Raw genomic sequence first — 115,343 nt, forward strand, 5'->3', positions numbered from 1 at the left:
GGCCGGTCTCCAGGCGCTCCTTCATCCTCTGGACGCGGACCGCCGCGTGCGCGGGGGTGACGGCGAGCGCGTCGGCCAGTTCGCCGCGGTCGAGTTCGCCGCCGGCCTCCAGCCACCACAGGGCGAGCACTTCGCGATCGGTGTCGTCGAGCCAGCGGGTGGCCTCGGCGACCTCGCGCCGCTGGCCGGTGAGGCCGAGCCGGAGGATGGTCAGGTCGACGAAGTCGCCGTCCGGGTCGGCCAGCTCGGCCGCCCGGTCGAGGCCGGGGACGGGTCCGTTCTGCCGTTCGCGCCAGCGCCGGCGTATCTGGTTGGTGGCGATGGCGACGAGCCAGGACCGGAAGCGCTCGGGGTCGCGCAGTCCGGGCAGGCCGTCGAGGGCGCGGACCATCGTCTCCTGGACGACGTCGTCGACGTCCGCGTGCCCGTCGAGGGCGCGGCCGACGATGTTGTAGACCAGCGGAAGGTACGCGCGGACGAGCCGCTCACCGGCGTACGGGTCTCCCGACACGGCCGCGCCCACCAGTGCGGCGGTGCCGCGCTCGTCGCTGTGCATGTGCCCTGCTCCCTCGTCGTCCTGGGTCTGTGCCGTCCCCGTCCTGAGGAGACCCGTGGGAGCGGGTGGGATAACACTTACATGGTGGGCAAGCCCTGAGCGGGTGCCCTACGCGGGTGGGTGGGGCAGGTACGGCACGGTGGCCGCGTGTCCTTCCCGTACCGCCTCGACGGCGGCCGCATGGAGTTCGCGGCTCTCCGCCTCGGAGGAGCACGGCACCGGACTGCCCGCCATGGTGAACCAGTCGGAGGCGCCGGTGTACTGCACGGCTACGCGTGCTTCGCCATCTGCATAGGTGGTGTGCACGGTCATGTCGCCGGTGACCGTACCGACCTCGTCGGTGAGCACCCCACCGCGCCCGGTGTAGACGCCGGGGGTCGTCCATGATGCCCAGCTCATCCATCCAGGTTCACACCCGAATGGCACATCCGCCACCGACGGGACCGCCCCGGCCGGAGGAATCCCGGCCGGGGCGGTTCGAGCTGTCGCGCCGGGATCAGGCGAGGGACGCGATGGCCTCGTTGAAGGTGGCGGACGGGCGCATCACGGCGGCGGCCTTGGCCGGGTCGGGCTGGTAGTAGCCGCCGATCTCGGCCGGGGAGCCCTGGACCGCGTTGAGCTCGGAGACGATGGTGCTCTCCTGCTCGGTCAGGGTCTTGGCCAGGCCGGCGAAGGCCTCGGCGAGCTGCGCGTCGTCGGTCTGCTTGGCCAGCTCCTGGGCCCAGTACAGGGCCAGGTAGAAGTGGCTGCCGCGGTTGTCGATACCACCGACGCGACGGGTCGGCGACTTGTCCTCGTTGAGGAAGGTGCCGGTGGCGCGGTCGAGGGTGTCGGCGAGGACCTGGGCGCGGGCGTTGCCCGTGGTGGTGGCGAGGTGCTCGAAGCTGGCGGCCAGGGCGAAGAACTCGCCGAGGGAGTCCCAGCGGAGGTAGTTCTCCTTGACGAGCTGCTGGACGTGCTTCGGGGCGGAGCCTCCGGCGCCGGTCTCGAAGAGGCCGCCGCCCGCCATCAGCGGGACGACCGACAGCATCTTGGCGCTGGTGCCCAGCTCCAGGATCGGGAAGAGGTCGGTCAGGTAGTCACGCAGGACGTTGCCGGTGACGGAGATGGTGTCCTCGCCGCGGCGGATGCGCTCCAGGGAGAACGAGGTCGCGTCGACCGGGGACAGGATCTTGATGTCCAGGCCCTCGGTGTCGTGCTCCGGCAGGTACGCGTTGACCTTGGCGATCAGCTGGGCGTCGTGGGCGCGGGTCTCGTCCAGCCAGAAGACGGCCGGGGCGCCGGTGGCGCGGGCGCGGGTGACGGCGAGCTTGACCCAGTCCTGGATCGGGAGGTCCTTGGTCTGGCAGGCGCGGAAGATGTCGCCCTCGGCGACCTCCTGCTCCAGGACCACGTTGCCCGCGGCGTCGACGAGGCGGACGGTGCCGGCCGCGGCGATCTCGAAGGTCTTGTCGTGGGAGCCGTACTCCTCGGCCTTCTGCGCCATCAGGCCGACGTTCGGGACGGAGCCCATGGTCGACGGGTCGAAGGCGCCGTGGGCGCGGCAGTCCTCGATGACGGCCTGGTAGACACCGGCGTAGCTGCTGTCCGGGAGGACGGCGAGGGTGTCGGCCTCCTGGCCGTCCGGGCCCCACATGTGGCCGGAGGTGCGGATCATGGCCGGCATCGAGGCGTCGACGATGACGTCGGACGGCACGTGCAGGTTGGTGATGCCCTTGTCGGAGTCGACCATGGCGAGGGCCGGGCCCTCGGCGATCTCGGCGTCGAAGGAGGCCTTGATCTCGGCGCCGTTCGGCAGGGCGGCCAGGCCGTTGAGGATCCCGCCGAGGCCGTCGTTCGGGGAGAGGCCCGCGGCGGCGAGCGCCGGGCCGTGCGCGGCGAAGGTCTTCGGGAAGAAGGCGCGTACGACGTGGCCGAAGACGATCGGGTCGGAGACCTTCATCATCGTGGCCTTGAGGTGCACGGAGAAGAGCACGTCCTCGGCCTTGGCGCGGGCGATCTGCTCGTCGAGGAAGGTGCGCAGGGCGGCGACGTGCATGACGGAGGCGTCGACGACCTCACCGGCGAGGACCGGGACGGACTCGCGCAGGACGGTGGTGGCGCCGTCGGCAGCGACGTGCTCGATGCGGAGCGTGCCGGCCTCGGAGACGGTCGCGGACTTCTCGGTGGAGCGGAAGTCGTTCTGGCCCATGGTGGCGACGTTGGTCTTGGAGTCGGCCGACCAGGCGCCCATGCGGTGCGGGTGCGTCTTGGCGTAGTTCTTGACCGAGCCGGGGGCGCGGCGGTCGGAGTTGCCCTCGCGCAGGACCGGGTTGACGGCGCTGCCCTTGACCTTGTCGTAACGGGCGCGGACGTCCTTGTCCTCGTCGGTCTGCGGGTCGTCCGGGTAGTCCGGGAGGGCGTAGCCCTGCGCCTGGAGCTCGGCGATCGCGGCCTTCAGCTGCGGGATGGACGCCGAGATGTTCGGCAGCTTGATGATGTTCGCCTCGGGCGTCTTGGCGAGCGCGCCGAGCTCCGCGAGGGCGTCCTCGATGCGCTGGCCCTCTTCGAGACGCTCGGGGAAACCGGCGATGATGCGCCCGGCCAGGGAGATGTCACGGGTCTCGACATTGACTCCGGCCGTCGAGGCGTAGGCCTGGATCACGGGCAGGAACGAGTACGTCGCCAGGGCGGGCGCCTCGTCAGTGTGGGTGTAGATGATGGTCGAGTCAGTCACCGGGTGTGCTCCGCTCCACGTCTGCGTCTGCGAGATTGCTCGACATCAAGATATCTCGTGATCGGCCTCGGTGGGAAAGGGCCCTGCCTCCTCGGTGGCGAGGGTGCCCGTGAGGCGGTACGGGACGGGGCAGGCGTCCAGGTCGACGTGGCGGAGGAGGCCGAGGAGCAGCAGCGCGGCGGCCGCGCCGGCCCCGGCGGCGAGGGCGTGTCCGCCCAGGTAGGCGAGGCGGGGGAGGTCCGGGTCGGCCGGGTCGAGGACGAACATGGAGTCGACCAGGAGGACGGTTCCGAGGCCGAGGCCGCCGACGGCCACGAGGGTCAGGGGCCCGATCACGAAGAGGGCGCGGAGCGGGAAGCGGCGGGTGCGGGCGGGGGCGACCTTGCCGCGGCGGGCGAGGACCGCGAGGAGGCCGCAGGCCACGGCGAGGACGAGGAGGTCGGCGCCGAGCACGTCGCTGGGGCGGTGCCAGCCGGCCGCCACGGTGAACGCGCCCACGGCGATCGCCCACAGGGCGCACAGGCCGACGGCGAGGCCGCGCATCCGGTACGGGACGACCAGGGCGAGTCCGAACATCACGCTCGTCGCGATCGTGGTGTGCCCGCTCGGGAAGCTGTTCTGCGTCAGGTACGGGGGCGCCTCGACCAGGTCGGGCCGGACCAGGAGGACGCGCTTGAGCACCTCGGCGAGGACCAGGGAGGCGGTGACGGTGCCGACCGCGGCGGCCGTCAGCGCGTACCGCCCGCGGAGCGTGCCGATCGCGGCCAGGACGAGCAGGGCGACGACGAGGGAGGAGACGGTGATGTGCTGGAGCGTCCGGTTCGCCTCGTGGGCGGCGGCCAGCGTCTCGTCGGTGAGCCGTCCGGTGAGGACGGCGTTCTCCCAGCGCTGCCCCGTCGCGGTCAGGACGAGCCCGGCGTAGACGACCGCCATGAGCAGGACCGAGCCGAGGCAGGCGCGCCGCATCCGTTTGCGGACCCGGCCGCTGAAGGAGTGGGCCGCTTCGCCGGCGACGGTGGCGTACCACCAGGTGCCGGTCTCCAGGGGCCGCGCACTGCCGTCGGGGCGGAGCCTGTCGTAGGGAGCCATGCTCCGATTCGAACCCGCCGAGCCCCGGGCCGCCCGCTGGGCGCACCCGAACGAATCGCCGAGCGGTCAGGGAGTGCGGCGGGGGCGTTGGGCGAGGGTGATCAGGAGGAGGCCGCCGAAGAGGGCCGCGATGCCGACGAGGTTCAGGACGCTGCGTGCGCCGCGGTCGTCGACGAGGGCGCCGGCGATGCCCTGGGTCAGGAAGGAGGCCGCCATCACCAGCTGGGCCCAGCCGTAGAGCGCGGCGTTGTGGATCCAGCGGCGCTGGTAGGGGAACATCCAGCCGTGCCTGAGGGCCGCCACGCCGCCGGCCAGGAGCAGCAGCCCGAGGATCGCGCTCCCTGTGCCGACGTACACGCCCGCACCCATGCCCCGCCCCTTCCGAACGATGTCGGCGGGATCATGCCACAGCCGCGCGCCCTGTGGATGAACGGTTCTCCCGACGTGTTCCGAAGAGGGTGAAGGCCGTGTTGACCAGGGCGACGTGGCTGAGCGCCTGGGGTGTGTTGCCGAGCTGGCGGCGGGCGTGCGGGTCCCACTCCTCGGAGAGCAGGCCGACGTCGTTGCGGACGTCGAGGACCCGCTCGAAGGCGGTGCGGGCCTCGGCCGGGCGCCCGGTCATCGCCAGGGCGTCGGCGTACCAGAACGTGCAGGCCAGGAAGGCCCCTTCGGCGCCGTCGAGGCCGTCGACCTCGTGCACCTGGCCGTTGCCCACGTCCGCGTACCGCCGCAGGAAGCCGTGGTCGTCGAGCCGGGCCATCGCGTCGACCGTGCTCAGGACCCGGGGGTCGGTCGCGGGGAGGAAGCCGAGGCGGGGGATCAGCAGCGCCGTCGCGTCGATGCGGCGGGCTCCGTAGTACTGGACGAACGACCGCTGTTCGTCGCTCCAGCCGAGTGCGCACACCTCGTCCTTCAGGTCGCGGCGCAGGGCCTGCCAGCGCCGGACGGAGGTGCGCTGGCCCGCGATGCGGGCGAGCCGCAGGGCGCGGTCGGCGGCGACCCAGGCCATGACCTTGGAGTGGACGAAGTGACGCCGGGGGCCGCGTACCTCCCAGATGCCCTCGTCGGGGTCCTGCCGCCGTTTCTCGACGTACTCCAGGAGCGCGGCCATCAGGCTCCAGACGTGCGGGTCGATGGCGACGCCCGCCCGGACGGCCGAGTAGATCGTGCTCAGCACCTCGCCGTAGATGTCCAGTTGGAACTGGTCGACGGCCGCGTTGCCGAACCGGACCGGCCGGGAGCCCTCGTAGCCGGGCAGCCAGTCGGCCAGTACCTCGGGGATGTTGCGCTGCCCGGCGACTCCGTAGACCGGCTGCAGGTCCGCCGGGTCCCCGGCGACGGTGCGGACCAGCCAGTCCTTCCACGCGAGCGCCTCGCGGTGGTATCCGCTGCGCAGCAGACAGGAGAGGGTGAAGGTGGAATCGCGCAACCAGCAGAAGCGGTAGTCCCAATTGCGCTCGCCCCCGATGGATTCGGGGAGCGAGGCGGTGGCCGCGGCGACGACTCCGCCGGTCGGTTCGTAGGTGAGGGCCTTCAGGGTGAGGAGCGAGCGCATGACGGCTTCGCGATACGGACCCTCATAGCGGAGCTGGCCGGCCCATTCGTCCCAGAAGGCGAGCGTACGGTCCAATTCGGCGGGCACGTCGGGAGGGGGCGGGGGTGCGGAATGCGAGGGACGCCAGCCGAGGACGAAGGAGACTTTCTGACCGGCCGTCACCGAGACGTCGATCGTGGTGCACGAGTTGGTGACGGTGACCTCGGCGCCGGGTCCGGAGACGAGGTACGCCGCGTCCGGCCCCGCGACCGTCGCGACGGTACGCCCGTCGATCGGGTACGACCAGGGGACGACGCTGCCGTGGTTGAAGCGCAGCCTCAACTCCCCGTGCAGATCGACCCGTCCGGCGATCCCCTCGACCAGCCGGACGATCCGGGGGGTGTGCTCGCGCGGCGGCATGAAGTCCGTGACGCGTACGGCACCCGAGACGGTTTCCCAGACCGATTCGAGGACGAGGGAATCGCCCCGGTAACTCCGGCGGTTACAGGGGCGATTGCCGACCGGTGCCAGACTCCACTGACCGTGGGATTCGTCGCCGAGAATCGCGGCGAAACAGGCGGGCGAGTCGAATCGGGGGGCACACCACCAGTCGACAGCACCGTCCATCCCGATCAGCGCGGCCGTCTCCAGATCACCGATGAGGGCGTAGTCCTCAATTCGCCCTGCCATGTGGGGATTGTAATCCCGCCTTGACGGCGTGGCATTGTCCGACGGATCCTGAGAACGGTCGCTCTCGGATTCCGGAGAGCTTCTGGAGAAAGCCGTACCGATGGGTAACGGGCCACATCCGCTGCGCCGGTCGACCGACCTTTCACCGGAGGCCGACAACCGTTCCGTGAGTCTGGTCGTGCCGGTGCGCCCCGGCGACCGCGACCCCGGCTGGCTGCTCGCGCAGCTCCCCGCCGACGTCCACGAGGTGATCCTCGTCGGGTACGCGCCGGACGGTCAGCGCGCGACCGGCGAACACGCCGGCGGCTCCGTGACCGTGCGCGGGCTCGGGCCGTGGGACTGCGAGGCGGGCGACATCCCGCACGCGGGACTGATCGCCGCCACCGGAGACCTCATCGTGCTGATGGGCGCGGACGGCAGCATGTCGCCGCAGGAGATCCCGCACTACCTGCACTACCTCGACAGCGGGTACGACTTCGTCAAGGGCTCGCGCTTCATCGCCGGCGGCGGCAGCGCCGACTACCCGCTGCTGCGCCGGGCCGGGCACGGCGCCCTGCTCCGGGTCGCCCGGCGGTTGTACGGTCAGCGACTCACCGACCTCTGGTACGGCTTCTGCGCCTTCCGCCGGGGCTTCGTCGACCTCCTCGAACTGCGGGAGGACGGCGTCGAGCTGGGCGCCGAACTGGTCACCCACGCCCTGCACTACGGGCTGCGCATCGCCGAGGTACCCAGCCTCGAGCGGCCCGGCCGCCACGGCCCGTCGCACCCCCGCACGGTCCGTGACGGGGCACGCATCCTGGGCGGACTGCTCGACGAACGCCCGCACAACGCCCTGCTCCGGCTCGCCCCCCGAACCCGGCGTGAGAAGCGCGCGGAGGGCGCGCACCCTGCTTGACGGATCAGGTATCGGATGCTAACGGTTGAAGTCAGGCATTTTCTACGCGAATCAGACCCAGACCCTCGACAGGGTCGGTGGCCGGAAGTAGTACGCCGTGACCGCACAGCGCCTCAGCCGAACGTCGGCGGCACCCGGTCCGCATCCACTGCGGCGGGTGACCGACTGGCCCACGGCCGAGGCCCGGCGCCGCCCGGCCCGCGTCTCCTCGCATCGCCCCACCGCCCACCCCGCCCGGCGCGCCTCCGACCGCCTGTTCTCGGTGGTCCGGCGCTGTCGCACCGCGCCTCGCGTGCCGAGGCCGGCGGCCCGGCGCCGGCGCTCGCGGACCGTCCGCGCCCGCGCCGCGCACAAGCGACGCTCCGGCGGCTCACAAGGCTCCGACCCAGCGGACCATCCCGGCCACTCCGGCCACCCCAGCCATTCAGTCCGCTCCCGTCCCGCCCGCCACTCCGACCGTCCAGGGCGGCAGCCTGACGCGTCCCCCGCGTACGCGTACGCCCACGCCCCGATCCGCCGTACGACCCCGCGACGCCCCGCGCGCCGCGCCCCCGAAGGAGGCGAGGCGTGATGGTCGCCGTGCGCGCACACGCACCGCTCCCCCGCTGGCTGACCCGGCCGGCCGTGGACCTCGAACTGATCATTCCGGCCTTCAACGAGCAGCGCAGGCTTCCCTCGACGATCAAGGCGACGACGGCCTTCCTCGCCGCCCGCCCGTGGTCGTCCGCCGTGGTCGTGGTGGACAACAACAGCGCCGACGGAACCCTGGACGCCCTGGACGGTCTCGCCGAACCGCCCGTGGGACTGCACGTGATCGGCTGCAGCGAGCAGGGCAAGGGCGCGGCCGTCCGGCGCGGGATCATCACCTCCTCCGCCCGCTTCATCGGCTTCGCCGACGCCGACAACGCGACCCCCATCGAGACCCTCGACCGCGTGATGGAGCTGCTGCGCGCGGGCCACGGCGCCGTCATCGCCTCCCGGCACGCGCCCGGGGCCCATCTGGAGGTCGAGCAGTCGGTGCTCCGCAGGGGCGGCGGCCTGCTCTTCCGTACGCTCGCCCATCTGACCCTGCCGGGGATCGCCGACACCCAGTGCGGGTTCAAGTTCTTCTCCGGGCCGCTGATCCGCGAGGTGGTGCGCGACTGCCACATCGACGGGTTCGCCTTCGACGTCGAGATGCTCGCCCGTGTCGTGCGCGCCGGGCGCGATGTCGTCGAGGTCCCGGTGGCCTGGTCCGACGTCCCTGGGTCGACGTTCTCGGCCCGCCGTGACGGCCTGCGGTCGATGGCCGATCTGCTGCGGATCTCGCTGGCACGGTGATCGCGATGACCGCCCTCGACCAACTCGCCCGTACCGACATCGCGTTCCTGAACTGGCGCGACCCCGCGCACCCCGACGCCGGCGGGGCCGAGGCGTACTGCTGGGAGATCGCCCGGCGGTTCGCGGCGGCCGGTGCGCACCTCACGCTCGTCTCGGCCCGCTGCCCCGGCGCCCCGGCGCGCGAGTACCGCGACGGCATCCGGATCGTGCGCGCCGGCGGCACGTTCGGCGTGTACGCGGCGGCCGCCCGGCACCTCCTTGGGAACCGTCACGCGTACGACGCGGTGGTCGACTTCCAGAACGGGATCCCGTTCTTCTCACCGCTGTTCACCCCTCGCTGGACCGCCGACATCTGCGTCATCCACCACATCCACCAGGGCCAGTTCGACGTCCGCTTCGACTGGCCCCTCAACACCGTCGGCAGGTTCCTGGAGAAGCAGGTGAGCCGGCGGGTGTACCGGGGGCGGCCGATGGTCGTGGTCTCGCCGTCGACGCGGGAAGGGGCCCGGCGCGAACTCGGCTTCGGCAACCCCCTCCACATCGTGCCCAACGGCAGCCCGCACGCCGTGTCCGAGGCCACCGGCGCGTCGCGCAGCGCAACCCCCACCGTCACGGTCGTCAGCCGGCTGATGCCGCAGAAGCGGGTGGACCTGCTGGTCCGGGCCGTGCCCGCGCTGCTCCGAAGGGTGCCGGACCTCCGGGTCGACATCTGCGGCGACGGGCCCGAACGGGAGCGGCTCGGGGCGCTCGCCGAGGAACTCGGCGTCGGCTCCGCCGTCGTCCTGCACGGGCACGTCTCGGAGGAGCGCAAGAGCGAACTCTTCGGCCAGGCGTGGCTCACGGTCGTGCCGTCCGTCGCCGAGGGCTGGGGCCTCACCGTGATCGAGGCGAACGCCGAGGGCACGCCCGCCCTCGCCTACGACGTGCCCGGGCTGCGCGACGCGATCAAGCCCGGGGTCAACGGCTGGCTGCTGCCGTCCTCGGCCGATCTCGCCGACGGGGTCGGCGCGGCCCTGGACGAGCTGGCGCGGCCGGAGGCCCGTACGTCCATGGCCACCCGCTGCCGCTCCTGGGCCGCCGCGTTCTCCTGGGACGCGAGCGCCGAACGCCTCGCACGAGTGGTCCTCGAAGACCTCCAGCGGATCCACCGGCACCGGCGCTCGCGACGCACGGCGAGCGACCTCGCGGTCGTCACGCGCTTCACCGCGCGGGACGCCGACGCCACGGAGCGGGCGCTGGGGCGCACGCTGCGCGGAACGGACGTGTGGAGCCGCGACGGAGACGGCTTCCGGCTGATCCTGCACGGCTGCGACGAGGTGCGGGCGCTGGAGGCCCTGAGGAGGCTCGACGTGCGCGAGGCGACCGTCACGCTCGCCGGCGGCCGGGACGTGCTCGTCGGCACGGCGAGCCCTCCCCGGGGGACCAGCGCGACCGGTCCCGGAGGCGTCACGCCATGACGACCACCGGCCCCGACACCGCCGCCCGCACGGCCGACCCGCACACGGTCGACGCCCGTGCGGCGGCTCCCCGTGCGGTCGAGGTCGACCCGACGGGGGTCGACGTCCCTGCCCCGGACGAGGTCACGGCGGTGCACGGGGCGCGGTGGATCGCCACCGCCGCCGTCACGGTCGGGGTGGTCAACTACGTGTACGCGCTCGCGCTCACACGGCTGCTGGACGTCGGCTCGTACCCCACGTTCGCCGCCGGTCAGGGGCTGATCGTGTGCACCGCGGCGATCGCCGTGGTCACCGTGCCGTGGATGCTGGCGCAGGCCCTGGCCCGGGCCCGGTCGGACGCCGAGCGCGGGGAGGCGATCCGGTTCGCCGTGGTGACGGCCGTCGCGGGCGGTGCACTGGCCGCCGTCGTCGTGGGCGCCGTGGCCACCGAGTTCGCCGGGCTCGTCACCACGCTGGTCATCGGGGCCAGCACCCTGCTCATCTACGTGACCCGGATCTGCGTCGGCTGGCTCCAGGGCACCGAGCGGCTGCGGACCCTGGCGTCGCTCACCGTCGTCGAGGCCGTCCTGAAGCTCGGCATCGGTCTCTTCCTCGTGTCGGCGCTCGATCTGGGCGAGGCGGGCGCCCTCGCGGCCTTCGGCGTCGCCGTGGCGCCGTTCACGCTCTTCCTTCCGCACCGCTACCGCAGCCCGGGCCGGCGGCCGTGGCTCGCGGCGACCGCCAACCGGGAGCTGTGGCGGCGCGCCGTCGGTGTCGCGTCCCTCCAGGGCGCCATCGCGCTGATGGCGGCGCTCGACGTCGTCCTGGTGGCGATGCTGCCCACCGACCGTGCCGACGCGGCGAGTTACCAGGCCGCCGTGATGCTGGGCCGCGTCCCCCTGTTCCTCGCCGGGGCCGTCTCCATCGCGTTCCTGCCGGCGCTCTCCCGGCGGCGGGCCGGGACTCCGCTCGCCACCCGCGCGATGGGCATGTACCTCACGGTGGCCCTGCCGCTGGCCGTGGTCGCGGCCACGGCACCGGGCGCCGTGCTCACCACCGTCTTCCCCGACGACTACACAAAAATGAGCACGCTGATGGCGTGCACGGCGGTCGCCGGTCTCGCGCTCGGCGCGCTGTCCCTCCTGGTGACCTTCTCGCAGGCGGTGAACGACTACGCGACACTGCGTCCGCTCCTCGCCGGCCTGGTCTGTTACGTGACCGGGCTGACGACCGGGTGGGTGGCCGGCGGTGTGCTGGGGATGGCGATCGGCGGGATGTGCGGGACGGTGGCCGCTCTGGGCGTCCTGCTCGTCCGCGAGGCGGCCCGCAGGCGGGCCGCCGGGCCGGCCGGCTCCCCGCACACCGTTCCGCGCGCCGCCGTGCTCCGCGCCCTGCTGCCGCCGCTGCTCCTCGCCGGGGTGCTGGTGGCCCTCCGGCCCCATGCCGTCGCCTGGTTGATCGCCGCCGTGCTCACCTCGGCCGTGGCGCTCTGGCGCTTCTTCCGCCGGCGCGGCGATCCCGTCGCGCACGAGCCGCCCGACGCGGGCCCCCGGGGCGGGGACCCTCCCGACACGGACCCGCCGGGCGGGAACGCCACCGACCCGATCGACGACCTTCCGGGTGCGGGCCACCCGGACGGGACCCCTCACAAGACCGGGCGGGGCGGTACGGAACCCGGTGTGCCGGACCGGGCTCCGTACCCGAAGCCCCCGGGGCCGTACCGCCGGGACGCCCGGCAGGTGCGGAACCCCGACCCCGACGAGCGGGCGCTCCGGCTGCTCACCGACGCCGTCTGGCGGGGCGACCCGCCGCCCGCGCCGGACGAGGAGCTGCGCGCCGCGCTGGCCGCCGCCCGCCGCAACCGGGTCGAGGGCCGTCTCGCGCGGGCCTACCCCGGTCGACTGGCCGCGACCGCCGACGCGGTGACCGACGCGACCCGGCTCTTCCGGCACAACCTCGTCGTCTCGACGGAGCGGCTCGGCGACGCCGGAGTCCCCACCGTGCTCGTCGACGACGACCCGGGCGGCGACCACGTGGACGGCGCCTTCGACCTGGTGGTCCCCGCCGACCGCTGGAAGGCCGCGCGGACGGCGCTCGACGGCTGGTACGCGCGCCGCCCGGCGTACTGGCCCGAACGGTCCGCCACCGTGCTCCCGGAGCCGCCCGGCGGCCCCTGCGCCCATCTACGCACCTCGGTGTCCTGGTTCGGCGTCCCGGTCATCGCCGCCGACCGGCTCTTCGCCCACGCCGTGCCCGACCGCGACGGCCGCGCCTGGTTCGTCCCCTGTCCGGCCGACCGGCTGAGGATCAGGCTGGCCCACGTGCTGTTCCGCGGCCTCTCGCTCGACCTCTCCGAACTCCTCGCGCTGCGCGAGCTCCTGGCGCCCGAGGTGCTGGCCGAGGCCCGTACCCAGGCCGCCCGCGAGGGCTGGTTCGCCGGCGGCGGGCAGGCCCTGGCCCTCGCGATGGAGGCGATCGCGCGCCTCGACCACGGCGCGCACGTCCGGCTCCCGCTGCCGCTGCCCGTCACCACCTCGCTCCGTACCGGCGCCGGGCACGCCGGACACCTGCTGACCCGCGGGCGGGCGGGCGCGGCCGCCCGCGAGGTCGCCGTGCGCGTCCCGCTCACTCTCACCGAGCGACTACGGAGGGACCTCCCATGAGCACGTCAAGGCCCCTCCTGGTCGCGGTCTCCGGACCCGCGGGCGCGAGCACGTCCTCGCTGGTCCCGCGGCTCGCGCGGCTGCTGCGGGAACGCGGCTTCGCGGTGACGACCCTCGACGACCACGGCTGCTTCCTCTGCCGCGGGTCGGCGCGCCGGGGCCCCTGGGCGGGGCGCGCCCACGCGCTGGTCCACGCCGGCGAACTGACCGTACGGACGTCCGCCGCACGGCGTGCGCTGGCGGTACGAGCCCTGGGGCGCCCGGCGGTCGTGCTGACGGACCGTGGGCCGCTCGACGGGCTTGTCGCGTTCGGCCTCCCGCCAGGCGGCGCCTCGGGGCCCTTCGTCCGGCTCGCCCGCCGCCACGACGTGACCCTGCTGGTGGAGAGCTCCCCGACCACGGCCCTGCGCGGGCCCGACCGGGAGGGGACGGCCCGCTCGCCGGTCCTCGAGGGGGCGCGCTACCGCGCCTGGGCCGCGCGCCTGCCCCGCGTGGTCCGCCTCGACGGCGAGCGTGCGCCGTCCCGGGTCGCGGCCGACGCCTCCGAGCGCGTCCTGGACACCGTACGGAGGCGGCGCCTGCCGGACATCGGGGACGGGCCGCCCCCGACGGCGCGCAGGCGGGTCGTCGTCTCGATCTTCGACGACGCGGGCAACCCCGACTACCGGGGCGGTGGGGCCCTGGTGGTGGAGAAGGTCGCCCGCCGCCTCGCCGACGACTTCGACGTGACCGTGGTGACGGCCGGAAGGCATGGCGGCACCCGGTCGCGGGACGGGATCCGCTACCTGTACCTGCCGGTCCGCCGGGCCGGTCCGCGCGCCGGGCAGCTCGTCTTCCTGACCCTGCTCCCGGTTCTGGCCCGCAGGCTGCCGCACGACGTCTGGCTGGAGAGCTTCACCCCGCCGTTCTCGACGAGCTTCCTGCCGCTGTTCACCCGCGCCCCGGTCGTCGGCGTCGACCAGGGCCGCAGCGCAGAGGCGCTGTGGCGCCGCTACCACATCCCGTTCTTCCTGGTGGAGCGGCTCGGGCTGCGCTGCTACCGGCACATCGTGGTGATGAACGAGGCCGACGCGTCCGCCGTCCGGCGGCTCAGCCCCCGGGCCGACGTGCAGGTGATCGCCAACGGAGTCCAGCGGCGGCAGATCGACGACGCCCGGCTCGGCGGCGGGGACCACATTCTGTTCCTCGGCCGGATCGACACCTGGGCCAAGGGGATCGACCTGCTCGTCGAGGCCTACCGCCGGGGACGTCCCCCGCTGCCGCTGGTGCTTGCCGGCAGCGGCACACAGGCCGAGGAACGCAAGCTGGCGGCGCTGCTCGCCGCGCACCCGGGCAGCGTCCGCTGGGTGGGGTTCGCCGGGGAGGAGCTCAAGCGCGACCTGCTGCGCGACAGCGCCTTCCTGGTCATGCCGTCGCGCCACGAGACCTTCGGCCTGGTGGCGCTGGAGGCCATGTCGTACGGGAAACCGGTCCTCCACTTCGATCTGCCCGCGCTGCGGTGGATGAGCGACGGCGGCGATGTCGCCGTCCCGCCGTTCGACGTGGCCGCGCTGGGCGACCGGATGCGGATGCTGGCCTCCGACGAGGCGGCGCGCCGCGCGCTCGGCCGGCGCGCGGGACACGCGGCCCAGCGCTACACCTGGGAGGAGATGACGGGTCGGTATCTCGCCCTGACGCGCCGTCTGATCGACACTCCGGCCGCCGGGCGGCGGCCGCGGTGGGACAGGAGGGGTGCGCCATGGCCGACCAGCCACTGACCTCCCGGGCGATGGCGGCGGAGATCGACGCCGGACAGCCGCTGATCGCGCTGTCCCCGCACCTCGACGACGCGGTGCTGTCGTGCGGCGCGCTGCTGCTGCACGCGCGCGTGCGGGCCCCGGTCACGGTCGTGTCCTTCTTCACGGAGGCCGCGCCACCGCCGTACACCCTGTCCGGCCGGCAGTACCTGCGGCAGACCGGTGCCACGGACGCCGAGGAGCTGTACGCGGCCCGGCAGGACGAGGACCGGGCCGTCATGGCGGAGCTGGGCGTCGCGTGGAGTCACCTCGGCCTGGTGGACGGTCTGTTCCGGCGCAGGAGCGGCCGGTCGCCGCACACGGGCGGTCTGGCGGGGCGGCTGCCGGAGATCGACCACGTCTACCCCACGTACCGGCTCCATCTGTCGCGCGGCCGGGTCTCCCGCCACGACGCGAAGACCCTGAACGCGGCCACCCAGGTGATCGCCGCGCTGCTGCCGCCGGGCCGGGGCCTGGTGCTCGCGCCGCAGGGCGTCGGCGGCCACGCCGACCACGTCCTGGTCCGTACGGCGGCGGAGCGCAGCGGGCAACGAGTGGCCTACTACAGCGACTTCCCGTACAACCAGCGGCACCGGCCCGACCCCGCCTTCACCGCGCGCCACGACTTCGTCACGTGCGCCTGGGAGGAGGGCCTGGCCGAGAAGCAGGAGCTCATCCGCGGGTACCGCACCCAGGCGGACGCCCTGTTCCCGGAGGGGGCCATCCCGCTCGCGCCCGAGGTCTATCTGCTGGCCGAGGACGTGCGCGCCGCGCCGGCGCACCGGACGGGAGGCGGGTCATGACGCTCTCCCGTACGACCGGACCGCCGGCCCCCCCGAGGCCGCCGTTCCCGCCCAAACCGCCGTTCCCGCCGATGCCTCAGGTCCCGCCGATGCCGCCGGGGCCGCCTCGCGACGCCGCCCCGCCTCCCGGCCCCACGCGGCAGCGCGGGGAGAAGCCCCGCCTCGCGGGGTGGACCGTGCCCACGCTCGCCCTCGCGGCCCTGGCCGCGGTGGTCACCGCGACGCTCCGGCTCGTGGCCGTCGACCGCTCGGGTGACGTGTTCGTGGACGAGCTGATCTACACGGAGCTGGGCAGGAGCGCGGGCGCGGGCGGCTTCCCCCGTACCGAAGAAGGGCTGTTCTTCCTGCATCCGCCGGGGTTCTTCTACCTCCAGGCGGGCTGGACGCGGCTGTTCGGCACGGACGGCGGCGACGTCCTCACGCAGGTGCACGACGTCCGGGTGCTCAACGCGCTGCTCGCCGGTGTCACGGCGGCGCTGCTCGTCCTGCTCGTCGCCCGGGTCAGGTCGCGCGGGGCCGGTCTGATCGCCGGACTCGTCTTCGCCGTGGACCAGTTCTGCATCCGGCAGAACGACCGGGCGCTCCTGGAGACCGAGACGATGATCTGGGTCCTCGCCGGCTACCTGGTCCTGATCCCGCTCGCCCGCGACGCCCCACCGCTCCGGCCGCGCGCGCGGGCGGTCGCGGCCGGGCTCCTCTTCGGGCTCGCGATCCTGACGAAGGACCACTCGGCACTAATCACCCTTCTGCCGCTGCTCGTCGCGTTCGCCGTGAACTGGGGGCCGCCGCGCCGGTTCACGGCGCTCACCCTTGCCACGGCCGTCGTGCCGTACACGGTGTACCTGACGCTGGTCAGGGCCTTCGGCCACTTCGACGACTTCTGGTACGCGAAGACGAACGGCCTGCAGCGGCTCCTCGGCATCGAGCAGGAGACCGGCTTCAACGCGCCCGGCGCGCCCTCCCTGATGGGGCGGCTGACCGCGCAACTCCCCGAGTACGCGCCGACGTACGCGATGCTCCTGCTCACCCCCCTGGCGCTCTATCTGCTGCTGCGGCGCAAGGACGGCGTCCACCGGCTGCTCGCCCTCTTCCACGCTTCGGCGGTCCTCACCCTGCTCTACGCCTTCGCCCTGGGGACGCTGGAGGAGCAGGCGCTCTACCTGCTGTTCGTGCCGAACCTGGTGGCCCTCGCGGTCACCCTGCCGCTGCCTGCCCGGCACGCCGTGACCCGCCGCGCCGCCGTCGCGGCCGGCCTCTCCGCCGCGTTCCTGGCCTGCGCGGTCCTCGGTCCCGCCGCCGTGTACGCGAAGGACCGCGGCCGGGCGGACGACGGGTTCGTACAGCTGCGGGCCTATGTGACCCAGCATCTGCCGCGCGGCACCACCATCGCCACCGTCGACGGCGGCACCAGCCGGGGCGTCTCCCACTACGCCCTCAACGACCTGTACCGGCTCGACCACTGGGTGTCGGAGGAGGAGCGGGCCTATGAGCGCGTCCAGTACGTGATCGTCCCCTGGAAGGTGATCGAGCAGGGGTACGGCAACACGAGCCTGGCCGAGGTCGAGCGGCTCACCGAGCGGGGGCAGCTGCTGTTCTCCTTCGAGGGCGAGATGTACGGGACGCTGGCCCTCTACCGGATCCCGCTGCCGGACGGAGCCCGTCCGGCGCCCGAGGGGATCGGGCGATGACGGTGAGCGCGCGACCCCCGCGCGTCCTGCTCCTGACCAGCAGCCCGCTGGACGGCGCGGACGGATCGGACGTGGCCCTCGCGCGGGACGTCCTCGGGGCGCTGCCCGACTTCGAGTTCCTCTGGTTCTCCCAGTGGCCCGGACGCCGGGGCCGTCCGCCGCCGCCCGTCGGCCGGGCGATCGCCCTGTGGTCCGGCGACGGCGCCCCGCACGCGCCGGTCCGTTTGCAGGCGGCGCTCGCCGGGGCCGTCGCGGCCCGCCGCGCCGACCTCGTGCACGCGTTCCTGACGATCGGGCGGACGTTTCCGGCGTACTCCTGGCTGCGCCCCCTGATGCTGGGGGCGCGGCCCGTCGTGCACAGCGTGCCCGGGGTGATGGACTCCCGGCTCCTGGCCAGGACCCGGCCCCTGGGGACGACCGTGGCCCTGACCGAGTCGATGGCCCGGCGGCTGCGCGCGGCGGACTTCGGCGACGTACGGGTGATCCTTCCGATGATCCCGCTCGGGCGGTGGCCGTGCCTGCCGCGCCCCGAGGGCGTGCCGGTGGTCCTCTTCGTCGGTCACCACGATCCGCACGGCGGCGCCGCGATCGCCGTGGAGGCGGCGGCGGAGGCGGCACGGGCCGGGGCCCGGTTCCGTCTCGTCCTCGCCATGCGCGGGCGGCCCGGGCAGAACGCGGCCGTCCTCGGGGACGAACTGCGCGAGCTGGCCGGAGCGGTGGGTCTCACCGACGTCGAGGTACGGGGCTATGTCGAGAACATGCACGCCCTGCTGGCCTCGGCGCACGTGCTGCTCTTCCCGCCGCCGGTGATCGGCGGCAAGGCGGACATCCCGTTCACGGTCCTGCAGGCGCTGGCCTCCGGGCGGCCCGCGATCCTCAGCGACCTGCCGCAGTTCGCCGACCTGGGGGACGCGGTGCTGCGGGCGCCGGCCGGTGACGCCCGCAGGACCGGGCAGCAGCTGCTCTGGCTGCTCGAACAGCCCCGCGTCTGGGACATGCTCGCGGAACGGGGCCGGGCGATCGTGGAGGAGTCCTTCGGCCCCGAGCGGTTCGCGGCCCAGTACGCGGCCCTGTACCGGGAGTTGCTGGCATGAGGCCGCGCGGGCGCCGCCGCACGGTCCTCGGCCTGCTCGCCGTCCTGGTCCTGGTCCTGGCGACGGTCGGGATCCTGCGCCACGACGGGGGCGGCGAGCCGGACGCGTACGGGTTCGGCACCCTGCAGACCCACGAGGACGAGGCCCGCCACGAGTACGAACACGGCATCAGGGTCGCCCACATGGAGATCGACTGGGACCGGTTCGAACCGCGCAGGGACCAGTTCGACGACGCGTACGCGGAGGGGGTCAAGGACCGGATCCGCGCTTTCCGTGACGCGGGGCTGCGGATCGAGGCCGGGCTCGGCCTCAACCATCCGCCGTCCTGGCTCGCGGAGACCTATCCGTGGGCCGTGTACGTCAACCAGTACGGCGAGCGGTCCCCGAAGACCGCGAACCTCGTCTTCAGCACGGTCGTCCGCGACCAGGCCGAGCAGTACGTGAAGGAGGTGAAGGAGCGGATCGGCCTGGAGGACTTCTGGGCGCTGCGGATCGGGGTCGACGAGTCCGGCGAGTTCGGCTACCCCTCCCCCGTCTCCGCGGACCGCGCCGAGGGCGAGTTCTGGGCGTACGACGACAACGCCCAGTCCACGGCCCCCGACCCCGACCGTCCGGCCACGGTCCCGCAGAACCCGTTCCCCGGATGGCGGCCCGGCGAGAGCACGTACCGGGGCGAGGAGTTCACCGAGCGGCAGGTGGGGCTCTGGTACCACTGGTACCTGACCTCCCTGGCCGACGCCGTCAACTGGCAGATCGGGCTGTACACGGACCTCGGCCACGACGGTCCGCTGAAGGTGCTGATCCCCGGGGCCGGTCACCTGCCCGCCGACCAGCGGGCGGCGATCGCCGCCCACCTGGGGCCGACGGACGCGGGGCGGCTCGTCGGGCGCGGGGTCGCGTTCTTCGAGACGATCGGGATGATCCACCGGCAGGACGACGTGGTCCTGGTGTCGACCGCCCTTGTCGACGGGACGGGCACGCCCCGGGACAACGCCTGCGCGCCCACGGACGCCTCCGTGAACGTCCACGCGCCGGACGAAGCGACCGTACGGACCTGGTCGTCGACCCGCTGGGTGGTGGCCGTGGCGCGCGCCGAGGGCTTCACCCGGCTCGCGGGGGAGAGCGCGGGGCCTCAGGTGGCGGCGTACCACCCCGGGGTGATGGAGACGGCCGCCCGGCAGCTGACGTCCTGCGGCCTGGAAGGGCTGATGTGGGCCTTCGACGGGAACCTGTACGACGGGACACCGGGCTCGTCCCTGGAGGAGTACGCGGCGATGATCCGCCGTCATGTGTGAGCCGTCATGTGTGAGGCGCGGATGTGGGGCTCAGGTGTGCGGACCGGCCCGGCGGGCGGTCAGCAGCAGGACGCCGGTGTCGCCGTACTCGGGCAGGGTGCGGTCCTTCGCCACCCGGGTGATCCGCAACTCCTCGGTCAGGGGCTCGAAGACGGACCGGAGCGCGCCTTCGTCCACCGGGCAGGCGGGCCAGCGGGGCCCGGTGCCGATGCGGTAGGTGGGCATGCGTTCCATGAAGGCGGCGACGAGGTGGCCGCCGTGCCGCACCGAGCCGACGAAGACCCCGCACAGGGCGGCGACCTCGACGAAGTCCTCGGTGACGCTCTCGGCGACGAAGTTCATCGAGGCCAGGTCGTAGCTGCCGGGCTGGAGGTCGTCGGCGTCGCCGGGCACGATCCGCACCCGCGCCAGCGCCTCGGCGGGTGTGGCGGGCAGGGCGGGGTCGAGGGCGCGGCAGAGCGTGTAGAAGGGCTGCCAGCTGTCGTCGGGGCCCCGCTCCAGCTGGCCGCGGAGGTAGCGGACGCTGGCCGTGCTGGGTTCGAGCGCGTCGATGCGCCGGCACGCCGCGGCGGCCAGCATCAGCGGGTACAGGTTGGGTCCCGCGCCGAACTCCAGGGAACGGGCGACGCTGTCGGGCGCGAACCGCCGGTAGAAGGCCGAGTGGTGGTGGATGACGCCGATGTCGACGGGGTGCAGGAGCCGGTAGTTCTCGGCGAGGTAGTCGGCGACGGGCCAGGCGTTCCAGTCCGCGTCGCGGTTGCGGCGGGGCGCCCGGATCGGCGCGGCCCGGTTCATCGGGGCTCCGGCGGCCGGCCGGCGGCGACGCCATCGGGGTGCGGGTCCTCCTCGTACCGCTGCAGGCCGAAGCGGTGCGAGAGTTCGGTCAGCGCCGCGTTGAGCTGGTCGATCTCCTCGTCGGTGTTGGCCGCGGTCACCTGGATCCGGAAGCCCACCCGGTTGCGCGGGACGAGCGGATAGCTGGCCAGCGTGACGTAGATGCCCCGTTGCCACAGGAACGCGGCCACGGCTTCGAGGTCCTGGGCCTCGGCGAGCGGGATCTCGATGATCGGCAGCCCGTCGATGTTGGGGGTGTCGATGTCCAGGGCGCGTACGTGGTCGAGGATCCGCGTGGTCTTGCGGTGGAGGTCGGCCCGGATCGCGTCGCCGCGCACGGCGTTGACGTCGAGCCCGGCGAGGGTGGTCGCGAGCGAGGCCGTCGGGGAGGGCCCGGAGTAGAGGTAGGGAGCCGCCGCGACCTTCAGGTGGTCCTTCAGCGCCCTCGGCAGGGCGAGGAAGGCGAGCAGCGAGGAGTACGCCTTGGAGAAGCCGCCGACCATCACCACACCCTCGTAACTCTCGCCCAGGTGGCGGACGATGCTGTTGCCGCGCGCGCCCCACGGGGAGGTCTCGCCGGGCTCGCGCTGGCCGATCACGCCGAAGCCGTGCGCGTCGTCGACGTACAGCAGGGCGCCGTTCTCCCGGCAGATCCGGGCGATCTCCCGCAGGTCGGGGAAGTTGCCGGTCATGCTGTTGACGCCGTCCATGCAGACCAGGCGGGTGACGTCGCCGGGGAGTGACCGCAGCTGCACGTCCAGCTCCCAGGGGCTGTCGGCGTGGAACCGCTGCACCGTGGCGCCCTGCCCGCGCGCCACCACGCACGCGTCGTACACCGTGCGGTGGGCCTGGGCCTCGACGTAGACGCGACCGGTGCCGGCGAGCAGCGGGATCACCGCCTGGTGGATGAGGGTGATGGTCGGTAGCAGCAGGGTGTCGGGCGCGCCGAGCAGTTCGGTCAGCCGCTCCTCGATGAGGGGGTAGAGCCGGGGGCTGCCGATGAGCCGCGACCAGCTGGGGTGGGTTCCCCAGTTTCTGACCTGGGGGTCGATCGACGCCATGATCTCCGGGTCGAGGTCGAAGCCGAGGTAGTTGCAGGAGGCGAAGTCGACGAGCCACTGGTCCTCGACGCGGAGCTTGCGGCCGTCGATCTCGTCGATGACGGCGTCGCACATCGGGCTGGTCCGCTTCAGGCGTTCCAGGTCGAGCCACCGGGGGTCGCGCCGCACGGGGCCCCGGCCCTGGCGCCGGGCCACGGCCGGTGACGCCGCCGACCGCGCCGGCGGGCCCTGCGTGCCCGGCGTGGTCAGCGTGCTCGGTGTGGTGCCCGCCGTGGTGCGCCGCTTCGGCTGCTGCGCCGCCGGCCGTACCGCGGTGGTGCTCGAAGACGTGCGGCGCAGGAACGACTCCGCCTGATGGGCGGTCATCGGCCGGGCGAACAGGAAGCCCTGTCCGTACTGGCAGCCCATGGCGGCGAGGAGTTCGCGCTGTTCCTCGTGCTCGATGCCCTCGGCGACGACGTCGAGGCCGAGGACCTCGGCGATCCGGACGATGCCCTCGACCAGCGCCACCTGCTGCCGGTCGGTGGTGATGTCGTCGATGAACGACTTGTCGACCTTGAGCACGTCGATGGGGAACTCGCGGAGATAGCTGAGTGAGGAGAATCCGGTGCCGAAGTCGTCGATGGCGAGGGAGACACCCAGGTCGCGCAGGGCCCGCATGGTGGTGCGGATCTGCTCGTCCTTGCGCATCAGCACGGTCTCGGTGAGTTCCAGGACCAGGGAGCCCGGCGCGAGCCCGGAGGAGCTCAGCGTGCGGCGCACGTCGTCGAGGAGGCCCGGGTCGCGGAACTGCCGGGCCGACACGTTGACGTTGGCGCGCAGCGGCGGCTGCCGCCCTGGCCGGGCGCGCTGCCAGCGGGCGACCTCGAGCGCCGCGTGTTCCAGGACCCAGGCGCCGAGCGGCATGATGTGCCCGCTCTCCTCGGCCAGGGTGATGAACTGGTCGGGCGGGACCATGCCCCGGCGGGCGTGCGGCCAGCGGATCAGCGCCTCGAAGCCGGCGACGGCCCCGCCGGCGACCTCCACGATCGGCTGGTAGCGCAGGGCGAAGGAGTGGTCGGCGATGGCCGTGTCCATGCCCTCCTGGAGTTCGTGCCGGGCGACGAGCCGGGAGTGCAGTTCGGGCCGGAACCGCCGCCAGCGTTTCTTGCCCGCGGCCTTGGCCGCGTAGAGCGCGAGGTCGGCGTGGCCGAGGAGTTCCTCGGCGTGGGCGCTGTCGAGGACCGTGGCGACCCCGACGCTGGTCGAGACGGAGACGGCGCCGTCGGTGAGGTGGAACGGCTGGCTGAGGGTGTGCACGATCTGGGCGGCGAGCGCCTCGGCGTCCCCGGGTTCCTTGGCCCCCTCGATGAGTACGGCGAATTCGTCGCCGCCGAGCCGGGCCGCCGTGTCGCTGAGCCGGAGGACGGAGGAGAGTCTGCGGGCGACGGCGACGAGGAGTTCGTCGCCGACGGAGTGCCCCATGGTGTCGTTGACGACCTTGAAGTCGTCGAGGTCGACGAAGAGCATGCAGGTCAGGGTGGATTCACGGCGGCCGCGCAGCAGGGCCCGCTCGATCCGTTCGAGGAGCAGGACGCGGTTGGGCAGTCCGGTGAGGGAGTCGTGGAACGCCCGGTGGGTCAGCTCGCGCTCCAGTTTCCGCTGCTCGGTGACGTCCCGCAGGGTGAGGACGAGACCGTGGACGGTCTGTTCGTTGCGGAGGTTGCTGCACCGGACCTCGACGTGCAGGTCGGTGGCCTCGCCCCGGCGCAGCTTCCAGTCGTCCCGGGCGTCCCCGTCGCCGCGTGAGCGGACGCCCGCCAGGATCCGCAGCGCGCCGGTGGCGTCGCCGGGCGCGAGAAGCTCGGTGAGGGGGGTGCCGGGCAGCAGCGAGTGGCCGAACATGGACTCGGCCGAGGGGCTCGCGTACCGCACGGTGTCGTCGTCGTCGACGATCAGGATGACGTCGGAGGTGTTGTGCACGAGGGTGCGGAAGTACGCCTCGCTGGTACGGCGGTTGACCTCCTCGCTGAGCCCGAACCGCTCCAGGGCGAGCGCGGCCTGGGAGGCCAGGGACTGCGCGGGTCCGGCGATCGCGCGGAGCTTCTTCTCGGGCGCGGCGAGCAGCAGGACGCCGAGCAGGGATTCCCCGGCTGCGGGCTGCTGGAGGGCGAGCGGGGACAGCAGGGCGTGCGAGAGCGGGCCGAGGGCGTGCGCGACGGTGGGGTCGAGCTCGTCGGTGGCGACGACGCGGCTGCCCTGGGCGAGGAGTTCGGGCCAGCGGACGCCCTGGGGGCCGGTGAGTTCGGTGCCCCGGAAGTTCCAGGGCAGGTGCCCGGTCGGGACGGCGTACAGGAGCCGTCGGCGGTCGCGGGCGAGGAGCATCGTCTTGTGCGGGGTGCCCGGTCCGACGAGGGTCGCGGCGGCCACCTCGACGGCGCTGGCTACCTCGCGCGGGCTCAGCGAGGCCACGAGCGAGGCGGCGGCCACGCGCAGACTGCGCTCGCGGGCCTCGGCGTTGCGGTGCTCGGCCATCATGCCCCAGAGCCGGGTGAGGACCAGGAGGAACATGATCGCGGAGAAGACCGCGATGACGGCGATGTCCTGCTCGCGGTCGTTGCGCAGGGACTGGTAGAGCAGCAGGGCGGGCGCGACGAGCGAGGCCGCGGCCAGCATCGCGAGGCGCCGTTCGACGATGACGGCCGGGGGCTCGGGGGCCCGCTCGGTCAGGCCGGTCATGGAGGGGTGCAGGGCGGCGAGACCCCAGGCGGTGAAGAAGAGCACCCAGCCGATGTCCCAGCCGGTACCGACCTGCCAGGTGCCCCGCAACTGGAGCGTCCCGTAGATGACGTCGGAGGCGAGGATGCCGCACGTGCCGACGGTGAGCAGCTGTACGGCACGGGACTTCAGCCCGCCGGGGACCAGGAGGCGGGCGAGCATGGCGAGCATCAGGACGTCGCCCAGCGGATACGCGATCGAGATGGCCTTCTCGATCCACGTCATGTCGGGCGACTTGGCGAGCGGGGTGATCAGGTTCACCCAGGAGAGCAGGGCGAGTCCTGAGGTGAGGATGAGGGCGTCGAGCGCCACGGCGAGGTCGCGCGAGGCGGCGCGGTAGCGGATGAACCCGAAGAGCCCGATGGCGAAAAGAGGGTACGTCGCCAGGTAGAGCGCGTCGGCCACCGAGGGAAAGGGGTTGGTCTGGTCGAACAGGCTCTCCAGGAGGTTGTACGCCGTGTCGCCCGCGACGAAGGTGAAGTTGGCGCCCGCGAGCACGAGCCAGGGCCAGCGTCTGGCCGGCTTGTGGAGGTGCACGCCCGTGAGGATCGCGGCGACCCCGCCGAGCCCGATCAGCGCCCACAGCAGGGTGTGCCACTCGGGATACGTGAGATAGGCGGCCGTGAGCCCCGTCACGACCACCACATAGACCAGGGTCCAGCTCGTCAGCGTTCCGGGCCTGTACGGCACCCGGTTCTGCTGTCGCAGCGGCATCGTCGACCGCCCCCTTGCCAGGTCGGAGCCCGGTGGCGGAACGGAACGGACCCTGTTCCTCCCCATTCTCCGCACATCGCACCAGTGGTGCACCTTTCGCCGCGTCGGCGCAGGTCAGGGCGTTACGACATGCGCTCCACACCCACACGGCGTAACGTCGCGGAAGGATCTCGGGTCCCTCGACCGCCACGGGAGGTTGTGTGCGCGACTCCAGGAACGGTGGCTCCAGGGGCCCCGCCCCCGGGAACGAGGACGACGCGACGCCGTCGTCCTCTCGTGGTCGGCGCGTACGACTCGCGGTGATCGCGGCCGGAGTGGCCCTCCTGGCCGCCGGCGGACTGTACGCGGCGGGGTTGATCGCCACCGGGGACGAGATATCCGAGGGCACCCGGGTGGACGGGGTGGACATCGGCGGCATGAGCCGCGAGGAGGCCCGCGCCAGGCTGACGGCGGCGGCGCCGGCGTCCTGGACCGCGCCGATACCGGTGCGGATCGGCGGGAGCACCGGCACCGTCGATCCCGCCACGGCCGGACTGAGCGTCGACGTGGCGAAGACCGTCGACAAGGCGGCCGACCCGGCGCGCGATCCGGTCACCGTGATCGGGCGGCTGTTCTCCTCCGACGAGCGGGACATCGAACCCGTCGTCGCCTTCGACGAGACCAAGGCCAGGGCGGCGATGGTCGAGACGGCCCGCACCTACGACCGTACGACCGTGGAGGGCGCCGTCTCCTTCAAGAACGGCCAGGCGGTCACCGTCCAGGCCAGGGATGGCCAGAAGATGGACGTCGACGGCTCGGTGGACACCCTGCGCGCCAACTACCCCGAGCCCGAGGGCGAGAACCCGGTGACCCTGCCGACCGCCGTCTCCCCGCCGGAGGTCGGCGAGGCCGAGACGGCCGGCTTCCTCAACACCTTCGGGACACCCGCGATGTCGGGTCCTGTCACGCTCACCGTCGACGGCGAGAGCGTGCGGATCACGCCGACCACGCTCGGCGCCCACCTCACCGTGAAGGCGGACGACCAGGGCCGGCTCGTCCCCACCCTCGACGAGCAGGGCCTGCTCCGCGACCCGGCGGTGGCCCGCCCGCTCGACGCGGTCGCGACCGGCCCGGTCGAGGCGCGCCTCGGCGTGGAGAACGGCCGGGTGGTGGTCCTCTCGGACGGAAGGCCGGGCCACGAGGTCACCGCGAAGGCCCTCGGCGACGCGGTCATGCCCCTGCTGCCGAAGCGCGGGGACGCCGCGCGGACCGGCCCCGTGGCCACCGAGCTGATCCAGCCGGTGCTGACCCGGGAGTCGGTGGCGAAGATGGGCATCAAGGAGCAGATGTCGACGTTCACGGTCAACTTCCCCACCGCGCCCTACCGGACGATCAACATCGGCCGCGCGGTCGAACTCATCAACGGCTCCCTGGTGAAGCCTGGCGAGGTCTGGAGCTTCAACCGGACCGTCGGCGAACGCACCAAGGCCAACGGTTTCGTCGACGGCACGATGATCCTGGACGGCCAGTACCACTCGGCGCCCGGCGGCGGGGTGTCCGCCGTCGCGACCACGGTCTTCAACGCCATCTTCTTCGCCGGGGTGAAGCCGGTGGAGTACGGCGCGCACTCCTTCTACATCGAGCGGTACCCGCCGGGCCGGGAGGCCACGGTGGCCTGGGGCACGCTCGACCTGAAGTTCCGCAACAACTCGGACGCCTGGATCTACATCAAGGCGACCGCGACGGACTCCTCGGTGACCATCAGCTTCCTCGGCACGAAGAAGTACGACGCGGTGGAGGCGGTGGAAGGGCCCCGCACCAACCTGACGGAGCCCGCCGAGCGGACCGGCACCGGCCCCAAGTGCGAGCCGCAGCCCCCGCTGGAGGGCTTCGACATCACCGTGGACCGGGTGTTCCGCGACGGCGGGGCGGAGGTCGGCCGGGAGACCTTCCGTACGCACTACACCCCGCGCGACCGCGTCACGTGCGAACCAGCGGAGCCTCCGCCGCCAGCACCTGAAGAAGGTGGGTGACCGCCTCGGCGACGGCGGTGCGCGCCGGGCCGAGGTAGCGGCGCGGGTCGACGGTCGAGGCGTTCTCCCCCAGGTGGGTCCGGACGGCGCCGGTGAACGCCTTGTTGAGGTGGGTGGCGACGTTCACCTTCGTCATGCCGGCGTGCACGGCCCGGCCGAGGTCCTCGTCCGGGACGCCCGAGGAGCCGTGCAGCACCAGGGGGACGTCCACGGTCTCCCGGAGCCTGGCGATGAGCGCGAGGTCGAGAACGGCGTCCCGGGTGAGCATCGCGTGCGAGCTGCCGACGGCGACGGCGAGCGCGTCGACGCCCGTGGCCTCGACGAAGGCGCGCGCCTCGGCCGGGTCGGTGCGCACGCCGGGCGCGTGGGCGCCGTCCTTGCCGCCCACCTCGCCGAGTTCGGCCTCCAGCCAGACCTCGTGGCGGTGGCAGTGGTCCGTCATCGCGCGGGTGGCGGCGACGTTCTCCTCGTACGGGAGGGTCGACGCGTCGAACATGACGGACGGGAAGCCCAGGGCGACCGCCTCGTGGACGAGTTCGGGCGACTCGGCGTGGTCGAGGTGGACGGCGACCGGGACGGCGGCGCGGCGGGCGATGGCGAGGGTGGCGAGTCCGATGGGCTCCAGGGAGCCGTGGTAGCGGACGGTGTTCTCGCTGATCTGGAGGATGACGGGCAGCCCCGCGGCCTCGGCGCCGGCGACGATGGCCTGCGCGTGCTCGATCTGGATGACGTTGAACGCCCCCGTGCCCGCTCCGCGTTCGCGGGCGCCGAGGACGATCTCGCCGGTGGGGGTGAGGGGCATCAGCTCTCCTCCGACCCGGCGGGGGCGAGCACGACGGACCGGGTGAGGTTCCGGGGCCGGTCGGGGTCCTGGCCCTGGGCCTCGGCGAGCAGGACGGCGAGCCGCTGGACGCGGATCAGGTCGGCCATCGGGTCGAGTTCGGCGTCGGTGTCGCCGGAGTCGGCGACGAGGGTGCCGCCGACGCGGGCGACGTCGTCGGCGAGGCCGGCGGGGACGGGGCCGAAGGACCAGGCGACGCGGCCGGGCGCGGTGATGCTGATGGGGCCGTGGCGGTACTCCATGGCGGGGTAGCCCTCGGTCCAGGCGCCCGCCGCCTCGCGCATCTTCAGGCCGGCTTCGAGGGCGAGCCCGTAGGTCCAGCCGGTGCCGAGGAAGGTGTACTGCTCCGCGCCGGTGACCGCGGCGCCGAGGGGTTCGGCGACAGCGCGCTCGGCGTCCTTGGCGGCCCGCTCGACGGTACGGACCCCGGCCGGGAGGACGTCCTCGGCCTCCAGGTGGGCGCGGAGCAGGGCGAGGGCGGTGGTGGCGAAGCGGGTCTGCACCACCGACTCCTCGTCGGCGAAGTCGAGGACGGCGACGGCGTCGGCGGCCGTCATGACCGGGGTCGCGGGGTCGGCGGTGAGGGCGCCGGTGGCGACGGTCCCCTGGACGCGGCGGAGCAGGTCGAGGACCTCGGTCGTGGTGCCGGAGCGGGTGATCGCGAGGACCCGGTCGTAGCGGCGGCCGAGCGGGAACTCGGAGGCGGCGAAGGCGTCGGTCTCGCCGTGGCCCCCGGTCTCCCGGAGCTGGGCGTAGGCCTGGGCGATGAACCAGGAGGTGCCGCAGCCGACGACGGCGACGCGCTCGCCGCGCACCGGGAGCGCCGCGCGGTGCTGGGGCAGGGTCTCGGCGGCCCGGCGCCAGGAGGCCGGCTGGGAGGCGATTTCGGCGGCGGTGCGGGAGGGTCCCGGGATGGGCACGTGCGGCTCCTTCACAGACACAGGATGCTCAGTCTTGCTCGTAACAGATTATTTTCGAGCATCTTCGAGCAACAGCTACGGTGCGTAGTATCCATCAGCCGGGGCGTACGGTCCAGGGCCCACGGCGGCCGCGCGACGCTAAAATCGCGATCATGTCGAAGCACGAGCGGTGGAACACGCTCCTCGAACTGCTCGCCGCGACCGGCAGGCTGGAGGTCGAGGAGGCCGCGGGCACCCTCGACGTCTCCCCCGCCACGATCCGCCGGGACCTGGACGAACTCGCCGAGCAGCGCCTCCTGGTCCGCACCCGCGGCGGGGCCGTCCCGCACGGCGTCTCCTACGAGCTGCCGCTGCGCTACAAGTCCTCCCGGCACGCCTCGGAGAAGCAGCGCATCGCCGCGGCCGTAGCCGAACTCGTCCACGAGGGCGAGGTGGTGGGCCTCAACGGCGGGACGACCACGACGGAGGTGGCCCGCGCGCTCGCGCTGCGCTTCGGCGGCGGCAGGACCGAGTCCCCCGGCGCGCCGACCGCGCCCGCGCTGACCGTGGTGACCAACGCGCTCAACATCGCAGGCGAGCTGGCCGTGCGCCCGCAGATCAAGATCGTGGTGTCGGGCGGGGTCGCCCGGCAGACGTACGAACTGGTCGGCCCGCTGGCCGCCGGGGTCCTCAACGAGGTCGTCCTCGACGTCGTCGTCCTCGGTGTCGACGGCATCGACCCGGACCTCGGGATCATGGCGCACCACGAGGACGAGGCCGGGATCAGCCGGCTGTTCGCGGAACGGGCGAGCCGGGTCGTCGTGGTCACCGACTCCTCGAAGATGGGCCGCCGCGCCTTCGCCAGGATCTGTGGCCTCGACCGCGTCGACGTCCTGGTCACCGACGCGGCGATGCCCGCGGAGGCGGTGCGCCGGCTGACCGAAGCGGGCGTCGAGGTCGCCACCGTCTGACAGGGCGCCGACAAAGGGGCCGTACACTCGCCGCACGTCCACGCGCCGCCCGTACCCCACGCGCGCGCTCTTGCCGGGAACCGGTCGTGGCCGGAATCTGTCCCCGTTGAGGGGGACCGGGGACAGGGGACTGGGGGACTGGGGGCGGTATGAACGCATGGGTGGTACCCGGCTACACGGAGTCCCGTGAGCTGGGGGCGGGCGCCGGCGGGCGAGTGGTGCTGGCCGTCCACGACGCGACCGGTGTACCGGTCGCCGTGAAGTACCTCGGCGAACGCCTGCGCACGGACGCCGCGTTCGTCCGGGGGTTCCGCGCGGAGGCACGGCTGCTCGCCGCACTCGACACGCCGCACGTGGTCCGGCTCTACGAGTACGTGGAGTCGCCGCGGGGCGCGGCGATCGTCATGGAACTGGTCGACGGGATCGCCCTGCGCGCACTGCTCGCCAGGGAGGGCGCCACCGGCCCCGAGGCAGCTCTCGTGGTGCTCAAGGGCTCGCTCCTCGGCCTGGCCGCCGCCCACCGGGCGGGGGTCGTGCACCGGGACTACAAGCCGGAGAACGTCCTGGTCGCGGCCGACGGCACGTCCTCGCTCGTGGACTTCGGCATCGCCACGGACCACGGCAGCAAGCCGGGGGTGGCGGGCACCCCCGCGTACATGGCGCCCGAGCAGTGGAACGGCGAGCCCGCGTCACCGGCCGCCGACGTGTACGCGGCGACCGCGACGTTCTTCGAGTGCCTGACCGGCCGCAAGCCGTTCACGGGACAGAACATCGCCGAGCTGGCGCTCCAGCACCTCGACGCGCCCGTACCGGACGCCGAGGTCCCGGAACCGCTGCGTCCGCTGATCCGGCGCGGACTGGCGAAGGTCCCGGGGCAGCGCCCCGAGCACGCGACGGCCTTCGTGGCGGAGCTCGAATCGGTCGCCACGGCCGCGTACGGCCAGGACTGGGAGGAGCGCGGGCGGGGCAGGCTCGCCGCGCTGACCGCTCTCCTCCCCCTGCTCTTCCCCTCCTCCGGCGGTGAGCCGGCCACGGGCACGACCGCACTGGCCACGACCACCCTGCCCCGGCCCGCGGGGCGCGGACGCCGGCTGTGGCCGGAGCTCGTCGTCCCGGCCGGACTGACGGCGCTGATCCTCGCCCTCCTGGCGGCCGTCGCCGCCCGGGCCGGTGACGACGGAGGCGGCGGTTCGACGGCGGAGTCCTTCGCCACGACGAGCACACTGCCGACCGCCTCGGTGTCCCCGACGGCCGCGTCGCCCACGAGCACGCCGTCTCCCGAGGCCACGCCTTCGGCGTCCGAGGAGGCGACCCCGTCGAGCGCTCCGCCGACGACGCCGACGCTCGTGCCCACGCCGGTGCCCACGCCCACGCTCACCCCGACGGCCACCCTGCCGACGACGGATCCTCCGACCACACCTCCGACCACCCCGCCCACCACGCCCCCGACCACCCCGCCCACGACGCGGCCGGTCGGCGTGAAGTCGGTCGCCGTCACGGGGCTGCGTCAGACGGGCTCGAGCACGGCCGAGGCCTCGTTCGAGGTCGTGGCGGACGGGACTGGACCCGTGGTTCTCGACCTCTCCTGGTTCACGACCGACGGCAAGGGCGAGGTGTCCGACGGCTCCGTGCGCGTGGAGCGGAGCGGGGCGACGCGGTACACGATCACGCTGACGCACGCCTTCCGGGGCGGCGGCTGCTACTGGGGCGTCCGGGCGACCACGGCCCCGGCCGCCGCGAGCGGCGGTTCCACCCGACAGATCCTCACCAGGCGGTGCACGATCTCATGAGCGATCGCGACACGAACGACGACTACAGCGCCACGGTCCTCGGCAGTCACTGGTTCGAAGGACCGGCGCAGGACGTGCCGCCGGACCGGGTGGAGGGCGAGGTCCTCCGCTTCGGGCCCGGGGTCACCCCCGCGCTCGGCCATCGCCTGACCGGACCGACCACCGCGCAGCTCTGGCACGCGGCTCCGCCCGAGACCCTGCCGCGCCGCCGCAGGACACTGCGCCGCTACGCGCTGCCCGCCGTGGTCCTGCTGGCCGTCCTGGCCTTTCTGGCCTGGCAGCGGCTCGGGCCCGAGGTCGCGGTACGCGGCGTGACCGTGGCCGCCCCCGCACAGCCGCCCGGCTGCGACGGCACCGCCGACGTCGTGGCCGTCCTGGAGACCGACGGGCGGCCGGGCACCGTCACGTACCGCTGGGAGCGGAGCGACGGCACCGCGTCCGGGCTGCTGACGGAACGGCTCGCCCGGCATCAGACGCAGGCACGCCTGCATCTGCTCTGGACGTTCCACGGCCCCGGCGAACACCGGGCGACGGCCCGGCTCGTCGTCGTCTCCCCCACGCGGCACACCGCCGAGACCCGCTTCACGTACCGCTGCGGTGAGGCCGCAACAGGCTCTACGCCTTAGGGCCTGTCCGACCCTGATCCGCCGGACAGGCCCTAACGGCCCTTGCGGATCCGGGCGGCCTGGCGGGCCTCGGCGGTCTTGCGGGCCTCGGCGGAGCGACGGGACTCGTTCTTGGCGCGGCCGGGCTTCCCCGGGACCGTGCCGATCCCCCGGAAGGCCGCGCCGCCGCGCTTGGCGCGTTCGGTGCTCGGCGCGCTGCCCTCGACGGGGACGCCGGACGGCTTCCTGGCGCCGGTGATACGGCTCAACTCGGCCTCGCCGGAACGGACCTGGGTCACCCGGACCCGGATCCCCGCGTCGGCCATGAGCCGGACGACGTCCTTGCGCTGGTCCGGCACGACCAGGGTGACGACGCTGCCGGACTCGCCCGCACGGGCGGTCCGGCCGCCCCGGTGCAGATAGTCCTTGTGGTCGGCGGGCGGGTCGACGTTGACGACGAGGTCCACCTGGTCGACGTGGATGCCGCGCGCGGCCACGTTGGTGGCGACGAGGACGGTGATCTCACCGCTCCTGAACCGCTCCAGGGTCCGGTTGCGCAGCGGCTGCGACTTGCCGCCGTGCAGCGCCTCGGCGCGGACGCCGCTGCCGCGCAGATGGGCGGTGAAGCGGTCGACGGAGGCCTTGGTGTCCAGGAACATGATCACGCGCCCGTCCCGGGCGGCGATCTCCGTGGCCGTGGCGTACTTGTCGGCGCCGTGCACCTGGAGGACGTGGTGCTCCATGTTGGTGACGGTGGCGGTCGAGGGGTCGACCGAGTGCGTGACAGGGTCGTGCAGGTAGCGCTCGACCAACTGGTCGACGTTGTGGTCGAGGGTGGCGGAGAACAGCATCCGCTGGCCGTCGGGATGGACGAGGTCGAGCACCTCCGTCACCTGGTCCAGGAAACCCAGGTCGGCCATCTGGTCGGCCTCGTCCAGAACGGTGATCTCCACCCGCTCAAGCCGGATGTCCTTGCGCGCCACGAGGTCGTTCAGGCGGCCCGGCGTAGCGACGACGACCTCGGCGCCCTCGCGCAGCGCGGCGGCCTGCCGGCCTATGGAGAGGCCTCCGACGACGGTGGTCAGGCGCAGCTTCAGGACGCCGGCGTACGGCGTCAGGGCGTCTGTGACCTGCTGGGCCAGCTCACGGGTGGGGACGAGGATCAGGGCGCGTGGCTTGCGCGCCTCGGCGCGGCGGCCGGCCAGGCGCACGAGCAGCGGCAGGCCGAAGGCGAGGGTCTTGCCCGATCCGGTGCGCCCGCGCCCGAGGACGTCACGTCCCGCGAGGGCGTTCGGCAGGGTCGCGGCCTGGATGGGGAAGGGCGTGTCGACACCGAGCTCGGTGAGCAGCTCCCGTACCGCGACGGGCAGATCCAGCTCGTCGAAGGCGGCGACCGGGGGAAGCGCGGGGGTGTGGGCGGCCGGCGATGCGAATTCGTTCATGAGAGACCTCGTCCGAAAATGCGACGAGCTGGGGTCCTCACCTGGTGGGTGGGGACCCCAGCTGCGTCTGAAGGCTCGGCGTCAGGCGGGGAGGATGTTCTCCGCCTGCGGGCCCTTCTGACCCTGGGTGACGTCGAAGGTCACCTTCTGGCCCTCCTGAAGCTCACGGAAGCCCGAGGTCGCGATGTTGGAGTAGTGGGCGAACACGTCCGGGCCGCCACCCTCCTGCTCGATGAAGCCGAAGCCCTTTTCCGAGTTGAACCACTTCACGGTGCCAGTAGCCATGTCATATCTCCTTCGAGGCACTACCCGAGGTCCGCACTGTGCGAATCCCGGCGTCGCCGCGATGATTGCCCCGTCCGGAAACAGCACCGAAAATACAAAAAGTGCCCGACGAAATGGATTCGTCTAAGGCACTTGAAGTCTATGGGAACCACAACTGCAACTGGTCCCGACTGTAGCACGGTGTGGTCGGCTGTGCACGGAATCTTTCGCGCGGCGCGCCCGGGGCCGTCGGCGCAGGCGGGCGGGGCTGTCGGCACAGGCGAGCGGGGTCGCCGGCGGGGTGACGGGCGGAGGCGGGCGGGGTCCCCCGGCGGGGTGACAAGCAGCGCCTATCAGGCCATCGGAAAGTCCTCTTTGACGTGCCCCCGGAATTGTCGGAGGCTCATTTCCCAAGCCCCCCTCGACCGAAAGGCCCGTTCCGCCATGCCCGATTCCCGTTCCGTGCATGGCTGGATTCCGGCGGCGGCCGCGCTGTTCGCCGCCGGGTGGGGTGCGAACCAGTTCGCCCCGCTCTCGGTCGTCTACCGGACGCAGGAGCGCTGGCCCGCCGTCCCGGTCGCCGCCATGTTCACCACGTACCTCCTCGGGCTCCTGCCCGGTCTGCTGCTCGGCGGCCCGGCCGCGCGCCGGGCGGGGCGGCGGCGCGTGGTGCGCTCGGCGCTCGCGCTGTCCGCCGCCGCCAGCGTCGTCCTCGCGGCGGCGGCCGTGTCCCAGGCGGCCGTGTACGTGAGCCGGCTCGCCACGGGCCTCGCGGCCGGTCTCGTGCTGACCGCGGGGACCGCCTGGCTGCGGGAGCTGTCCGCCGGGGCGGATCGGCCCGACGCCGGGGCGGTCCGCGCCGCGTACGCCACCGGAGGCGGCTTCGCCGCCGGGGCGCTCACGGCGGGCTCGCTCGCCGAGTGGCTGCCGGGGCCGACGGTGCTGCCCGGTCTCGTCCACGCCGCCGTGGTCCTGCTGGTGCTCGGTGCGACCGCCCGGGTGCCCGGGACCACGCCGTCGGAGCCGGGCGCCGGGTGGGAGCCGCGGGTCGCGAGCCTCGGCCGGGCCGTCCTCGCGCACCCGCGCTTCCTCTGGGTGGTGCTTCCGGCGAGCCCGGCGGTGTTCGGCGCCTCCACCGTCGCGTACGTCGTCCTTCCGCCGCTGGTGGCCGACCGGATACCCGGGTACGAGCCGGTGTTCAGCGGCCTCGTCACGGCGCTGACGTTCGCCGTGGGCCTCGCCGTCCGGCCGGTGGCGGACTGGCTCGACCACGCGCACAGCGCGCGGGCCACGCTCGTGTCGATGGTCACCGTGATCGCCGGGCTGCTGGTCGGCGCCTGCGCCGCGTACGGGGACTCCGTCGTCCTGGTGGTGGTCGCGGCGGTCCTCCTGGGCGCCGGGTACGGCCTCACGCTCGCGTCGGGGCTGCGGGAGATCGAGCGGCTCGCGCCGCCCGCCTCGCGGCCGTCGACGGCCTTCGTCCACCAGGGCGCCGCCTACAGCGGCTTCCTGACCCCGCTGCTGCTCGCCGTGACCGCCGGGGCCGCCCCCTACCCGGCCCTGCTGGCGGGGCTCGCCGCAGGGGGCCTGCCCTGTCTGATGGTCACGGCGCGGTTCAGCCGCCGGAACCTGCCCCGGGGGTGAGCCGGGCGCTCGATTGGCGTGGCCGAGAACCGTCGGGTAGACCCGTGACGTGCTGTTCCGCCAACTCGAGTACCTCGTCGCCCTCGCCCGTGAGCGTCATTTCGCCCGGGCCGCCCAGTCCTGCCACGTCTCCCAGCCCGCCCTTTCGGAGGCGGTCAGGAAGCTGGAGGAGGAGCTGGACGTGCCGCTGGTCCGCCGCGGCCGTACCTACGAGGGGCTGACGCCCGAGGGCGAGCGGATCGTGGTGTGGGCGCAGCGGATCCTGGCCGACCGCGACGCGCTCAAGGACGAGATCGGCGCGCTGCGCACGGGCCTGAGCGGACGGATGCGGATCGGCACGGTCCCGAACGCGTCCGGCGCCGTCTCCCTGCTGACCGCCCCCTTCTGCGCCGCGCACCCGCTGGTGACCGTCGAGGTCCTCGCGGACCTGCGGTCGGAGGAGATCCTGCGCCGGCTGCGGGACTTCGAGATCGACGCCGGGCTCATGTATCTGGGCGCGGAGCTCCCGGAGGGCTTCTCGGTCCTCCCCCTGTACGAGGAGCGGTACGTCCTGCTCACCGGTGTCGCCGACCGGACCGCGCACGGGACGACCGCGACCTGGGCCGAGGCGTCGCGGCTGCCGCTCTGTCTGCTGAGCGGTGCGATGCAGGGCCGGCGGGTGCTCGACGAGGTGTTCGACGAGGTCGGGGTGCGGCCCTCGCCCCGGGTGGAGACCGATTCGGTGGGCGCCCTCTTCTCCCATGTCCGTACGGGCCGGTGGGCCAGTGTCGTGCCGCACACCTGGCTCCATGTCTTCGGCGTCCCGCACGAGATGCGCGCGGTGCCGCTGGTCGCGCCGGAACGGACCGTACCCGTGGGTCTCGTGGTCGCCTCGCGGGAGCCGGGCTCGATCATGGCCCGCGCCCTGACGGCCGTGGCTCGGGAGACCGATGTGTCCGCCGCCCTGGAGCGGGTCCCGGGGGACCCGTGACCGGGGTCAGTCCGTGACGAGGCCGACGACGAGGTTGATGGCGGTGGCGAGGATGCTGGTGCCGAAGACGTACGACAGCAGGGAGTGGCGCAGGACCACGGCGCGGACGCGTGGACTGGACACGTCGGTGTCGGAGACCTGGTAGGTCATGCCCAGGTTGTAGCTGAAGTAGAGGAAGTCCCGGTACGCGGGCGGCTCCCGCGAGTTGAAGTCGATCCCGCCCTCGGCGCTCCCGCCCTCGGCCGCCCCGCAGTAGAGGTACGCGTACCGCGTGGCGTACATCAGGTGGAGCGCCGCCCACGCCATGAAGACTCCGCTCAGCGCGGTCGCGGCGGCGGCGTGGCCGGTGTCGGTGCCGCCGCGCAGCAGCAGGACGACGATGCTGGCGAGCCCGCACAGGGCCACGGCGACGATGACGATCTCGTCGACGGCGGGCCGGAAGTCCTCGCGGCGGGCGTCGCGGCGGGTGGTGGCCGCGTCCATGGGCCAAAGGACGAGCCACCCGGTCACCACGAACACGGTCTCGGTCGCGGCGATACCGGCGAGCGTTCCCATCGGCGGGTCGGCGAGGACGGCGACGACCACCGCGACCACCGCTCCGGCGACGAGCGACCCGGCGAGCCGGGCCACCGCGGACTGTGGCAACCACCGCGTCATGGCGTCCTGAGGGCGACGACCGCCTCGTCCGTGTACGTCAGGAACGTCAGCGTCTCCTGGAAGTACAGCTCGATGCCCTTCGCGTCGTGCCCGGTGTAGCCGATCGCCAGGTCCTGGCCGAGCAGCAGCTCGAAGTCCCCGCCCCGGGTGGAGAGGACGAACGCGCCGGTCAGTGCGGGCGCCCAGATCGGGTCGCCGCCGAGGATGCGGCCCAGGTGCGCGGCGATCGGGTAGCCGTGGTCGGAGGTCTCGCTGACCGCCGTGTACGCGTCGGCGCCGAGCAGCAGCGCGTACGGACCGTCGACCCCGGCCAGGCGCAGTGCGGTCAGGGCCCGGCTGATCGCGTCGGGGTAGTCGCGCGGCTCGGCCGGCAGGCTCAGTTCCGGGTTCGAGGAGCGGGCCCGCAGCCCCTCGATGCCGGCCGCCGCGTACCCGTCGAAGACGGCCCGGTCCTCCGCGAACGCCATGGCGCGCGCCGCGTCCTTGACCGGCTGCCAGTCGGAGTCGTGCGAGCCGCGCTCGACGTCGTCCACGGCGGAGCGGCTCACGGTGAACGGGACACGGAGCTCGACCAGCGGGCGGGCCTCGCGGAGGTGGGCGGTGACGCCGGGGGCGGGCGGGTCGATGGCGGAGAGGTGCCCGGTGCCGGTGGCGGCGAGCCCGGGACCGCCCGGGTCCGGCACGTCGACGACCCGGCGCCCGGCGACGTGCCGCCGGAAGGTGCGGCGGGCCTCCTCCTCGATCTCGGCCCAGGCTGCGGGGGTGATGGGGGCGAGTTCGCGGTGCAGGTTGCCGGTGTCGGCGGGGATCGTCATGACGCTCGGGCTCCTTTGAGGCTGCCGATGCGCAGCGAGTCGTCCCACTGGACGGCGGCGGCCGCTGCGGGCGGGGCGGGGAGGTCGTCGAGGAGGTCGGCACTGGGGACGAAGAAGAGGCCCCCGGTGACGGCCGTGGAGAAGTCGAGGATGCGGTCGGTGCGGCCGGGCGGGTCGCCGAGGAACATGTTGCGCAGCATCCGCTCGGTCACCTCGGGGGTCCGTGCGTAGCCGATGAAGTACGTGCCGAACTCGCCCCGGCCGATCGTGCCGAAGGGCATGTTCTCGCGCAGGATCTGCCGTTCGGTGCCGTCCTCGTCGACGATCGTGTTGAGCGCGACGTGCGAGTCGGGCGGCTTGACGTCGTCGGGCAGTTCGACGTTGGCGGCCTTGGTGCGGCCGATGACGTGTTCCTGCTGCTCGACGGTGAGCGACTGCCAGGCCGCCATGTCGTGGACGTACTTCTGGACGACGACGTAACTGCCGCCGTGGAAGGGCGGATCGTCGTCGTCCGCGGTGACGAAGACGGCTTCGCCGGCCGCGTCGCCCTCGGGGTTCTCGCTGCCGTCGACGAAACCGAGGAGGTCGCGCTCGTCGAAGTACGTGAAGCCGTGGGTCTCGTCGACGACGGTCACGGCGGGGCCGAGGGCCTCGACGAGGAGCCGGGCGAGTTCGAAGCAGAGGTCCATGCGCCGGGCGCGCAGATGGAAGAGGAGGTCGCCCGGTGTGGCCGGGGCCCGGTGCCGGGGTCCGGTGAGCGCCGGGAAGGGGTGGAGCTCGCGGGGGCGCGGCCCGCCGACGAGCCGGTCCCAGGCCGTGGAGCCGATGCCGACGACGCAGGTGAGCCGGTCGTCCGGGGCGCGGAAAGCCACGGACCGCGTCAGCCCGGCCAGATCGCCGAGCGCGTCCCGTACGGCGGTCTCGCCGCCGGGGTTCACCGTGGCCACGAGGAACACGGCGGCCTTCGACGGCGGTACGACGACGGGCTGCGGGGTGACCATGGAACTCCCGGCGGAGGGTGGGGTGGACGGGGGCGCGGTCAGGCGGCCGGGGCGATGGTCACCCGGACGTGCTTCATGATCGGCTGGTCGCTCTGCGTGCTGTAGTCGCCGAGCGCGCACAGGACGTTCATCTCGGGCATGTATCCGGCCGCGCAGCCGCGCGGGATGTCGTACGGGATCGCCAGGTAGCCGCGCAGGTGTCGCCGGCTGCCGTCCCTGGCCGTGCTGGTGATGTCGACGGGGTCGAACTTCTCGACACCGCGTTCCCGCATGTCGTCCTCGTTCATGAAGACGAGGGTGCGCAGGTTCTTGACCCCGCGGTAGCGGTCGTTGTCGGAGTAGATCGTGGTGTTCCACTGGTCGTGGGAGCGCATGGTGCCGAGCGCCAGGGTGCCGGGAGGCGGGACGACGTCGGGGAGTTCGGCGGTGGAGAACTCGGCGCGTCCGGACGGGGTGAGGAAGACCAGCTCCCGCGCGGGCTGCTTGATGCGGAAGCCGAGCGGCAGCCGTACCCGGCGGTTGAAGTCCTCGAAGCCGTCGAGGGCGCGGGCCATCGTGTCGCGGATGCGGTCGTAGTCCTCGACGTACCACTCCCACGGCGTCTCGCTGTCGGGCAGGGCCGCGCGGGCCATGCCGGCGACGATCGCGGGCTCGGAGAGGAGGTGCGCCGAGGCCGGGCGCTTCATCCCGGCGGACAGGTGCACCATGCTCATCGAGTCCTCGACGGAGGTGCTCTGGACGCCCTTGCGCTGCTGGTCCTTCTCGGTGCGGCCGAGGCAGGGCAGGATCAGCGCCTGCCGGCCGTGGACGACGTGGCTGCGGTTGAGCTTGGTGCTCACCTGGACGGTCAGTTCGCAGGCGCGCAGCGCCTCGTACGTGACGGGGGTGTCGGGGGCCGCGAGGGCGAAGTTGCCGCCCATGCCGACGAAGACCTTCACCTCGCCGCGGAGCATCGCCTCGATGGTCCGTACGGTGTCCAGGCCGTGCTCGCGCGGCGGGTCGATCTTGCAGACCTCCGCGAGCCGGTCCAGGAACTCCGTACTGGGCCGGTGGTCGATGCCGCAGGTGCGGTTGCCCTGGACGTTGCTGTGGCCGCGCACCGGCGAGGGTCCGGCGCCCTCGCGGCCCAGATTCCCGCGCAGCAGCAGGAGGTTGACGATCTCCCGTACGGTGTCGACGCCGTGCTCGTGCTGGGTGACGCCGAGACACCAGCTGACGATGGAGCGGTCCGCCTCGCGGTAGACGCGGGCCGCCTTGAGGATGTCGGCGCGGCCGATGCCCGACTGGTGCTCCAGGTCCTCCCAGGACGTGGCCTCGCACAGGGCGCGGTACTCCTCGAACCCGGCGGTGTGACGTTCGATGAACTCCCGGTCCAGCGCCTTGGGGTCGGCGGAGGACTGCTCCAGGATCGCCTTGGCCATGCCTCGTACGAGCGCCATGTCGCCGCCGATGCGCGGCTGGAGGTTCAGCGTGCTCGTCCGGGTCGCGTGAAAGGTGGCCATGTCCTTGAAGTCGTGCGGGATGATCGTGCGGGTGGCGGCCGCCTCCACGAGCGGGTTGATGTGCACGACCTGGGCGCCCCGGTGGTACGCCTCCGCGAGGGCGGTCAGCATCCGGGGCGCGTTGGAGGCGGCGTTGACGCCGAGGATGAACAGGGCGTCGGTCGTCTCCCAGTCCTTGAGGTCGACGGTCCCCTTTCCGGTGCCCAGGGACGCCGTGAGGGCCCGGCCGCTGGCCTCGTGGCACATGTTGGAGCAGTCGGGCAGGTTGTTCGTGCCCAGCTCCCTCGCCATGAGCTGGTAGAGGAAGGTGGCCTCGTTCCCGAGCCGGCCCGAGGTGTAGTACGCGGCCCGGTGCGGGGAGTCCAGCGCGCGCAGCGTGCGTCCGACGAGCTCGAAGGCGTCCTTCCAGCTGATCGGCGTGTAGTGGTCCGTGTCGGGGTCGTAGACCATCGGTTCGGTCAGCCGGCCCTGGTTCTCCAGCTCGTAGTCGCTCCAGCCGGCCAGCTCGGTCACCGAGTGGGCGGCGAAGAAGGCGCGGTCGACGCGCTTGCGGGTCATCTCCCAGGTGACGTGCTTGATGCCGTTCTCGCAGATGTCCAGGTGCAGGCCCTTGGTGTCGTCGGGCCAGGCGCAGCCGGGGCAGTCGAACCCGGTGTTCTCGTGGTTCATCCGCATGATCGCCCGGGGACCGTCCACCAGCGCGCCCTCGCGCACCATGAACCGGGTCACGCTGTTGGCGGCGCCCCACCCGGCGGCCGGGTGGTGATAGGGCTGGAACTCGGGCTCCGCGGTGGGCTCGGGGCCCACCCGCGCCTCGACCTGTTCCTTCTCCTCGGGTGTGGCGCTCATGCTTCCGCCCTTTCGCCGGCCGGGCTCGCGACGGCGTGTTCACGTACCGCGATCCGGGCCAGCTTCGTCAGCATCATGCCGTTGCGGACGGCCATGACGTAGTCCACGGGGAGGCCGTGCATCCGGGTGCCGGGGCCTCGGAGGGGGTGCCAGTCGAGCGTGAAGAGGGTGTTCTCGCCCCAGGGCTTCAGGTTCATGGCGATCCGGGCCGCGCCGAAGGGGTCGGCCTTCGCCTCCAGCTCGAGGCGGCGCTCCGGCTCGCAGACGCGGACGACGCAGGTGTCGTCGAGGGTCAGCGGGCCCGCCCCGACGCGGACCTGCAGCCGGGCGCCGACGGCCGGCCAGTGCGGGTCCGCGGAGAGGATCTCCTGCGTCCCCGTCACCCACTCTCCGTAACGGTGACCGTCGGCCAGCAGGCGCCAGACCTCGGACGGCGAGCTGAGGATCAGACGGCGGTTCCGGGCCACGCCGATCACGCTCCTTCAGGAGAGGGTCGGGCCCAGCCTCGTACCGTACGGCCGTCCACGCAGTCCGGCAGGACCGAACGGATGGCTCCTGGCGCGCGACGCGCCGACCGGCGAACTCAGACATATCGTTCGTAAGGATCGTGGTCTCACGGATCGCGTTCTCACGGATCGTTTCCTCAAGGTTCGTGTTCACAAGGATCGGCCGCTCCCCCTTCCGCGCGCCCCCACGATTCCCTCGCGCCCCCGCGACCGCCCCCGAAAGGTCGGCTCTCATGCATCCCGCGCTCAGCACCGAACTGCTCGCCAAACTGCGTCAGCCCCGCCCGTATCCGGCCGTGTCGCTGCTCATGCCGACGCACCGCAGGGAGCCCGACAACACCCAGGACCCCGTCCGGCTCCGCAACCTCGTGGCCAGGGCCGGGGAGGCCCTTGAGCAGGACCCCGCGGTGACCCGCGAGCGGCGCCTCGACGTGCTGAGCCAGCTGGAGCTCGCCCTCGGCGAGGTCGACCTCGTCCACGCCGAGGACGGCCTCGTGATCTACGCGGCCCCCGGCGAGCACCACGTCTGGTCCGTGGCCCGGACGGTGCCCGAGCGGGTCGTCCTCGCGGACACGTTCCTCACTCGCAACCTGGTCGCCGCGCAGGCCGCCGAGCAGCCGTTCTGGGCGCTGGCCGTGGCGGCCGACCGGGTCTCCCTCTGGGACGGCGAGGCCGAGCGGGTCGTCGAGCGCACCGGGGACGGTTTTCCGCTGACGCGGAGCCTGGAGGACCCCGACGCCGAGCGGAAGGAGCAGATCGGTGACATGCCGAGCACCTTCCAGGACGAGCAGACCCGCCAGTTCCTGCGGGAGGCGCACGAGGCGATGCGCGTCGTCCTGAGCTCCTCGCCCCGGCCGCTTTACCTGATCGGGGACGCGCCCGCGCTCGCCCTCCTGGAGGAGCAGGGCGCGCTCGGCAAGGACGTGACGGCCGTCCCGGCCGGCGGTCTGGCCGCGGGCCCGGCGGCGGAGGTGTGGCGGACGCTCCAGCCGCTGCGGGCGGCACGCGAGCAGGCCGACACGGCGGCCGTCGTCTCCGAGCTGGACGCCGCGCAGGGCCGGCGCGAGTTCGCGGGCGGCCTCGACGAGGTCTGGGAGGCCGCGAAGGAGGGCCGGGTCCGCCTCCTTGCCGTCGAGGAGCACTACCGGGCGGTCGTCCGCGACTACGGCGACCACCTCGAACCCGCCGCGCCGGCCGACCTCGACGCGCGCGACGACATCGTGGACGAGGTCGTGGAGCAGGCCCTGGGCACGGGCGCGGGCGTGCGCTTCGTCCCCGACGACACGCTGGCCGACTCGCGGCGCATCGCGGCAGTACTGCGGTACTGAGGCTGGGGCGCGGGGGCGGTACGGAGTCGGGGGCGGTACGGAGAGTCTCCGTACCGCCCCCGTCGTCGCCGGGCCTGCTCCGCGCCTACTCCGTGCCCGCGAGCTGCTCGGCGAGGGCCTTCTCGTCCTCCTCCGCGAGGGAGGTCTTCAGGATGGTGCCGCCGAAGGGCTGCATCGCGGCGGCGAACTTGTCCTCGGTGACCTTCGAGGCCATGATCACCACGGCCGCGGAGCCGGGTTTGAGGAGCGAGTCGACCTTCCTGCGGAAGTCGTTGTCGATGCCCATCTGGCTGAGCTTGCCGATGAGGCCTCCCACCGCCGCTCCGACGACACCCACCGCCGGGGTCAGGATGATGATCCCGAGGACCATGCCCCACAGGGCGCCGGCCGTGGCCGAGACGGCCACCTTCTCGCTCTTGGCGGGGGTGTCCACATGGGTCTCGCCGTCCGCGTCGACCGAGACGACGGCGAGCCCGTTGAGGTCGACCACGTGGCCGTTCTGGAGCTCCTGCACCGCCTTGAAGGCCTTCTTCGCCTCGGATGGGTCGTCGTAGCCGATCACGATGAGCTCGGACATCTCATGTCTCCTTTGTCATCAAACCAGTCACTTCATACCCTATGCGGGCCAACGAGGGTGAGGCATCAGAGGCACGGGCGGCCGGGGCTCTCCCGCTCCCGCTTCACCTGCCTGGTCTCGCGCACGTGCGTGCGGCGGGGCGCGCGGGGAGAGTGACGTTCATGCGCACCAGCGAGCCGGGCGACGGGCCGGACGACCCGCACGGACCTCCCGGCCGGGCCGTACCACCCGAGCTGGAGCGGGGGGACACCGAGTTCGGCGACGAGCTGGGCCGCGGGGCGATCTCGACCGGCTCCCTGCCCGAGGCGGGCGCGGTGGACGCGCTGCTGCGCGAGACGCACGCCCGCTATCTGCCGTCGGTCGAGGGCCGGGTCGCCGACTACGTACCGGCGCTCGCGGCGGCGGACCCCTCCTGGTTCGCCCTGAGCCTCGCCGACACGCGCGGGCGGGTGCACGCCGTCGGCTGCGCGGACCGGTCCTTCTCCATCCAGTCGATCTCCAAGGTCTTCGTCTTCGCGCTCGTCTGCGAGCGGCTCGGCCATCGCGCCGCCTGGGAGGCCGTCGGGGTGAACAACACAGGTCTGCCCTACGACTCGGTCATGGCGCTCGAGCTGAACGGCGGCTCCCCGATGAATCCGATGTGCAACGCGGGGGCGCTGGTGACCACCGGTCTGGTGCCCGGGGACAGCGAGTCGGCCAAGTGGACGTTCGTCCAGGACGGCCTGTCCGCGTTCGCGGGACGGCGGCTCGAACTCGACGTGGAGGTCTACGAGTCCGAGGCCGCGACCAACCAACGTAACCGCGGTATCGCCCGGCTCCTGGAGAGCTACGGACGGCTGCCCTTCGATCCGCTGGAGAGCACGGACGTCTACACCCGGCAGTGCGCCCTGACCGTGACCACCCGGGACCTCGCGGTCATGGGCGCGACGCTGGCCGACGGCGGGATGAATCCGCTCACGGGTGTCCAGGTCGTGAAGCCGGGCACCTGCCGCCGCGTGCTCGCCGCCATGGCGGCCTCGGGGCTCTACGAACGGTCCGGGGACTGGCTGTACGACATCGGGCTGCCCGGCAAGAGCGGTGTGTCGGGCGGGATCGTCGCGGTGGCGCCCGGCAAGTGCGCCCTGGCCTCCTTCTCCCCGCCGCTCGACGCGGCGGGCAACAGCGTGCGCGGGCAGCGCGCGGCGCGGCGGCTGTCGCGGACGCTCGGCCTCAACCTCTTCGCCTCCGTACCCGTGACCGGCGCACCCCGTGCGCCGAAGGAGCGCAAAGCGCCCTGAAGGCGGGCTACCAGCCCGGGATCGTCGGCAGCACCTGCTCCGCGACCCGGAGCAGGACCGCGTCGTCGGGCACGGTGCCGTCCTCGCGCCACATCGCGAGCTCGAAGGAGCCACCGCTGTCCTTGGCGTCCTTGGCCACGGACAGGACGCGGGCCGGGGCGCCCTGGCCCGTGTGCGCGTCGCTCCCGTCGAGGCGGAAGCTGATGGCGACGGTGGACTGCGAGTACACGACGGCCGGGCGGCCGAGCACGGTCCGCGGCCGCGCGCCGTCCCAGAGGAGCCCGGCGTCGGAGCCCTTCACGGGGAGCCCGTCGTAGGTGGCCGCCAGGGACACCGTGTACGTCTCGAACTCCACCTGGGACGTGGGCGTGAAGAGGTCCCGGACACTGCCGCCGCCCAGACTGATGGAGCCGTCGCTCCCATTGGCCGACGTCGCCATCTCCCCGGGGGTCCCGAGGAGTTGGGCGAGGTCGGGGCGGTTCAGCGCCCGGCACAGCGCCTCGCCGCTCACGCGCGGGCCCGCGTCGTCCCCCGCGTCCGCGGGCGGCGGCGTCGGCGGCTTCCCGCTGTCGCCTCCCGAACAGGCGGCGGGCCGCCGTTCGGCGCCGGCGACGGGGGTGTCCGCCACCTCGCCGTAGGCCCAGAGCGCGGCCCCGAGCGCGGGTATCAGCATCAGCCCCGCGATGGTCTGCCCCCACACGCCGGCGCCCTTCGGAAGCGCGTCGATGTCCTCGGCCATATCAAGATCCCCCCTGTGCGACGGGGCACCGTAACCCGTGATCAGCGGGCGGACAAGACCCGGCCGTCGCCCTTCGGGGTATCCGGGTGGGCGGCTGCCGCGCGGCGGGGGCGGTCGGCCCACCCGTACGGGATATCAGTGGTCGCAGGCGGCGGTCGGCGGCGATCGTCCCGTTCCCGGAAAGGCCGAAGCCCAGTGAGCGTCAAGCCCGTTCCCGAGGGATACCCGAACCTCACGCCGTACCTCAGTGTCGACGGGGCCTCGGCCGCGATCGACTTCTACGTCGCCGTGCTCGGCGCGACCGAGCGGATGCGGATGCCCGCGCCCGGCGGCACCATCGGCCACGCCGAGTTGGAGGTGGGCGACTCGCTCCTCATGCTCGCGGACGAGTACCCGGACATCGACTTCCGCTCCCCCAAGGCGCTGGGCGGCACGCCCCTCACGCTGCACCTGTACGTGGAGGACGTCGACGCGGTCTTCGCCAAGGCGCTCGCGCACGGCGCGCGGGAACTGAAGCCGGTCACGGACGAGTTCTACGGCGATCGCATCGGCCAGTTCATGGACCCCTTCGGCCACCGCTGGAGCGTCGCCACGCATGTGGAGGACGTGTCGGAGGAGGAGATGACGAAGCGCGCCGAGAAGGCGATGGGCTCCCCGGACGCCGGCTGATCCACCCGGTGGGCGGTGCGCGGGGTCAGGCGGGCGGGGTCAGGCGGGCGGGTCTCCGTAGGCGGCCCTGCTGGCCTCGATCTCCTCGATGTGCTCGATCGCCCAGCCGGCGAGGGCGAGCGCCGGGCCGATGAGGCTCCGCCCGGTGGCGGTCAGGGCGTACTCGACCCGCGGCGGGACCTCCGGATACGACGTCCGCGACACCAGGCCGTCGCGCTCCAGGTTCCGGAGGGTGAGCGTCAGCATCCGCTGCGAGATGCCCGGGATCTGCCGGTGCAGGTCGGTGAAGCGGAGGGCGCCCCGGTCGAGCGTCGCCACCACCAGCAGCGTCCAGGTGGCGGAGATCCGGTCGAGCACGGCGCGGACCGTCCGCCCGCCGTCGCCCCGGATCAGGCACGTGTGTTCGTACGCCGTCATACCGGCTCCCTCTCCTCACGCACACGCGTGTGCCTTTTGTACGCCCCTCGACGGTCCCCCATCATGAGGCCACTTCCGTCCGGGAACCATGTGCGAGGGGGCACTCGTGAACGTCGCCTACTGGATCGTCGCCGCGCTGCTGGCGGTCTTCTACCTGTACGCCGGATCCATCAAGGTCCTCCGGAGCAAGGAGCGGCTCCAGCCCATGATGGGGTGGGTCGACCGCGTCCCCATGCCGGCCGTCAGGGCCATCGGCACGCTGGAGGTCCTCGGCGCGGTGGGCCTGATCCTGCCGCCGCTGACCGGGATAGCGCCCTGGCTCGCCGTCGCCGCCGCGATCGGCTTCGTCCTGATCCAGGTCGGGGGCATCGTCGTCCATCTGTCGCGCGGCGAGGCCCGCCAGATCGGCCTCAACATCGCCCTGCTGCTGGCCGCCGCAGCGGCCACCTGGCTGGGCCTCGCCCGGCTCTGAACCACGCCGCACGACCACAGCCGGGTCAGGTGCCGAAGCGGCGACGGGAGTCCTCGATGGCGCCGAGATACGTATGCGTCCAGGCGCACAGGCCGTCGATCGTCACGCGGAGGGCGAGGCCCGGCTCGGTGAGGGCGTATTCGACGCGGGGCGGGACCGTGGGGTGCACGGTGCGCTCGACCAGGCCGTTGCGCTCCAGCATGCGCAGGTTCTGCGTGAGCATCTTGTGGCTGATGCCCTCGATCCCGTCCCGCAGGGCGCTGAAGCGCAGGGTGTCCTCACCCAGGATCTCGATGATCAGGAGCGCCCATTTGTTGGCGACGTCGGAGAAGATCTCCCGGCCCAGCGAGTCCGCGCGTCGCACGTCCGCGTCCTCGGGCAGGCCGCTGAACTGCTTGGTCACCATCGGGTTCCCCAGTCACTGGAAAGTGCGTTCTTCCATGTCACGGACCACTCTCCTACGGTTCCTGGGTAACCACAAGAGAGCACGAGAGGCACCATCATGGCCATCACCTTGGTGAACCCCGCCGGCCTGCCCGAGGTCCCCGTCTACCGGCAGGTCGCGGTGGCGACGGGGTCGAAGCTGGTGTTCATCGCCGGACAGGTCGCCTGGACCCCCGACGGGGTCACCGTCGGCAAGGACGACCTGCCCGCCCAGGTCGAGCAGTGCTACGTCAACATCGCCACCGCCCTGGCCGAGGTCGGCGCGTCCTTCCAGAACGTGGCGAAGCTGACCGTCTACGTCGTCGACTGGACCCCCGACAAGATGCCGCTGCTGATGGAAGGCCTCGAGCGGGCCTCCGCGCGGCTGGGGTTCACCCCGGTGCCGCCGGCGACGATGATCGGCGTCGCGGCCCTCGACGTACCGGAGCACCTGGTCGAGGTGGAGGCGACCGCGGTCATCGACTGATCCGCGGAGGCGGACGACGAGCCGAGGGTGCGGCCTCGGCTCGTCGGCTGTCGGCTACTTGCCGAAGCCGTCGAACTTCACTTCCGGACCGCAGACGTTGAAGGTACCGGCCGAGCCGTTGGCCTTGGTCACCTTGACGGTGCGGCCCTCGTCGTCCGGCAGCGCGATCTCGACCGTGGAGGCCTGGATCGCGCACACCTCGCGGGCGGAGGCGCTGCCCTCGAAGTTGAGGTCGGTGTAGAGGACCATCGCCGTGGCGGAGGCGCCGGGCTTGATGTCGACGGCGTCGGTGCCGTTCGCGGAGGTGTCGGCGCTGATCGGCTCGGCCTTGCCCTGGTCGTCCTTGGCCACCAGGGTGCTGGCGCCGACGAGGGTGCAGGTCGCCTGGGAGGTGTTGGTGACCTTGACGGTCGCCGCGGCCGGCTCCTGCTCGCCGGCGTGGTGGGCGGAGGCGATGAACGCGACCGAGGTGTTCTTCGTCGTGCACGCGGACGTGGCGCCACCCGTTCCACCGCCGGTCGAGGTGCCCTTGGAGGGCGACGCGGAGGTGGTGGCGCTCGCCGAGGCGGAAGCGGAGGCCGAGGCCGACGCGGAAGCCTGGGCGGAAGAGCTCGCGCCGCCCGCCTTGCCGGCCTTGTCGGTGTCACCACCGCAGGCGGTCAGGCTGAGCGCCGCCAGCACGAGGGCGGCGGCGGTGGAGGCGGTACGGAGGTGTGTGCGCATGGTTCTCTTCCACATGATCGATCTTGACGGTGCACGACCATAGAGGTCACAGCGGTACGGCCCGTTCCGCAGGCCGACCGCCGAGACCGTTCCTTGACGAAAGCCGTACGTTTTCTCCGCCTGCCGACCCGGTGTTCACCTCACCTCAGCGGGCGCGGAGACGGCCCCAGTCGAATGGCCGAAGCCGGTCCCCGCGCCTCCCCTGTACACCTGGCCCTCGACGTAGTACGTCGCCTTGACGTCCGCGTTCGTGGTGACGGACGTACGGGGCAGCCCGTCGCCGGTAAGTCGTCGACCCGGTCGGCAGATCGGCAAGGAGGCCCGGTACTCAGGGGTGTTCGCCTCCCGGTCGACGACACGGTCGAACCACGCCTGGTCGGTGGTGAGCGTCGCGACGGGCGCGGACGGGGAACCGCCCGGGCGCTGCCCCTCGACCTGGGTGAGGACGCGACTGAAGTCCTTCAACGCCGAGCCGGGGTACGGCCGGCGGAAGCTCGCCCCCACGATCCCCGCGGCCGCCCCGCCGTTGACGAGGGTCGCGCCCGGAGGCCCTTCATGCGCAGGCGTACGTTCATGGCCGATCGAGGAGCGAGCCGACGAACCGGCTGACGGGTGAACAAGCGAGCGGGCAGATCGCAGGGGAGCCACCACCGCGCGGTGGGGTGGACAGGACCTTCAGGGGTGACTTAGGTTAGCCTTACCTAAGCCGCATCGGATGCTCCGATGTCCGTCGCCACGCGAGGAGTTGCCTTGAGCGCCGTCACCGACACCGCCCCGTCCGACCAGGCCGCCGCGGAGCGCGTCCGCTCCATCCTGGCCCAGGCGGTCTCGCTCTCGCTCACCACCGACGGGCAGTGTTACGACCTCATCGGCATGCACACCGTGGGGCGGACCGGGCGGATCACCCTCACCGCCCAGGCCGACAGCCCGCTGACCGCCCAGGTCGCCGCGGCGCCGCACGGCAGCCTGGCCGTCCTCCTCGAGTTCACCGACATCGCGCCGACCCCCCTGCGGGACCGGGTGCGCGCCCGGGTGACGATCTCGGGCTGGCTCGCCCCCGCAGGCCCGGCGGACGTGGTCGAGGAGGCGGACGGGAACGGTGGCGGCGAGGGGCTCCGGCTCGACCTCGCGCGCGTCACGCTGCGGACCGCCGCCGGGACGCAGGAGGTGAGCCTGGACGCGTACACCCTCGCGCGCCCCGACGCGCTCGCCGTGGAGGAGGCCGCGATGCTCACGCATCTCGCCGACGCCCACGCGGACATGGTGGCCGATCTCGTCGTCCTCGCCGGGTCCCGCCTGCCGTACGGGGTGGTCCGGGCGCTGCCGCTGGCCGTGGACCGGTACGGCATCACGCTCCGGTGCGAGTACCGCGAGGGCCACTGCGACCTGCGCATCCCCTTCCCCGTCGAGGCCAGGGACGCGGCCGAGGCCGGCGAGCAGGTCCGGCGGATCCTCACGACGCCCTCCTGCTCCCACCGCCGGCACCCTTCGCCCCGCGCGTGACGGTAGCCCCGTCACCCCGCCGCTCCGGGCAACTCGTCGGCCCCGATGAGGGGTTGACCTGCCCGGACAGGTACCACTTAGGTTACCCTAAGCTAAATCACACGTCAGGGGTGGTCGGCGCGGACCCGTGCCCGCCACCCGGGGGGAGGAACCACCCATGGGCCTGCCGACCGTCGGCCCCTACCCCCTGCCCGACCGCGCCGCCCTCCCCCGCTCCTGCGTCTCCTGGTCCATCGACCCCGCGCGCGCCGCGCTCCTGGTCCTCGACATGCAGAACCACTTCGTGGAGGCGTTCCCGGCCGGGCAGAGCCCGGTCGTCGAACTCGTCGACAACATCACGGCCCTGCGCGAGCTCGCCGGCACCCTCGGGATGCCCGTCGTCTTCAGCGCCGAGCCGGCCGCCCAGCGGCCCGGCCAGCGCGGCCTGGTCGCCGACGTCTGGGGCCCCGGTATAGGGGACGAGCCCGACGCGGCCGCGATCGTCGCGCCGCTCACGCCGCGCACCGGCGAGCACCTGCTCGCCAACGTGCGCCACAACGCCTTCCTCCGCAGCCATCTCGGCCGGCTGCTGCGCTCCGAGGGCCGTGACCAGCTGATCATCTGCGGTGTCTACGCCCATCTCGGCGTCCTCCTGACGGCGGCCGACGCCTTCATGAACGACATCCAGCCCTTCGTCGTCGCGGACGCCGTGGCGGACTTCTCCCCCGAGGAACACGCGATGGCGCTGCGCTGGGCCGCCCGCAGCGGCGTGGTGTGCACGACCGAATCCCTGCTGCGGGACCTCTTGCTCAGCAGGGCGCAACCTGCCGTTCGCCGGGACGCGTGACCTAGTCCCCCTGACGGCGACCTGCGGCGCCGATCCTGTGACCGCAGCCCCCCACGGACAGGGAGAAACGAAGAAGATGACCGTACGGGTCGCGGTGGCCGGTGCCAGCGGCTACGCGGGCGGGGAACTCCTGCGCCTGCTGGATTCGCATCCCGGCGTGGAGATCGGTGCGCTCACCGGGCACAGCAGCGCGGGCCGCCCGCTCGGGTCCGTGCAGCCGCAGCTGCCCGGGCTCGCGGACCGGGTCCTGACGGAGACCTCCGCGGCCGCCCTGCGCGGCCACGACGTGGTCTTCCTCGCCCTGCCGCACGGGCAGTCGGCCGCGCTCGCGCGGGAGCTCGACGCCGACACGGTGGTCGTGGACTGCGGGGCGGACTTCCGGCTCCGCGACCCGGAGGCCTGGGAGCGGTTCTACGGCTCCGGGCACGCCGGGACCTGGCCGTACGGCCTCCCCGAACTCCCCGGCACCCGGGACGAGTTGAAGGGCGCCACCCGGATCGCGGTGCCCGGCTGCTTTCCGACGGCGGTCACGCTCGCGCTGTTCCCCGCGTACGCGGCGCGGTTGGTCGAGCCGGACGCGGTGATCGTCGCGGCCAGCGGGACCTCGGGGGCCGGGCGGGCGCTCAAGCCGCACCTGCTCGGCGCCGAGGTGATGGGCTCCATGACGCCGTACGGCGTGGGCGGCGGCCACCGGCACACCCCCGAGCTGACGCAGAACCTCTCCCTGGTGGCGGGCGAGCACGTGACGGTCTCCTTCACGCCGACCCTGGCGCCCATGTCCCGGGGCATCCTCGCCACCTGCTCGGCCCGGCTGCGCCCGGAGGCCGCCGCCGGCGGTGAGGCCGCGGTGCGGTCCGTGTACGAGGCCGCCTACGCCGACGAGCCGTTCGTACGGCTCCTGCCGCCCGGGCGGTGGCCGTCGACCGCCGCCGTCCTCGGCTCCAACACCGCCCAGGTGCAGCTCGCCGTGGACCCGGAGGCCGGCCGGCTGATCTGTGTGAGCGCCATCGACAACCTGGTCAAGGGCACCGCGGGTGGCGCGGTGCAGTGCATGAACCTCGTCCTCGGCCTGCCCGAGGGCCTGGGCCTGCCCACGAATGGAGTGGCTCCTTGAGCGTGACCGCTGCCCGTGGATTCCTCGCCTGCGGTGTCGCCGCCGGCATCAAGGAGTCCGGCGATCGTGACCTCGCGCTGGTGGTGAACCGGGGCCCGTCCCGCGCGGCCGCCGGCGTCTTCACCTCCAACCGCGTGCAGGCCGCGCCCGTACGCTGGACCCGTCGCGCCCTCGCCGACGGCCGGCTCACGGCCGTCGTCCTCAACTCCGGTGGCGCCAACGCCTGTACGGGACAGGCCGGCGCGGTCGACGCGCTGCTCATGGCCGAGCGGACGGCGCGGGTCCTGGACACCGAGCCGCACGAGGTCGCGGTGTGCTCCACCGGACTCATCGGCGTCATGCTGCCGATGGACCGGGTCACGGCCGGTATCGACACCGCCGCCGAGCTGATCCGCGAGGACGGCGGGGAGGACGCGGCGCGCGCCATCAAGACGACGGACTCGGTGCACAAGACCGCCGCCGTCAGCCGGGACGGCTGGACGGTCGGCGGCATGGCCAAGGGCGCGGGGATGCTCGCCCCCGGCCTCGCCACCATGCTGGTCGTCCTGACCACGGACGCCGATGTCGACGCCGGCGCGCTCGACGCGGCGCTCCGCCGGGCGGTGCGCACCACCTTCGACCGGGTCGACTCCGACGGCTGCATGTCCACCAACGACACCGTCCTGCTGCTCGCTTCGGGCGCCTCGGGGATCGTCCCGGACGCCACGGCCTTCGACGAGGCCGTGCACGCGGTCTGTCTCGACCTGGCCGGGCAGCTGGTCGCGGACGCCGAGGGCGCGTCCAAGGAGATAGCGGTGACGGTCGTCGGCGCGGCCTCCGAGGAGGACGCCGTCGAGGTGGGCCGCTCCATCGCCCGGAACAACCTCCTCAAGTGCGCGCTGCACGGCGAGGACCCGAACTGGGGCCGGGTGCTGTCCGCGATCGGTACGACGGCGGCGGACTTCGATCCGGACCGCCTGGACGTGGCCATCAACGACGTCTGGGTCTGCCGGAACGGCGCGGCGGGCGAGTCCAGGGAGAAGGTCGACCTGTCGGGGCGCCGGATCACCATCACAGTGGACCTGTGCGCGGGCGAGTCCTCCGCGGTGATCTGGACCAACGACCTCACCGCCGAGTACGTCCACGAGAACAGCGCGTACAGCTCATGAGCGGACAGGGAACGGTGACGGGACCGACCGCCGGGGAGGCGGCCGGGGTGACCGAGGGCAAGACCGCCGGGCTGACCGCCGCGGATCTGCCGTGGCTGGAGGAGCTCCAGGGCCGTACGGTCGTCGTCAAGTTCGGCGGCAACGCCATGGTCGACCCCGCGCTGCACCGGACGTTCGCCCAGGACGTCGTGGAGCTGTGGCACGCGGGCCTGCGCCCGGTCGTCGTGCACGGCGGCGGGCCGCAGATCAGCGCGATGCTCGACCGCCTCGATCTGGAGGTCAGGTTCGAGGCGGGTTTACGCGTCACGACGCCCGAGACGATGGATGTGGTCCGCATGGTGCTCACCGGCCAGGTCCAGCGGGACCTGGTCGGCGCGCTCAACGCCCACGGACCGTTCGCGGTGGGCATGTCGGGCGAGGACGCGCACACCATGACGGCCGTACGGCGCCCGGCGTGGGTGGACGGCCGGCCGGTGGACATCGGGCTCGTCGGCGAGGTCGTGGCCGTGGAGCCGGGCACCGTACGGACGCTGCTCGACCAGGGCCGCATCCCCGTGGTGTCGCCCGTGGCGCGAGGTGAGGACGGGGAGGTCTACAACGTCAACGCCGACCTCGCGGCCTCGGCCCTCGCCGTCGCGCTCGGCGCGGAACGCCTGGTGGTCCTCACCGACGTGGAGGGGCTGTACGCGGACTGGCCGCACAGCACCGAGGTGATCGACCGGCTCACGGCGGCGGAGCTCGACGCCCTGCTGCCGGGGCTCGCGAGCGGCATGCTCCCGAAGATGGAGGGCTGTCTGCGCGCGGTACGCGGGGGTGTGCGGCGCGCCCACGTCCTGGACGGCCGGGTGCCGCACGCCCTGCTGCGCGGCGTCTTCGCCGAGGAGGGCCCGGGCACGACCGTCGTCCCGGACGAGAAGCCCGGCAACGGGACAGAGGAGGACCCCAGGTGACCGCGGAGGCCGACGCCAACGCCACCCCGCTCACGCGCCGTTGGAGCGCGGTGATGATGGACACGTACGGCACTCCCCCGCTGGCCCTGGTCCGGGGCGAGGGCAGCACGGTGTGGGACGAGGCGGGCCGTGCGTACACGGACTTCACCGGCGGCATCGCGGTGAACACCCTCGGGCACGCGCACCCGGCCGTGGTGGCGGCGGTCCAGGACCAGATCGGCCGGCTCGCGCACGTCTCGAACCTCTTCGTGGCCGGGCCGCCCGTCGCGCTGGCCGAGCGGCTGCTCGGTCTCTTCGGCCGGGAGCGGGGCCGGGTGTTCTTCGCCAACTCCGGTACGGAGGCGGTGGAGGCCGCCTTCAAGATCGCCCGCAGGACGGGGCGGCCGCACCTGGTCGCGGCACAGGGCGGCTTCCACGGGCGCACCCTCGGGGCGCTCGCGCTCACCGGCCAGCCGGCGAAGCGGGAGCCGTTCCTGCCACTGCCGGGCGAGGTCACGCACGTGCCGTACGGGGACGTCGAGGCGCTGCGCGCGGCCGTGACCGAGGAGACCGCGGCGGTCGTCCTGGAGCCGATCCAGGGCGAGGCGGGGGTCGTTCCGGCGCCCGAGGGCTATCTGCGGGCCGCCCGCGAGATCACCCGGGCGACGGGAACCCTGCTCGTCCTCGACGAGGTGCAGACCGGGATCGGCCGTACCGGCCACTGGTTCGCGCACCAGGCCGCCTCGGGCGTGGACCCGGACGTGGTCACGCTCGCGAAGGGCCTGGGCGGCGGGCTGCCGATCGGCGCCACGGTCGCCTTCGGCGAAGCGACCTCGCTCCTCGGCCCCGGGGCGCACGGCTCCACGTTCGGCGGCAACCCGGTCGCCTGCGCGGCCGGCCTCGCCGTCCTGGAGACCATCGAGGCGGAGGGCCTGCTCGACCGGGTGACCCGCGTGGGTGCCGCCCTGCGCCGGGGCATCGAGGACCTGGCCCGCCCCCGGATCGCCGAGGTACGCGGCGCGGGCCTCCTCCTGGGCATGGCCCTCACGGAACCGGTCGCCCCCCTCGTCCAACGGGCCGCGCAGGACGCCGGTTTCCTGGTCAACGCGGCGAACCCGACCACCGTACGCCTGGCCCCGGCCCTGACACTGACGGACGACGAGGCCGCCCAACTGGTGAAGGCCCTCCCGAAGATCCTCTCCGCCTGACCCACGGATGCCGTCGGCCGAGGCTCAGGGGCGGGATCCTGGACCTCGGGTGCAAAAGAACTGCTCCACAGCCGCCCCTCCCGATCTCACCAGGCGCAACATGGGCACTCGGCCCCATCCGACTCTGGCTCCGCCCGTGATCTCCGCCGGATCTAGTAGCCGGTTACTCCGTCGAGCATCTCGCGCAGGATGTCCAGGTGGCCGTTGTGGCGGGCCGTCTCCTCGGTGAGGTGGTGCAGGATCCAGCGCAGGTCGACGTGGACGCCGTTGCGGATGGTGCGCTGGGCCTGCTTGTCCAGGTCGCTTCCGTCGACCAGTTCGCGGTAGCGGGCGCTCTGTTCGGCGTATTCGTCGAGCAACTGCGTGAGCGGGAAGTCGACGGCGATACGCATCTCGCGGTCGGGGTCCTCATCCGTCATGGGGGCCCGGTCTTCCTCGCCGAGGAAGACCACTTGGAACCAGTAGTACTCGACCCAGCGGAGGTGGTTGATCAATCCGCTCATGGTCATCAGCGGTGAGCCCGGCAGGAGAGCCTTGCGCGCGTTCTCCTCGGAGACGCCTTCGCATTTGGCGCGTGCGGTGCCCCGCGCGTAGTCGAGAAACGTCGTGAGCTGGGTGCGCTCGTCCCACGCGGGCGGTGTGTCAGTGATTCTGGTCATCGCGCGAAGCATCCCCGATCGTCACGACCCGTGTCGAGGCATTTCGCGGAGGGCCCCCGCCCCACCGGGTCAACCGCACCGAGCCTGAGCTCGGTCGCTGCGCCTTCCTCGTCGAGATCGATGGCCTGAAGGCAGAAGCGGCAGGTGGGGTTCGGGTTCAACGATGCCCTCTCATGGCGCCGAGACAACGGCTCCCTCGACGTTGGCGATCATCGTGCGCAGCACCTTGAGGGCGGCCACGTACTCCTCGTCGCTGATGCCTTTGTGGACCTCCGCGCGCAGCTCCGTGACAAGGCCGCGCAGCCGGGCCCTGGCGGCCTCGCCGGCGTCGGTGAGGTGCAGGTCCTGCTCGGCGTCGGTCCGTAGCCGGCCGCGGTGGAGCAACTGGTCGATGACGCGAGGTATTTCGCGCTGCCCGTCGGCGAGGGGGGTCAGTTGGGCGATCACCTCGTCACGGCTGGGTGGCTTGGGCCCGCCGTCGACTCGGTTGAGGACCCAGTACTGCGGCTGCGTGACATCGATCCTGGCCATGGCGTCCCGCAGATGCCGGGTCACGGCCTCGTGGGCGAGGCCACTCCAGTAGCCGATGGGCTGGCTCGCCAGCATGTCTTCCGTGGCGGCCGGATCGGCCGGGGCCTGGTCGGTGATGCTGTCGTTCGACGGTTTCATGATCACCAACGCTCCATGTCGACCTCGGGCAGCGGACCTAGGGCCGTTCGTTTGGATCAGGCCGGATCAGGGAGCGGGGTCTGGTGCCGTGCATCGCAAGGCGGAGGAGGGCGTCAACGCGGTGGGGGCACCTCCCGTGCCCGAAGGGCTACGGGGGAGTTGGCAACCGACGACAACGCGGCGAGGCACGGTGCCAGGGCACGCGAGCCCGACCTGATCGGCAAGACGCCCCCTAGAGGGCTCGGGCCAGGATGCGGGCGTTGCGGCGGGGGTCCAGGGACTGGGCCCAGGCCGGGGGTGCCAGGGTCGCGTGGGTGGGGGTGAAGCCGTGGCGGAGGAAGAGGTCGCCGCCGCCGGTCGTCGCCGTGAACAGGGTACGAAGGGAGCGGGTCCTGGCCTTCGTCAGTGCCGCGCGCAGGAGCCGGGCGCCCGTGCCGCAGCCCTGACGGTGGCCGGCCACGCAGAAGTTGTAGAGGACGCCCGCCTTGTCGGCGGCGTACGTGCGCAGGCCGAGGCAGCCGTCGAGGGTTCCCCCGGGGGACTCCGCGACGAGGAAGTCGGACGCCTGGTCGGCGTAGAGGCAGAGCGGGCGCTCGCGGAGCGCTCCCGAGCGGACGAACGGCAGGGAGAGGGCGGCGAGCGCCTCGGCGTCCTCCGGCCGTGCTGTCCGAACGCGGGGCCCGCCGCCGGGGAGGTCGGGTACCTCTGAGACCTCGGGGAGATGCGTGAGGTCGGTGAGATCCGGGGCGACGGGCGGGGCGGGGAGGACGAGCGGAGTGAGTGCGCGCGGCGACAGCGGGGCCTGGCGCGGCGGGGCCGTGGTCAAGGCGTTCCTTCCTCGGTCCACCGTGCGCGCAGAGACGATCGGCTCGTCGCGCCAACCGGCGGATCAGTCGAACTAAGGTTAGCCTTACTTGAATTGACCGCCAAGTCGACCGGTCCCGCTCAGCAGGGCCGCCCCGGATAGTCGTCGCTCTCCGGCACCCCGGCCCGCCGCATCCGGCTGACGACCTCCGCCAGCTCGGCGTCCTCCACTTCGGCCGGGATGTTCAACTCCCGGTCGAAGACGATGTCCTCGCCGTCGGCCGCGTGCCAGATCACCCAGCGGGACGGCCCCTGGGTGCCCTGCCAGAGGGGCGCGTGGCGCTCCAGCGGCGAGTCCGCCGGCCCCGTCACAGTTTCTTCCCGGTCGTCGCCTCTCGCCCGTCCACGAAGGTCGCCACGACCTCGATGTCGCCGATCCGGGACGTGTCTACGCGGCGCGGGTCGTCGCCGAGGACCACGAGGTCGGCCCGCTTGCCCGGGCTGAGGCTGCCGGCGGTGTCGTCCCAGCGGCAGGCGTACGCGCCGGCGACCGTGTACGCGTACAGCGCCTCGTCGACCGTGATCGCCTCGTCGGGGCCGATGAGCTGCCCGGACGTCGAAGCCCGCTCGACCATGAACTGGACGGCCCGCAACGGCGATCCGTCCGTGACGGGCCGGTCGGAGCTGCCGACGAGCGTGACGCCGTGGTCGAGGAAGCCCCGGCCCCGGTACATCCAGGGGGCGCGCTCGGCGCCCATGATCGTCGCGTAGTCGTCGCCGAAGTAGCGGAGGAAGTTGGGCTGGACGACGGCGCTGAGGCCGAGCCGGGCGAAGCGCGGGAGCTGGTCGGGGCGGATGAGGCCCGCGTGCTCGATGCGGTGGCGCGCGTCGGTGCGGGGCCGCAGCTCCTGCGCCCGCGCCAGGGCATCGAGCGCCAGGTCCGCGGCCCGGTCGCCGATCGCGTGGACGGCGAGCTGCCAGCCGCCCAGGTGACCGTCGACGATGAGGGAGGTGAGGTGTTCGGGGTCGGCCTGGAGCTGGCCGGTGTGGTCCGAGCCCTCGTACGGGGCGGTGAGCGCGGCCGTACGGGCCATCATGCCGCCGTCGGTGTAGATCTTCAGCGCGCCGACGGAGAGCCAGTCGTCCCCGAAGCCCGTCCGCAGGCCGAGGTCGAGCCCGCGCGGGATGCCGTCCCGCTCGTGCGCGCCGACCTGCCGCAGCGTGTCGCCGCCCGGCATGAGCTGGACCCGCAGGGGCAGCCGGCCCTGGTCGCGCAGGAGTTGGTACGCGCCGAGCTCGACGGGGCTGTGGCCGAGCAGGCCGCCGCCGATGCCGGCCTCGGCCACGGCGGTGATGCCCTCCGTGAGGCACTCGCGGGCCGCGTACTCGATGGCGTCGGCCAGCTCCTCCTGCGCGTACGGGAGCCGCAGCTTGCGCACCGCACCCATCGCGCTCTCCACGAGGACGCCGTCCTCGTGCGGTACGTCCGCCGGGAGCAGGTCGAGGACGGCCGTGTTGACGACGCAGGCGTGGCCGGACTGGTGCATCACGAAGAGCTTGTGGCCCTGGCTGACGCGGTCGAGTTCGGTGGCCGTCAGGTGCCGCCCGAGGGCCCGCTGGTCGTAGCCGCCGACGCTCACCCACGCGCCGGGGGTGTTCTTACGTGAGCAGGCCTCGGCCACCACGTCGAGGACGTCCTCGACACGCGCGAGTCCGGCGAGGGACGGGGAGCTCGCCTTCAGGCCGGTCCACGCGAGGTGGACGTGGCTGTCGACGAACCCGGGCAGCACGGTGGCGCCCTGGAGGTCGATGACCTCGCGGGCGGGCAGGGAGGTCACGGCCTCGTCCAGGCCGACGATCCTGCCCTTCCAGATGCCCAGGTCGTGGGCGACCGGGTGGTCCGAATCCATGGTGAGGACGCGGGCGTTCGTCAGCCTCGTGCAGAGCATCATGGGCGGTCCGTTCGTAGGAACTACGGGGTCTCGGCGAGGACGGCGGCAGCGTCGGGTGCGTCCTCGGACGCCGGGGCGGGCGCCTGGTCGGAGGGCCCGTCGGCTTCCGGCTCGAAGCGGCGGGGCGCGGCGGGGATCATCAGCGGGGTGCCGGTCTCGGGGTCGTCGATGATCCGGCAGCGCAGCCCGAACACCTCCTCGACCAGTTCGGCCGTCATGACCGTGGCCGGGTCGCCCTGGGCCGCGATGACGCCGCCGGGACGCATCACGATGAGGTGAGTGGCGTACCGGCAGGCCTGGTTGAGGTCGTGCAGGACCGCCACGACGGTCTGGCCCTTGCGGGCGTGCAGTTCGGCGCAGAGGTCGAGGACCTCGACCTGGTGGGCGATGTCGAGGAACGTGGTCGGCTCGTCCAGCAGCAGGATGGAGGTCTGCTGGGCGAGCACCATGGAGAGCCAGACCCGCTGCCGCTGGCCGCCGGAGAGGTCGTCCACGGGTCGGTCGGCGAGCTCCAGGACGCCGGTCTGCCGCATCGCCTCGACGACGGCCGCCTCGTCCTCGGCGGACCACTGCTTCAGCAGCCGCTGGTGCGGGTACCGGCCGCGGGCCACGAGGTCGCCGACGGTGATGCCGCCGGGCGCGCTGGAGGACTGCGGGAGCAGGCCGAGCCGGCGGGCGACCTCGCGGGAGCGGTACGAGGCGATGGCGGCGCCGTCGAGGTAGACCTGACCGGCCTTGGGCTTGAGCATCCGGGCGAGCGCGGTGAGCAGCGTCGACTTGCCGCAGGCGTTCGGCCCGAGGATGACCGTGAAGGAGTGGTCGGGGATGTCGACGCTCAGCTCCGTCGCGACGGTCCGCTGGTCGTAGGAGAGCGTGAGGTCCTCGGCGCGCAGCCGGGGGCCGGGGGCGTTCTTCGTTCCAGTCATGCGCGGCTCTTTCATGCGCGGCTCTTTCGCGACTCGGTCATGGGCGGCTTTCGCGACTCGGTCATGCGCGGCTCTTTCGCGACTCGGTGATCAGCAGCCAGATGAGGTAGGCGCCGCCGACGGCGCCGGTCGCCGTGCCGACGGGCAGCAGCGCGGGGGCGAACAGCCGTTGGACGGCGAGGTCGCTCAGGGCGAGCAGGAAGGCGCCCATGAGGGCGGAGGACACCAGGGCGGGTCCGGACGAGCGGGTGAGGGTGCGGACCACCCGGGGCGCGGCCAGGGCGATGAACGCGATGGGGCCGGTGACGGCGGTCGCGAACGCGGCGAGGGCGACGCTGATGATGAAGAGGATCGTGCGCGTCCGCGTCACGTTGACGCCGAGGGCCGTCGCCGTGGCGTCGCCCATCTCGACCATGGAGAGGCGGCGGGAGAGGAGCAGCGCGGGCGGCAGCAGGACCGCGAGCGCGAGTCCGATGGCGTTGGCGTGCATCCACAGCCGGTTCCCGAGGCTGCCGATCAGCCACGCCTGCGCCTCCTGCGCCTCCTGGAAGGTCGCCCGGGTGATGAGGTACGAGTTGACGGCGAGCAGCAGGGCGCTGACGCCGATGCCGATGACGACGAGCCGGAACCCCTGCAACCCGCGCCCGATCAGCAGCAGATGGACGACGAGGGCCGTGGCGAGGCCGCCGATCAGGGCGCCGATCGCGATCTGGGTCATGCTTCCGCGCAGCACGATGATCACGACGAGCGCGCCCACGGCCGAGCCGTTGGTGAAGCCGATGATGTCGGGGCTGCCGAGGGAGTTGCGGGTGAGGCTCTGCAGGATCGCGCCGCTCACGCCGAGGGCCGCGCCGACGAAGACCGCGGTCAGGATGCGCGGCATGCGCAGGGTGTTGACGACGAAGTCGGCGGCGCCGGAGCCGTTTCCGGTGAGGGCGCCGACGACCTCTCCGACGGTCAGCTTGAAGTCGCCGGTGGTCAGCGTGATGCCGATGACGACGACGAGCGCGAGGAACAGCAGGGCGGTCACCGCGATCGTACGGCCCTGGAAGCGCAGCGAGAGGCCGCCCGATCCGGCGCGGACGACCCGGCCGCTGATCACGCGGGGGACGGGCTGCGGCTGCGGCGGGGTCTTGAGGGTGGAGACGTCCGTCTCCCGTACGGCGCTCACAGCATGACCAGCTTTCGACGGCGGCACAGCGCGATGAACAGGGGCGCCCCGAGGAACGCGGTGACGATGCCGACCTGCACCTCGCCGGGTGCTCCGAGCACGCGGCCCAGCACGTCGGAGCCGATGAGCAGGACCGGTGCGAGCAGCGCCGAGTACGCGAACACCCAGCGCTGGTCGGCGCCGGCGACGAACCGGGCGACGTGCGGAACGGCCAGGCCGACGAAGCCGATCGGTCCGGCCGCGGCGGTGGCCGCCCCGCAGAGCAGCATCACGGCGACGGCCGCGAGGACGCGGGTCCGGCCGACGTGGACGCCCAGGGCGCGCCCCATCTGTTCGCCCATGGCGAGGGCGTTGAGGGAGGGCGCGAGGACGAAGGCGAGGACGAGGCCGACGACGACGAACGGCAGCATGAGCAGCACGATGTCGCCGTACCGGCCGGCGAGGGAGCCGACGGTCCAGTAGCGGAACTGGTCGAAGGCCTCCGGGTCGAAGAGCAGGACACCCCAGTTGAAGGCGTACAGCACGGCGGTCACGGCCGCTCCGGCGACGACGAGCCGGTCGGGGGTGGCCAGTTTCCGCCCGGAGGAGCCGAGCAGGAAGACGCCCACGGACGCGGCGGCGGCGCCGGCGAGGGCGAACCACACGTAGCCGAGCGGCGCGGCCACGCCGAGGAAGGCGATGGCGACGACGACGCCCGCGGAGGCGCCCAGGTTCACGCCGAGCAGTCCTGGGTCGGCGAGCGGGTTGCGGGTCAAGGCCTGCATCAGGGCGCCGGAGAGGCCGAGGGCCATCCCGACGAGGAGGCCGAGCACGGTTCGGGGGATCCGGTAGTCGTGGACGATGACGGAGGCTTCCGAGCCGTCGGGCGACCACAGCAGCTGCCAGACGGAGGTGAACGGAATGCCTCGCGTACCGACCCAGACGCTGACGAGCGAGACGAGGACCAGCGCGCCGACCGTCACGAGGAGGCCGAGGTTCCTGAGGGCCACTGCGGCCGGACGGGCCGTGGGCACGACGGGTCCGGCAGGATCACCGGTCTCGGTTCCGGGCGCCGCCCGGGTTTCGACGGACAACGACCACTCCCCTGGCGGCGGAATCGAGCGCCCCGCGAGCCGCGCGAAGCGATGAACACGGGTGTGTGGCACGCGAGATGACACACCCTCGTATGGAACTTAGGTGAGGCTAACCGTACAGTCGGGGCGGGGTCAACGCGAGGGTGCGTTCCCGATCACCCCGCACGCTGGGAGGATGACGCCAGGGGTGCCACGCACCCTTGGCACCAGCCGTGTTTAAGGTAGCCTTACCTAACTATCACACCCCCTTTCTGTGGAGGATCCGCATGCCCGCTGGAGGACCAACGGGGGGCGCCGTCCTCCGCAGAGCGCTCGCCGATCAGCGCCGCCGCGTCAGCGTGGCCTCGTTCCTCGGCATGGCGCACCAGGCGTGCGAGGCCCTCGTCCCGGTCGTCATCGGTCTGGTCATCGACCAGGCGGTGGCGACCGGTTCGTCGGGCGCGCTGCTGCGCTGGCTCCTGGTGCTCGCCGGTCTCTTCCTGATCCTGTCGACCTGCTACCGGAACTCCGCGCGGCTCGCCGAGGGCGCCGGCGAGGCCGCCGCGCACCGGATCCGGCTCGACCTCGGCGCCCGGGTCCTCGACCCGAGGGGCGGCGCCGACGCCGGCCGGCTGCCCGGTGCGCTGACCGCCGTCGCCACCGGCGACGCCCGCCGCGTCGGCTCGGTCGCGGCGGCGCTGCCGTACACGCTCTCCGCGATCGCCGGTCTGGCGGTCAGCGCGGTGGCCCTGCTCCGCATCTCCGTACCCCTCGGCCTCCTCGTCCTGCTCGGTGTCCCGCCGCTGCTGTGGCTCGGCCATGTCATCAGCCGGCCGCTGGAGCGGCGCAGCGAGGCGGAGCAGGAGCACGCCGCCCACGCCTCGGGTGTCGCCGCCGACCTGGTCGGGGGCCTGCGGGTGCTGAAGGGCATCGGCGCCGAGGCGGCGGCGGTCGACCGGTACCGGGAGACGAGCCGGAGTTCGCTCGCGGCCGCACTGCGGGCCGCGACCAGCCGGGCCTGGCACGACGGCGCGATCCTCGCCCTGACGGGCATCTTCATCGCGGCCATCGGCCTGGTCGGCGCGCACCTCGCGATGAGCGGCAGCATCACCGTGGGTGAGCTGGTGGCGGCCGTCGGCCTCGCCCAGTACCTCCTCGGCCCCTTCCAGCTCCTCACCTACGTCAACGGCGAGTTCGCCCAGGGTCGTGCCTCGGCCGCCCGGATCGCCGAGGTCCTCGCCTCGCCGCCGGCCGTCGCGGCCGGGACCGCCGAGCTGCCCGAGCGGGTCGCCGGCCGGCTGCGCCTGCGCGGCGTGACCCAGGGCGCGCTGCGCGGCATCGACCTCGACATCGCCGCCGGCAGCCTCGTCGGCGTGGTCGCCCGCGACACGGCCGCCGCCAACGACCTGCTGCTCTGCCTTGGCCGCGAACTCGACCCCGCCGAGGGCAGCGTCGAGCTGGACGGCGTACCGCTGACCGACCTCGGCCCGGCCGACGCGCGCCGCGCGATCCTGGTCGCCCACCACGACGCCGACCTCTTCGAGGACAGCCTCCTGGCCAACGTACGGGCGGGCGCGCACACGGAGGGAGTCGACGTGGGCCCGGCGCTCGCGGCCTCCGCGGCGGACGACGTCGCCCAGGCGCTGCCGGACGGCGTGGACACCGTCCTCACCGAGCGGGGCCGGTCGCTCTCCGGCGGCCAGCGCCAGCGCGTCGCACTCGCCCGCGCGCTGGCGGCCGACCCGCCGGTCCTCGTGGTCCACGACCCGACGACGGCCGTCGACACCGTGACCGAGGCCCGCATCGCGGCCCGGCTGCGCGACCTCCGCAAGGGCCGCACGACGGTCCTCGTCACGACGAGCCCGGCGCTGCTGGCCGGCACGGACGTCGTGGTCGTACTCGACGACGGCCGGGTGGCCGCCGAGGGCAGCCACCCGGAGCTGGTCGCCGCCCACGAGTCGTACCGCGCGGCGGTGCTGGCATGACGAGCGCCCAGGACAAGGCCCCTCAGGACACCCGTGAGACGAAGAAGGACGAAGGACGGACGATGAACGGACCCGGATCCGGACCCGGCACGCCCGAACGCGAGCTCCTGCCCACCGCCACCGGTGCGCAGACCTTCTCCGTCGTCCGTGAACTCCTGCGCCACCACCGCCTCCTCGCGGTGACGGCGGTGACCGTCCTCGTCGTCGGTACGGGCATCGGGCTGCTGACCGCGCCGCTGCTCGGCCGCATCGTGGACCTGGTCGTGGACAAGAGCGGCGCGGGCGCGCTGACCGTGCCGATGCTGCTCCTGCTCGCGGTCGCCGTCGCCCGGGGCGTCGCGACCGCGATCGGCAAGTCGCTCGTGGCCAGGCTCGGCGAGACGATCCTCGCGGATCTGCGGGAACGGTTCATCGCGCGGGCGCTGCGGCTGCCGCTCGAACGGGTCGAGCAGGCCGGTTCCGGCGACCTGACCTCGCGCGTCACGGGTGACGTCACGCTGATCGCGAAGGCGGTACGGCAGGCGCTGCCCGAGTTCGCCGGCGCGTTCCTCACGATCATCCTGACGCTGGTGGGCCTCACCGTCCTCGACTGGCGCTTCCTGCTCGCCGTGCTCGTGGCCGTCCCGGTCCACATCCTCACGGTCCGCTGGTACATCCCGCGCGCCGCGACCATCTACGCCGCCCACCGGGTGGCGACCGGCGCCCTGCAGCACCAGCTCCTCGACAGCGTCGGCGGCGTCCGTACGGTACGGGCGTTCCGGCTGAACGGCCGGCACGCCGACCTCCTGGAGCAGCGCTCGCAGGCGGCGGTCGGCCTGGCGGCGCGCGGCATGCACCTCGTCTCGGGCTTCTTCTCGCGCCTGAACATCGCCGAGTTCATCGGCATGACCTCGATCCTGCTGACCGGGTTCTTCCTCGTCGACGCGGGTTCGGTGAGCATCGGTACGGCGACGGCGGCGGCGCTGTACTTCCACGGCCTGTTCAACCCGATCAACGCCGCGCTCTTCCTGATCGACGACGCGCAGTCCGCGGGCGCGAGCCTCGCGCGCCTGGTGGGCGTGTCGAGCCTCCCGGCGGAACGGGAGCCCGACAGCCAGGCCGCCGCACCCGTGGACGGCTCGGTGAAGGTCTCCGGCCTCGGCCACTCCTACGTGGACGGTCACCCGGTCCTCACCGCGGTGGACCTGGAGGTCAGGAACGGCGAACGCGTCGCCCTGGTCGGCGCGAGCGGCGCGGGCAAGACGACGCTGGCGAAGCTGATCGCGGGCGTCCACGACCCGGCGACCGGCTCGATCTCCCTGGGCGGGGTCGACGCGCGCGAGTTGGGCCCGGCCGGGGTCCGGCGGGCGGTCACCCTGATCAGCCAGGAGGTCCACGTCTTCGCGGGCCCGCTCGCCGAGGACCTGCGGCTGGCCCGGCCGGGGGCGACGGACGAGGAGCTGCGCGCCGCGCTGACCCACGTCGACGCCCTGGAGTGGGTCGACGGCCTGCCCGACGGCCTCGCCACGGTCGTGGGCGAGGGCGGTCACCGTCTGACGGTGACCCAGGCCCAACACCTGGCCCTGGCCCGCCTCGTCCTCACCGACCCGCCCATCGCGATCCTCGACGAGGCCACCGCCGACGCGGGCAGCGCGGGCGCCCGCGTCCTGGAGACGGCCGCCCTCCGCGCCCTGGAGGGCCGCACGGGCCTGATGGTCGCCCACCGCCTCCCCCAGGCCGCGACGGCCGACCGCGTGGTCGTCCTGGACCAGGGCCGCGTCGTCGAAACCGGCACCCACGACGAACTGGTGGCGGCAGGCGGCCGCTACGCCGAACTCTGGTCGGCCTGGTCCGACAGCCGCCGAGAGCCGGCGGTCCCTGCGTAACGCGTAGAACCCACGGAGTCCCCGTTCCACTCCGGTGAGTGGAACGGGGACTTCGGCGTTACGAAGCGGCACATTCCCTTACGTGACCGCTGACGCGCGCAGGGCTCAGGCCGAGGCGGGCCCGCGAGTCAGGGCCGTGCGCAGCGCGAAGACACCGAGCAGGCCCCCTGCCGCGAACCGCTGAGCGGTCATCACGCGGGGCCGGGCAGCCAGGAAGCCCGACACCCGTGCCGCGCCCAGCATGATCAGAGCGTTCACAGAGAGCCCCACGATGATCTGCACACCGCCGAGCTGGAGCAGTTGCGCCCAGGCCGGACCCGCCTGCGGATCCATGAACTGGGGCAGCAGGGCGGCGTACATGAGAGCGATCTTGGGGTTGAGCAGGTTGGTCAGGAGCCCCATCGAGAAGAGGCGGGCGTCCGAGACGGGAGGCAGGTCCTGGGCCGGAGCGAAGGGTGAGCGGCCACCGGGCTTGAGCATGTCCCAGGCCAGGTAGGCCAGGTAGGCGGCCCCGGCGAGCTTGACCACCGTGAACGCCAGCGGTACGGCGGCGAACAAAGCGGACAGGCCGGCGGCCGCGGCCACCAGGTAGCACACGAATCCCACGGCGGTCCCGCTCAGGCTCACCAGGCCCGCCCTGCGGCCTTGGGTGATCGCGCGGGAGGCGAGGTGGATCATGTTCGGTCCGGGAGTCAGGGCCATGCCCAGTTCGACCAGGGCCACTCCCCCCACTGCGGCCAGGCTGATCACTGTCGACTCCCCCTCGTTCCCCTTGCACCCGGTACCCGGCGTGGGCGAGCCCGGCCGCGACGGACGGCTGCGACGCGCATCGGCGGTGCCCACATCGCGTGCTTCAGGATACGGCCCTGCTCTTCGGCACCTCCGAGCACCTCACGCCAGGCGCCAACGGCCCCGGCCGTGGCGATCAGGTGGCGGCCGTGGCCAGGAATTGGGTGGTGGCCAGTTCGGCGTAGAGGGGGTCGGTGGTGACGAGTTCGCCGTGGGTGCCCACGGCGCGTACGCGGCCCGTGTCCATGACGATGATGCGGTCGGCCATGGTGACCGTGGAGAGACGGTGGGCCACCACCAGGACGGTCGTCGTGCGGGCGACGTCGGCGACGGTGTCGCGCAGCGCGGCCTCGTTGACGGCGTCGAGTTGGCTCGTGGCCTCGTCGAGAAGGAGCAGGCGGGGACGGCGGAGCAGGGCGCGGGCGATCGCCACGCGCTGGCGTTCGCCGCCGGAGAGCTTCGTGCCGCGGTGGCCCACCAGGGTGTCCAGGCCCTTCGGGAGTCGCTCGACCAGACCGTCGAGGCGGGTGGTGCCGACGACTCGGTGCAGGTCCTCCTCCCGCGCGTCCGGGTTGCCGAGGAGGAGGTTGTCGCGGAGGGTCCCCGAGAGGACGGGTGCGTCCTGCTCGACGTAGCCGATGGACGAGCGGAGGTGGGACATCTCCCAGGTGGCCAGGTCGCGGCCGTCGAACGTGATGCGGCCCGCTTCCGCGTCGTAGAACCGCTCGATGAGGGAGAAGACCGTGGTCTTGCCCGCCCCGGACGGGCCGACGAAGGCGGTCATGCCGCGCGGCGGTACGGAGAAGCTCACCCCGTGGTGGACGTACGGCAGATCCTCCGCGTACCGGAACCGGACGTCCTCGAAGGCCAGCGCCGCCGGCTCGGCGTCGGGTTCCGGCAGCGGCGCGGGCTCGGCCGGGGGTTCGGCCGGCAGCCGCAGCGCCTCGCGGATCCGGGCGAGGGCGGCGGCGCCCGCCTGGTACTGGGTGACCGCGCCGACGACCTGCTGGATCGGGGACATCAGGTAGAAGACGTAGAGGAGGAAGGCGACCAGGGTTCCTACGTCGATCGCGTCCGTCGCCACCCGGGCGCCGCCCACCGCAAGGACGGTGATGAACGCGATCTGCATGGACAGGCCGGCCGTGTTCCCCGCCAGCGCCGACCACTTGGCGGCCCGTACGCTCTGCCGCCAGGACTCCTCGGCCGCCGCGTGCACGGCCTGCTCCTCGCGGTGCTCGGCGCCGGACGCCTTGATGGTGCGCAGAGCGCCGAGGGTGCGTTCCAGGGACGCGCCCATCGCCCCGACCGCGTCCTGTGCCTGCCGGCTGGCCCTGTTGATGTGGGGCACGATCACGCCGATCACCGTGCCCGCGGCAAGCACCACGCCCAGCGTGACCGCCAGCAGGACCGGGTCGACCAGGCCCATCATCACCAGCGTCGCGACGAGCGTCAGGCCACCGGTACCGAAACCCACGAGCGAGTCGGTGGTGACCTCGCGCAGCAGGGTCGTGTCGGAGGTGACGCGGGCCATCAGGTCGCCGGGTTCGGTGCGGTCCACGGCGGAGATGCGCAGCCTGAGGAGGTACGACGACAGGGTGCGCCGCGCGCCGAGGACGACCGACTCGGCGGTGCGGCGCAGGACGTACCCGCCCAGCGCGCCGATGCCCGCGTTCGCGACGACCAGCACCGACATCAGCACCAGGGCGCCCGTGATGGGACGGTCGTCCGAGAGCGCGTCGATGAGGTACTTGGCCACCAGCGGCAGGGCGAGCCCGGTGGCCCCGGTGACCAGCGACAGCACCGCCCCGCCGAGCAGCGTCCAGCGGTGCGGCCGGACGTATCCGAGGAGCATGCGCCACGGGGGCGGGTCGGTGTCGGGTTCCTTGAGTGCGGTGGGCGGCTCTGTCGTGGTGGCCACGCTTGCTCCCTCTGGTTCGGTGCGGCGCAACATCAGACGCGTCGGTGGGGTCGATGGTTGACGGTCGTCAGGCCCTGCGGCCCGCCCACGCCCGCTCGAACAGTGTGGGCAGGGGGGCCGAGGGCACCGCGGCCAGGTGGGACGTCGACCGGTGCTCCCTCGCCAGCGGCAGCAGGCCGAGCTTCGCCACCTCGATCGGGAGGCGCGGCGGCTTCCGCTCCTGCCAGGCGCCCGGCAGGAACAGGGAGCGGCCCGCTCGCGCCCGCACCGCGCGCAGCACGCGGCCCGAGGCGCCCAGTTCAGCCTCGGCCGCCTTGAACCGGGTGGGCTTCCACCCGGTCCACGCCTTGACGTTGCGGTCCGACGGGTCCGGCAGGGCGAGCAGCATCAGGTGGAGCGCCGCGGCGTCCTCGCTCAGTCCGTAGGTCGTAGCGCACTCCTCCACGAGCTGCGGCACCGAGCGTGCCGGGTTCTGCTCCCAGCCCGGGGCCCGCTCCCCATCGCCGGTGAGGTGCTCCCCCAGCGCGGCGAAGTCGTCGCTCAGCAGGAGCCGCAGGTCCGCGAGGGCGGGCAGCCCGGACAGGGTGGGCAGCCATTGGGAGGGCAGAACGGCGTCGAGGTACGCGTCCATCGTGTCCAGGAGCGGATCGTCGGCCCCCTTGAGCGCGGCCGGGTCCACCCGGATGTGGCGTACGTCGTACACCGGGTCGGCCTCCTCCGTGACCGCCGGATGCGCGGCGAGCGCCTCGGTCGAAGGGGGCGGACCCATCAGGTAGTTGCTCTGGAGGGAGAAGACGGTGAGCGGTCCCGTGGCCGACGCCATCTCCTCGCGCAGGCGGGAGACGGCCGCGCCCACCACGGGGCGCAGCGGATCGCCGGCCTGGGTGCGGTAGGCGATCCAGGCGGCCGTCCTCGGGAGCGCCAGGACCTGGGGCTCACCCAGCAGGGCCGACCGGTGGGTGTCGAGACAGTCTGCCCCGGTCGCGAGGCGGCCGAGCAGGGCAGGCAGTCGCAGGTGGGGCCACCAGGCCCGGGAGTCGCGGCTGTGCACGCGGTGGAGGGCGCGCTCGCCCTTGGGTAGGAGGGTCTCCTTGGTGGCGGAGATCAGCAGCGCCGTGGGTACGGGAAGGGGCGCGCCCAGCTCGTGCGCCCACCACTCGGCGGCGCGGTCGACGTCGGGGCCGGTGGTCCACAGCTGTTCGGGGTCGTCGGGGAGCAGCTTGTCGTAGAGCGTCGTGACGAACCTGGGGGCGAGTGCGGACGCCAGTGCGCCGGCGGCCTCGTCCGCTTCCTGCCGCCGGATGTTCCAGGGCTCCATGTCGGCGCTGGGGTGACGGGAGAGAAAGCCGTCCTCGTCTTCGAGTTGGTGCGGCGCGCAGGGGACGTGCGCCATCAGCAGAACGGTGGCCTCCGCCACGGTGAGGCCGAGCCGCGCGGCGAAGGCCTCCGCGAGCTCGGGGCGGGCGGGCGCCGGACCACGCTCGCGGTACAGCTCGGCGAAGCGCGCGAACCAGGCGCCGGGACGGACCGGCTCCAGCACATGGGCGCGCGTGAGCTTCAGGCCCGCGGGGGCCAGTGGACCGTCCTCGGAGAAGGAGCCGTCGGGGGCGTACTCCCACAGCATCCGGTGGGACTTGCCACCGCCCAGGACGACGGAGGCGGACGTCGCCGTGCGGAAGACCTTCCCGGGGAGGGGCAGCTGAACGTCCGTACCGTCCTCGGGCGCCTCGCAGCGGCCGATCCGCCAGCGGCCCGGTTCCCCGGCGAGGAGGGGGTGGGCGGCGTATGCCCGCAGCGACCGGTCCGTCCGGCCGCCGGCCCTGGCGGAGACGGCGCTCAGGGCGAGCGGCGCGGCGCAGGCGTGCGTGTGACGGAAGCTGTTGTCACGGGGAAGGTTGTCGAACGTGGCGTCGGGCCGCGCCGGATCGCCTCCCCAGACCGTGGTGCCGTGCTCGGCGAGCCGCACCAGCCGACGGCTCATCCGGACGTCCGGATCGTCCGACTCCGCCTCGGGCGAGGGCGACTGCTCGGACGTCGGACGGTCCTCCTCCGGGGTGAAGCGCCGGACCAACCGCTCGAGCCCGTCACGGCAGTTCGCGGCCATGACCAGGGAGCGTGCGGCCAGGCTGTGGATCGGTTCGCCCAGCTGCGGCAGTGCTTCCAGGATCGGTCCGCGATTGACCCCTCGTACGCCCTCGTCGTCGACGTGGTACGGCTCGAGCCTGGCCACCAGCTCCTCCACCTGCTCACGTGTGACGGTGTCGGGCAGTTCGGCCATCAGCAGCGGCATGACGTCCACCGCCGCGAACTCCGCGGCGGCGTCCGCGTCCTTGAGGAGCAGGTCCGTCGCCACGCCCACGTGCGCGTAGCGGCCGAGCAGCAGGATCAGCTCCTCGAAGTCGACCCCGGCGCGCAGCCTCGCCCGCTCACAGTCGGACCAGGCGCGGATCTCCTCGTGCCCGATCGGGTTGTCGAAGAGCGCGGGGATCTGCTCCCAGCCCTTGGTGGCCTGCGGCTGGTACCACCTGTTGGTCGCCTGGCTCCCGGTGGTCATCTCCAGGTCGGCCCGCACCCGCGCCCGCAGTTCGCGGGCGAAGCGCGCGTCGGCCCGCAGGTACTCCAGCTTCGGCCGGCGGACGAGGTGGAGGTGGTACAGCTCCGAAGGGCCGAGGAGCGCCGGCGGGTCGGCGACCGGGGCGCCGTGCTCGAGGAGCAGGTCGATGAGGTCGAGAGGGGTCCTCCTGTCGGTCCGCCGGGCGAAGGTGTCGTACGAGAACTCGACGGGGACACCGTCGGCGGCCAGCCGCGGCGCGATCCTCTCGGCGATCTCGTACATGACCCGCCAGGGACCGTTCCGCTGGCTGTTCACATCGACGCACTCGGACAGCCAGGCGGCGGCCTCGCCGGCCGGCAGCCCGTCGGCCTCACCACTGAGCAGGGCCAGCGCACCGCTGCGTTCGAGCAGTTCCCGCCACAGCTTGGCATTCTCGCTGAACCACCTGGGCCGCAGCTCCAGCACCTGACGCACCGCCTCGGGGGCGTGATCGCCGAGGAGGTCCATGGCGGAGCCCTTGAAGCAGTCGGTCCAGAACTTGTCGTCGCCCAGCGAGATGGCGCCGACCGCGCACACCTCTCCCAGCAGCGTGGCAAGTTCCCGCTCGGGTTCGAGACCGGCAGCCCTGGCGATCTTGCGTACGTCGGCGGCCAGCTGCGGGTACAGCTCCCCCGAGGCCTGGACGCGGCGGATGACCACGTGGCGGAAGCCGGCGAGGTCCGCCCCGGTCGCCACGCCCTTGACGGCCAGGTCGCGAGCCCAGGCACGCAGAACGGTGGCGGAGAGGGCCTTGCCCTCGGCGTAGGCGAGGTAGCGGCCCGCCAGCCACTTCCGGTCGACCTTGTGCGCCTGCGTCCGCTCGGCCGTGCGGGCGCGCCCGAACCAGGCGGTGGCCGTCTGCTGCTCGTCCTTCGCCAGGGCCAGGTCGGCCAACTCGTCGAGGAGGGTGACCATCAGCGCGGGAGCCGACTCCTCCAGCTCACGCAGGATCACGTCGACGTCGTACTTGAAGAGGAACCTCCACCCGCTCGTGCGGTCCTGCAGGGCGATGAGCTTCTGGGCGGCCAGCTCCTCGTATCCCGGGTGCGCGGCGACGACCCGCTCGGGGAACGGCAGTTCCCCGTCGGAGGGGTCCGGAATGCCCGTGGAGAAGCAGCCGTCCGGCTCCCAGCCCTCCTCGCGCATCAAGCGGTCGCGGTACGGGACGAGTTGTTCGGGAAGCAGCAGCGTGAGCGTGCGGCCGTCGAACCCGGTGTACGTACGCGCCCACAGACCGCCGTCGCCCCGATCGTCGGCGAGGTCGACGGCCTCGGACTCAAGAGCCTCCGCCCAGAGCCGATCGGCATCGGCGAGCGCGCGCGGGACGCGCGCCCCGGCCTGCGCCCATGCGCGCGCCCGCTGCCGGCACGCCTCGCGCTGCTTCTTCAGCTGCGTCCAGGTCTTGAGCATCAGGCCGAGCTCCGGTGTTCCGGAGAGGGGTTCGGGGACGTTCTTCACCTTCCGCCCCTGGGGATTGCGGTAGACGACCTCCAGGTCGTCCGTCAGTTCCGCGGTGTAGCCGCCGTTCTCGACACGCGTGCCCATGCGCCGGTCTCCCCCGTGCTGTTGATCGTTACCCCCAACGCTACGCGGCGTCACTGACATCACCGCCCGTCCCCCTCCCGCGCACCTCCCCGTACTTCTCGCGCCCATGCCCGGAGGGGAACTTCCCAGGTCGTTCGCGCGTTGCGGAGGGCGTTCCGATTGTTTGGTGTACGTGACAACGACGGCATGGTCGTCGGGGGAAGTGAGCAACCGATGGCCATGGTGGGCCTGTTCTGGATCGCCGAAGGCGATGTGTACGTGGGCGCGAAGCCGGCCGGTCTGGCTCCCGGGGTGCGGCTGACCCCCGAGGGCGTGCTGGCCCTCGGGGACGGGCAGTCGCGCCTTTTCCTGTGGGAGGACGTGCGGGCCCTGACGATGTCGGCCGTCCCCGTGAAGACCCTGAAGCGGCAGATCGGCGCGGTCACGGAGATGGCGCTCGACACGGTGGTGAACCTCGCGATGCCGGGCGGCCCGGGGCCGTCCAACAGCGGCCCGGCGCTGATGACGCTGCGGCTGGAATCACAGGACGGCGAGGAAGAGCTCCCGGTGTACGCGGCCGCCGCCGTCGGCTACTCCGCGGCGGAGGCCGACCTCTCCCAGGCGCTCCTGTCCCGCCTCACCGACGGCGCCGCGACGATGGCCACCACGCTGGCCGCGATGGCCGAGTGGGGTCGCACATGGGACGAGGGGTCGTCGCCCCGGGTGGCGCAGCGGGAGGAGCTGCTCCGGAGCTGGGTGGACACCCTCTAGGACCCCGTCCTCAAGAGACCTCTCGGACCCCGTCCTCAAGAAACGCCGCCGCCCGTGGAGAGTGCTCCACGGGCGGCGGCGTCTCTGTGTCCCGGGGGTCCCGGGGTCCGGTCAGCCCTGCTGGGCGGTGGCGAGGCTCGCCGGGCGCAGGTCCTTCCAGTTCTCCTCGACGTACGCGAGGCACGCCTCTCGGGTGTCCTCACCGAAGACGGCCCGCCAGCCGGCGGGGACCTCGGCGAACGAGGGCCAGATCGAGTGCTGGTTCTCGTCGTTGACCAGGACCAGGAAGCTGCCCTGCGGGTCCTCGAACGGGTTGGTGCTCATGCGTGGTCACTCCTTGTGGACATGGTGGTGAAAAGCTCCGAGAGCGGCTGTTCGGGGTCGGCTGCCACACTACGCAGCAGCCTCTGCAGTTCGTCGGCGAGCCTCCGCGCCTTCGCGGTGCCGATCAGGTCGGTGGCGTGGATCAGGCCGCAGTGGACGGGCCCGTCGCCCTGCGGTTCGTAGAAGCTGAGGGTCAGATCGGCGCGGGTGGAGCCGGTCGGTACGGCTTCGAGGGAGCCGATGCCGCCCTCCAGCCGCTCCAGGTCCGCCTGCTCGTGGTGGATGACCATGACCTGCGGGCCCTTCGGCGGCAGTCCGGTCGCCCGGACGACCTCCTCGAACGGGACGTCCTGCCGGTCGAGGGCGCTGAGCGTGGTCTCCCGTACGCGGGACAGCAGCTCCGCGAAGGTCGGGTCGCCCCCGGTGTCCGTGCGCAGCACGACCGTGTTGAAGAAGCAGCCCACCAGGTCGGCCAGCTGGTCGTCCGTACGGCCCGCGACCATCGTGCCGATGGGCAGGTCCGTGCCCGCGCCATGGGCGGTGAGGGCCGCGGCGAGCGCGGAGTGGAGCACCATGAACATGCTGGTGCCGGTCGCCCGGGCCAGCTCGTCCACGCCCGCGTGCAGCTCCTCGTCGAGGACGAAGCCGACGTGGTCCGCGCCGGGCGCGCCCGCGCGGCGCGGGCCGTCCGCCGGGAGGGCGATCCTGGGCGGGACGTCCTCCAGCGCCTTGGTCCAGTAGCCGAGTTGGCGGCCGCCCAGGCTCTCCGGGTCGCCCAGGTCGCCGAGGACCTCGTGGGCCCAGTGGGCGTAGTCCCGGTACGAGACCGGCAGCGGCTGCCACTCGGGGGCCCGGCCTTCCGTGCGGGCCTGGTATGCCGACGTCAGGTCGCGGAAGAGCGGTACGACCGACCATTCGTCGACGACCAGGTACTGCATGGTGAGCAGCAGAGCCTGCTCCCCCGTGCCGGCGGTCAGGAGGTGGGCGCCGAGCGGTGCCTCGCGGTCGGCTCGGGGCGCGCCGGCCGCCAGTTCGGCGAGGCGTGCCTCCAGGGCCTCCGGGTCGTCGCACGTCTCGGTCCGCAGGGCCAGGGGCTTGGCCCGAAGCTGGTACAGCGTGCCCTTGTCCTCGCGGTACCGGGTGCGCAGCGGTTCGTGGCGCTCGGCCACGTCGGTGAGCGCGGCGGACAGCGCGGCGGCGTCCAGGCCACCGGGCGAGCGCAGCACCAGCGCGTGGTCGAAGGCCGCCGCACGCTCGCGACCGTAGTGGGCGTCCCACTGCCAGCGCTGCACCGGCGCCGCCTCGGCGAGCCGCTCGGGGCGGTACGCCCCGGTCCGCAGCGCCGGGCGGGCCGTGGCCGCGCCCTTGAGCTTGGCCTCGATGCCGGCGACGGTCAGTGCGTCGAAGACGTCGCGGATGCTCAGCTCCACACCGAACTCGGCGCGGATCCGGCCCAGGAGCCGCATCGAGGCCATGGAGTGGCCGCCGAGCGCGAAGAAGTTGTCGTGGACGCCGACCTTCTCCAGCTTGAGGATCTCGCCGAACAGTTCGGCGAGGTGGGCCTGTGTCGCGTTGGCGGGCTGCGCGTCGCCGGTCATCGCCGCCCAGTCCGGTACGGGCAGCGCCTTGCGGTCCAGCTTGCCGTTGGGGGTCAGCGGCAGCGGTCCGTCGAGCGCGATCACGAGCGCCGGGACCATGTACTCGGGCAGCTGCCCGGCGACATGGGCGCGCAGGTCCTGCGGATCCACCTCTCCGGCCTCCGGCACCGCGTAGCCGACCAGGCGGACGATGTCGCCGTCGCGGTCGGGCACCACGGCGGCCTGGGCGACCGAGGGGTGTCCGGCGAGCGCGGCCTCGATCTCGCCCAGCTCGATGCGGAAGCCGCGGACCTTCACCTGGGTGTCGACGCGCCCGAGAAAGTCGAGGTTGCCGTCCGCGCGCCAGCGGGCGCGGTCACCGGTGCGGTACATCCGGCTGCCGGGGGCGCCGAACGGGTCGGCGACGAACCGCTCGGAGGTCAGCGGGGCCTTGCCGAGGTAGCCGCGGGCGAGGCCGCGGCCTGCCACGTACAGCTCGCCGACGACGCCCGGCGGGACGGGCCGCAGGTGGTCGTCCAGGACGTAGCAACGGGTGTTGGGGTCGGGCCGGCCGATGGGCACCCGGCCGGACGGGCGGCCGCCGTGCTCCCGGGAGGCCCACAGCGTGGAGTTGACCGTCGCCTCGGTGAGTCCGTAGGCGCAGATCAGGTGGGCCGTGGCGCCGAACCGCTCGAACACGTCCGGCGGCACCGTCTCCGTACCGACCAGGACGGTCGATCCCTCGGGCAGGGCGCAGCCGGGCGGCAGCGCGGAGACCAGGGACGGCGGCAGGATCATGTGGCTGATCGCGTGCTCGGCCAGGAAGTCGGTGAGCGCCGGGCCCGCGACCCGGGCCTCGTCCGTGATGAGGACGAGCCGGCCACCGTGGCAGAGCGCCATGGACAGTTCGAAGGCGAAGACGTCGAAGCCGATCGAGGCGAACTGCAGGACGTGGCTGTCGTGTTCCAGGCCCATGCGGTCGACCGCAGTGGCGACGAGGCTGGCGATGCCCTCGTGCGGGACGACGACGCCCTTGGGGCGTCCGGTCGAGCCGGAGGTGTAGATGACGTACGCGGCCTGGTCGAGGTGGACCGGCGCCGTCTCGACGGCGCTCTCGGGCAGGGCGGCCAGTTCGGCGGCGACCGACGGCTCGTCGAGCAGCACCACCGGTGCGCCCGCCACCTGCGGGATCTTGCCGGCGACCGGCTCGGTGCCGACCACGAGCGCGGCCCGCGAGTCCTCGATCATGTACGTCAGCCGGTCGGCCGGGTGGACCAGGTCGAGCGGCAGGAACGCGGCGCCCAGCTTCAGCGCGGCGAGCACCGTGGCGACCATGTCGACCGACCGGGGCACGGCGACACCGACCACGCTCTCGGCTCCGGCGCCACGCGCCGCGAGCAGCCGGGCGAGCCGGTTGGCGCGCGCGTCGAGCTCCGCGTACGTGACGGTCCGGTCGCGGTCCACGACGGCGACCGCGTCGGGGCGCTCGGCGAGCCGCGCCGCGAACAGGGCCGGGAACGTTTCCTCGTCGACCTCGCGGGCGGTGCCGTTGAAGCCCTCCAGGACCAGGTGCCGTTCGCCGCCGGCCAGGATCTCGGCCCGCGACACGGGCTCCTCGGGTGCGGCGACGAGGGCCGCGACGAGCGCCCGCAGGCGCACGCCGAGGCGCTCGACGGTCTCGTGGTCGAACAGCTCGGTGGCGAACTCCAGGCGGCAGGCCAGGGATCCGGTGGAACCGTCGGCCGGGGTGTGCTCGGTGAAGCTGAACACCAGGTCGAACTTGGCGGACCGGATGCGGAACGGCACGTAGTCGGCGCGCAGGCCGGGCAGTTCGAGGCCGTCGCCGGTACGGGCGTGGTAGCCGACCATCACCTGGAACAGGGGGTTCCGGGAGAGCGAGCGGGTCGGGTTGAGCTTCTCCACGACCGACTCGAACGGCACGTCCGCGTGCGAGAACGCGGCGAGGTCGGTCTCCCGGACGCGGGCGAGCAGCTCGGTGAAGGACGGATCGCCGCTCAGGTCGGTGCGGAGCACGAGGGTGTTGACGAAGAAGCCGACCAGGTCGTCGAGGGCCTCGTCGCCGCGCCCCGCGATGGGCGAGCCGAGCGGGATGTCCGTACCGGCGCCCATGCGGTGCAGCAGCGCGGCCACGGCGGCGTGGACGACCATGAACATGCTGGCGCCGGTCTCGCGGGCGAGCCGCTTCAGGCCCTCGTGGACGTCGGCGTCGAAGGCGATGTCCAGTTCGGCGCCGGAGAACGCCGGGCGGGCGGGCCGGGGCCGGTCCGTGGGCAGCTCCAGCTCCTCGGGGGCGCCGTCCAGGGTCGTACGCCAGTACTCCAGCTGGCGGGCGGCCAGGCTGTCGGCGTCCGCCGGGTCGCCGAGCAGACGCTGCTGCCAGAGGGCGTAGTCGGCGTACTGGACGGGCAGCGGCTCCCACTCCGGTGCCGCGCCGGCGAGGCGGGCCGCGTAGGCGGTGGCCAGGTCGCGGAGGAACGGGCGGTCCGACCACTCGTCGGTGGTGATGTGGTGGAGCAGCAGGACGACGACGTGGTCCTCGGGGGCGAGGCCGATCACCGTGGTGCGCACGGGCAGTTCGGTGGCGAGGTCGAACGGCCGGTTGACGAGCGTCTCCACCAGGTCGGGGACCTGGTCCTCGGTGACGTCGTGGATGCGCTCCACAGGCTGCCAGGCGCGGTCGGCGGGCAGCACCCGCTGGAACGCCTGGCCGTCGCGCTGCGTGAAGACCGTGCGCAGGGCTTCGTGGCGGGCGGTCACATCGCCGAGCGCCCTGGCCCACGCGTCGGCGTCGAAGGCGCCGCGCAGCCGCATGACCAGCGGGAAGTTGTACGCGGCCGAGGTGCACTCGATCTGCTGGATGACCCAGAGCCGCTGCTGGGCGTGGGAGAGCGGCAGTTCGTCGGGCCGCTCCCCCGCGGTCAGGGCCGGCCGCGAGGCACTGCCGGCGCGGTCCGCGCGCTCGACGAGCTCCGCGACGGTCGGCGCCTCGAACAGGTCGCGGATGGCGAGTTCGGTGTCGAGGGCGGTCCGGGCGCGGCTGACGAGCCGGGTGGCGAGCAGCGAGTGGCCGCCGAGCTCGAAGAAGTCGCTGTCGATGCCGACGCTGCCCTCGGGCAGGCCGAGGATCTCGGCGAAGAGGGCGCAGAGCGTCTCCTCGCGCGGGGTGCGCGGGGCGCGGCTGGTGCCCGAGCCCGCGAAGTCCGGGGCGGGCAGGGCCCGTACGTCCAGCTTGCCGTTGACGGTGAGCGGCAGCGTCTCCACCGGGACGAGCGCGGAGGGGACCATGTAGTCGGGCAGCCCGGCCTTCAGGTGCTCGCGCAGTCGCTGGATCAGCTCCTCGCCCGGCTCCGTGCCGGCCTCCGGCGCGAAGTAGCCGACGAGGCGCTTGGTGCCGGTGCTCTCGTTGACGACGACGGCGGCGTGGGCGACCTCGGGGTGCGAGGACAGGGCCGTGGAGATCTCGCCGAGCTCGATGCGGTAGCCGCGGATCTTGACCTGGTCGTCGGTGCGGCCGAGGAAGTCGAGGAGGCCGTCGTACCGCTCCCGTACGAGGTCGCCGGTGCGGTACATCCGCTCCCCGGGCTCGCCGAAGGGGTCGGCGACGAACCGTTCGGCGGTCAGGCCGGGGCGGTCGTGGTAGCCGCGGGCCAGGCCGGTGCCGGCGATGTACAGCTCGCCGGGGCAGCCGGGCGGGACCGGGCGCAGCATCGCGTCCAGGACGTAGGCGCGGGTGTTGCGGATGGGCCTGCCGACCGTGGGGGTGCGGCTGTCGGTCGTCGAGCCGCCGAGCGTGTTGATGGTGTACTCGGTCGGCCCGTACAGGTTGTAGCCGTACGTGTCCGGGGTGCGGGCCAGCGTCGACCACACGGTGTCGGAGACGGCCTCGCCGCCGAGCAGGACAAGCGCGGGGCGGTGGTGCCCGGGGCCCGACTCCTCGTCCTGGAGCAGGCCCTCCTCGATGAGCAGCTGGGCGTACGTGGGCGTCACGTTGACGACGTCGATCTCGTACCGGTCGCAGTAGGCGACCAGGGCCTCGGCGTCGCGGCGCAGCTCCTCGTCGCACACGTGGACCTCGTGGCCCTCGACGAGCCAGAGCAGCTCCTCCCACGACATGTCGAAGGCGAAGGAGACGGTGTGCGCGATGCGCAGGCGCCGCCCGCCGGCCGAGGCGATGGCCGGGTCGAAGATCTCCTTCTGGTGGTTGAGCTGCATGTTCGTCAGGCCCCGGTAGGGGGTGACGACGCCCTTGGGCCGGCCGGTGGAGCCGGAGGTGTAGATGACGTACGCCGGGTGCTCGAGCCGGTCGGCGACGTCGTGGGCGAAGGCGGGCCGCTCGGCGTCGGTGATCTCCCCGCCGGGCAGAGCCGCCAGCTCGGCGGCCACGGCCGGGTCGTCCAGGAGGAGTTCGGGCGCTCCGCCGGGTCCCCGCAGGGTCGGCGCGACGGCCTCGGTGGAGACCACGCACAGCGGTCCGGTGTCCTCGATCATCAGCCGCAGCCGGTCGGCCGGGTGGTCCAGGTCGAGCGGCAGGTAGGCGGCGCCGGTCCGCAGGACGGCGAAGAGGGCGGCGACCATGTCGATGGACCGGGGCAGCGCGAGCGCCACGGCCTTCTCCGGGCCCGCGCCCCGGGCGAGGAGCAGGCGGGCGATCCGGTTGATGTGCGCGTCGAGTTCGGCGTACGTGAGGGACCGCTCGCCGAAGACCAGGGCCACCGCGTGCGGGGTGCGGGCGACCTGGGCCGTCAGCATGTCGGCGATGGTCTCGTTCGGCACGGGCTCCCGGCTGCCGGCCCACTCGGCCGTCAGCGAGGCGCGCTCCTTCGGCAGTAGCAGGTCCACGGCGACCGTGCGAGCGGTCCGGGCGTCCGGGGCGGCGAGCAGCTCGCCGATCCGCTCCAGGACGGCCGTGAACCGGGCCAGGATCGTGGCGGACGCCTCCACGTCGAAGAGGTCGGGCCGGGCGGCGAGGGTGACCCGCAGCCGGGTCTCGGGGGTGACGATCAGGGTGAGCGGGAAGTGCGTGCCGTCGACGTTCGACACGTCGGTGATGCCGTGGCGCTGCCGGAGCGCGGCGGCCCGGTCCTCGCCGTCGGCGGAGCGGAGCACGAAGAGGGTGTCGAAGAGACGGCGGTGCCCGGTCTCCTGCTGGAGCGTGCCGAGGCCGACGTACTCGTACGGCATGACGGCGGCGCGCTCGGACTGCATGCGGCGCAGCAGGTCGAGCAGCGGCTCGTCCGGGGCGAACGCGACCCGGGCCGGGATGGTGTTGAGGAACATGCCGATGATGCCCGCGACCTCGGGCACCTCCGCGGGCCGGCCCGCGACCGCCGTGCCGAAGGCGACGTCGGAGCGGCCGGTCATGGCCGAGAGGACCAGGCCCCAGGCAGCGTTGAGGACCGTGTTGAGGGTGAGGCCGTGCTGCCGCGCGAGGCTGCGCAGCCGGTCGCTCGTCTCCCGGGACAGGACGGCGTCGAGGTCGGCCGGGAGGACCGGGCCCGCGTCGCGGCCGGTCGGGGCGACCAGGGTCGGCTCGTCGAAGCCGGCGAGCGCGTCGCGCCAGGCGCCGAGGGCCCGGGTCGTGTCCTGCTGGTCCAGCCAGGCCAGGTAGTCGCGGTACGAGCCGGGGGCGGGCAGTCCGGTGGTGTCGCCGGCCCGCTCGTAGAGCGTGAACAGCTCCTCCAGGAACAGCCACGCGGACCAGCCGTCCCAGAGGATGAGGTGATGGGTGACGACGAGCCGGTCGTGCCCGTCGCCGAGCCGGATGAGGTGCAGGCGGCAGAGCGGCGGCGCCGACAGGTCGAAGCGCTGCCTGCGGTCGGCGGCGAGCAGCTCGTCCATCCGGACGGTCCGCTGCTGGGGCGAGAGTCCGCCGAGGTCGGTGACCGTCAGCGGAATCTCGGCGCCGTCGGCGATGAACTGCACGGGCCGGGGCAGGCCGTCGCTGGTGAAGCCGGCGCGCAGGCTCGCGTTGCGCTCCAGGAGCGCCCGGCCGGCGGCGCGCAGCCGGTCGGCGTCCAGCGCGGTGTCGAAGTCGAGGGTCTCCTGCGAGAGGTAGACGTCGAGGGCGTCACCGGTGTCGTACGTGGCGTGGAAGTACATGCCCTCCTGGAGCGGGGAGAGCGGCCAGACGTCGGCGACCGGGAGCCCGGCCACGGCCTCGACGCGGGCGGTCTCCTCCTCGGTCAGTTCGAGGCCGCCGAGCGGCGCGGGGGCCTCGGGCTCCGCCGGAGCACCGGCGGTCAGCTGGTCGAGCAGCGCCTTCAGGGCCGGGTCGACGGCGGCGCCGGACTGGGCCTGGGCGGCGAGCATCGCCTGCAGGGCGGCGGCGGCCTGCCCGGCGTCGGCGGCGGACACGGTCACCGCGGCCGCGGGCGCCTCGGGGGCGGTCTCGGCGGCGGGCTCGTCCGGCACCTGCGCGGCCGTCGCGGCGAGCGTGGCGGGCGTACGGTGCTCGAACACATCGCGCGGGCTGATGGTCAGTCCCCTTTCACGGGCCCGGGTGGCGACGGAGATGGAGCTGAGGCTGTCGCCGCCGAGCATGAAGAAGTCGTCGTCGGCACCGATCCCCGGGAGGCCGAGGACGTCGGTGAAGATCTCGCACAGGGCGCGCTCCCGCTCGTCGCGGGGCGCGCGTCCGCCGGCCCGGGGGGCGACGGACGGCGAGGGCAGGGCGTTCTGGTCGAGCTTGCCGCTGGGCGAGAGCGGCAGCTCGGCGAGGGTGATGACGGCCGTCGGGACCATCGCCGCGGGCAGCGCCTCGGCGAGCGCCCGCTGGAGCGCCTCGGCGTCCGGGGCGGCGCCGGGAGCCGGCACCGCGTAGCCGAGGAGGGCGCCGTCGCGGACGATCACGGCGGCGCGGGCGACGCCCTGGAGGGCAGCCAACGCGGCCTCGATCTCGCCCAGTTCGATCCGGTTGCCGCGCACCTTGACCTGCCGGTCGGTCCGACCGAGGTACTCGACGGCGCCGTCCGCGCGCCGGCTGACCAGGTCGCCGGTGCGGTACATCCGGGCGCCGGGCTCGCCGAACGGGTCGGCGACGAACCGCTCGGCGGTCAGGCCGTGCCGGTCGTGGTAGCCGCGGGCCAGCTGGACGCCGGCGAGGTACAGCTCACCGGGGACGCCGTCAGGGACGGGGCGCAGGAAGGAGTCGAGGACGTACAGGCGGGTGTTCCAGACGGGCCGGCCGATCGGTACGGCGAGCTCGGTGCCGCCCTCGTACGGGAAGTACGTGACGTCGACGGCCGCCTCGGTCGGTCCGTACAGGTTGTGCAGCGGCACGGGGCCCGTGCCGCGCCGGGCGGTCAGCTCCGACCAGCGGCGGGCGTCGGGGCCGGTGAGGGCCTCGCCGCTGCAGAAGACGCGGCGCAGGCTCGCGGCCCACTCCGGTGCGCCGGGGGCGGCCTCCATGACCTGGACGTACGCGGCGAGCATCGACGGCACGAAGTGCAGGGTGGTGATCCGCTCGGTACGGATCAGTTCGGCGAGGTACGCCGGGTCGCGGTGGCCGTCGGGCCGGGCGAGGACGACGGTCGCGCCCTCGATCAGCGCCCAGAAGAACTCCCAGACGGAGACGTCGAAGCTGGACGGGGTCTTCTGGAGCACCCGGTCGTCGGCGTCGAGCCCGTACGCGTCCTGCATCCAGGCGAGCCGGTTGACGATCGCCCGGTGGGTGACCGCGACGCCCTTGGGACGGCCGGTGGAGCCGGAGGTGTAGATCAGGTACGCCGGGTGGTCGGGCCGGGCGTGGACGACGTCGGTGTCGGGGACCTCCTCGGCCGGCCCGTCCACCAGGACGTGTTCCAGGTCCGCCGCCGCGCCGGGCAGTCGTCCGGACGCCTCGGCGGTGGTGAGGACCGTACGGGCGCCGGAGTCGGCGAGCATGAAGGCGACCCGGTCGGCGGGGTAGTCGAGGTCGACGGGCAGGTAGGCGGCGCCCGCCTTGTGCACGGCGAGCAGCGCGACCATCAGCTCCGCGGAGCGGGGCACGGCGACGGCGACGAACCGCTCGGGGCCCGCGCCGCGCGCCCGCAGCCGCCGGGCCAGGGCCTCGGCGCGCCGGTCCAGTTCGGCGTACGACAGGGTGGTGCCCTCGAAGACGACGGCGGGCGCGGCGGGCGTCCTGGCCGCCTGCGCGGCGAAGAGGGAGGCGAGGGTGGCGTCCCCGTCCGGCAGCGAGTGCGTGGTGGCGTTGAGCGCGGCGAGGCGCTCGGTCTCGCGCTCGGAGAGCAGCCCGACGCGGGCGACCGGGCGGTCGGCGTCGGCCACCAGGGTCCGGAGGAGAGCCTCGAAGCGGTGGGCGATGACGGCCACGGCGAGCTGGTCGAGGCGGGCCGCGTCGTACTTGAAGCGCAGCGCGAGCCCGTCGCCGCCCTGCTCGACGATGAGCGCGAGCGGGTAGTGCACGGCGTCGAAGACCTCGGCGCCGCTGAGGCGGAGCGCCTCCGGGTCGGCGTCCGTGGCGAGGTCGCCGGTCGGGTAGTTCTCGAACACGACGAGGGTGTCGAAGAGTTCGCCGCCGCCGGCGCCGCCCGCGATCCGCTGGATCTCGGCGAGGCCGAGGTGCTGGTGGTCCAGGAGCCCGGCGTGCTCGTCCTGGACGCGCAGCAGCAGCTCGGCGAGCGACTCGCCGGCGCGCAGGGTGACCCGGGCCGGCACGGTGTTGATGAACAGGCCGACGGCCGCGTCGAGGCCCTCGACCTCGGTGGTGCGGCCGGAGACGGTGGTGCCGAAGACGACGTCCTGGCTGCCGGTGAGACCGCCGAGGAGCAGCGCCCAGGTCCCGTTGACGACGGTCGAGAGGGTCAGTCCGTGGCTGCGGGCGCGGGCCGTGAGGTCGGCGGTGAGCGACTCGGGGAGCCGGACGTCGACGTGCTCGGGCAGCGCGACGGGCGCGCCTGCCTGGTCGCCGGTGGCGAGGGCGGGCAGCCGGGTCGGGCCGTCCAGACCGGCCAGGGCGTGCCGCCAGGCCTCGCGGGCGGCGTCCAGGTCCCGGCTCGCGAGCCAGGCCAGGTACGGCTGCGGCGCGGGCGGCTCGGGCAGGGTCTCGCGCCGGTAGGCGGGGTTGAGTTCGCGGAGCAGGACGGAGACGGACCAGCCGTCGGCGATGATGTGGTGCAGGGTGAGCAGCAGCCGGTGGCGCTGCCCGTCGCGGATCAGGGTGGCCCGCATCAGTGGCGGGCGGGCGAGGTCGAAGCCCTCGGCGCGGTCCTGCCGCAGCACCTCCGCGAGCGATGTACAGGCGGTGTCGGCCTCACTCCACGGCAGTTCGGCGTGGTCGGCGAGGCGCTGGACGAGCTGGCCGCCGGGAAGCTGGCGGAACGCGGCGCGCAGCAGCGGGTGCCGGTCGAGGAGCAGCTGGAGCGCGTCCTTGAGCCGGGCCGGGTCGACGGTGCCGCCGAGGTCGAGGAGCTCCTGGACGACGTAGAGGTCGGCGGCGTCCCGGTCGAACTCCGCGTGGAAGAAGAAACCTTCCTGGAGCGGGGAGACGGGCAGCGCGTCCTCGTCGAGAGCGGGCACGACGGCCCGGGAGGAGGCCGCGGGGGCCGCGGCCGAGTCGGCGGTCCGGGCGAGCGCCGACACGGTCCGCTGGCGGAAGATGTCGCGCGGGGTGATCGCGAGCCCGGCCTCGCGGGCGCGGTTGACCAGCTGGATGGCGACGATGCTGTCGCCGCCCAGCTCGAAGAAGCTGTCGTGGACTCCGACCGCCGGCAGCCGCAGCACCTCGCCGAAGAGCGCGGCGAGCGCGGTCTCGGCGGGCGTCGTGGGCGCGTCGCCGCCCGCCGTGGCGGTCCACCGGGGCTCGGGCAGGGCCCGGCCGTCCAGCTTGCCGTTGGGCGTCAGGGGCAGCGGCCCGTCGAGGCGCACCACGGCTGAGGGGACCATGTAGTCGGGCAGCGCCTCGGCGATCCGGGTGCGCGCCGCGGCGACGGCGGCCTCGGGGTCCGTACCGGCCTCGGCGACCAGGTAGGCGACGAGCCGCTTGGCGCTGCGGTGGTCCTCGCGGACCAGGACGGCGGCCTGGGCGATGCCCTCGCAGGCCATGAAGGCGCTCTCGATCTCGCCGGGCTCGATGCGGTGGCCGCGGATCTTGATCTGGCCGTCCGAGCGGCCGAGGAACTCCAGGTTGCCGTCGGCACCCCAGCGGACGCGGTCGCCCGTGCGGTACATCCGCGCGCCGGGCTCGTCGGCGTACGGGTCGGCGACGAAGCGCTCGGAGGTGAGGCCGGGCCGGCCGAGGTAGCCGCGGGCGAGGCCGCGCCCGGCGACGTACAGCTCGCCCTCGGCGCCGACCGGAACGACCCGGAGCGCGGAGTCGAGGACGTAGGCACGGGTGTTGGGGTCGGGTTCGCCGATGGGCGCCGGGCCGGGACGGTCGGTGGTGGCGACCCAGAGCGTGGAGTTGACGGTGGCCTCGGTGAGCCCGTACGCGACGACGACCTGGAGCCGCCCGTGCCAGCGGGCGATGAGCTCGCTGGGCACCGCTTCCGTGCCGACGATCAGGACGGCGCCGTCGGGCAGCTCGCACTCCTGCGGCAGGGCCGAGACGAGGGACGGCGGGAGGATCATGTGGGTGGCGCGGTGCCGGCCGATGTACTCGGTGAGGGCGGGCCCGGCGACGCGGCGCTCGGTGGGGACGACGATGATCCGGCCGCCCACGCAGAGCGACATGATGAGGTCCCAGACCGTCACGTCGAAGCCGACGGAGGCGAACTGGACGACGCGGCTCTCGGCGGTGATGCCGATGCGTTCGGTGGCCGTGGCGACGAGACTGCCGACGCCGTCGTGGGAGACGACGACACCCTTGGGCCGGCCGGTGGAACCCGAGGTGTAGATGACGTACGCGGCCTGGTCGAGCGCGATCGCCAGGTTCAGGTCCGAGGCGTCGAGGGCGGCGCACTCGGCGGCGACCGACGGCTCGTCGAGCAGCAGGTGGGTGACGCCGGCGGCGTCCGGCAGGGCGGCGGACAGCTCGTGCGTGGTCACGACCGTGCGGGCGCCCGCGTCCGCGAGCATGTACGCGATCCGGTCCTGCGGGTGGTCGGCGTCCAGCGGCAGGTAGGCGGCGCCGGTCTTCATCACGGCGAGCAGCGAGACGACGAGTTCGGCGGAGCGCGGGACGGCGACGGCGACGACGTCCTCGGCGACGACGCCCCGGGTGAGCAGGAGCCGGGCCAGTCGGTTGGCCCGCGCGTCGAGTTCGGCGTACGTCAGCTCCACGTCCTCGCAGACGAGGGCGACGGCGTCGGGGGTGCGGCGGACCTGCTGCTCGAAGGCCTCGGGCCAGGTCAGCTCGGGCGAGTCGCAGGGGGCGACGCCGAACTCGCCGAGGATCCGGGACCGTTCGGCGGGCGAGGTCAGTTCGATGTGGCCGACCGGCCGGTCGAGGTCCTCGGTGAAGGCGTCGAGGAGGGCGAGGAAGCGGGTCTCGTGGCCCCGGAGGGTCTCCTCGTCGCAGACGGCGGCGTCGGCGTCGAGGTGGACGCGCAGGCCGCGCCCGCCGTCGCACTCGGCGAAGCTCAGGGCCAGGTCGCTGACCGGGCCGAGCCAGACCGGTTCGAGCTCGGTCGCGTGGTCGCCGAAGCGGAGGTCCTCGGGGCGGGGCAGGACGTTGACGGTGGGGCCGACGAGTTCGTTGACACCGTCGGGCAGGCCCAGCTCCCTGGCCAGGTCCTCGGCGCGATAGCGGCCGTGGGCGACCGCCTCGCCGACCGTGTGCCGTACGGCGGTGAGGAGTTCGGCGCCGGTCGTGCCGGGGCGGACGGCCAGGCGGAGCGGCACGATGTTGGAGACCATGCCGGGGACCTCGGCGGACGCGGCGTCCTGGCGGGCCGCGATCGGCAGGCCGAGGACGAGGTCCTGCTCGCCGCTGACCCGGTGCAGGTAGGCGGCCACGGCGGCGACGAGGACCCGGGAGACGCGGGTGCCGGCGCGCTCGGCGGCGGCGTTCAGGCGGCCGGTCCGCTCGGCCGACAGCTCCGAGGTACGGCGCAGCCGCCGGGTCATGGGCAGCGGGGCGCGCTCGACGAGGCGGACGGGTTCGGCGCGGCCGGCCATCCGGTCCAGCCAGTAGGCGCGGTCGTCCTGGTGGGCGGCCGAGGCCCGGTAGGCGCGGTCGGCGTCGACGAGGCGGGAGAGCGCCCAGTCGCGGGGCGCGGGGGCCAGGTCGCCGTCGGTGTAGAGCTCACCGGCGCGGCGGGTGACGAGGGCGACGCCCATGCCGTCGGTGACGATGTGGTGGTACCGCTGGTACCAGAGGACGTGGTCGTCGGCGAGGCGCAGCAGGGCGTGGCCGAAGAGGGGGCCACCGGCCAGGTCCACGGGTCGCTCGCGGTCGGCGGCCATCCACTCGGCGGCCTCGCGCGCGGGGTCCGCGGCGCCGCGCAGGTCGACGACGGGAAGGTCGAAGGGGGCGGGGGCGGGCGTCTGACGGGGGACGCCGTCCTCGGCCGTGACGCGCACGTGCAGGTTCTCGGCCTCGCCGACGGACTGCCGCACGGCGGCGGCGAGACGGTCGAGGTCGACGTCGCCGCGCAGGTCCAGGGCGAACACGATGTTGTAGGCGGAGCTGTCCGGGTCGATCTGCTGGGCCAGCCAGATGCCGGACTGCCCGCCCGTGACGGGTGTTCCGGAAGCGGACGTCCGGTCCGACGCGACGTCAAACATCGTTCGAATGGGCCTTTCCCTGGTGGTACGTCAGTGAGGCCCGCCCGTCCGCGAGAGCTCGGCGGACGGGCGGGATGCCGGTGTGACGGCTCTTACTTGATGGCCGCGATCAGCGGCTCGACCTGGTCGATGGCGTACGGGATCGACAGGACGGTGTTGAAGGAGAACGCGGCGCCGATGTCCGGGTCCTGGTAGGGCACGAACAGGTCGCGCTTCTCCGAGTTGACCTTGAGCTTCTTGTAGAGCGGCTCGGCCTTGATGCGCTCGTTGGCCTCGGTGCTGGAGGTGACCCAGACCAGCCGGTCGACGTCGAGGACGTTCAGCTTCTCGGCGCTCAGCTCGGCGACGTTCCAGCCCGGCTTGGCCAGGGTGTCGATCTCGGGCTTCAGCTTGAAGCCGAGCTCGTTGAAGAAGATCGCCTTCGGGTCGGTCTTCGTGAAGGCCGAGTACTTGCCGGCCTCGAAGCTGTCGGCGACGGCGATGGTCTTCGTCGCGAACTCGGGGTGCTTGTCACGGACGGCCTTGAAGCGGGCGTCGATGTCGGTGATCAGCTTCTCGGTCTCGGCGGTCTTGCCGAGGGACTTGCCGATCTGCCGCGTCATGACCTGCCAGGACGCTCCGTAGTCGGGGAGGTCCTTGGGCTGGGCGACGACCTTGGTGAACTTGGAGAGCGTGTCGTACTGCTCCTTCTTCATGCCCGAGTACTGGGCGATCACCAGGTCGGGCTTGAGCGCCGCGATCTTCTCGATGTTGTACTCGTCGCGCTCGCCGACGATCTCCGGCTTCGTGGACCCCCACTTGTCCTTCGTCCACGGCCACTTGCCGTACGGCGTCTCCTTGAACCAGTCCACCGCCCCGACCGGCTTGATCCCGAGCGCCAGAACCGCGTCCTGGTCCGACAGGCCCAGGGTGACGACCTTCTTCGGCTCCGCGTCGATGGTCGTGCTGCCGTACTTGTGCTCCACGGTCACCGGGAAGGCGGTGGACGCGGAGGGCTTCGCCTCGCCCGAGGACTTGGACTCCGCCTTCTCGCTGCCGCCCCCACAGGCGGAGAGCGCGAGCGCGGCGACGGTGGCGACGGCCACCCTGGGGACGTATCTGACGAAGCGCGTCAGAGAGGGGCGCGTACCTGTGGACACGGATGTTCCTTTCACGGGGATGACACAGTGCGTGCCTCGCCCGCCGCGTACGACGACGCGAGGCGGCGGGTGGGGCGAGTGGGGGCTTGAGGAAGGGTCCTGGGGAGGAGGGGCCCCTCGGCCGACGGTGCGGGACGGGCCGGCGGGACCGGACGGACAAGCCGCGTCGGACGGACCGAGCGGGACCTGCTGACCGGGCGTCAGCGGCCGCGCGGCGTCAGCGGACCGAGCCGATGCCGTCGGCGACCTGCTGGGGCACGCCCGGCGCGGGCTCCGGCTGCCGGCCCAGGATCGAGTCGAGGATCTCGCCGACCCGGATCGCGGTGTTGGAGAGCAGCGACGACGTGATGCCGTGGGTGTGCTCCGTGCCGCCCTGCAGGTAGATGCCGCAGCGCAGTTCGGGATCGGTCGCGATGCGGTAGTCCCGCTCGACCCGGACCCGGCCCTGCTCGTCGCGGTGGCAGCGCCCGGCGACGTCGCCGAGGAGGCCGAGCGGCTCGGCCTGGCTGTAGCCGGTGGCGAGGACGACCACATCGGCGTCGAGGACGTTCTCCTCCCCGGTGACGAGGGAGGTGACGGTGGCGCGGACGGTGTCCCCGGCCTCCTCGACGCCCGTGAGGCGCGAGATGTTGAGGAAGCGGAGCCGCTCGTTGCCGAGCACCTTCTCCTGGTACGCCTGCCGGTACAGGTCGTCGATCAGATCGATGTCCACGACCGAGTAGTTGGTGTTCCCGTGATAGTCCATCAGCCGGCGCTTGATGTCGTCGGGAGCCGTGTAGTACTCGTCGACGGCGGCCGGGTCGAAGATCCGGTTCGCGAAGCTGCTGTCGTCCGCCGGGCTGTAGCCGTAGCGGGAGAAGACCGCGCAGATCTCCGCCTGCGGGAAGCGGCGGTGCAGGTACGCCACGTTCTCGGCGGCGCTCTGGCCGGCGCCGACCACGATGAAGCGCTTGGGGTCGGTGCCCTCGATCCCGTCCACCTTGGCGAGCAGGTCGGAGTTGTGCCAGACGCGGTCGGTCCGCTCGACGCCTTCCGGCATCAGGGGGCGAAGTCCCGTGCCGATGACGAGGTTTCGGGCCCGGTGCACCACGGTCTCGGCGCCGGAGCGGGCGGTGACGTCGAGGTACTCGACCACGCCGTCGCGCACCACGGGCTCGACCGAGACGACCTCGTGGCCGTAGGAGACCATGTCGTCGACCTTCGCCGCGGCCCACTCGAAGTAGTCGTGGAACTCCACGCGGAGCGGGAAGAGGTTCTTGTGGTTGACGAAGTCGATCAGCCGGCCCTTGCTCTGCAGATAGCGCAGGAAGGTGTACTCGCTCGACGGGTTACGGAGCGTCACCAGGTCCTTGAGGAAGGAGACTTGCATGGTGGCGTCGTCGATCAGCATGCCGCGGTGCCAGCCGAAGCTCGCCTGGCGCTCGAAGAAGTGAGCAGTGACCGCCTCCTGCCTCCCGACGCGAGCGTTGTGCTCGCTCAGCGCGATCGCCATGGCCACATTGGACGGCCCGAAGCCGATACCTATGAGGTCGTGGACCAGAGGGGTGTCGCCAGGAAGAACCTGTGACATGTCACTCCCATCGTGCGGGACAGCCGCCAGTGAGGCGTGGGTGAAAAGACGGTCGCCGACCTCGCCGTTGACCCCGGCCAGCCGAACTTAGGTAAAGCTAACCTGACCTGGCTTGAACTGTCGACTGGGCAAATCGGACAAGCGAGAGATGACGGCGGCGAACGGGCGTGAAATGAGGGGCCGTTGCATCCTTAGGTAAGGCTTGCTTTACTTGGCGCGGTCATTCGCTCTTCTGAGGAGGAACCCCATGCGGGTCGTCATGTTCGGTTACCAGACCTGGGGGCACCGCACCCTGCAAGCTCTCCTGGACTCCGAGCACGACGTGGTCATGGTCGTGACGCACCCCAAGAGCGAGCACGCGTACGAGAAGATCTGGAGCGACTCGGTCGCCGACCTGGCCGAGGAGCACGGCGTTCCGGTCGTCATCCGCAACAGGCCCGACGACGAGGAGCTGTTCCAGCGGCTCAAGGACGCCGACCCGGACATCATCGTGGCCAACAACTGGCGGACCTGGATCCCGCCGCGGATCTACACGCTGCCCCGCCACGGCACGCTGAACATCCACGACTCCCTCCTGCCCAAGTACGCCGGCTTCTCCCCCATCATCTGGGCGATGATCAACGGCGAGTCGGAAGTCGGCGTCACGGCGCACATGATGGACGAGGTGCTCGACGCCGGCGACATCGTCGACCAGCGCGCGGTGCCGATCGGGCCCACGGACACCGCCACCGACCTGTTCCACAAGACGGTCGACCTCATCGCCCCCGTCACGGTCGGCGCCCTGGACCTGATCGCCTCCGGGCAGACCGAGTTCACCAAGCAGGACCGCTCGCAGGCCAGCTTCTTCCACAAGCGGTCCGAGGAGGACATCCGGATCAACTGGGACTGGCCCGCCGACGTCCTGGAGCGGCTCGTCCGCGCCCAGTCCGCGCCCTACCCGGCCGCGTTCGCCTTCCACAAGGGCAAGCGCCTCGAAGTCCTCTCGGCCGTGGTCTCCGAGGGCCGTTACGGCGGCACGCCCGGCCGGATCTTCTACCGCGAGGGCGAGGGCGTCGTCATCGTCGCCGGCGCCGACGCGCGCACCGGCCGCAACCACGGCCTCGCGATCACCCGCGTACGGACCGAGGACGGCCGGGAGCTGCCGGCGACGGAGTACTTCACCTCCATGGGCGGCTACCTCACCAGCCGCCCCTGACCACCCGAACTCCGGCGCCCCCAGACGGTCCTGGGGGCGCCGGCTCCATACGGAATGACTGGGTTGGGTTCACCCAACTCGTACGGGGAACAGGTAGAGATCCATGGAACACCGGGTGACCTCCGGCACCGCTCACGACGCGAACGGCACCAGGTTCGCCGTCGTCGGCATATCGAACGTCCCGACGGACTGGGCGCAGGTCTTCAGCTCGCTCGCGCACACCGATCTGACGATCGATCCCGCTCCGGGCGGCTTCACCGCCCTGCTGGCCGCGCCGTCCCCCACGGGAGACGCGCGGCCCGACGTCCTCGCGCAACTCCCCGCTCCCGCAGGGCCCATGGGCCCGCGGTCGCTGAGCACGACACCGCCCAGCGTGCTGAACCTGCACGCCTATCTGCTGTACGCGCTCGGCAAGGCCGCGCGCCGCAGGCTCACCGAGAAGCTGTCCGCGCACGGGCTCCGCCTGTGGCACCTGACCGTGATGGCGATGGTCGCCGATCTCGGTCCGCAGATGAAGACGGTCCTCGCGGCCCGGCTCGACATGAACGCCAGCGACCTGGTGAAGATCGTCAACGATCTGGTGCGGACGGGCCATGTCGACTGCGACCGGGATCCGGCGGACCGGCGCCGTGTCGTCGTACGGCTGACGCCCGAGGGCAGGTCCTTCCTGGCGGCGCTCAACGCGGAGATCGCGTCGACCGACGACGACATCCTGGCGCCGCTGAACGCGGAGGAGCGCGAGCTGCTCGGCTCCCTGCTCCGCCGCGTCCATCGGCACCTCGAACCGGCTCCCGGCGAACCCGGCCTCGCCCTCGGCCCGTTACCCTCCGCCGACGCGCACCTCGCCGACCGGCCCTGACGGACCGGACCGCCCGGGGGACTGTCCGGGGCACCGTCCGAGGTCGCTCACTCCCAGTCGTCCCAGGGCGGCTCTTCCTCCGGGTCGAAGGGCGGCGGCTCCTCGTCGAACGCCGCCCGCGGCGCCGAAGGCCGCGGCGTCGCGGCCTTCGGTACCGCAGGTGTCTCCGGAGCTGCCGCTGCCGCCCCGGAGCCGCCGCTCTCCGCCAGGGTCTCCAGGACGCCCTCCGCGTACTTGGCGAGCTTGGCCTCGCCCACACCTCCGACGGTGCCCAACTCCTGGACCGTCGTGGGGAACAGCGTCGCGATCTCCCGCAGCGTCGCGTCGTGGAAGACGACGTACGCCGGAACGCCCTGCTCGCGCGCCGTCGCGGCCCGCCAGGCGCGGAGCGCCTCGAAGACCGGCACGGCCTCCGCCGGCAGGTCGACCGGCACGCGGGCGCCCTTGCCGGAACGCGAACCGGACTCCTTCTTGCGGGAGCCCGCGGCGGGAGCCTTCTCCTTCCGCATCAGGACCTCGCGGCGGCCTCCGAGGACCTCGCCGCTCGCCTCTGTCAGCACGAGCGTGCCGTAGTCGCCCTCCACCGCGAGGAGCCCCTGCGCGAGGAGCTGGCGGACGACCCCGCGCCACTCGGCGGTCGACAGATCGGCGCCCACGCCGAAGACCGAGAGGCCGTCGTGGTCGAACTGGATGACCTTGGCCGTCTTCTTGCCCTGCAGGATGTCGATGATCTGGCCGGCGCCGAACTTCTGGCGCCGCTCCTTCGCCAGCCGCCAGACCGTGGAGAGCAGCTTCTGCGCCGGGACCGTGCCGTCCCAGGACTCGGCGGGGGTCAGGCAGGTGTCGCAGTTGCCGCACGGCTCGCCGCTCTGCCCGAAGTACGCGAGCAGCCGCACCCGGCGGCAGTCGACCGTCTCGCACAGCGCGAGCATCGCGTCCAGGTGCGTGGCCAGGGACCGGCGGTGCGTCTCGTCGCCCTCGGAGCCCTCGATGAGCTTGCGCTGCTGGACCACGTCCTGCAGTCCGTACGCCAGCCAGGCCGTGGCCGGCTCCCCGTCGCGGCCGGCCCGGCCGGTCTCCTGGTAGTAGCCCTCGACCGACTTCGGCAGGTCGAGGTGGGCCACGAACCGCACGTCCGGTTTGTCGATGCCCATGCCGAAGGCGATCGTCGCGACGATCACGACCCCGTCCTCGCGCAGGAAGCGGGCCTGGTTCGCCGCGCGCGTCCGGGCGTCCATGCCGGCGTGGTACGGCAGGGCGTCGACGCCCTGCTCCACCAGGAAGGCGGCGGTCTTCTCCACGGAGGAGCGCGACAGGCAGTAGACGACGCCGGCGTCCCCGTCGTGCTCGGTGCGGATCAGTTCGAGGACCTGCTTGAGCGGGTTGTTCTTGGGGACGATGCGGTACTGGATGTTCGGCCGGTCGAAGCTCGCGACGAAGTGCCGGGCGTCCTGGAGGCCGAGCCGGGCCGCGATCTCGGCGTGCGTGGCCTCCGTGGCGGTCGCGGTCAGCGCGATCCTCGGCACCTTCGGCCAGCGCTCGTGCAGCATGGACAGCGCGAGGTAGTCGGGCCGGAAGTCGTGACCCCACTGGGCGACACAGTGCGCCTCGTCGATCGCGAAGAGCGACACCGTGCCCCGGTCGAGCAGCCGCTGCGTCCCCTCCGTACGCAGCCGCTCGGGCGCCAGGTAGAGCAGGTCGAGCTCGCCGGCGACGAAGGCCTGCTCGACCGTCTGCCGCTCGTACGGATCCTGGGTCGAGTTCAGGAATCCGGCCCGCACCCCGAGGGCGGTGAGCGCGTCCACCTGGTCCTGCATCAGCGCGATGAGCGGCGAGATCACGACGCCCGTGCCCTGTCTGACGAGCGCCGGGATCTGGTAGCAGAGCGACTTGCCGCCGCCGGTGGGCATCAGGACGAGGGCGTCGCCGCCCCCGACGACCTGCTCGACGATCTCCTGCTGAGCACCGCGGAAGGAGCTGTAGCCGAAGACGCGGTGCAGCACCTCCGATGCCTCGGAGGGGGTCGCGGGGGAAGCTTCCGGAAGGACCATTCCAGAAGCCTAACGGCGTCGGCCGACACTCCCGTCCCGGTCCGGTGAACCTGTGGACAACCACCCCACGGCCTCACCTGTGGACAACGCTCAGCCCGCGGTCCTGGCCATCCACGCCTCGACCTCGTCCGCCGTGCGCGGCAGGCCCGCGGACAGGTTCTCGTGCCCGTCCGCCGTCACGACCAGGTCGTCCTCGATCCGGACGCCGATGCCGCGCCACTCCTTGGGGACGGTCAGGTCGTCCGGCTGGAAGTACAGGCCGGGCTCGACGGTGAGCACCATGCCGGGCTCCAGGACCCCGTCGACGTACTCCGTGTTCCGGGCCTGCGCGCAGTCGTGGACGTCCAGGCCGAGCATGTGGCCGGTCCCGGCCATCGTGAAGCGGCGCTGCAGACCGAGGGCGTACGCCCGCTCGGCGGGCCCCTCGATGAAGCCCCACTCGACGAGCCGGGCCGCGAGGTGCCGCTGGGACGCCTCGTGGAAGTCGCGGTACGCGGCGCCCGGTTTCACGGCGGCGAAGCCCGCCTCCTGGGCCTCGTACACGGCGTCGTAGACCTTGCGCTGCACCGGAGAGAAGGTGCCGCTGATCGGGAGCGTGCGGGTGACGTCGGCGGTGTAGAGGGTGCGGGTCTCCACGCCGGCGTCGAACAGGAGCAGCTCCCCCGGGCGCACGGGACCGTCGTTGTCCGTCCAGTGCATGATCGTGGCGTGCTCGCCGGCGGCGCAGATCGAGCCGTAGCCGACGGAGTTGCCCTCCAGGCGGGCGCGGCGGAAGAAGGTGCCCTCGATCCAGCGCTCGGACGAGGCGACGGCGCGGGACAGCTCGCCGATGGCGTCGGTGAAGCCGCGCACGGTGGAGTCCACGGCCTTGCGGATCTCGGCCAGCTCCCACGCGTCCTTGACGAGCCGGAGGTCGCTCAGCGCCTCCTCCAGCTCCTCGTCGCGCTCCGCGTCGGTGGTGACGGCGGCCTCCAGGGCCGGGTCGACTCCGCGGACGATCCGGGTCGGGACGGTGGAGGCGGCGGCGAGGTCGCGGGCCGCCGTACGGACGTCACGGCAGGCCAGGCCGAGGACGCGCGCCGACTCGGCGAGGGACCGGCGCCGCCCCATCCACAGCTCGGCCGTGGGGCCCGTCCAGAACTCGTCGTTGTCCCGGCCGTCCCGGGGCAGCTGGTAGCAGTACGCGTCGTGGCCGCCGTCCCCGCGCGGTTCGAGCACGAGCGCGCCGTCCCGCGCCTGGTCGCCGGTCATGTGGACGTAGCCGGTGTACGGGCGGAAGGGGTAGGTGTCGTCGTTCGAACGGACCTTGAGGTTGCCCGAGGGGACGACCAGGCGCTCGCCGGGGAAGCGCGCGGAGAGCGCGGCGCGGCGGCGGGCCGCGTACGGGGCCTGCTCGTCGAGCTCCAGGTCGTGCCGCTCGGTGTCCGCCCACCCCGTGCGCATGAGCGCCGACAGTTCGGCGGAGAGTTCCGTGTACAGACCGTTCTTCCGACCCTTGGCCACGTCGTGTCCCTTCGTCCGTCGCGTCCGGCATCGCGTCCGGGCGGTGCCGTCGCCGACGGACAGTAGCCCTCGAAACGGGCATCGGGTGCCCAGGAGTGCCACTGGCACAGATCGGCCACGGCGCGCATCGATAATGCGAGGCATGACGAACGCGAAACTCGGTGAGGCCCTCCGCCTGCTCGGCGTCGGCGAGCCCGCCGTGCGGGTCTATCTGGCGCTCCTGGACCAGGCCCCGGTTCCGCTGGAGGCGATCGGGACGGAGACCGGGCTGCACGGCGTGGAGCTCGTGGCGGCCTACGGCGAGCTGGCCGACGCCGGTCTGGCCAGCGCCGCCGACGAGGGCGCGGACGTGGTGGCTCCGGTGCCGCCTGCCGCCGGTCTGGAGATCCTGGCCCGGCACCGGGCGGCCGAGCTGGAGGAGTCGCGGCTCGCGGTCGGCGGCGCGTTCGAGTCGTTCCGGCGCCGACGGCTCGCGGCGTACGACGCCCCGCTCGTCGAGGTCGTCACGGGTGAGGCGATCGGTTCCCGGATGCGGCAGGCGTGGGCGAGCGCCCGCGAGCAGATCCGGCAGCTCGAATCCCCTCCGTACTTCCCGAACCCGGGCGCGACGGACGACGCGCTAGCGACGCTGGCGCGCGGGGTGACCCAGCGCGTCATCTACTCCCGCGAGTCCCTGGAGTACCCGGGCCGTCTGGCAGAGGCCATCGAACCGGTCGTGGAGGCCGGCGAGCAGGCCCGGGTACTGCCGTCCGTGCCGGTCAAGCTGGTGATCATCGACGAGGCGTACGCGCTGGTGTCGCTGGCGATCCGGGAGGCCGACGTGCACAACGCGATGCTGGTGGTGCAGCCGTGCGGGCTGCTCTCGGCGCTGGTGGCCCTGTTCGAGCAGTCCTGGCAGAACGCGCTGCCGTTCCACGGCCGCACCACCCGCCCCGGCGGCCTTCCGCCCGCCGACCGGCGTCTGCTGTGGCTCCTCGCGGGCGGCGCGAGCGACGAGGTCGTCGCCCGCGAGCTGGGGATCAGCCGCCGCACGCTGTTCCGGCGCCTGCAAATCCTGATGGCCCGCCTGGGCGCGGCGAACCGCTTCCAGCTGGCGCTCCAGGCCCAGCGCGCGGGCTGGCTCTGACCGACGCGGGGCCGTCGAGGGTGTCGGGCGCTACGCGTTCATGAACGCGCCGACCGGCAGGGCCCGTCCGACGACGCGTACGTCGCCGATCCTCGACGGTGAAGCCGCCCCGGAAGGTCGCGGTGTCCAGCGGCGCGCCCTTCACCGTACGCAGGAAGGCGCCGCGCAGCGGGGGGCGGCCGCCTTCGAAGCGGAGGCTGCCGTGTCCGGGCTGGGCGGGGTGGTGCTCGGCGGACCAGCGCAGGGCGTCGGCGGGGCTGCCGGGGACGGGCGTACGGATCAGGTCGTTGCCGTGCCCCGAGAGGTCGGGGACGCGCAGCGTCGCGTCGGCCGGGGAGCCGTCCTCGCGGCCGGTGTCGAAGCGCCAGTACGCGAGCGTGCCGGGGACCACCATCCGGGCGGCGGGGCGGGAGCGGCGCGGGGTGACGGGGGCGAATCCGGCGAACCGGCGCTCGAAGTCTACGGGTACGGAGAAGGAGTTGGCCGGATCGGTGAGTTCGAGCTCGTGCCGCTCCAGGGAGTTGAGGCGGCCGTCCGCGTCCTTGGCCAGCAGCCACGGGGAGAAGGTGGAGACGTCGACGGTGTTCCTGGCGAGGTCGAAGCGGTAGAGGCGGATCATCGCGCTGCCCCCGAAGTACCGGTCCTGGTAGTTGGTGAGGTGCAGGTGGACGTCGTTGCCCGCCGCGTTCTTCCGGACCGTGCGCCCGGCCGGCCAGTAGTGGCCGTTCAGCGTGAGGAAGATCTGGTCGTTGTCCTCGATCAGCTCGTTCCACAGGTGCTGTCCGTGCCCGGAGAGCTCCGCGGTTCCGTCCCCTGCGTCGGCGTGCACGAGGTCGTGGGTGGTGAGGACGACGGGCGTGTCCGGGTGCTGGGCGATGACGCCGCGCGTCCAGGCGAGGCCGGCCGCCGAGGGCCGCCAGTCGAGGGCGAGGACCAGCCACTGGCGCCCCGCCGCGCGGAACAGGTGGAAGGTGTTGTAGCCGTCCGGGGAGGCACCGCCGAAGGTGCGCAGCGGGCGCAGGCGCTTGGGGCCGAAGGCGTCGAGGTAGGCGCTGTGGCCACGCTGGTCGTCGGTGCGCGCGTCGATGTCGTGGTTCCCGGCGAGCACGCTGTACCCGGCGCCCCGCCGGTCCATGAGCCGGAACACCTCACTGAGCGGGGCGAATTCCTCGGCGCGGCCGTTCTCCGTGAGGTCGCCCAGGTGGGACAGGAAGACGATGTTCTCGTCGCGGGCGTGGTCGAGGAGATGGCGGAGGGCGGCCTCGACGGGTTCCTTGTGGATGCTCGCGCCGTCGAAGAGGTACTGGGTGTCGGGCATGACGGCGAGCGTGAAGCGCGGGCTCTCCGCGTCGGGCCCGGGGCGCCCGCGCGTTCCGGCAACGATGTCGGCCGTGGACGCGGCGCTGCTCGTGCCGCCCGCGAGGCCCACGGTCGCGGAGGCCGCTGCGGCGACCCCGGCCGCCCGAAGAACCGCCCGGCGGCCCGTGCCTGTGGAACTGGACATGCGTGCTCCCCACCCGTTGTTCGACGTGACGCCCGCACGCCAGGGGGCACCTCACGCGCCCCGGGCCCCACATCGGCGACGCCGGGAAGAAGAGTGCGTGAACGGGCCGCCGGTCCCATGGACGCGGCGGCCCTCACGGCATGTCCGTGTTCCTACCGGTGGATCAGCGGTTCTCGGGCAGGTCCTGCTCGGCCGGGAGCGCCGCCGGCGCCTGCGCGTCGAACGTCGCGCGGGCCGAGGACTTCCCCGCCGGGGCGGGCTTCTTGCCGCAGAACGCGGCCTCGAGCACGCCGCCGAGCGCGGTGTTGGCCTCGCCGCGGTTGGACGTGTTCGCCATCGCGGCCAGGCTGCGGTGGCCGTCGCGGGTCGCGAAGGCGTACGTGTAGAAGCCCTGCACGGTCCCGGTGTGGCCGAACACCTGCGTCCCGCAGGACAGGTCGTAGCGGCGCAGGCCGAGGCCGTAGTGGCGGGTGTTGGTGGCGTCGGTCGGGGTGACCGTCGTCATCGCCTCGAGCGTGCGCGGCGACAGCAGCCAGCCTCGCATCAGCGCGGTGGTGAAGGTGTTCAGGTCCGCCGGAGTGGAGATGACCGCACCGGCCGACTGCGCCCAGGAGACGGTCTGTTCGGTGGAGTCGACGAGCGCGCCGCCGGCCTCGTCGGGGTGCAGGTAGCCGCGCACCTGGAGCCCGGCGATCTTGGTGTCGGGGTGGACGTACGAGGTGTTCCGGAGCCCCAGCCGCTTGAAGATGCGGCGCTCGTACTCCTGGCCCACCGGCTTGCCGGTGAGCTTCTCGATGAGCATGCCGACGACGACGAAGTTGGCGTTCGAGTACTTGTACGCCACGCCGGGCTCCGTGGTGCGCGGCTCGCTCAGGGAGAGGTCGACCAGCTCCTGGTAGCTGAAGACCCGGTTCCGTACGGCCTCGAAGCCGGGGACGGTCTGGTTGAACATGGCGTTGGTGTAGTCGGCCAACCCGCTGCGGTGGGTGAGCAGGTGACGCACCGTGATCCGGTCGTCGGGCAGCAGCCCGGGCAGGTAGCGGTTGACCGGCTGGTCGAGCTCCACCTTGCCCTCGTCCACCAGCTGGAGCAGCACGACGCTGGAGAAGGTCTTGCTGACACTGCCGATCCGGAAGCGCGCCTGGGTGTCCATGGCGGCGCCCGAGACCCGGTCGCGGACGCCGAGGGCGCGCGTCTTGGTGCCTCCGGGGCCGGTGTAGCGGGCCATGGCGCCCGGAGCGCCCTGGTCCATGGCGGCCTTCAGCGCTCCGGCGACGCCCTCCATGTCGGGGAGTCGGCTGGGGGCGGGGCGCGAGCCGATCTCGACCGGGACGATCGGGTCGGTGACGGTGGGGGCGGCGGCGGGTGCGGCGACCGCGCTGGTGGCGGGCGCGACACCGGCGGCGAGTGCGGCGACCAGGGTGGCGCTGACCGCAAGGCGTCTTTTCGGCGACAGGTGCACGTGGATTCCCTCGGTTCGTTCGACGCGGCACCCGGACGGCGGTGTGCCGCGGGGTTCCGGCCGAACCGGGCGCGCTGCGCGCGGTCTCCGGAACCCATGGATCATGAGTGCCAACGCCCGTAAACGGTTCCTGACACGGGCCACGGGTTCCGGAGCACACCCTTCCGTCCGATCTGGCGGACGAAGTGCCTCAGGCGCGGCAGCGCAGCATCACCAGCGGCGGGCTCGTGTAGAGGTCGGCCCAGAACTCCTCGCCGTACGCGCGCACTCCGTCGTCGGACACCTGAAGCGGAACCCACTCCACCGCGCTGAACCCGGCCGCGCGCAGGCTCTCCTCGTAGACCTCACGGCGCGGGCACGAGGCGACGATGCTGATCGGCTCCGGGTCGAGGAGCGCCGTGACCCGCACACGCGGGCCCGTCTCCGTCTCCTCGCCGGTCGGCTCGCAGCGGAAGCCGTACGCGTCCAGGGAGGCGCAGTCGAAGGCGTAGTCGGGCCGCTGGGCGAGCACGAAGAACTCGCCACCCGGGACGAGGCTCCGGTGGATGCTGCGGCACATCCGCTCCATCGCCGCGATGTCCTCGGCGTAGTTGAGACACTGCACGGCGAGGGCGATGTCGAAGCGCTGGTCGAGCGCCCGCAGTTCGCTCACGTCACCGACCTCATAGCGCACGCCCAGCGGGTCGCGCCGCTCGATGTCCTGCGCGGCGGCGATCATCTCGGTGGAGATGTCGACGCCGAAGACGTCCGAGGCGCCGCGGCGCTTGAACTCCCTGCTGTAGAAGCCGGTGCCGCAGGCCAGGTCGAGCACCGACCGGCCGCTCACGTCGCCGACCAGTCCCAGGAAGCTCGGCACCTCCCCGTAGCGGATCAGCGGCAGCGACTTGAATCCCTCGAACGCCTCACCGATCTTGTCGTACTGATGCACGGTCATGTGCTCCCCCTCTTCTTCATCCCCGCTTCATCCGGCCGTTGGCGGCCGTGGCGACGAGTCTCCTCCGCGCTCGGGCGGCGGCCGTACTGGCGGAAGGCACGAAAACCGGGCCGGGCGACCTGCCCATCACCCAAGGCGACCGCGCTGGGCGCGGGGGGGGGCTCCGATGAGTTCCGGAGCCGTGACCGGTCCACCCTTCGGCAGTGCCGGCCACAGCTGCCGCCTGCGGCGCGCCGTCGTCGTGCGCGACCGACGGCCCGGTGCGAGGCTGGCGACAAAGCACCCCAGAAGGGAAATCTCATGATCACCACCGACCCGGTCCCCGGCACCCCCTGCTGGCTCGACCTCGGGGCACCCGACGTACCGGCCGCGGCGGCCTTCTACGGCACCGTGCTCGGCTGGGAGTACGAGGCCATGGAGGGCGGTGAGGGCGGCGAGGACATGGAAGGCGGGATGTTCCGCAAGGACGGCAAGATCGTCGCGGGGCTCGGCAAGCTCACCGAGGCGGGCGCGCGCTCGGCCTGGATGATCTACTACAGCGTCGAGGACGCGGACGCCACGACCCGGGCGGTCGAGCAGGCGGGCGGCACGGTCCGGGTCGCCCCGATGGACCTCGGGGAGTGGGGCCGGATGGCGCAGTACAGCGACCCGTTGGGCGGCCAGTTCGCCGTCTGGCAGCCCGGTTCGGACAGCGGCGTGGAGCTCGTGGACGCGCCCGGCTCGCTCTCCTGGACGGAGCTGTACACCAGCGACGCGGCGGCCGCGAAGCGGTTCTACGGCGATGTCCTCGGCTGGTGGTACAGCGACATGGAGCTGCCGGGCGGCGGCGGTACGTACTCCCTGGTCACCCCGGCCGGGCTCTCGGAGGACCGGATGCAGGGCGGCATCATGGGCATGCGCGCGGAGGACCTGACGCTGACGAACGGCCGGCCGTACTGGCACCCGGTCTTCGACGTCGAGGACTGCGACGCGGCGGTCGCCCGGGTGACGGCGAACGGCGGCACGGTCCAGATGGGCCCGGACGACGCGGAGGGGGTCGGGCGGCTCGCGGTGTGCGTGGACCCGTCGAACGCGGACTTCGTGCTGCTGACTCCGGAAAAGCCCTGACCACGGGCGCTCCCTGTGATCAACTGATCGACGCGAAGGCGGCGACGCGACACCCACGACCCCAGAGGCCCGACGATCGATGGCGAACCAGCGTGTGTACCTCGTGACCGGCGGCGGAACGGGCATCGGGGCGGCGACGGCCCGGCTGCTGAGCGCGGCGGGTCACCACGTGGTGGTCTCGGGGCGCCGCCCCGAGCCGCTGCACCTCGTCGCGGAGGAGACCGGGGCGCTGGCCGTCCCGTCCGACATCGGCGACCCCGAGGCGGTACGCGCGCTGGTCGACGCGGCGGTCGCCGCCCACGGCCGCCTCGACGGGGTGGTCCTCAACGCCGGGATCGGGCGGGGCGGGGGCGTCGGCGAGGTGAGCCTCGACGACTGGGACGCGGTGCTGCGGACGAACCTCACCGGCCCGTTCCACCTGCTGCGCGCCGCGCTCCCGCACCTGCTGGAGGCGCGGGGCGCGGTGGTCGCCGTGGCCTCGGTCTCCGCCCTGCGCAACGGCGTCGGGAACGCGGCGTACGCGACGTCCAAGGCGGCGCTCCTCCAGCTCTGCCGCTCGCTGGCGGTCGACTACGGGAAGGCCGGCCTGCGCGCCAACACGGTGTGCCCGAGCTGGGTACGCACGGACATGGCTGACCGCCGCATGTCCCGCTTCGCGGACGAGGAAGGCCTCGACGACATCGACGCGGCCTACCGCGAGGTGACCCGCGTCCTCCCCACCGGCCGCCCGGGCGACCCCCGCGAGGTCGCGGAAGCCGTCGCGTGGCTCCTCTCCCCGGCCGCGTCCTTCGTCAACGGAGCGGTCCTCACGGTCGACGGCGGCGCCACAGCCCTCGACCCGGGCACCCTGGCCTTCGACTTCCACGTCACGCCTCGGACTCCGGACGCCTGAGGCCTGACGCTCGACGCCTGAGGCAGCGGTCGGCCCACGCGGCTGTTCGCCCCACCCGGCCCACCCGTAGCCCCCCGTTCCCGCGGCTGGATTTGCACCCTTGTGGGCGGACCTGCCCTTCCGTCACCTTCGGCAGCGACACCCGTGTCGATCACGAGGGGGACCTGTTGGCCCACCCGACCGCATCCGAAACCCGACCCTTCACCCTGTGGACCGGCCGCGCGCTCCTGCGCTGGGCGCGCCTCCTCCAACGTACGGTCGCGTCCCGTGACCGTCGCCGCGCCCATGTGGCCCGGCGGAACGCCGCTATGCGCGCCGCGTTCGAGCGCGGTGTCGACCGGGAGACGATCGCCCGAACGATCGGACTGAGCCAGGCCCATGTGGGTCAGGCACTGCGAGGAGAGCCCACCACCGAGTAGCTCCGCCGGCTACGGCATCCGGCGGCGGCCCACCCGTGGTGGCCGATTCGTTCCCCGTCCCGCGCTCGGGACGGGGCACGAACCGCGCGGGCGTCAGTCGACGCGGCGGAGGGCGGCCGGGGTCAGGTCGGCGAGGGTGGGGTAGCCGTCTACGGCCATCAGGAGGTCGGCTTCCGCGAGGAGGGAGCGGAGGACGTGGGTCAGGCCGTCGACGCCGCCGAGGGCGAGGCCGTAGGCGTACGGGCGGCCCACGGCGACCGCGGTGGCGCCCAGGGCGAGGGCCTTGATGATGTCCGTACCGCTGCGTACGCCCGAGTCGAAGATCACCGGCAGGCCGTCGGCGGCCTCGACGACCTCGGGAAGGGCGTCGAGCGCGGCGAGGCCGCCGTTGGCCTGGCGGCCGCCGTGGTTGGAGCAGTAGACGCCGTCCACTCCCCCGTCCTTGGCGCGGCGTACGTCCTCGGGGTGGCAGAGGCCCTTCACGATCAGCGGGAGCGACGTCAGGGAGCGCAGCCAGGGGAGGTCGTCCCAGGTCAGCGGGTTGCCGAAGACACCCGCCCAGTGCAGCACCGCCGCGCCCGCGTTCTCCTCCGGCGGCTGGGCGAGCGCCGCGCGGAAGACCGGGTCGCTGGTGTAGTTCGCCAGGCAGTGGCCCCTCAGCTGGGGGAAGTTGCTCGTCGCCAGGTCCCTCGGGCGCCAACCGGTCACCCACGTGTCGAGCGTGACCACGATGCCCCGGAACCCGGCCTTCTCCGCGCGCTCCACCAGGCTCGCGGCCAGATCCCGGTCCGTGGGCGTGTAGAGCTGGAAGAACCCGGGAGTCGAGCCGAACTCGGCGGCGACCTCCTCCAGCGGGTCCACCGACAGCGTCGACGCGATCATCGGCACCCCGGTGGCGGCCGCGGCACGGGCGGCGGCGAGGTCGCCGTGCCCGTCCTGCGCGCACAGGCCCAGCACCCCGATCGGCGCCATCATCAGCGGCGAGGACAGCGACAGGCCGAACATCGACACCGACATGTCCCGTTCCTTGGCCCCCACGAACATCCGGGGAATCACCCCGTGACGGGCGAAGGCCGCGACGTTCGCCCGCTGCGTGTGCTCGTCACCGGCCCCGCCCGCCACGTACGACCACACCGACGGGGACATCGCCGCGCGCGCCTTCTCCTCCCAGCCCTCGTACGACATCGGGAATCGCGGCAGGACCCCGCCCAGCCCGTTGAAGTAGATCTCGTTCTGGTACTCGCCGAACGCGCCCACTGTGCTCCCCACTCCCTCGACAACGTGTGGGGGTGATTCAAGCCGTCAGGTCCGCCAGGAGTCCACGGACGCGCGCCTCGATCTCGTCCCGGATCGGCCGGACCGCCTCCACGCCCTGACCGGCCGGGTCGTCGAGGGTCCAGTCGAGGTACCGCTTGCCCGGGAAGACGGGACAGGCGTCCCCGCAGCCCATCGTGATCACGACGTCCGACGCCTGGACGGCTTCCACTGTGAGGACCTTCGGGGTCTGAGCGGCGAGGTCGATTCCGACCTCGGCCATCGCCTCGACCACCGCCGGGTTCACGGCGTCGGCCGGCGCCGAGCCTGCCGAGCGGACCTCGACCCGGCCGGCGCCGAGGTGCGTGAGGAAGGCGGCGGCCATCTGCGAACGGCCGGCGTTGTGGACACAGACGAACAGCACGGACGGGTGCATGGAAAGACTCCCGGGAGTTCAGCGGGTTGCGGGGACGGCAGGAAGCGGGGCGGGCTCGCGCTCGCCGAAGACCAGGGCCACCAGGCCCAGGCCGACGGCGGCGCCGACGAGTTGCGCGATGACGAACGCGGGGACGGAGGCCGGGGCGATCCCGGCGAAGGAGTCGGTGAAGGCCCGGCCGATCGTCACCGCCGGGTTCGCGAACGAGGTGGAGGAGGTGAACCAGTACGCCGCCCCGATGAAGCCCGCCACCGCGACCGGCGCGACGCTCTCCCGGCCTGTGCGGGGCAGGCCGAAGACCACCAGGAGCAGCCCTGCCGTCGCCACCACCTCACCCAGCCAGAGGTGGGGCGAGGAACGGTCATGACCGGAAAGGCCACCCGCCGCCCGCCGAACATCGCGTTCGCCAGGACCGCTCCGGTGATCGCGCCCACGAGCTGGGCGGACACGAACGCCCCCACCTCCCGCGCCGACGGACCGGCGCCCGTACGGCGACCGGCGGCCCACGCCGCGAGCGTGACCACCGGGACCATCGAGCGGCGGGCCGAACGGGGTGACTACGTCGGCTGTATCGCGGGCGCGCTGACCTTCGCCGAGTACCGCGACGGCCTCGAAGCGGCCGGCTTCACCGCCATCGACATCACCGCGACCCACGCGGTCGCCGACGGCATGCACGCGGCCGTCGTCCGGGCGGTCAAGCCCGGCGCCTGACGCCGGGTGTGATCGTCAGCGCGCGCCGAACACCTGGGTCCAGTAGGGGCCGCCCTGGTCGTGGATGCCGATCCCGATCTCCTTGAAGTCGCAGTTGAGGATGTTCGCCCGGTGGCCCGGGCTGTTCATCCAGGACTCCATGACCTGCTCCGGGCTGCTCTGCCCCATGGCGATGTTCTCGCCGTACGTCGACCAGGGGTACCCGGTGGCCGTGACGCGCTCGCCCGGACCCTTCCCGTCGGGGCTGGTGTGGTCGAAGTAGTCCCGCGCGGCCATGTCGTCGGAGTGGCCCTGCGCCGCCCTCGTCAGCTGCGAGTTCGCCGTCAGAGGGCTGCAACCGGCCTTCGCCCGCTCGGCGTTGACCAGACTGATCACCTGGTCGGCCGTGGAGTCCGAACCGGCGGGCGGGGTCGTCGCCGTGACCTTCGGCTTCGGCTTGGGCTTCGCCGCGGGCGACGAGGTCCGGGGGGCCGCCGTCTTCGACGGCGTGGCCTTCGCCGTGCTCGGACGGGCGGACGGAGTCGCCGTCGCACTGGCCGACGCCGATGCCGACGCGGAAGCGGAGGCCGAGGGGGTCTCCAGGAGCGTGGTCGGGTCCTGCCCGAGCCCCAGGTCCGGACCGGGAGCGGCGGCCCGGTTCGCGTCCACCGACTCCCCGTCCCCGTCGGGTCCGGCGTTCAGGTAGAAGGCCCCGCCGGTGACCGCCACGACCGCCATGCCCGCGGCGACGACGGCCCTGCGCCGGCCACGCCGCTGCTCCTGCTCCCTCCGCCGCCGCGACGCTCGCGAGCTGCGGGGACCCGCAGGGCGTTCGGGTACGGGAGTGACTGTGCTCTGCGTCTCGTAAAGTCCCGTGGGCTCGTACGGCTCGTACGCCTCGTACGGCTCGTACGCGGGCATCGGCTCGACCGACTGATAGGTCGCGGTCTCCCCGTACTGCCCCGGTATCTCGTACGCCTCGTACGCCTGCGTCTCGTACGCCCCCTGGGTCGCGTACGCCCCATATGTGTCGTACGACTCCGGAGTCCCGTACTGGTACCCCGTGCTCGCCGCCGCCGTCAGTCCGAAGCCCGCGCTCTCCCGGACCGAGGCGAGCAGCCACGCCGACGGCGGGACCAGGAGCAGGCCCGCCAGCAGCCCCTCGGCCGGGACGAGGTTGCTCCACAGGCCGGCGCAGTGCGCGCAGCCGCGCGCGTGGCGGGCTATGCGCTTGCGCCACAGGGCGGACGGGCGGCCGTCCCAGGTGCCGAGCTCGGAGCGGAGGGTGGGGCACGGCGGGTTCTCGGTCAGGGCCCGGACGACGACACGGGCGGTGTCGAGCTGGGCCTTCATCCGCTGCACCCGGACCGCGGTGTGTTCCGTGGACAGGCCGAGGGCCGCCGCCACCTCGTAGCGGGTCAGCTCCCCGGCGCACTCCAGCCACCAGAGCGAGAGGAGCGCGCTGTCGTCCGGCTCGAGCCAGCGCGTGGCCTCGGCGGTCTCGCGGCGCTGCCCGGACAGGTGCAGGCTGACCAGGGTCAGGTCCACGAAGTCCGCGCCGGGGTGGGCGACGTCACGGGCGTCGTCGAGGACGCCCATGTGGAGGCGGGACTGCTGCTTGTGCCAGTGGCCGCGGATCCCGTTCATGGTGATGGCCACGAGCCAGGAGCGGAAGCTGTCCGGGGCGCGCAGGGTGCCGAGCCCGTCGAGCGCCCGCAGCATCGTCTCCTGCACCACGTCGTCGACGTCGTGGTGGCCGTTCAGGGCCCGGCCCACGATGTTGTAGACGAGGGGAAGGTAGGCGGCGACGAGCTGGTCCTGTGCCCACAGGTCCCCGCTCTGCGCCGCCCTCACGAGCTCCGTGCCGTGCTGCGTGCCGTACTGCGTTCCCATGCCCTGGTTCACTCTGCCTGTCCCGCCTGTTGTCGATGCCGGCAGTTGGGAGACCCCCGGGTATCCCGCTGATAACAGAAATCGGCGAAAGTTTTGCGGCAGAGTAGTACACAGGAGCGAACACGAGCGGTCGCCCCTGCCTCCTGGCTGGTCAGAGGCCCATCAGAGCACTCCTCCGACGCGCAGCCACACCGCCGTGTCCTGAGGCAGCCGTCCCTCGGCGTCGAGCGGTCCGCTGGCGAGCAGGATCCGGTCGTACGGCGGCAGCGTGGCCGGCCACGGCGCGAGGTTCACCACACACACCAGGCCCTCCGGGCGGGCCAGCGCGAGCACGCCCTCCTCGGCCGGCAGCCAGGTCATGGGCCCGTCGCCGAAGCCCGGCTCCGCCCGGCGCAGCGCCAGGGCCGTCCGGTACAGCGCGAGCATCGACTCCGGGTCGGTGCGCTGACGGTCCACCGCGTACCGCGCCCAGTCCCGGGGCTGGGGCAGCCACGGCTCGGACTCCGAGCCGAAGCCGTACCAGGGCGCTTCGGCGGCCCAGGGCAGCGGGACGCGGCAGCCGTCGCGGCCGGGGTCGACGCCCTCGGAGCGGGCGTGCATGGGGTCCTCGATGCGGTCGAGCGGGATCTCGGCCTCGGGGAGTCCGAGCTCCTCGCCCTGGTACACGTACACCGACCCGGGCAGGACGAGGGTGAGCAGCGCGGCGGCCCGGGCCCGTCGGGTGCCGAGGCGGAGGTCGGTGGGGGTGCCGAAGGCCTTCGTCGCGAAGTCGAAGCCGGTGTCGGCGCGCCCGTAGCGGGTGACGGTCCGGGTGACGTCGTGGTTGCAGAGGACCCAGGTCGCGGGGGCTCCGACGGGCGCGTGCTCGGCGAGGGTGTCGTCGATGGTGCGGCGCAGCCGGTCCGCCTCCCAGGGGCAGGAGAGGAAGGAGAAGTTGAAGGCGGTGTGCAGCTCGTCGGGGCGGAGGTAGCGGGCGAACCGTTCGGAGTCCGGCAGCCAGACCTCGCCGACGAAGACGCCCTGGTAGGTGTCGGCGATCGCGCGCCAGGAGCGGTAGATGTCGTGGAGTTCGTCCTGGTCGATGTACGGGTGGGGGTCGACGCCCTCGACGAAGTCGGCGAGGGCGGGGTCCTTGGCGAGCAGCGCGGCCGAGTCGATGCGTACGCCGGCGACGCCGCGCTCGAACCAGAAGCGCAGGACGTCCTCGTGCTCGCGGCGGACCTCCGGGTGGGCCCAGTTGAGGTCGGGCTGCTCGGGGGTGAAGAGATGGAGGTACCACTCGCCGTCCTCGACCCGGGTCCAGGTCGCGCCGGAGAACTGCGAGGGCCAGTCGTTGGGCGGGAGTTCGCCGTGCTCGCCGCGGCCGGGGCGGAAGTGGAACCGTTCGCGCTCGGGGCTGCCGGGTCCGGCGGCGAGGGCCGCGCGGAACCAGGCGTGCTGGTCGGAGACGTGGTTGGGGACGATGTCGACGATCACGCGGATCCCGAGCTCGCGTGCTTCGGCGATGAGCTTCTCGGCCTCGGCGAGGGTGCCGAAGGCGGGGTCGATGGTGCGGTAGTCGGCGACGTCGTAGCCGCCGTCCACGAGTGGGGAGAGGTACCAGGGGGTGAACCAGACGGCGTCGACGCCCAGTTCGGCGAGGTAGGGCAGTCTCGCCCGGACGCCCGCGAGGTCCCCGGTGCCGTCGCCGTCTCCGTCGGCGAAGCTGCGTGGGTACACCTGGTAGATGACGGCGTCGCGCCACCAGTCGTCGGTGCGGTGCGAGTTCGGGGCTGCCACGTGACGGTCCTTTCGGGCAGGTCGGGGTTCTTCGCCGCCGGCCCGGTTGCGGCGGGGCGTGTCGGACGGGCCGGCGACGAAGGTCTGGGGGTGCGGAGGCGGGGAGGGGCGGCGCTGTCAGCCCTTGAGTCCGCCCGCGGTGAGGCCGCTCATGATGTTGCGCTGGAAGACCAGGAAGATGAGCAGGGTCGGCACGGAGGCGATGGTGAGCGCGGCGATGAGCACGTTCACGGGTACGCCGTTGGCGAGCGAGTAGATGCCGACGTTGAGGGTCTGCGTCGCGGGGTCGGGGAGCGTGAGCATCGGCCAGAGAAAGTCCTTCCAGACCCCCACCACGGCGAAGATCGACACCACGCCCAGGATCGGCCGCGAGATGGGCAGCACGATCGACCACAGGATGCGCGTGGGCGAGGCGCCGTCGATGGAGGCCGCGTCGAGGAGTTCCCTCGGGATCGAGTCGAAGAACCTCTTGAGCAGGAAGATGTTGAAGGCGTTGGTCACGGACGGGAGCCAGATCGCCCAGGGCGTGTTGAGCAGGTTGCGCTCGATGACGGGCACGTCGAGGACCGTGAGGTACTGCGGTACGACGAGGACGGTCGCCGGGATCATCAGGGTCGCCAGCATCAGGCCGAGGATCGCCTTGCCGAGGACGGGCCGCAGTTTGGAGAGCGAGTAGGCGGCCGCCACGTCGAGGACGAGTTGGAAGGCGAGCGCGCCGAACGCGTAGTAGAGGGTGTTGAAGAGCAGGGTGGCGAGGTCCATGACCTCCCAGGCGCGGGTGTAGTTCGCCGGCTCGAAGGTGCCGGGCACCAGGGTCGGCGGTGTCTGGATCACCTCCTGGGCGTCCTTGAAGCCGCTCGTCACCAGCCAGTACAGGGGGCCCAGGAACGCCAGGGTGAAGCCGCCGACGACCACGGCGAAGACCGTCCAGTAGATGACCCTGCCGCGGGGGCGGGCGAGCTGCGCCGGCGAGATGAGTGTGCGTGTCGACATGGTGGTCTCCCCCGGTCCTACTCGTCCTCGGCGCGGCTGAGCTTCACGTACGCGGCCGAGAATCCGGCCAGGAGTACGAGGAGGAGCAGGCCGAGCGCCGCCGCGGCACCGTAGTTGTTGAAGTTGAAGGCGTATTGGTAGATGAGGTGGACGACGGTCGTGGTGGAGCCTTCGGGTCCCGCGCCGCCGGTCAGCAGGAAGGGTTCGACGAAGACCTGCATGGTCGCGATGATCTGCATGAGCAGCATCAGCGAGAGGATGAGCCGGGTCTGCGGGATGGTGACGTGCCAGATCTTGCGGAGGAGCCCGGCGCCGTCCAGTTCGGCCGCCTCGTACAGCTCGCCGGGGATGGACTGGAGCGCGGCGAGGTAGATGAGGGCCGCGCCGCCCATGTTCATCCAGGTCGAGGCGATGACGACGGAGAGCATCGAGAGGTCGGGGTCCTGGAGCCACTGCTGCTCGGGCAGGTGGAGGAACCGGAAGAGCTCGTTGAGCAGACCGTAGCCGGGGTCGTACAGGTACTTGAAGAGGAGGACGGAGGCGACCGGCGGGAGCATCACGGGGAGGTAGACGAGCAGCCGGAGGTAGCCCTTTCCGTGGTGGAACTCGTTGATGACGATGGCCACGACGAACGGCACGGCGAAGCCGAAGACGAGCGCGAGCACGGTGAACAGGAGCGTGTTGCGCCAGGCCTGCCAGAAGGCCGGGTCGTTGAAGACGGTGACGAGGTTGTCGAATCCGACCCAGGTGGTCTGGCCGCTCTCGGTCTTCTGGAAGGCCAGGAAGAACTCCCTGACCATCGGATACCAGGAGAAGACCGCGAAGCAGAGGACCGCGCCGATCAGGAACCCGTGGGCGGTGAGGTTGCGCCGCAGGCTCTTCGCGAACCGCCCGCCGGGGGGCGCGTGGTCCGCCTCGTGCGGCGGTGAGGGGCGGGGGGAACCCGCCTTGCTCGGGGTCAGGCTGGGGGCCGACATCGTCGCTCGCTCCTTGATGCTGGTCTGCCGGTTCGGCCGGGTGTCGGGCTGAGTGAGGGGCCCGGGCGGGGCGGCAGGTCGGTCCGCCCCTGCCCGGGATCCGGTCATCCGGTGGCGAGGACCTGGTTGACCTGCGTCTCGGCGGTGGCGAGCAGCTTGTCGATGTCGGCGTCCTTGTTGGTGAGGATGCCGGACATCACGGTGTCGAGGACCTTGTAGACCTCCTGGGCCTTCGGCGGCTCCGCCTTGCCCGCGACCGGGTTGTCCATGAAGGACTTGAAGTTGGCGACCGGCATGGTGGCGTGCTCCACGCGGGCGGCGTCGTCCTTGCCCTTGGAGTCGTTCAGCCAGAAGTTGGGCTGCGGGACGCCGACCGGGAGGCCGTCCTGCTTGGAACGCGCCCAGTCGAACTGGCCCTTGCCGACGGTGAGGTTCTTGAAGTTGAGCCAGGCGACGGCGGCCTTGATCTTGTCGGACGAGATGCCCTTCTTGACCATGTAGTTGTTGCCGCCGGCCAAGGTGGCCTTCTCGCCGGGGATCGGGCCCATGCCGAAGTTCTCGTACTTCGCGCCGAGTTGCTGGACCATGTACGCGATGTCGTCGGGCGCCGCGAGGAACATGCCGAGCTTGTCGGTCGCTATCTGCTTCTGCAGGTCGCCCCACTGGAGCAGCTGGGTCTTGCCCATGCTGTCGTCCTCCCAGCGCATGGCGTGGAGGTTCTTCGCGACCTGCTTGCCCAGCTCGTTGTTGAACGCGGCCTTCTTGCCGCTCGCGTCGACGACGTCGCCGCCCAGGCTGTACATCTGCGCGGTGAAGTGCCAGCCACCGGTGTTGCCCGCGCTGTACTCGCCGAAGCCCGCGATGCCGTTGCCGAGTCCGGCGATCTTCTTCGCGGCGGCGCGGACCTCCTCCCAGGTGCGCGGCGGGGCGTCGGCGTCGAGGCCGGCCTGCTGGAAGAGCTTGCGGTTGATGAGCAGGCCCATCGTGTAGTTGCTGGTGGGCAGGCCGTAGAGCTTGCCGTCCTGCTTGAGGGAGCCGAGGACGTTCGGGTCGATGTCCTTCAGGAGCGGGACGGTCCTGTCGTTGACGTACGCGGTGATGTCGGCGGCGCCGTCGTTGTCCAGAACCTGCTGCAGGTCGGTGAAGTACGTGTAGAAGACGTCCGGCTGGGACTTGGCCTTGAGCATCGCGGTGAAGCGGGGCGGTTCGAGGCACTGGCCGGCGGTGGAGCGGCCCTCGATCGTGACGTTGGGGTACGTCTTGTTGAAGGCGGCGACGTCCTCCTTCCACTGCTTGAGCTCGGCCGCCTTCGCCGTCGGGGGCATGCAGTCGATGGTGAGCGTCACCTTGGTCTTCGGGTCCAGCGGGGCGGCGGGGTCGGACGACCCGCCGCCCTCGGAACCACCGCCGCCGTTGTTGTCGCTGCTGCTCGTGCCGCAGGCGGCGAGCACGGTCAGCGTGAGCGCGGAGACGAGGGTGACCGCGCTGGCGCGGCGCGTACGGCGGAACCGGGCACTTCTCATGGGTGGTCCCCTTCGGGCATGAACGCGGAGGTCGCCCCACCGCCGGTGCGTTCTGTGGGGCGCGCCACACTCAACCACCCCCAACAAGTGAACGCAAGATATCGCGCCGATTTCGTAATTGCCTGACAGAAACGAGAAGAAGGCCGGTGCAAGCAGCCGCAAGCCGCCTGCACCGGCCTCACCGGGCCGGTCTCCCGCCCGGGGTGTCGCCGGACCCGCTAGGGGTTGACGTTGATCTTGAAGGTGGACGTGGTGTTACGGATGTCCACCACGTTGCCGCTCAGCTCCAGGCCGTTGAAGGTCACCTCCCCCACGGCCGGCCCCTGACCGGACTCGGGCAGCTCGTTGGCCCAGAGGCCGAAGCCCGACTTCGCGTCGTACGCGTCGCCGCTCCTGCGCGCGCCCGTGATCGAGATGTCCGTGAACACGGTGTCCTTGATGGGGAACTGCGGCTGTCCGCCGACGTAGTTCGTCTGGAACATCACGCCGCTGTACGTCGGGTCGACGATGTCGACATGGTTGACCCTGATCCCCTGGAAGACCTTGGAGGCGGAGAACACCCAGATGCCCGGGAAGGTCTGCGCGCCCCAGAAGTGCCCGCCGGCCCGGACGATCGAGATGTTCTCGAAGGTCGTCGGATCGGTGCCGAAGCCGTTCATCGGGTAGCCGAAGTCCAGCGAGGAGATGGTGATGCCGGAGTAGACGAGGGTGTCGGCGATGTGGATGTTGCGGAAGGTGTTGTTGTAGCCGCCGTAGACGGCGACGCCCGCGGCCCGCCAGGTCAGCGTCGACGTCAGGTTCTCGTAGACGTTGTTCTTCATGTCCGCGCCACCCGCGTCGATCGCGGAGAACAGCGCGAAGCTGTCGTCACCGGTGGCCCGCGCGTCGTTGTTGCTCACGAGGTTGTCGGTGGAGCCGTTGGTCATGTTGATGCCGTCCGCGAACATGTTGCGGATCCGCGAGTTCCGAATCGTGATCCGGTCCGTGTTCGCGCCCCAGTACAGGCACACCATGTGCTCGTTCCAGATGTCGTCGATCACGATGTCGGTGACACCTCCGAAGTCGAAGACCTTGCCCGGGCCGTCGATCCGCGAGGTGTAGTTGCCCCAGTAGGCGAAGCCCTTGAAGAGCGAGCCCTTCGCCGCCGCCTCGGCCCGGAAGCCGACGTCGGTGTTGTCCTGCGCGGCGGGCGCGTGGAACTTCGTGTACCAGGGGCCGGCGCCGACGACCTTCACGGGCTTGCCGT

The 115,343-nt window shown here is 72.6% G+C and carries 86 protein-coding genes and 2 pseudogenes (2 of these 88 running past the window's edge); 36 read left to right on the plus strand and 52 right to left on the minus strand.

The window, feature by feature from the left end; genetic code table 11:
- From AB0F56_RS14050 to AB0F56_RS14075, 6 genes are all read right to left on the minus strand, one after another.
- A protein-coding gene (locus AB0F56_RS14050) for a sigma-70 family RNA polymerase sigma factor (RefSeq protein WP_362008269.1) crosses the window boundary here: on the minus strand, positions 1-556 show its 5' portion. The gene continues 935 nt to the left of window position 1, outside the view; 556 of the gene's 1,491 nt are visible here — the first part of the coding sequence; its start codon is at positions 554-556; the stop codon falls past the left edge of the window.
- A 108-nt stretch (positions 557-664) separates the two neighbouring features.
- Complete coding sequence (locus AB0F56_RS14055; RefSeq protein ID WP_362008272.1) at positions 665-955, minus strand: hypothetical protein; 291 nt, start codon at positions 953-955, stop codon at positions 665-667.
- 97 nt (positions 956-1,052) lie between these two features.
- The gene (locus AB0F56_RS14060) at positions 1,053-3,272 is read right to left on the minus strand and encodes an NADP-dependent isocitrate dehydrogenase (protein WP_362008275.1); all 2,220 of its coding nucleotides are present in this window, start codon (positions 3,270-3,272) and stop codon (positions 1,053-1,055) included.
- Positions 3,273-3,317: 45 nt separating this feature from the next.
- On the minus strand, positions 3,318-4,361 hold the full coding sequence (locus tag AB0F56_RS14065) for a phosphatase PAP2 family protein (RefSeq protein ID WP_362008277.1): 1,044 nt from the start codon (positions 4,359-4,361) through the stop codon (positions 3,318-3,320).
- A gap of 66 nt (positions 4,362-4,427) precedes the next feature.
- Entirely contained in the window at positions 4,428-4,730 is a 303-nt protein-coding gene (locus AB0F56_RS14070) for a hypothetical protein (protein ID WP_362008280.1), read from the minus strand.
- A gap of 31 nt (positions 4,731-4,761) precedes the next feature.
- Positions 4,762-6,585: a glycoside hydrolase family 15 protein gene (locus AB0F56_RS14075; RefSeq protein ID WP_362008281.1), complete on the minus strand. Its 1,824-nt coding sequence runs from the start codon at positions 6,583-6,585 to the stop codon at positions 4,762-4,764.
- A gap of 166 nt (positions 6,586-6,751) precedes the next feature.
- On the opposite strand from AB0F56_RS14075, the gene AB0F56_RS14080 reads away from it, so the two are divergent.
- From AB0F56_RS14080 to AB0F56_RS14120, 9 genes are all read left to right on the plus strand, one after another.
- Positions 6,752-7,480: a glycosyltransferase gene (locus AB0F56_RS14080; protein WP_362008284.1), complete on the plus strand. Its 729-nt coding sequence runs from the start codon at positions 6,752-6,754 to the stop codon at positions 7,478-7,480.
- A gap of 570 nt (positions 7,481-8,050) precedes the next feature.
- The gene (locus AB0F56_RS14085; protein ID WP_362008678.1) at positions 8,051-8,800 is read left to right on the plus strand and encodes a glycosyltransferase; all 750 of its coding nucleotides are present in this window, start codon (positions 8,051-8,053) and stop codon (positions 8,798-8,800) included.
- A 5-nt stretch (positions 8,801-8,805) separates the two neighbouring features.
- Entirely contained in the window at positions 8,806-10,257 is a 1,452-nt protein-coding gene (locus tag AB0F56_RS14090) for a glycosyltransferase family 4 protein (RefSeq protein ID WP_362008287.1), read from the plus strand.
- Positions 10,254-12,899, plus strand: a complete 2,646-nt coding sequence (locus tag AB0F56_RS14095) for a hypothetical protein (RefSeq protein WP_362008290.1) — start codon at positions 10,254-10,256, stop codon at positions 12,897-12,899. Before AB0F56_RS14090 ends, AB0F56_RS14095 begins: the two co-directional genes overlap by 4 nt.
- Positions 12,896-14,656: a glycosyltransferase family 4 protein gene (locus AB0F56_RS14100; protein ID WP_362008293.1), complete on the plus strand. Its 1,761-nt coding sequence runs from the start codon at positions 12,896-12,898 to the stop codon at positions 14,654-14,656. The genes AB0F56_RS14095 and AB0F56_RS14100 overlap by 4 nt, the downstream gene beginning before the upstream one ends.
- The gene (locus tag AB0F56_RS14105; protein ID WP_362008296.1) at positions 14,638-15,477 is read left to right on the plus strand and encodes a PIG-L family deacetylase; all 840 of its coding nucleotides are present in this window, start codon (positions 14,638-14,640) and stop codon (positions 15,475-15,477) included. The genes AB0F56_RS14100 and AB0F56_RS14105 overlap by 19 nt, the downstream gene beginning before the upstream one ends.
- 176 nt (positions 15,478-15,653) lie before the next feature.
- A complete protein-coding gene (locus AB0F56_RS14110; protein ID WP_362008299.1) occupies positions 15,654-17,165 on the plus strand; it encodes a glycosyltransferase family 39 protein in 1,512 nt (503 codons plus the stop codon).
- The gene (locus tag AB0F56_RS14115) at positions 17,162-18,259 is read left to right on the plus strand and encodes a glycosyltransferase family 4 protein (RefSeq protein WP_362008301.1); all 1,098 of its coding nucleotides are present in this window, start codon (positions 17,162-17,164) and stop codon (positions 18,257-18,259) included. The genes AB0F56_RS14110 and AB0F56_RS14115 overlap by 4 nt, the downstream gene beginning before the upstream one ends.
- A complete protein-coding gene (locus AB0F56_RS14120) occupies positions 18,256-19,554 on the plus strand; it encodes a beta-galactosidase (RefSeq protein ID WP_362008304.1) in 1,299 nt (432 codons plus the stop codon). The genes AB0F56_RS14115 and AB0F56_RS14120 overlap by 4 nt, the downstream gene beginning before the upstream one ends.
- A 30-nt stretch (positions 19,555-19,584) precedes the next feature.
- Here AB0F56_RS14120 and AB0F56_RS14125 read toward each other — a convergent pair whose 3' ends face one another.
- Together AB0F56_RS14125 and AB0F56_RS14130 are read right to left on the minus strand one after the other, a co-directional pair.
- Complete coding sequence (locus AB0F56_RS14125) at positions 19,585-20,349, minus strand: class I SAM-dependent methyltransferase (RefSeq protein ID WP_362008306.1); 765 nt, start codon at positions 20,347-20,349, stop codon at positions 19,585-19,587.
- Complete coding sequence (locus AB0F56_RS14130; protein WP_362008309.1) at positions 20,346-24,920, minus strand: aminotransferase class I/II-fold pyridoxal phosphate-dependent enzyme; 4,575 nt, start codon at positions 24,918-24,920, stop codon at positions 20,346-20,348. Before AB0F56_RS14130 ends, AB0F56_RS14125 begins: the two co-directional genes overlap by 4 nt.
- A gap of 200 nt (positions 24,921-25,120) precedes the next feature.
- On the opposite strand from AB0F56_RS14130, the gene AB0F56_RS14135 reads away from it, so the two are divergent.
- Positions 25,121-26,932: a VanW family protein gene (locus AB0F56_RS14135; protein ID WP_362008311.1), complete on the plus strand. Its 1,812-nt coding sequence runs from the start codon at positions 25,121-25,123 to the stop codon at positions 26,930-26,932.
- Here AB0F56_RS14135 and AB0F56_RS14140 read toward each other — a convergent pair.
- The gene (locus tag AB0F56_RS14140; RefSeq protein WP_362008314.1) at positions 26,880-27,734 is read right to left on the minus strand and encodes a class II fructose-bisphosphate aldolase; all 855 of its coding nucleotides are present in this window, start codon (positions 27,732-27,734) and stop codon (positions 26,880-26,882) included. The genes AB0F56_RS14135 and AB0F56_RS14140 overlap by 53 nt on opposite strands.
- Positions 27,734-28,693, minus strand: coding sequence for a sugar isomerase (locus AB0F56_RS14145; protein WP_362008317.1), 960 nt, complete (start codon positions 28,691-28,693; stop codon positions 27,734-27,736). Before AB0F56_RS14145 ends, AB0F56_RS14140 begins: the two co-directional genes overlap by 1 nt.
- 152 nt (positions 28,694-28,845) lie before the next feature.
- Between AB0F56_RS14145 and AB0F56_RS14150 the strand changes: the two genes are divergently transcribed.
- From AB0F56_RS14150 to AB0F56_RS14160, 3 genes are all read left to right on the plus strand, one after another.
- Positions 28,846-29,643, plus strand: a complete 798-nt coding sequence (locus tag AB0F56_RS14150; RefSeq protein ID WP_362008319.1) for a DeoR/GlpR family DNA-binding transcription regulator — start codon at positions 28,846-28,848, stop codon at positions 29,641-29,643.
- A 149-nt stretch (positions 29,644-29,792) separates the two neighbouring features.
- The gene (locus tag AB0F56_RS14155) at positions 29,793-31,433 is read left to right on the plus strand and encodes a serine/threonine-protein kinase (protein WP_362008321.1); all 1,641 of its coding nucleotides are present in this window, start codon (positions 29,793-29,795) and stop codon (positions 31,431-31,433) included.
- Positions 31,430-32,059 (plus strand): hypothetical protein, encoded by a 630-nt coding sequence (locus tag AB0F56_RS14160; protein ID WP_362008324.1) that lies wholly within the window; start codon positions 31,430-31,432, stop codon positions 32,057-32,059. The genes AB0F56_RS14155 and AB0F56_RS14160 overlap by 4 nt, the downstream gene beginning before the upstream one ends.
- Before the next feature lie 32 nt (positions 32,060-32,091).
- On the opposite strand, the gene AB0F56_RS14165 is transcribed toward AB0F56_RS14160, so the two are convergent.
- Positions 32,092-33,480 carry a DEAD/DEAH box helicase gene (locus AB0F56_RS14165; protein WP_362008326.1) on the minus strand — a complete coding sequence of 463 codons (1,389 nt, stop codon included), beginning with the start codon at positions 33,478-33,480 and terminating at the stop codon, positions 32,092-32,094.
- Positions 33,481-33,561: 81 nt separating this feature from the next.
- Positions 33,562-33,765, minus strand: a complete 204-nt coding sequence (locus AB0F56_RS14170; RefSeq protein ID WP_033201600.1) for a cold-shock protein — start codon at positions 33,763-33,765, stop codon at positions 33,562-33,564.
- A gap of 423 nt (positions 33,766-34,188) precedes the next feature.
- On the opposite strand from AB0F56_RS14170, the gene AB0F56_RS14175 reads away from it, so the two are divergent.
- Positions 34,189-35,388 (plus strand): MFS transporter, encoded by a 1,200-nt coding sequence (locus AB0F56_RS14175; RefSeq protein ID WP_362008328.1) that lies wholly within the window; start codon positions 34,189-34,191, stop codon positions 35,386-35,388.
- Positions 35,389-35,437: 49 nt separating this feature from the next.
- Positions 35,438-36,358, plus strand: a complete 921-nt coding sequence (locus AB0F56_RS14180; protein WP_362008331.1) for a LysR family transcriptional regulator — start codon at positions 35,438-35,440, stop codon at positions 36,356-36,358.
- 6 nt (positions 36,359-36,364) lie between these two features.
- Here the strand turns inward: AB0F56_RS14180 and AB0F56_RS14185 are convergent, their stop codons facing one another.
- From AB0F56_RS14185 to AB0F56_RS14205, 5 genes are read right to left on the minus strand one after another with little or no spacing between them, the layout of a single operon-like run.
- Positions 36,365-37,015, minus strand: a complete 651-nt coding sequence (locus AB0F56_RS14185; protein WP_362008334.1) for a DUF1345 domain-containing protein — start codon at positions 37,013-37,015, stop codon at positions 36,365-36,367.
- Positions 37,012-37,830, minus strand: a complete 819-nt coding sequence (locus AB0F56_RS14190) for a family 1 encapsulin nanocompartment shell protein (protein WP_362008336.1) — start codon at positions 37,828-37,830, stop codon at positions 37,012-37,014. The genes AB0F56_RS14185 and AB0F56_RS14190 overlap by 4 nt, the downstream gene beginning before the upstream one ends.
- On the minus strand, positions 37,827-38,831 hold the full coding sequence (locus AB0F56_RS14195) for a Dyp-type peroxidase (protein WP_362008338.1): 1,005 nt from the start codon (positions 38,829-38,831) through the stop codon (positions 37,827-37,829). Before AB0F56_RS14195 ends, AB0F56_RS14190 begins: the two co-directional genes overlap by 4 nt.
- A gap of 38 nt (positions 38,832-38,869) precedes the next feature.
- Positions 38,870-41,182: an FdhF/YdeP family oxidoreductase gene (locus AB0F56_RS14200; protein WP_362008341.1), complete on the minus strand. Its 2,313-nt coding sequence runs from the start codon at positions 41,180-41,182 to the stop codon at positions 38,870-38,872.
- Positions 41,179-41,649: an SRPBCC family protein gene (locus AB0F56_RS14205; protein WP_362008344.1), complete on the minus strand. Its 471-nt coding sequence runs from the start codon at positions 41,647-41,649 to the stop codon at positions 41,179-41,181. The genes AB0F56_RS14200 and AB0F56_RS14205 overlap by 4 nt, the downstream gene beginning before the upstream one ends.
- 272 nt (positions 41,650-41,921) lie before the next feature.
- Here AB0F56_RS14205 and AB0F56_RS14210 point away from each other — a divergent pair, with 272 nt between their 5' ends.
- On the plus strand, positions 41,922-43,016 hold the full coding sequence (locus AB0F56_RS14210; RefSeq protein WP_362008345.1) for a chemotaxis protein: 1,095 nt from the start codon (positions 41,922-41,924) through the stop codon (positions 43,014-43,016).
- A gap of 85 nt (positions 43,017-43,101) precedes the next feature.
- On the opposite strand, the gene AB0F56_RS14215 is transcribed toward AB0F56_RS14210, so the two are convergent.
- Entirely contained in the window at positions 43,102-43,593 is a 492-nt protein-coding gene (locus AB0F56_RS14215; RefSeq protein WP_362008348.1) for a DUF1269 domain-containing protein, read from the minus strand.
- 161 nt (positions 43,594-43,754) lie between these two features.
- Between AB0F56_RS14215 and glsA the strand changes: the two genes are divergently transcribed.
- Positions 43,755-44,870: a glutaminase A gene (glsA, locus tag AB0F56_RS14220; protein ID WP_362008351.1), complete on the plus strand. Its 1,116-nt coding sequence runs from the start codon at positions 43,755-43,757 to the stop codon at positions 44,868-44,870.
- 7 nt (positions 44,871-44,877) lie between these two features.
- On the opposite strand, the gene AB0F56_RS14225 is transcribed toward glsA, so the two are convergent.
- A complete protein-coding gene (locus AB0F56_RS14225) occupies positions 44,878-45,609 on the minus strand; it encodes a DUF6215 domain-containing protein (protein WP_362008354.1) in 732 nt (243 codons plus the stop codon).
- Between the two features lie 195 nt (positions 45,610-45,804).
- On the opposite strand from AB0F56_RS14225, the gene AB0F56_RS14230 reads away from it, so the two are divergent.
- Positions 45,805-46,278 (plus strand): VOC family protein, encoded by a 474-nt coding sequence (locus AB0F56_RS14230; RefSeq protein WP_362008356.1) that lies wholly within the window; start codon positions 45,805-45,807, stop codon positions 46,276-46,278.
- Positions 46,279-46,317: 39 nt separating this feature from the next.
- Here AB0F56_RS14230 and AB0F56_RS14235 read toward each other — a convergent pair whose 3' ends face one another.
- A complete protein-coding gene (locus AB0F56_RS14235; RefSeq protein ID WP_362008358.1) occupies positions 46,318-46,695 on the minus strand; it encodes a helix-turn-helix domain-containing protein in 378 nt (125 codons plus the stop codon).
- A 106-nt stretch (positions 46,696-46,801) separates the two neighbouring features.
- Between AB0F56_RS14235 and AB0F56_RS14240 the strand changes: the two genes are divergently transcribed.
- Positions 46,802-47,167, plus strand: a complete 366-nt coding sequence (locus AB0F56_RS14240) for a DoxX family protein (protein WP_362008360.1) — start codon at positions 46,802-46,804, stop codon at positions 47,165-47,167.
- A 25-nt stretch (positions 47,168-47,192) separates the two neighbouring features.
- Here the strand turns inward: AB0F56_RS14240 and AB0F56_RS14245 are convergent, their stop codons facing one another.
- Complete coding sequence (locus AB0F56_RS14245) at positions 47,193-47,573, minus strand: helix-turn-helix domain-containing protein (protein WP_362008362.1); 381 nt, start codon at positions 47,571-47,573, stop codon at positions 47,193-47,195.
- A 96-nt stretch (positions 47,574-47,669) separates the two neighbouring features.
- Here AB0F56_RS14245 and AB0F56_RS14250 point away from each other — a divergent pair, with 96 nt between their 5' ends.
- On the plus strand, positions 47,670-48,077 hold the full coding sequence (locus tag AB0F56_RS14250) for a RidA family protein (protein WP_362008364.1): 408 nt from the start codon (positions 47,670-47,672) through the stop codon (positions 48,075-48,077).
- Positions 48,078-48,131: 54 nt separating this feature from the next.
- On the opposite strand, the gene AB0F56_RS14255 is transcribed toward AB0F56_RS14250, so the two are convergent.
- Complete coding sequence (locus tag AB0F56_RS14255) at positions 48,132-48,800, minus strand: DUF4232 domain-containing protein (RefSeq protein WP_362008366.1); 669 nt, start codon at positions 48,798-48,800, stop codon at positions 48,132-48,134.
- Positions 48,801-48,935: 135 nt separating this feature from the next.
- A complete protein-coding gene (locus AB0F56_RS14260; RefSeq protein ID WP_362008368.1) occupies positions 48,936-49,265 on the minus strand; it encodes a hypothetical protein in 330 nt (109 codons plus the stop codon).
- A gap of 285 nt (positions 49,266-49,550) precedes the next feature.
- On the opposite strand from AB0F56_RS14260, the gene AB0F56_RS14265 reads away from it, so the two are divergent.
- The 6 genes from AB0F56_RS14265 to AB0F56_RS14290 all read left to right on the plus strand — a co-directional run bounded on the left by AB0F56_RS14265 (position 49,551) and on the right by AB0F56_RS14290 (position 55,528).
- Positions 49,551-50,303: a DUF2470 domain-containing protein gene (locus AB0F56_RS14265; RefSeq protein ID WP_362008371.1), complete on the plus strand. Its 753-nt coding sequence runs from the start codon at positions 49,551-49,553 to the stop codon at positions 50,301-50,303.
- 157 nt (positions 50,304-50,460) lie between these two features.
- Entirely contained in the window at positions 50,461-51,129 is a 669-nt protein-coding gene (locus AB0F56_RS14270) for an isochorismatase family protein (RefSeq protein ID WP_362008372.1), read from the plus strand.
- Between the two features lie 76 nt (positions 51,130-51,205).
- Positions 51,206-52,243, plus strand: coding sequence for an N-acetyl-gamma-glutamyl-phosphate reductase (gene argC / locus AB0F56_RS14275; RefSeq protein ID WP_362008375.1), 1,038 nt, complete (start codon positions 51,206-51,208; stop codon positions 52,241-52,243).
- Positions 52,240-53,391, plus strand: coding sequence for a bifunctional glutamate N-acetyltransferase/amino-acid acetyltransferase ArgJ (argJ, locus tag AB0F56_RS14280; RefSeq protein WP_362008377.1), 1,152 nt, complete (start codon positions 52,240-52,242; stop codon positions 53,389-53,391). The genes argC and argJ overlap by 4 nt, the downstream gene beginning before the upstream one ends.
- A complete protein-coding gene (gene argB / locus AB0F56_RS14285) occupies positions 53,388-54,341 on the plus strand; it encodes an acetylglutamate kinase (protein ID WP_362008379.1) in 954 nt (317 codons plus the stop codon). Before argJ ends, argB begins: the two co-directional genes overlap by 4 nt.
- Positions 54,338-55,528, plus strand: coding sequence for an acetylornithine transaminase (locus AB0F56_RS14290; RefSeq protein WP_362008382.1), 1,191 nt, complete (start codon positions 54,338-54,340; stop codon positions 55,526-55,528). Before argB ends, AB0F56_RS14290 begins: the two co-directional genes overlap by 4 nt.
- 152 nt (positions 55,529-55,680) lie before the next feature.
- Here the strand turns inward: AB0F56_RS14290 and AB0F56_RS14295 are convergent, their stop codons facing one another.
- The 8 genes from AB0F56_RS14295 to AB0F56_RS14330 all read right to left on the minus strand — a co-directional run bounded on the left by AB0F56_RS14295 (position 55,681) and on the right by AB0F56_RS14330 (position 62,782).
- Positions 55,681-56,187 carry a DinB family protein gene (locus AB0F56_RS14295; protein ID WP_362008385.1) on the minus strand — a complete coding sequence of 169 codons (507 nt, stop codon included), beginning with the start codon at positions 56,185-56,187 and terminating at the stop codon, positions 55,681-55,683.
- A gap of 171 nt (positions 56,188-56,358) precedes the next feature.
- Positions 56,359-56,856, minus strand: coding sequence for a MarR family winged helix-turn-helix transcriptional regulator (locus AB0F56_RS14300; protein ID WP_362008388.1), 498 nt, complete (start codon positions 56,854-56,856; stop codon positions 56,359-56,361).
- Between the two features lie 232 nt (positions 56,857-57,088).
- Positions 57,089-57,682 carry a GNAT family N-acetyltransferase gene (locus AB0F56_RS14305; RefSeq protein WP_362008390.1) on the minus strand — a complete coding sequence of 198 codons (594 nt, stop codon included), beginning with the start codon at positions 57,680-57,682 and terminating at the stop codon, positions 57,089-57,091.
- Positions 57,683-57,801: 119 nt separating this feature from the next.
- Positions 57,802-58,032 (minus strand): hypothetical protein, encoded by a 231-nt coding sequence (locus AB0F56_RS14310; protein WP_362008392.1) that lies wholly within the window; start codon positions 58,030-58,032, stop codon positions 57,802-57,804.
- Entirely contained in the window at positions 58,029-59,609 is a 1,581-nt protein-coding gene (locus AB0F56_RS14315) for an amidohydrolase (protein WP_362008680.1), read from the minus strand. The genes AB0F56_RS14310 and AB0F56_RS14315 overlap by 4 nt, the downstream gene beginning before the upstream one ends.
- Positions 59,610-59,632: 23 nt before the next feature.
- The gene (locus AB0F56_RS14320) at positions 59,633-60,538 is read right to left on the minus strand and encodes an ABC transporter ATP-binding protein (RefSeq protein WP_362008394.1); all 906 of its coding nucleotides are present in this window, start codon (positions 60,536-60,538) and stop codon (positions 59,633-59,635) included.
- A gap of 61 nt (positions 60,539-60,599) precedes the next feature.
- On the minus strand, positions 60,600-61,709 hold the full coding sequence (locus tag AB0F56_RS14325) for an iron chelate uptake ABC transporter family permease subunit (protein ID WP_362008396.1): 1,110 nt from the start codon (positions 61,707-61,709) through the stop codon (positions 60,600-60,602).
- Positions 61,706-62,782, minus strand: a complete 1,077-nt coding sequence (locus AB0F56_RS14330) for an iron chelate uptake ABC transporter family permease subunit (RefSeq protein ID WP_362008398.1) — start codon at positions 62,780-62,782, stop codon at positions 61,706-61,708. Before AB0F56_RS14330 ends, AB0F56_RS14325 begins: the two co-directional genes overlap by 4 nt.
- A 266-nt stretch (positions 62,783-63,048) precedes the next feature.
- Between AB0F56_RS14330 and AB0F56_RS14335 the strand changes: the two genes are divergently transcribed.
- Both AB0F56_RS14335 and AB0F56_RS14340 read left to right on the plus strand, forming a co-directional pair.
- Positions 63,049-64,746 carry an ABC transporter ATP-binding protein gene (locus AB0F56_RS14335; protein ID WP_362008399.1) on the plus strand — a complete coding sequence of 566 codons (1,698 nt, stop codon included), beginning with the start codon at positions 63,049-63,051 and terminating at the stop codon, positions 64,744-64,746.
- A gap of 62 nt (positions 64,747-64,808) precedes the next feature.
- On the plus strand, positions 64,809-66,611 hold the full coding sequence (locus AB0F56_RS14340) for an ABC transporter ATP-binding protein (RefSeq protein WP_362008683.1): 1,803 nt from the start codon (positions 64,809-64,811) through the stop codon (positions 66,609-66,611).
- 105 nt (positions 66,612-66,716) lie between these two features.
- Here the strand turns inward: AB0F56_RS14340 and AB0F56_RS14345 are convergent, their stop codons facing one another.
- The 3 genes from AB0F56_RS14345 to AB0F56_RS14355 form a co-directional block, all read right to left on the minus strand.
- Positions 66,717-67,361 (minus strand): LysE family translocator, encoded by a 645-nt coding sequence (locus AB0F56_RS14345; protein WP_362008402.1) that lies wholly within the window; start codon positions 67,359-67,361, stop codon positions 66,717-66,719.
- A gap of 175 nt (positions 67,362-67,536) precedes the next feature.
- The gene (locus AB0F56_RS14350; protein ID WP_362008685.1) at positions 67,537-69,252 is read right to left on the minus strand and encodes an ABC transporter ATP-binding protein; all 1,716 of its coding nucleotides are present in this window, start codon (positions 69,250-69,252) and stop codon (positions 67,537-67,539) included.
- 133 nt (positions 69,253-69,385) lie between these two features.
- Positions 69,386-73,456 carry a hypothetical protein gene (locus AB0F56_RS14355; RefSeq protein ID WP_362008404.1) on the minus strand — a complete coding sequence of 1,357 codons (4,071 nt, stop codon included), beginning with the start codon at positions 73,454-73,456 and terminating at the stop codon, positions 69,386-69,388.
- A 213-nt stretch (positions 73,457-73,669) separates the two neighbouring features.
- On the opposite strand from AB0F56_RS14355, the gene AB0F56_RS14360 reads away from it, so the two are divergent.
- Positions 73,670-74,206 carry a hypothetical protein gene (locus AB0F56_RS14360; protein ID WP_362008407.1) on the plus strand — a complete coding sequence of 179 codons (537 nt, stop codon included), beginning with the start codon at positions 73,670-73,672 and terminating at the stop codon, positions 74,204-74,206.
- Between the two features lie 111 nt (positions 74,207-74,317).
- Here AB0F56_RS14360 and AB0F56_RS14365 read toward each other — a convergent pair whose 3' ends face one another.
- The 4 genes from AB0F56_RS14365 to AB0F56_RS14380 form a co-directional block, all read right to left on the minus strand.
- Entirely contained in the window at positions 74,318-74,530 is a 213-nt protein-coding gene (locus AB0F56_RS14365; protein ID WP_362008408.1) for an MbtH family protein, read from the minus strand.
- The gene (locus AB0F56_RS14370) at positions 74,527-88,791 is read right to left on the minus strand and encodes an amino acid adenylation domain-containing protein (RefSeq protein WP_362008411.1); all 14,265 of its coding nucleotides are present in this window, start codon (positions 88,789-88,791) and stop codon (positions 74,527-74,529) included. The genes AB0F56_RS14365 and AB0F56_RS14370 overlap by 4 nt, the downstream gene beginning before the upstream one ends.
- A 92-nt stretch (positions 88,792-88,883) precedes the next feature.
- Complete coding sequence (locus AB0F56_RS14375; RefSeq protein ID WP_362008414.1) at positions 88,884-89,930, minus strand: iron-siderophore ABC transporter substrate-binding protein; 1,047 nt, start codon at positions 89,928-89,930, stop codon at positions 88,884-88,886.
- A gap of 217 nt (positions 89,931-90,147) precedes the next feature.
- Positions 90,148-91,500, minus strand: coding sequence for a lysine N(6)-hydroxylase/L-ornithine N(5)-oxygenase family protein (locus tag AB0F56_RS14380; RefSeq protein WP_362008417.1), 1,353 nt, complete (start codon positions 91,498-91,500; stop codon positions 90,148-90,150).
- Between the two features lie 247 nt (positions 91,501-91,747).
- Between AB0F56_RS14380 and AB0F56_RS14385 the strand changes: the two genes are divergently transcribed.
- The gene (locus AB0F56_RS14385; protein WP_362008419.1) at positions 91,748-92,695 is read left to right on the plus strand and encodes a methionyl-tRNA formyltransferase; all 948 of its coding nucleotides are present in this window, start codon (positions 91,748-91,750) and stop codon (positions 92,693-92,695) included.
- Between the two features lie 103 nt (positions 92,696-92,798).
- The gene (locus AB0F56_RS14390; RefSeq protein WP_362008422.1) at positions 92,799-93,554 is read left to right on the plus strand and encodes a MarR family winged helix-turn-helix transcriptional regulator; all 756 of its coding nucleotides are present in this window, start codon (positions 92,799-92,801) and stop codon (positions 93,552-93,554) included.
- Between the two features lie 47 nt (positions 93,555-93,601).
- Here the strand turns inward: AB0F56_RS14390 and recQ are convergent, their stop codons facing one another.
- Positions 93,602-95,605, minus strand: a complete 2,004-nt coding sequence (recQ, locus tag AB0F56_RS14395) for a DNA helicase RecQ (protein WP_362008425.1) — start codon at positions 95,603-95,605, stop codon at positions 93,602-93,604.
- Positions 95,606-95,695: 90 nt separating this feature from the next.
- On the minus strand, positions 95,696-97,108 hold the full coding sequence (locus AB0F56_RS14400) for an aminopeptidase P family protein (protein WP_362008427.1): 1,413 nt from the start codon (positions 97,106-97,108) through the stop codon (positions 95,696-95,698).
- Positions 97,109-97,250: 142 nt separating this feature from the next.
- Here AB0F56_RS14400 and AB0F56_RS14405 point away from each other — a divergent pair, with 142 nt between their 5' ends.
- Positions 97,251-98,234: a LuxR family transcriptional regulator gene (locus tag AB0F56_RS14405; RefSeq protein ID WP_362008429.1), complete on the plus strand. Its 984-nt coding sequence runs from the start codon at positions 97,251-97,253 to the stop codon at positions 98,232-98,234.
- On the opposite strand, the gene AB0F56_RS14410 is transcribed toward AB0F56_RS14405, so the two are convergent.
- From AB0F56_RS14410 to AB0F56_RS14420, 3 genes are all read right to left on the minus strand, one after another.
- The gene (locus tag AB0F56_RS14410) at positions 98,128-99,738 is read right to left on the minus strand and encodes a metallophosphoesterase (RefSeq protein ID WP_362008432.1); all 1,611 of its coding nucleotides are present in this window, start codon (positions 99,736-99,738) and stop codon (positions 98,128-98,130) included. The genes AB0F56_RS14405 and AB0F56_RS14410 overlap by 107 nt on opposite strands.
- 163 nt (positions 99,739-99,901) lie before the next feature.
- On the minus strand, positions 99,902-101,200 hold the full coding sequence (locus AB0F56_RS14415; protein ID WP_362008435.1) for a serine hydrolase domain-containing protein: 1,299 nt from the start codon (positions 101,198-101,200) through the stop codon (positions 99,902-99,904).
- A 190-nt stretch (positions 101,201-101,390) separates the two neighbouring features.
- The gene (locus AB0F56_RS14420) at positions 101,391-102,134 is read right to left on the minus strand and encodes a class I SAM-dependent methyltransferase (protein ID WP_362008438.1); all 744 of its coding nucleotides are present in this window, start codon (positions 102,132-102,134) and stop codon (positions 101,391-101,393) included.
- Positions 102,135-102,434: 300 nt separating this feature from the next.
- On the opposite strand from AB0F56_RS14420, the gene AB0F56_RS14425 reads away from it, so the two are divergent.
- The 3 genes from AB0F56_RS14425 to AB0F56_RS14435 all read left to right on the plus strand — a co-directional run bounded on the left by AB0F56_RS14425 (position 102,435) and on the right by AB0F56_RS14435 (position 104,552).
- A complete protein-coding gene (locus AB0F56_RS14425) occupies positions 102,435-103,241 on the plus strand; it encodes a VOC family protein (protein WP_362008441.1) in 807 nt (268 codons plus the stop codon).
- Between the two features lie 79 nt (positions 103,242-103,320).
- A complete protein-coding gene (locus tag AB0F56_RS14430; protein ID WP_362008444.1) occupies positions 103,321-104,133 on the plus strand; it encodes an SDR family oxidoreductase in 813 nt (270 codons plus the stop codon).
- Positions 104,134-104,300: 167 nt separating this feature from the next.
- Complete coding sequence (locus AB0F56_RS14435) at positions 104,301-104,552, plus strand: hypothetical protein (RefSeq protein ID WP_362008447.1); 252 nt, start codon at positions 104,301-104,303, stop codon at positions 104,550-104,552.
- 93 nt (positions 104,553-104,645) lie between these two features.
- Here the strand turns inward: AB0F56_RS14435 and AB0F56_RS14440 are convergent, their stop codons facing one another.
- The 3 genes and pseudogenes from AB0F56_RS14440 to AB0F56_RS14450 all read right to left on the minus strand — a co-directional run.
- Positions 104,646-105,821: an alpha-hydroxy-acid oxidizing protein gene (locus AB0F56_RS14440; RefSeq protein WP_362008450.1), complete on the minus strand. Its 1,176-nt coding sequence runs from the start codon at positions 105,819-105,821 to the stop codon at positions 104,646-104,648.
- Positions 105,822-105,846: 25 nt separating this feature from the next.
- On the minus strand, positions 105,847-106,242 hold the full coding sequence (locus AB0F56_RS14445) for an arsenate reductase ArsC (protein WP_362008453.1): 396 nt from the start codon (positions 106,240-106,242) through the stop codon (positions 105,847-105,849).
- An 18-nt stretch (positions 106,243-106,260) separates the two neighbouring features.
- Positions 106,261-106,769, minus strand: a pseudogene (locus tag AB0F56_RS14450) (aquaporin family protein); the annotation flags it as partial.
- Between the two features lie 7 nt (positions 106,770-106,776).
- Here AB0F56_RS14450 and AB0F56_RS14455 point away from each other — a divergent pair.
- Positions 106,777-106,953 (plus strand): annotated as a pseudogene (locus AB0F56_RS14455) (arsenite S-adenosylmethyltransferase); the annotation flags it as partial.
- A 15-nt stretch (positions 106,954-106,968) separates the two neighbouring features.
- Here the strand turns inward: AB0F56_RS14455 and AB0F56_RS14460 are convergent.
- From AB0F56_RS14460 to AB0F56_RS14485, 6 genes are all read right to left on the minus strand, one after another.
- Positions 106,969-108,825, minus strand: a complete 1,857-nt coding sequence (locus AB0F56_RS14460; protein ID WP_362008456.1) for a sigma-70 family RNA polymerase sigma factor — start codon at positions 108,823-108,825, stop codon at positions 106,969-106,971.
- A 162-nt stretch (positions 108,826-108,987) separates the two neighbouring features.
- Positions 108,988-110,604, minus strand: coding sequence for a glycoside hydrolase family 13 protein (locus AB0F56_RS14465; protein WP_362008458.1), 1,617 nt, complete (start codon positions 110,602-110,604; stop codon positions 108,988-108,990).
- Between the two features lie 117 nt (positions 110,605-110,721).
- Positions 110,722-111,597 carry a carbohydrate ABC transporter permease gene (locus tag AB0F56_RS14470; protein WP_362008461.1) on the minus strand — a complete coding sequence of 292 codons (876 nt, stop codon included), beginning with the start codon at positions 111,595-111,597 and terminating at the stop codon, positions 110,722-110,724.
- 17 nt (positions 111,598-111,614) lie between these two features.
- Complete coding sequence (locus tag AB0F56_RS14475) at positions 111,615-112,574, minus strand: sugar ABC transporter permease (protein WP_362008463.1); 960 nt, start codon at positions 112,572-112,574, stop codon at positions 111,615-111,617.
- Between the two features lie 104 nt (positions 112,575-112,678).
- Positions 112,679-114,097: an extracellular solute-binding protein gene (locus AB0F56_RS14480; protein ID WP_362008466.1), complete on the minus strand. Its 1,419-nt coding sequence runs from the start codon at positions 114,095-114,097 to the stop codon at positions 112,679-112,681.
- 218 nt (positions 114,098-114,315) lie between these two features.
- Positions 114,316-115,343: the 3' portion of a discoidin domain-containing protein gene (locus AB0F56_RS14485; RefSeq protein WP_362008469.1), read on the minus strand. It continues 3,268 nt past the right edge of the window; the window shows 1,028 of its 4,296 coding nt (coding positions 3,269-4,296); its start codon lies beyond the right edge, outside the window; it ends in the stop codon at positions 114,316-114,318.

This window comes from Streptomyces sp. NPDC026092 (assembly GCF_040638605.1).
Lineage (GTDB): Bacteria > Actinomycetota > Actinomycetes > Streptomycetales > Streptomycetaceae > Streptomyces.

Coding starts and splice junctions, on each gene's coding strand:
- AB0F56_RS14055 (WP_362008272.1), bottom strand. CDS start 955: ATGAGCTGGGCATCATGGACGACCCCCGGCGTCTACACCGGGCGCGGT.
- AB0F56_RS14065 (WP_362008277.1), bottom strand. CDS start 4,361: ATGGCTCCCTACGACAGGCTCCGCCCCGACGGCAGTGCGCGGCCCCTG.
- AB0F56_RS14070 (WP_362008280.1), bottom strand. CDS start 4,730: ATGGGTGCGGGCGTGTACGTCGGCACAGGGAGCGCGATCCTCGGGCTG.
- AB0F56_RS14075 (WP_362008281.1), bottom strand. CDS start 6,585: ATGGCAGGGCGAATTGAGGACTACGCCCTCATCGGTGATCTGGAGACG.
- AB0F56_RS14085 (WP_362008678.1), top strand. CDS start 8,051: ATGGTCGCCGTGCGCGCACACGCACCGCTCCCCCGCTGGCTGACCCGG.
- AB0F56_RS14090 (WP_362008287.1), top strand. CDS start 8,806: ATGACCGCCCTCGACCAACTCGCCCGTACCGACATCGCGTTCCTGAAC.
- AB0F56_RS14095 (WP_362008290.1), top strand. CDS start 10,254: ATGACGACCACCGGCCCCGACACCGCCGCCCGCACGGCCGACCCGCAC.
- AB0F56_RS14100 (WP_362008293.1), top strand. CDS start 12,896: ATGAGCACGTCAAGGCCCCTCCTGGTCGCGGTCTCCGGACCCGCGGGC.
- AB0F56_RS14105 (WP_362008296.1), top strand. CDS start 14,638: ATGGCCGACCAGCCACTGACCTCCCGGGCGATGGCGGCGGAGATCGAC.
- AB0F56_RS14115 (WP_362008301.1), top strand. CDS start 17,162: ATGACGGTGAGCGCGCGACCCCCGCGCGTCCTGCTCCTGACCAGCAGC.
- AB0F56_RS14120 (WP_362008304.1), top strand. CDS start 18,256: ATGAGGCCGCGCGGGCGCCGCCGCACGGTCCTCGGCCTGCTCGCCGTC.
- AB0F56_RS14125 (WP_362008306.1), bottom strand. CDS start 20,349: ATGAACCGGGCCGCGCCGATCCGGGCGCCCCGCCGCAACCGCGACGCG.
- AB0F56_RS14130 (WP_362008309.1), bottom strand. CDS start 24,920: ATGCCGCTGCGACAGCAGAACCGGGTGCCGTACAGGCCCGGAACGCTG.
- AB0F56_RS14140 (WP_362008314.1), bottom strand. CDS start 27,734: ATGCCCCTCACCCCCACCGGCGAGATCGTCCTCGGCGCCCGCGAACGC.
- AB0F56_RS14150 (WP_362008319.1), top strand. CDS start 28,846: ATGTCGAAGCACGAGCGGTGGAACACGCTCCTCGAACTGCTCGCCGCG.
- AB0F56_RS14155 (WP_362008321.1), top strand. CDS start 29,793: ATGAACGCATGGGTGGTACCCGGCTACACGGAGTCCCGTGAGCTGGGG.
- AB0F56_RS14160 (WP_362008324.1), top strand. CDS start 31,430: ATGAGCGATCGCGACACGAACGACGACTACAGCGCCACGGTCCTCGGC.
- AB0F56_RS14165 (WP_362008326.1), bottom strand. CDS start 33,480: ATGAACGAATTCGCATCGCCGGCCGCCCACACCCCCGCGCTTCCCCCG.
- AB0F56_RS14170 (WP_033201600.1), bottom strand. CDS start 33,765: ATGGCTACTGGCACCGTGAAGTGGTTCAACTCGGAAAAGGGCTTCGGC.
- AB0F56_RS14175 (WP_362008328.1), top strand. CDS start 34,189: ATGCCCGATTCCCGTTCCGTGCATGGCTGGATTCCGGCGGCGGCCGCG.
- AB0F56_RS14185 (WP_362008334.1), bottom strand. CDS start 37,015: ATGACGCGGTGGTTGCCACAGTCCGCGGTGGCCCGGCTCGCCGGGTCG.
- AB0F56_RS14190 (WP_362008336.1), bottom strand. CDS start 37,830: ATGACGATCCCCGCCGACACCGGCAACCTGCACCGCGAACTCGCCCCC.
- AB0F56_RS14195 (WP_362008338.1), bottom strand. CDS start 38,831: ATGGTCACCCCGCAGCCCGTCGTCGTACCGCCGTCGAAGGCCGCCGTG.
- AB0F56_RS14200 (WP_362008341.1), bottom strand. CDS start 41,182: ATGAGCGCCACACCCGAGGAGAAGGAACAGGTCGAGGCGCGGGTGGGC.
- AB0F56_RS14210 (WP_362008345.1), top strand. CDS start 41,922: ATGCATCCCGCGCTCAGCACCGAACTGCTCGCCAAACTGCGTCAGCCC.
- AB0F56_RS14215 (WP_362008348.1), bottom strand. CDS start 43,593: ATGTCCGAGCTCATCGTGATCGGCTACGACGACCCATCCGAGGCGAAG.
- glsA (WP_362008351.1), top strand. CDS start 43,755: ATGCGCACCAGCGAGCCGGGCGACGGGCCGGACGACCCGCACGGACCT.
- AB0F56_RS14225 (WP_362008354.1), bottom strand. CDS start 45,609: ATGGCCGAGGACATCGACGCGCTTCCGAAGGGCGCCGGCGTGTGGGGG.
- AB0F56_RS14235 (WP_362008358.1), bottom strand. CDS start 46,695: ATGACGGCGTACGAACACACGTGCCTGATCCGGGGCGACGGCGGGCGG.
- AB0F56_RS14245 (WP_362008362.1), bottom strand. CDS start 47,573: ATGGTGACCAAGCAGTTCAGCGGCCTGCCCGAGGACGCGGACGTGCGA.
- AB0F56_RS14250 (WP_362008364.1), top strand. CDS start 47,670: ATGGCCATCACCTTGGTGAACCCCGCCGGCCTGCCCGAGGTCCCCGTC.
- AB0F56_RS14255 (WP_362008366.1), bottom strand. CDS start 48,800: ATGCGCACACACCTCCGTACCGCCTCCACCGCCGCCGCCCTCGTGCTG.
- AB0F56_RS14270 (WP_362008372.1), top strand. CDS start 50,461: ATGGGCCTGCCGACCGTCGGCCCCTACCCCCTGCCCGACCGCGCCGCC.
- argC (WP_362008375.1), top strand. CDS start 51,206: ATGACCGTACGGGTCGCGGTGGCCGGTGCCAGCGGCTACGCGGGCGGG.
- argB (WP_362008379.1), top strand. CDS start 53,388: ATGAGCGGACAGGGAACGGTGACGGGACCGACCGCCGGGGAGGCGGCC.
- AB0F56_RS14295 (WP_362008385.1), bottom strand. CDS start 56,187: ATGACCAGAATCACTGACACACCGCCCGCGTGGGACGAGCGCACCCAG.
- AB0F56_RS14300 (WP_362008388.1), bottom strand. CDS start 56,856: ATGAAACCGTCGAACGACAGCATCACCGACCAGGCCCCGGCCGATCCG.
- AB0F56_RS14315 (WP_362008680.1), bottom strand. CDS start 59,609: ATGCTCTGCACGAGGCTGACGAACGCCCGCGTCCTCACCATGGATTCG.
- AB0F56_RS14320 (WP_362008394.1), bottom strand. CDS start 60,538: ATGACTGGAACGAAGAACGCCCCCGGCCCCCGGCTGCGCGCCGAGGAC.
- AB0F56_RS14335 (WP_362008399.1), top strand. CDS start 63,049: ATGCCCGCTGGAGGACCAACGGGGGGCGCCGTCCTCCGCAGAGCGCTC.
- AB0F56_RS14340 (WP_362008683.1), top strand. CDS start 64,809: ATGAACGGACCCGGATCCGGACCCGGCACGCCCGAACGCGAGCTCCTG.
- AB0F56_RS14350 (WP_362008685.1), bottom strand. CDS start 69,252: ATGCTCCTCGGATACGTCCGGCCGCACCGCTGGACGCTGCTCGGCGGG.
- AB0F56_RS14355 (WP_362008404.1), bottom strand. CDS start 73,456: ATGGGCACGCGTGTCGAGAACGGCGGCTACACCGCGGAACTGACGGAC.
- AB0F56_RS14360 (WP_362008407.1), top strand. CDS start 73,670: ATGGCCATGGTGGGCCTGTTCTGGATCGCCGAAGGCGATGTGTACGTG.
- AB0F56_RS14365 (WP_362008408.1), bottom strand. CDS start 74,530: ATGAGCACCAACCCGTTCGAGGACCCGCAGGGCAGCTTCCTGGTCCTG.
- AB0F56_RS14370 (WP_362008411.1), bottom strand. CDS start 88,791: ATGTTTGACGTCGCGTCGGACCGGACGTCCGCTTCCGGAACACCCGTC.
- AB0F56_RS14380 (WP_362008417.1), bottom strand. CDS start 91,500: ATGTCACAGGTTCTTCCTGGCGACACCCCTCTGGTCCACGACCTCATA.
- AB0F56_RS14385 (WP_362008419.1), top strand. CDS start 91,748: ATGCGGGTCGTCATGTTCGGTTACCAGACCTGGGGGCACCGCACCCTG.
- AB0F56_RS14390 (WP_362008422.1), top strand. CDS start 92,799: ATGGAACACCGGGTGACCTCCGGCACCGCTCACGACGCGAACGGCACC.
- recQ (WP_362008425.1), bottom strand. CDS start 95,605: ATGGTCCTTCCGGAAGCTTCCCCCGCGACCCCCTCCGAGGCATCGGAG.
- AB0F56_RS14405 (WP_362008429.1), top strand. CDS start 97,251: ATGACGAACGCGAAACTCGGTGAGGCCCTCCGCCTGCTCGGCGTCGGC.
- AB0F56_RS14410 (WP_362008432.1), bottom strand. CDS start 99,738: ATGTCCAGTTCCACAGGCACGGGCCGCCGGGCGGTTCTTCGGGCGGCC.
- AB0F56_RS14420 (WP_362008438.1), bottom strand. CDS start 102,134: ATGACCGTGCATCAGTACGACAAGATCGGTGAGGCGTTCGAGGGATTC.
- AB0F56_RS14425 (WP_362008441.1), top strand. CDS start 102,435: ATGATCACCACCGACCCGGTCCCCGGCACCCCCTGCTGGCTCGACCTC.
- AB0F56_RS14430 (WP_362008444.1), top strand. CDS start 103,321: ATGGCGAACCAGCGTGTGTACCTCGTGACCGGCGGCGGAACGGGCATC.
- AB0F56_RS14445 (WP_362008453.1), bottom strand. CDS start 106,242: ATGCACCCGTCCGTGCTGTTCGTCTGTGTCCACAACGCCGGCCGTTCG.
- AB0F56_RS14460 (WP_362008456.1), bottom strand. CDS start 108,825: ATGGGAACGCAGTACGGCACGCAGCACGGCACGGAGCTCGTGAGGGCG.
- AB0F56_RS14470 (WP_362008461.1), bottom strand. CDS start 111,597: ATGTCGACACGCACACTCATCTCGCCGGCGCAGCTCGCCCGCCCCCGC.
- AB0F56_RS14475 (WP_362008463.1), bottom strand. CDS start 112,574: ATGTCGGCCCCCAGCCTGACCCCGAGCAAGGCGGGTTCCCCCCGCCCC.
- AB0F56_RS14480 (WP_362008466.1), bottom strand. CDS start 114,097: ATGAGAAGTGCCCGGTTCCGCCGTACGCGCCGCGCCAGCGCGGTCACC.